The sequence below is a fragment of the Bacteroides sp. MSB163 genome (assembly GCF_036416795.1).
Lineage (GTDB): Bacteria > Bacteroidota > Bacteroidia > Bacteroidales > Bacteroidaceae > Bacteroides > Bacteroides maternus.
This window is the reverse complement of sequence record NZ_CP143867.1, coordinates 1,153,429-1,268,771: the sequence shown is the minus strand read 5'-3', so window position 1 is coordinate 1,268,771 and position 115,343 is coordinate 1,153,429. Positions and strand designations below refer to the sequence as shown.

At 44.2% G+C, this 115,343-nt stretch carries 76 protein-coding genes and 4 pseudogenes (2 of these 80 only partly in view); 36 read left to right on the top strand and 44 right to left on the bottom strand.

Annotated features, from left to right (window positions below):
* On the top strand, positions 1–149 hold the final stretch of the coding sequence (locus tag VYM24_RS04410) for a hypothetical protein (RefSeq protein WP_330941553.1). Its footprint begins 292 nt before the window's first position; only the last 149 of its 441 coding nucleotides appear in the window; its start codon lies beyond the left edge, outside the window; it ends in the stop codon at positions 147–149.
* Complete coding sequence (locus tag VYM24_RS04405; protein ID WP_330941552.1) at positions 146–313, top strand: hypothetical protein; 168 nt, start codon at positions 146–148, stop codon at positions 311–313. The genes VYM24_RS04410 and VYM24_RS04405 overlap by 4 nt, the downstream gene beginning before the upstream one ends.
* 252 nt (positions 314–565) lie before the next feature.
* Here the strand turns inward: VYM24_RS04405 and VYM24_RS04400 are convergent, their stop codons facing one another.
* The 8 genes from VYM24_RS04400 to VYM24_RS04365 form a co-directional block, all read right to left on the bottom strand.
* Complete coding sequence (locus VYM24_RS04400) at positions 566–1,240, bottom strand: GDSL-type esterase/lipase family protein (RefSeq protein WP_330941551.1); 675 nt, start codon at positions 1,238–1,240, stop codon at positions 566–568.
* Positions 1,241–1,370: 130 nt separating this feature from the next.
* Entirely contained in the window at positions 1,371–1,805 is a 435-nt protein-coding gene (locus tag VYM24_RS04395) for a hypothetical protein (protein ID WP_277112216.1), read from the bottom strand.
* A gap of 37 nt (positions 1,806–1,842) precedes the next feature.
* The gene (locus VYM24_RS04390; RefSeq protein ID WP_330941550.1) at positions 1,843–3,540 is read right to left on the bottom strand and encodes a RagB/SusD family nutrient uptake outer membrane protein; all 1,698 of its coding nucleotides are present in this window, start codon (positions 3,538–3,540) and stop codon (positions 1,843–1,845) included.
* A 25-nt stretch (positions 3,541–3,565) separates the two neighbouring features.
* Positions 3,566–6,637: a SusC/RagA family TonB-linked outer membrane protein gene (locus VYM24_RS04385; protein ID WP_330941549.1), complete on the bottom strand. Its 3,072-nt coding sequence runs from the start codon at positions 6,635–6,637 to the stop codon at positions 3,566–3,568.
* A gap of 410 nt (positions 6,638–7,047) precedes the next feature.
* Entirely contained in the window at positions 7,048–9,030 is a 1,983-nt protein-coding gene (locus VYM24_RS04380) for a DEAD/DEAH box helicase (RefSeq protein WP_291553556.1), read from the bottom strand.
* A gap of 107 nt (positions 9,031–9,137) precedes the next feature.
* Positions 9,138–10,205 (bottom strand): tyrosine-protein phosphatase, encoded by a 1,068-nt coding sequence (locus tag VYM24_RS04375; RefSeq protein WP_330941548.1) that lies wholly within the window; start codon positions 10,203–10,205, stop codon positions 9,138–9,140.
* 185 nt (positions 10,206–10,390) lie between these two features.
* Positions 10,391–11,320, bottom strand: coding sequence for a carbohydrate kinase family protein (locus VYM24_RS04370; RefSeq protein ID WP_330941547.1), 930 nt, complete (start codon positions 11,318–11,320; stop codon positions 10,391–10,393).
* On the bottom strand, positions 11,308–11,913 hold the full coding sequence (locus VYM24_RS04365; RefSeq protein ID WP_022208190.1) for a KpsF/GutQ family sugar-phosphate isomerase: 606 nt from the start codon (positions 11,911–11,913) through the stop codon (positions 11,308–11,310). Before VYM24_RS04365 ends, VYM24_RS04370 begins: the two co-directional genes overlap by 13 nt.
* 155 nt (positions 11,914–12,068) lie before the next feature.
* Here VYM24_RS04365 and VYM24_RS04360 point away from each other — a divergent pair, with 155 nt between their 5' ends.
* The gene (locus tag VYM24_RS04360; RefSeq protein ID WP_330941546.1) at positions 12,069–13,316 is read left to right on the top strand and encodes a M16 family metallopeptidase; all 1,248 of its coding nucleotides are present in this window, start codon (positions 12,069–12,071) and stop codon (positions 13,314–13,316) included.
* Between the two features lie 4 nt (positions 13,317–13,320).
* Here VYM24_RS04360 and VYM24_RS04355 read toward each other — a convergent pair whose 3' ends face one another.
* Positions 13,321–14,226 (bottom strand): alkaline phosphatase family protein, encoded by a 906-nt coding sequence (locus VYM24_RS04355; RefSeq protein WP_291553549.1) that lies wholly within the window; start codon positions 14,224–14,226, stop codon positions 13,321–13,323.
* Between the two features lie 193 nt (positions 14,227–14,419).
* On the opposite strand from VYM24_RS04355, the gene VYM24_RS04350 reads away from it, so the two are divergent.
* Positions 14,420–15,559: an AAA family ATPase gene (locus VYM24_RS04350; RefSeq protein WP_425286631.1), complete on the top strand. Its 1,140-nt coding sequence runs from the start codon at positions 14,420–14,422 to the stop codon at positions 15,557–15,559.
* Positions 15,560–15,685: 126 nt separating this feature from the next.
* Here the strand turns inward: VYM24_RS04350 and VYM24_RS04345 are convergent.
* Positions 15,686–16,243: pseudogene (locus VYM24_RS04345) on the bottom strand (DUF6266 family protein); the annotation flags it as partial.
* A gap of 553 nt (positions 16,244–16,796) precedes the next feature.
* Between VYM24_RS04345 and VYM24_RS04340 the strand changes: the two are divergent.
* The 10 genes from VYM24_RS04340 (at position 16,797) to VYM24_RS04295 (ending at position 27,145) form a co-directional block, all read left to right on the top strand.
* On the top strand, positions 16,797–18,809 hold the full coding sequence (locus VYM24_RS04340; protein ID WP_330941544.1) for a hypothetical protein: 2,013 nt from the start codon (positions 16,797–16,799) through the stop codon (positions 18,807–18,809).
* 28 nt (positions 18,810–18,837) lie between these two features.
* Positions 18,838–19,308 carry a helix-turn-helix domain-containing protein gene (locus VYM24_RS04335; RefSeq protein WP_299090424.1) on the top strand — a complete coding sequence of 157 codons (471 nt, stop codon included), beginning with the start codon at positions 18,838–18,840 and terminating at the stop codon, positions 19,306–19,308.
* Positions 19,309–19,705: 397 nt separating this feature from the next.
* On the top strand, positions 19,706–19,984 hold the full coding sequence (locus VYM24_RS04330) for an NVEALA domain-containing protein (RefSeq protein WP_299090422.1): 279 nt from the start codon (positions 19,706–19,708) through the stop codon (positions 19,982–19,984).
* A gap of 93 nt (positions 19,985–20,077) precedes the next feature.
* A complete protein-coding gene (locus VYM24_RS04325; protein WP_330941543.1) occupies positions 20,078–21,085 on the top strand; it encodes a BF3164 family lipoprotein in 1,008 nt (335 codons plus the stop codon).
* Between the two features lie 11 nt (positions 21,086–21,096).
* The gene (locus VYM24_RS04320; protein WP_299090419.1) at positions 21,097–21,672 is read left to right on the top strand and encodes a hypothetical protein; all 576 of its coding nucleotides are present in this window, start codon (positions 21,097–21,099) and stop codon (positions 21,670–21,672) included.
* Between the two features lie 321 nt (positions 21,673–21,993).
* Complete coding sequence (locus VYM24_RS04315; RefSeq protein ID WP_299090417.1) at positions 21,994–22,854, top strand: DUF1573 domain-containing protein; 861 nt, start codon at positions 21,994–21,996, stop codon at positions 22,852–22,854.
* 320 nt (positions 22,855–23,174) lie between these two features.
* Entirely contained in the window at positions 23,175–24,065 is an 891-nt protein-coding gene (locus VYM24_RS04310; protein ID WP_330941542.1) for a hypothetical protein, read from the top strand.
* A gap of 35 nt (positions 24,066–24,100) precedes the next feature.
* Positions 24,101–25,000: a signal peptidase I gene (lepB, locus tag VYM24_RS04305; RefSeq protein ID WP_291553521.1), complete on the top strand. Its 900-nt coding sequence runs from the start codon at positions 24,101–24,103 to the stop codon at positions 24,998–25,000.
* Between the two features lies 1 nt (position 25,001).
* Entirely contained in the window at positions 25,002–26,675 is a 1,674-nt protein-coding gene (locus VYM24_RS04300; protein ID WP_330941541.1) for an O-antigen ligase family protein, read from the top strand.
* Between the two features lie 32 nt (positions 26,676–26,707).
* Positions 26,708–27,145 (top strand): helix-turn-helix transcriptional regulator, encoded by a 438-nt coding sequence (locus VYM24_RS04295; protein WP_224320966.1) that lies wholly within the window; start codon positions 26,708–26,710, stop codon positions 27,143–27,145.
* On the opposite strand, the pseudogene VYM24_RS04290 reads toward VYM24_RS04295, so the two are convergent.
* From VYM24_RS04290 to VYM24_RS04275, 4 genes and pseudogenes are all read right to left on the bottom strand, one after another.
* Positions 27,146–27,248 (bottom strand): annotated as a pseudogene (locus tag VYM24_RS04290) (epoxyqueuosine reductase QueH); the annotation flags it as partial.
* Positions 27,249–27,253: 5 nt separating this feature from the next.
* Positions 27,254–28,069, bottom strand: a pseudogene (locus tag VYM24_RS04285) (KilA-N domain-containing protein).
* A 146-nt stretch (positions 28,070–28,215) separates the two neighbouring features.
* Positions 28,216–28,794 carry an epoxyqueuosine reductase QueH gene (locus VYM24_RS04280; protein WP_291553515.1) on the bottom strand — a complete coding sequence of 193 codons (579 nt, stop codon included), beginning with the start codon at positions 28,792–28,794 and terminating at the stop codon, positions 28,216–28,218.
* A gap of 12 nt (positions 28,795–28,806) precedes the next feature.
* Positions 28,807–29,991, bottom strand: a complete 1,185-nt coding sequence (locus VYM24_RS04275) for a DUF5009 domain-containing protein (protein ID WP_291553514.1) — start codon at positions 29,989–29,991, stop codon at positions 28,807–28,809.
* A gap of 64 nt (positions 29,992–30,055) precedes the next feature.
* Between VYM24_RS04275 and VYM24_RS04270 the strand changes: the two genes are divergently transcribed.
* The 4 genes from VYM24_RS04270 (at position 30,056) to VYM24_RS04255 (ending at position 36,885) form a co-directional block, all read left to right on the top strand.
* Complete coding sequence (locus VYM24_RS04270) at positions 30,056–31,648, top strand: DUF6377 domain-containing protein (protein WP_291553513.1); 1,593 nt, start codon at positions 30,056–30,058, stop codon at positions 31,646–31,648.
* 187 nt (positions 31,649–31,835) lie between these two features.
* Positions 31,836–33,311, top strand: a complete 1,476-nt coding sequence (locus VYM24_RS04265) for an endo-1,6-beta-glucanase (RefSeq protein ID WP_291538273.1) — start codon at positions 31,836–31,838, stop codon at positions 33,309–33,311.
* Positions 33,312–33,329: 18 nt separating this feature from the next.
* Positions 33,330–34,577 (top strand): glycoside hydrolase family 5 protein, encoded by a 1,248-nt coding sequence (locus tag VYM24_RS04260; RefSeq protein WP_330941540.1) that lies wholly within the window; start codon positions 33,330–33,332, stop codon positions 34,575–34,577.
* An 85-nt stretch (positions 34,578–34,662) separates the two neighbouring features.
* Entirely contained in the window at positions 34,663–36,885 is a 2,223-nt protein-coding gene (locus VYM24_RS04255) for a glycoside hydrolase family 3 C-terminal domain-containing protein (protein WP_330941539.1), read from the top strand.
* A gap of 147 nt (positions 36,886–37,032) precedes the next feature.
* On the opposite strand, the gene VYM24_RS04250 is transcribed toward VYM24_RS04255, so the two are convergent.
* Positions 37,033–37,467, bottom strand: a complete 435-nt coding sequence (locus tag VYM24_RS04250; protein ID WP_330941538.1) for a DUF6078 family protein — start codon at positions 37,465–37,467, stop codon at positions 37,033–37,035.
* An 826-nt stretch (positions 37,468–38,293) separates the two neighbouring features.
* Between VYM24_RS04250 and VYM24_RS04245 the strand changes: the two genes are divergently transcribed.
* The 7 genes from VYM24_RS04245 (at position 38,294) to VYM24_RS04215 (ending at position 49,431) form a co-directional block, all read left to right on the top strand.
* Entirely contained in the window at positions 38,294–38,863 is a 570-nt protein-coding gene (locus VYM24_RS04245; RefSeq protein ID WP_025831225.1) for a DUF3575 domain-containing protein, read from the top strand.
* A gap of 10 nt (positions 38,864–38,873) precedes the next feature.
* The gene (locus tag VYM24_RS04240) at positions 38,874–40,391 is read left to right on the top strand and encodes a DUF3868 domain-containing protein (protein WP_291554160.1); all 1,518 of its coding nucleotides are present in this window, start codon (positions 38,874–38,876) and stop codon (positions 40,389–40,391) included.
* Positions 40,392–40,427: 36 nt separating this feature from the next.
* Positions 40,428–42,131: an Mfa1 family fimbria major subunit gene (locus tag VYM24_RS04235; protein WP_330941537.1), complete on the top strand. Its 1,704-nt coding sequence runs from the start codon at positions 40,428–40,430 to the stop codon at positions 42,129–42,131.
* A 273-nt stretch (positions 42,132–42,404) separates the two neighbouring features.
* Complete coding sequence (locus VYM24_RS04230) at positions 42,405–43,403, top strand: FimB/Mfa2 family fimbrial subunit (RefSeq protein ID WP_330941536.1); 999 nt, start codon at positions 42,405–42,407, stop codon at positions 43,401–43,403.
* Positions 43,404–43,405: 2 nt separating this feature from the next.
* The gene (locus VYM24_RS04225; protein ID WP_291554153.1) at positions 43,406–44,509 is read left to right on the top strand and encodes a fimbrial protein; all 1,104 of its coding nucleotides are present in this window, start codon (positions 43,406–43,408) and stop codon (positions 44,507–44,509) included.
* A gap of 44 nt (positions 44,510–44,553) precedes the next feature.
* A complete protein-coding gene (locus VYM24_RS04220) occupies positions 44,554–46,161 on the top strand; it encodes a fimbrillin family protein (protein ID WP_291554151.1) in 1,608 nt (535 codons plus the stop codon).
* Positions 46,162–46,200: 39 nt separating this feature from the next.
* Positions 46,201–49,431, top strand: a complete 3,231-nt coding sequence (locus tag VYM24_RS04215; protein ID WP_330941535.1) for a fimbrial protein — start codon at positions 46,201–46,203, stop codon at positions 49,429–49,431.
* Positions 49,432–49,512: 81 nt separating this feature from the next.
* On the opposite strand, the gene VYM24_RS04210 is transcribed toward VYM24_RS04215, so the two are convergent.
* The gene (locus VYM24_RS04210) at positions 49,513–50,475 is read right to left on the bottom strand and encodes a hypothetical protein (RefSeq protein ID WP_117691339.1); all 963 of its coding nucleotides are present in this window, start codon (positions 50,473–50,475) and stop codon (positions 49,513–49,515) included.
* Between the two features lie 240 nt (positions 50,476–50,715).
* Positions 50,716–51,675, bottom strand: coding sequence for a hypothetical protein (locus VYM24_RS04205; RefSeq protein WP_291554144.1), 960 nt, complete (start codon positions 51,673–51,675; stop codon positions 50,716–50,718).
* 258 nt (positions 51,676–51,933) lie between these two features.
* On the opposite strand from VYM24_RS04205, the gene VYM24_RS04200 reads away from it, so the two are divergent.
* From VYM24_RS04200 to VYM24_RS04185, 4 genes are all read left to right on the top strand, one after another.
* Positions 51,934–52,386 carry a DUF4469 domain-containing protein gene (locus VYM24_RS04200; RefSeq protein WP_330941534.1) on the top strand — a complete coding sequence of 151 codons (453 nt, stop codon included), beginning with the start codon at positions 51,934–51,936 and terminating at the stop codon, positions 52,384–52,386.
* Positions 52,387–52,704: 318 nt separating this feature from the next.
* Entirely contained in the window at positions 52,705–53,178 is a 474-nt protein-coding gene (locus tag VYM24_RS04195) for a hypothetical protein (protein WP_330941533.1), read from the top strand.
* Positions 53,179–53,957: 779 nt separating this feature from the next.
* Positions 53,958–54,281 carry a nucleotidyltransferase domain-containing protein gene (locus VYM24_RS04190; RefSeq protein WP_044265545.1) on the top strand — a complete coding sequence of 108 codons (324 nt, stop codon included), beginning with the start codon at positions 53,958–53,960 and terminating at the stop codon, positions 54,279–54,281.
* Positions 54,272–54,679 carry a HEPN domain-containing protein gene (locus VYM24_RS04185; protein ID WP_044265542.1) on the top strand — a complete coding sequence of 136 codons (408 nt, stop codon included), beginning with the start codon at positions 54,272–54,274 and terminating at the stop codon, positions 54,677–54,679. The genes VYM24_RS04190 and VYM24_RS04185 overlap by 10 nt, the downstream gene beginning before the upstream one ends.
* A gap of 317 nt (positions 54,680–54,996) precedes the next feature.
* Here VYM24_RS04185 and VYM24_RS04180 read toward each other — a convergent pair whose 3' ends face one another.
* From VYM24_RS04180 to VYM24_RS04145, 8 genes are all read right to left on the bottom strand, one after another.
* Positions 54,997–56,355, bottom strand: a complete 1,359-nt coding sequence (locus VYM24_RS04180; RefSeq protein ID WP_330940231.1) for a transposase — start codon at positions 56,353–56,355, stop codon at positions 54,997–54,999.
* Between the two features lie 180 nt (positions 56,356–56,535).
* Entirely contained in the window at positions 56,536–57,708 is a 1,173-nt protein-coding gene (gene uxuA / locus VYM24_RS04175) for a mannonate dehydratase (RefSeq protein WP_291554136.1), read from the bottom strand.
* A gap of 31 nt (positions 57,709–57,739) precedes the next feature.
* A complete protein-coding gene (locus VYM24_RS04170; RefSeq protein WP_025831231.1) occupies positions 57,740–58,549 on the bottom strand; it encodes an SDR family oxidoreductase in 810 nt (269 codons plus the stop codon).
* A gap of 117 nt (positions 58,550–58,666) precedes the next feature.
* Positions 58,667–61,000 carry an alginate lyase family protein gene (locus VYM24_RS04165; protein WP_330941532.1) on the bottom strand — a complete coding sequence of 778 codons (2,334 nt, stop codon included), beginning with the start codon at positions 60,998–61,000 and terminating at the stop codon, positions 58,667–58,669.
* An 18-nt stretch (positions 61,001–61,018) separates the two neighbouring features.
* Positions 61,019–63,685: a glycoside hydrolase family 2 TIM barrel-domain containing protein gene (locus VYM24_RS04160; RefSeq protein WP_330941531.1), complete on the bottom strand. Its 2,667-nt coding sequence runs from the start codon at positions 63,683–63,685 to the stop codon at positions 61,019–61,021.
* Positions 63,686–63,822: 137 nt separating this feature from the next.
* Entirely contained in the window at positions 63,823–65,799 is a 1,977-nt protein-coding gene (locus VYM24_RS04155) for a RagB/SusD family nutrient uptake outer membrane protein (RefSeq protein WP_118422504.1), read from the bottom strand.
* Positions 65,800–65,819: 20 nt separating this feature from the next.
* Positions 65,820–69,014, bottom strand: a complete 3,195-nt coding sequence (locus VYM24_RS04150; RefSeq protein WP_118422503.1) for a SusC/RagA family TonB-linked outer membrane protein — start codon at positions 69,012–69,014, stop codon at positions 65,820–65,822.
* 42 nt (positions 69,015–69,056) lie between these two features.
* Positions 69,057–70,454 carry a DUF5125 domain-containing protein gene (locus VYM24_RS04145; RefSeq protein WP_118422502.1) on the bottom strand — a complete coding sequence of 466 codons (1,398 nt, stop codon included), beginning with the start codon at positions 70,452–70,454 and terminating at the stop codon, positions 69,057–69,059.
* A 557-nt stretch (positions 70,455–71,011) separates the two neighbouring features.
* On the opposite strand from VYM24_RS04145, the gene VYM24_RS04135 reads away from it, so the two are divergent.
* Complete coding sequence (locus VYM24_RS04135; protein WP_330941530.1) at positions 71,012–73,888, top strand: ligand-binding sensor domain-containing protein; 2,877 nt, start codon at positions 71,012–71,014, stop codon at positions 73,886–73,888.
* On the opposite strand, the gene VYM24_RS04130 is transcribed toward VYM24_RS04135, so the two are convergent.
* The 4 genes from VYM24_RS04130 to dapB are packed head-to-tail and all read right to left on the bottom strand — an operon-like array spanning position 73,880 to position 77,794.
* Complete coding sequence (locus VYM24_RS04130) at positions 73,880–74,512, bottom strand: WbqC family protein (RefSeq protein WP_330941529.1); 633 nt, start codon at positions 74,510–74,512, stop codon at positions 73,880–73,882. The genes VYM24_RS04135 and VYM24_RS04130 overlap by 9 nt on opposite strands.
* Positions 74,513–74,568: 56 nt before the next feature.
* Positions 74,569–75,504, bottom strand: a complete 936-nt coding sequence (gene lepB, locus VYM24_RS04125; RefSeq protein WP_330941528.1) for a signal peptidase I — start codon at positions 75,502–75,504, stop codon at positions 74,569–74,571.
* Between the two features lie 6 nt (positions 75,505–75,510).
* Positions 75,511–76,983: a signal peptidase I gene (gene lepB, locus VYM24_RS04120; protein ID WP_330941527.1), complete on the bottom strand. Its 1,473-nt coding sequence runs from the start codon at positions 76,981–76,983 to the stop codon at positions 75,511–75,513.
* Between the two features lie 49 nt (positions 76,984–77,032).
* Positions 77,033–77,794: a 4-hydroxy-tetrahydrodipicolinate reductase gene (gene dapB, locus VYM24_RS04115; protein WP_278703595.1), complete on the bottom strand. Its 762-nt coding sequence runs from the start codon at positions 77,792–77,794 to the stop codon at positions 77,033–77,035.
* 96 nt (positions 77,795–77,890) lie between these two features.
* Here dapB and VYM24_RS04110 point away from each other — a divergent pair, with 96 nt between their 5' ends.
* A complete protein-coding gene (locus VYM24_RS04110) occupies positions 77,891–79,165 on the top strand; it encodes a DUF2851 family protein (protein WP_330941526.1) in 1,275 nt (424 codons plus the stop codon).
* A gap of 73 nt (positions 79,166–79,238) precedes the next feature.
* Here the strand turns inward: VYM24_RS04110 and VYM24_RS04105 are convergent, their stop codons facing one another.
* Positions 79,239–79,877, bottom strand: coding sequence for an HU family DNA-binding protein (locus VYM24_RS04105; RefSeq protein WP_007661444.1), 639 nt, complete (start codon positions 79,875–79,877; stop codon positions 79,239–79,241).
* 342 nt (positions 79,878–80,219) lie between these two features.
* Between VYM24_RS04105 and VYM24_RS04100 the strand changes: the two genes are divergently transcribed.
* A complete protein-coding gene (locus tag VYM24_RS04100) occupies positions 80,220–81,533 on the top strand; it encodes a VapE domain-containing protein (protein WP_330941524.1) in 1,314 nt (437 codons plus the stop codon).
* 207 nt (positions 81,534–81,740) lie between these two features.
* On the opposite strand, the gene VYM24_RS04095 is transcribed toward VYM24_RS04100, so the two are convergent.
* The 5 genes and pseudogenes from VYM24_RS04095 to VYM24_RS04075 form a co-directional block, all read right to left on the bottom strand.
* A complete protein-coding gene (locus VYM24_RS04095; protein ID WP_138292793.1) occupies positions 81,741–82,322 on the bottom strand; it encodes a DUF6705 family protein in 582 nt (193 codons plus the stop codon).
* A 217-nt stretch (positions 82,323–82,539) separates the two neighbouring features.
* Entirely contained in the window at positions 82,540–83,121 is a 582-nt protein-coding gene (locus VYM24_RS04090; protein ID WP_278703587.1) for a DUF6705 family protein, read from the bottom strand.
* A gap of 7 nt (positions 83,122–83,128) precedes the next feature.
* Positions 83,129–85,045: a hypothetical protein gene (locus VYM24_RS04085; RefSeq protein ID WP_330941523.1), complete on the bottom strand. Its 1,917-nt coding sequence runs from the start codon at positions 85,043–85,045 to the stop codon at positions 83,129–83,131.
* A gap of 778 nt (positions 85,046–85,823) precedes the next feature.
* Positions 85,824–86,282: pseudogene (locus tag VYM24_RS25380) on the bottom strand (O-antigen ligase family protein); the annotation flags it as partial.
* 354 nt (positions 86,283–86,636) lie between these two features.
* The gene (locus tag VYM24_RS04075) at positions 86,637–88,562 is read right to left on the bottom strand and encodes a hypothetical protein (protein WP_330941521.1); all 1,926 of its coding nucleotides are present in this window, start codon (positions 88,560–88,562) and stop codon (positions 86,637–86,639) included.
* Positions 88,563–88,795: 233 nt separating this feature from the next.
* On the opposite strand from VYM24_RS04075, the gene VYM24_RS04070 reads away from it, so the two are divergent.
* The 4 genes from VYM24_RS04070 (at position 88,796) to VYM24_RS04055 (ending at position 94,611) form a co-directional block, all read left to right on the top strand.
* A complete protein-coding gene (locus VYM24_RS04070; RefSeq protein ID WP_022208309.1) occupies positions 88,796–89,311 on the top strand; it encodes a hypothetical protein in 516 nt (171 codons plus the stop codon).
* Positions 89,312–89,414: 103 nt separating this feature from the next.
* The gene (locus VYM24_RS04065) at positions 89,415–90,107 is read left to right on the top strand and encodes a DUF6250 domain-containing protein (RefSeq protein WP_330941520.1); all 693 of its coding nucleotides are present in this window, start codon (positions 89,415–89,417) and stop codon (positions 90,105–90,107) included.
* A gap of 21 nt (positions 90,108–90,128) precedes the next feature.
* Positions 90,129–93,215: a chondroitinase family polysaccharide lyase gene (locus VYM24_RS04060; RefSeq protein ID WP_425286630.1), complete on the top strand. Its 3,087-nt coding sequence runs from the start codon at positions 90,129–90,131 to the stop codon at positions 93,213–93,215.
* A gap of 28 nt (positions 93,216–93,243) precedes the next feature.
* Complete coding sequence (locus VYM24_RS04055; RefSeq protein WP_330941519.1) at positions 93,244–94,611, top strand: sulfatase family protein; 1,368 nt, start codon at positions 93,244–93,246, stop codon at positions 94,609–94,611.
* A gap of 9 nt (positions 94,612–94,620) precedes the next feature.
* On the opposite strand, the gene VYM24_RS04050 is transcribed toward VYM24_RS04055, so the two are convergent.
* The 9 genes from VYM24_RS04050 to VYM24_RS04010 all read right to left on the bottom strand — a co-directional run.
* The gene (locus VYM24_RS04050; RefSeq protein WP_330941518.1) at positions 94,621–95,562 is read right to left on the bottom strand and encodes a tRNA-dihydrouridine synthase family protein; all 942 of its coding nucleotides are present in this window, start codon (positions 95,560–95,562) and stop codon (positions 94,621–94,623) included.
* Between the two features lie 34 nt (positions 95,563–95,596).
* Positions 95,597–96,724 (bottom strand): glycoside hydrolase family protein, encoded by a 1,128-nt coding sequence (locus VYM24_RS04045; RefSeq protein ID WP_330941517.1) that lies wholly within the window; start codon positions 96,722–96,724, stop codon positions 95,597–95,599.
* A 299-nt stretch (positions 96,725–97,023) separates the two neighbouring features.
* On the bottom strand, positions 97,024–98,538 hold the full coding sequence (locus tag VYM24_RS04040; RefSeq protein WP_330941516.1) for a RagB/SusD family nutrient uptake outer membrane protein: 1,515 nt from the start codon (positions 98,536–98,538) through the stop codon (positions 97,024–97,026).
* A 25-nt stretch (positions 98,539–98,563) separates the two neighbouring features.
* On the bottom strand, positions 98,564–101,647 hold the full coding sequence (locus tag VYM24_RS04035) for a SusC/RagA family TonB-linked outer membrane protein (protein WP_330941515.1): 3,084 nt from the start codon (positions 101,645–101,647) through the stop codon (positions 98,564–98,566).
* A gap of 169 nt (positions 101,648–101,816) precedes the next feature.
* Entirely contained in the window at positions 101,817–104,720 is a 2,904-nt protein-coding gene (locus tag VYM24_RS04030) for a chondroitinase family polysaccharide lyase (protein ID WP_330941514.1), read from the bottom strand.
* 131 nt (positions 104,721–104,851) lie between these two features.
* The gene (locus VYM24_RS04025) at positions 104,852–106,465 is read right to left on the bottom strand and encodes a RagB/SusD family nutrient uptake outer membrane protein (RefSeq protein WP_330941513.1); all 1,614 of its coding nucleotides are present in this window, start codon (positions 106,463–106,465) and stop codon (positions 104,852–104,854) included.
* Positions 106,466–106,484: 19 nt separating this feature from the next.
* The gene (locus tag VYM24_RS04020) at positions 106,485–109,625 is read right to left on the bottom strand and encodes a SusC/RagA family TonB-linked outer membrane protein (protein ID WP_330941512.1); all 3,141 of its coding nucleotides are present in this window, start codon (positions 109,623–109,625) and stop codon (positions 106,485–106,487) included.
* Positions 109,626–109,793: 168 nt separating this feature from the next.
* Positions 109,794–111,353 carry a sulfatase family protein gene (locus tag VYM24_RS04015; RefSeq protein ID WP_330941511.1) on the bottom strand — a complete coding sequence of 520 codons (1,560 nt, stop codon included), beginning with the start codon at positions 111,351–111,353 and terminating at the stop codon, positions 109,794–109,796.
* Positions 111,354–111,599: 246 nt separating this feature from the next.
* A protein-coding gene (locus tag VYM24_RS04010; RefSeq protein WP_330941510.1) for a hybrid sensor histidine kinase/response regulator transcription factor crosses the window boundary here: on the bottom strand, positions 111,600–115,343 show its 3' portion. It continues 330 nt past the right edge of the window; 3,744 of the gene's 4,074 nt are visible here — the last part of the coding sequence; its start codon lies beyond the right edge, outside the window; the stop codon is at positions 111,600–111,602.

Genomic DNA, 115,343 nt, shown 5'->3' with positions numbered 1-115,343 from the left:
TACGCGATAAGGAGGATATACAAACAACTTCCAAGGAAAATATTCCCTGGCAGTATGATCGTGACTATCTTACAAGAAAATGGGAAGAACAGAGCAAAAACAGTACAATTCTGTCAGTCCTTATGCATATTGCGGGAATAACCCCGTGAACCGCATAGATCCGGACGGGGCGGACTGGTACGAAGATAAACAGGGGAATCTGTATTGGCAGGAAGGGCGTGAATACTTAGATGGTTATACTCATATAGGTTCTCAGGTTTCTATCCAGTTGGGGAAGATTCTTATTTCAGCGCCTACCAGAATGCGGGAATAATGGCAAATCAGGTTATAAGTGCTTTTGACTTGATAGCCATGATTCCCAAGCTATAGAACCAGTTGCTTGGCAGCAACAGTCCATTATTCGTCAACAATGCCAAGACAAAATATGTTAGTTAGAGATTATGTGAAAACATTAGGTTATGATGAACAATATAAGAAACTGTTTAAAATTTATCCAAAAAATGAGCCATACAAAGAGTTATTCTTCTTTTAACCAAGTCTATAGTTGTCGTAATCATTGCAGTTTCTATTCTGTACACCGAGTTACATTTCTTGTCAATGCCTTGCATATTTCTCTGGCAATGATACGTGCTCCTTTCTCATTCGGATGAATGTTATCGAAAAAGGCGTCAGGAATATCCTGGGTGGGTGTATGTAAATCTATGGTTTCTGCATCATTTTGTTTTGCCACTTTGTCTATCATCGGAATAAGTTCGTTTACAAGTATCTCTTCGCGCTCACGGAACCGTTCGGAATAGATTGCCACCGGGTAACAAAGGTAAACTTTCACTTCCGGATTTCTCTTTTTGAAAGCATGTATCAGTATGTTCATGTCATTCATGTAATCATTTTTATATTTCCAATAAGGGGGATTGGTGTCGTTGGTGCCCAGTTTCACGATTAATATGTCCGGGCGGTAGTCCAAAGCTTTTTCAAATGCCTTTTCTTTCATATACGATTGCCCTTTCTGTACCATCGTCCTACCACTCACGCCGAAATTACGTACTTCATATTCTTTCCCTAACATTCGTGCCAGTACCATCGGGTAACTGTCGTGGTTGCGGTCGTGAAGCCCTACACCTGCGGTTATGCTGTTGCCTACGCATGCTACCTTCTGTGGAGAAGCCGTTTGTGCCATCAGCGGAAGAGATATCACCGGAAATAGCAAGAATAAAAGAAAATGCATAAATTCGGATTTCATCCGGTTCGATAAATTTATCATAAGTAGAGAATAAGTGGGTTATCTATAAAGTATATAAATTTGCGGACGGCACAGGTTGGGGCTATACTGTTGCATAATGAAGCCTGTGTCATCCGCATTTTTCCGGTTTCTACTCTGTTTCTACTGTCACCTTATATTTCAGTACATTCTTTCCGCTCTGCGAGGTAACCGTAAACTCACGTGGAGAGCTAAGATCCATCAGTGTCCCCATAACGGGAGAGATCTTGGCGTAGGAAGATTGCGATGACAGGGTAGCCGTGAGTATCAGGCATGACAGATCGGTTCCGGACTTCACTGTCAGTATGATTTCAGGCATTGCATTTGCCTCCTTGAAACGTTCGATACCATCGTTACCTACTTGGGTAGCTGGAATGTTTTTGGATTTCAGTACACTTTTCATATCTTTATCATACACGTTCATGTTAGAGATGAAAGCTTGGTCAGAAGCCTCACCGATTTCGTGTGTCACATCATCATAATCGTAACATGCGCCTGCTAGTAATGAAAGCAAAACCAGCAGTATATGGAAACTATATTTTTTCATTTTCTTCTTTCATTAAAATTCAATATATAATTTTACTTTACCATTCAGGATTCTGAATTAAAGCCGGATTCTTAGTCAGCTCGCTGTAAGGGATCGGCATCCAATACATATAATCTTCGAAGACGCAACTGAAGTTTTCTCCACCCAGAAACTTGTCTATGTCCATTTCAGGGTCATACTTCCAAATGTAGTTACCTTCTTCATCTGTCAGCGGTTTGCCGTCCGCATCTCGTTTGGCAGTGATTCTCATTCCATGCATGCGCTTGCCATGCATCACCTCTTTTGCTATTTTCCAGCGACGGATATCGAAATAACGATGTTGTTCGAAACACAATTCTACGCGACGTTCGTTGTAGATAAGTTTGCGGACTTCCTCTTTATCTGTTGCATCGTCCAGGATATCTTTGACATCTGTAGTGATGCCTGCCCGATGGCGCACCGCATCCAATGCTTCAAATACATCATCGTTGGGACCTTCGTATTCATTCAGTGCTTCTGCATAGTTCAGCAGTACTTCCGCATAGCGGATTTCAATAAAACTTTGGTCACAACCCGTTTGGCGGTCGTATAAGGTGTTTTTTTCGTTAATACCCTTACGGATATAATACCCGGTATGTGAGCAGAATGATGTGCCGCACGCATCCACAAAGCCTAGATCTGCACCCTCTACCGAGCAGTTCTGCAGACGTCCGCAGTAGTCACTCAGATGATAGACAATGTCTGCATAGAAGCGTTTGTCACGTCCGGCATACGGGTTCTGGTCATCGTATCCCGAACCTTCCTGATGAGGCAACAGACCGTTTGTCATTGGGAAAGCATCTACCATCTCCTGTGTCGGATTAGTCTTGGTACCCACATTGTGAGCAATGGAGAGAGGCTTGTGCATTCCGTCCCAGCCATGTTCCTTGAATCCCAGCAGATATTGTTTCTCGAAGATGGTTTCACGGTTGTCACGGGTCAGCCAAATATTGAGATCTTCAGACAATTCGTAGTCGCCGGCTTTTGCCAGTTTGATGACTTCGTAGGCTGCATCTGCTGCATCTTTCCAACGCTGGATCTTGTTTTCGGAGTTGAACAGCGGACTTGCCCAATAGAGCAGTACCCGGGAGCGTAATGCCCAGGCGGCACCCAACGTGGCGCGTCCGGCTTCTGTTGCATTTCTGCGGGGTAAATTGGTAATGGCTGTCTGGAGGTCTTTCAAGATAAACTCAAAGGTCTCATCTATTGTGGCGCGAGGAACAAACAAATTGTCCTCCAGTCCTTGGGGTTTATCTATGAGAGGTACTCCTCCATAGCGTTTCACCATGTCGAAATAGAGCAATGCACGGAGAAACTTAGCCTCCCCCAAATAGGCTTTCCGGGTGTCTTCGTTGAATGTGGCTTTCGTCTCCAGTCCGTAGATGTATTCATTGGCTTTCCGTACCTGAGTATACACCCAAAAGCCCATCCAGTTGCCCAAAGATGTAGAGGAAGTCCATGCTCCTCGCAGTACATCATCGGCTCCGGTTTTGGCATGTCCGTTGCGCCCCTCATCGGTAATATTGTTCAGGAAAGGGTTATTGCTGGCTTCATAACCAGGACGGTCGGCATACAATTCGTTCAGGAATTGCTTGGCAAGCGCTGCGTCTTCCCAAACAAATGTTTCACTCATACTTGACAAATCCTTGACGTCAAGCATGTCTGCGCAGGAGGTGCAGAGGAAACCTGCAAACAGCGATAAAAATATATATTTCATTCTATTCATAATTGCAAAGGATTAATTAAAATGTTATAGATGCACCGATATTGAAAGTTCTCTGTTGAGGATAGTAAGATCCGCTTCCTTCTGTCATTTCAGGGTCAAAGTGTTTGAGTTTCGACCAAGTCAGCAGATTGGTTCCGGAGACATAGACTCTCAACTTCTGAATTCCAGATTTGGCTATTCCCGGAACCGTATATCCTACTTCGAGTGATTTCAGACGTAAGTATCCCGCTTCTTTCAGCCAGAAAGAAGAGTCTCTGTTGTTGTTCGAGTTTGCTCCGAGCCATGCTCTTGGGTATTCTGCATTTCTGTTTTCCGGAGTCCAGTAATCGGTCATGAAGGCATAGTTGTTGGAGTATCCTCCGTTAGTGAAGAAGTTACGTGCTTCATCTTTCAGCATCACATTGACTTTGGCGGCTCCTTGCAACAATGCGGAAATGTCGAATCCGTTCCAGTCTGCATTCAAGAACAGACCATAGGTAAGTTTCGGTGTCTCATGGTTGTATGACAGGATAGTCTTGTCATAGTCGTTTACTACACCATCGCCATTCAGGTCGGCATAGCGGATATCACCTACCGTCACAGTCTTGTCGTTGTATTGCAAGGGTGCGTTGGCCACTTCCTCTTCCGTTTGGAAAATTCCCATAGCAACCAGTCCCGTGCGGTAGTCCAGCGGATAGCCGATGTATCGTTCGTAAGGGGCGGCATTGGCGGCTTCGTCCAATACTACTGCTTTGTTGTTGGCGAAAGCCACATTACCCCGTACTCCGTAATTTACTTTACCCACACGGTTGTGATGGCTCAGAATCAGTTCGAAGCCTTGGTTGTCGACACGTGCATAATTTTCGTGCGGAAGGCTTCTGCCAAAGGTTCCGGGGATGGAGCGTACACGGCTTCTGAGGATATCCACCGTTTTCTTCCGGAAATAGTCGAATTCCACTCCGAGCTTGCCGTTCCACAGGACAGCGTCCAGACCGAGGTTCATTACTTTGGCCTTTTCCCAGGTGATGTCATAGTTTGGATAAGTTCCGTATAGGATAGACTGTTGATGTTTTCCGTCGAAGATGGCACCATACGCATTGGCTTTCGTGGTGTAGGTGTACTTGTCGAGATATTGGAAAGCAGTCACCCGGTCATTTCCCACCAGTCCGTAAGAACCGCGCAGTTTCAGTTGGTCTACGAAGACAAGGTTCATGTTTTTCCAGAACTCTTCTTCGGACAGTCGCCATCCCAGTGAGAAAGCAGGGAAAAATCCGAAACGCTTTCCTTTCGGGAAGTTGGCCGAACCATCATAACGAGCTGAAACTTCTACTAAATAGCGTTCGGCATAGTTGTAGTTGATACGACCCACGTAGCCCAAACGTGCATCTTCGCCGCCGGTTCCGGTAGTAGACATTTCTTCCGTTCCACCGGCAAACAACTGGTCGATTGCATTGGAGCTGTATTTTGTGCGATAGCCTTCGAGGTTGTCCTTATTGCTGACAAAACCTTCGGTCAACAGTAGCACGTTTATATCGTGCTTTCCGAATTTCTGTGCATAGTTCAGGCTGAGGTTGTAGGTAATCTCCTGCGACTGTCCGAAGTACTCTTTCAAGGAAGTTTCCAGCCCGTCGGCACCGTTTACCTTTGTTCCTGTAACCTCATTGTTGTCATTGAAGTCATACGTGGTATAGGGAACGCTGAAAGTTTTCTGAAAATCGTAGTATTTTCTGTACGAAGCAAGTCCGGAGACAGAAAGGCCTTTTAGTACAAAAGGCAATTCATGCTTGAAAGAGACCGTGCTATAAAAGTTGTTATAGTCGTGATTGTTATACCCTTTTGTTTTCAACATTTCCCCCGGATGCTCTCCGGTTGTGTTGATAGGCAGTCCGGTGGTTTGGTTATAGGCGGTCAGAAACGGGCGCTGCTGGATGATGTTGTCGAATATCTTGCCTTCCGAGTAGTCTCTTGCCTTTGCTTTGCTTAGGTAAGCATCTACGTTAACGCTGATTGTCAGGTATTTCGTTATGGTGGCATCTACGTTGGAACGGAAATTATAACGGGTATATCCGCTACCGTGGAACATGCCTTCCTGATCGGTATATCCCAAAGAGAAGAAATACTTTACGGCATCTGTTCCGCCATTTACGGTCAAATTGTGTGCCTGCTGGAAAGAGAAATCCTGCATACAGAGTTTCCACCAGTCTGTACCTACCGATCCATCTGCATACGATGCTAACTGCTCGTTGGTGAAATAGCGTGGGTCGGTATCTTTTATGCCCATGTTCTGTAAGCCGTTGTTGTAGGTGGAAGCATATTCGTAGGCATTCATTAATCTCGGAAAGCGTGTAGGCTGCGTCATTCCGATGCGGCCATTGTAGGAGAAACGGGGCTTGCCCGACATACCGCGTTTGGTGGTCACCAGAATGACTCCATTGGCTGCGCGGGCACCATAGATGGCTCCGGCTGAGGCGTCTTTCAGAATGGTGATGTTTTCCACCTCGTTGGCGTCAAGGTCTTTGAAGTCTCTGACAATACCATCTACTACTGTTAGCACTGAATTGTTTCCCCATGTACTTTTACCGCGGATCGATATAGAGGCCGAGGAACCTGGCTTACCGGTATTGTTGGTTGCGATTAGTCCCGGTAGCATACCAGCCAAAGAGTTTGCAATGCTGGTGTTAGGCATAGAAGCGAGTTGCTTGCTGTCCATTGTTGCTACGGCTCCGGTCAGATTGGCACGTTTTTGTGTACCATATCCTACTACGACCACTTCTTCCAGTTGTTCCAAGTCTTCCTGCATGACTACCTTCATCATGCTATTTGTTACTGCCGGAATTTCCTGTTCCTTATATCCTATAAAAGAAAAACGGAGTATGGCACCCTGTTTTACGTTCAACCGGAAGCTACCGTCCAGTCCTGTCACCACTCCATTGGTGGTTCCTTTTTCTACCACTGATACTCCTGTCATTGGTTCACCTGTGACATCCGTCACATTTCCTGTTACGTGATTTCCCGCTTGGGCCCATACACTCAATGTGCTTGCCAGAAACATGGCTGACATTATCAGTTGCCTTAAAAGCGGTACTGACATTCTTGTTGTGTCTTTCATGTAAAACATAATTTTAATTTAGAAATAATATTTGTCGAGGCAAATATATCCGTATTATGTTTCAGATATTATAAAAATTGTTTCAGGCATTGTAAAAATCCTCTCATAGTGGTCTCGTAGTGTTTTTTGAGACGGAGCAAAAGGAAAAAAGAGACTGGAGTGATAATGAAGAAAAGAGGAATAGGGAGTAGATGAGATTGTTATCTGAGTTTTTTGTCTTCCTGGAAGTCTGAATAAGTTACATGATGATGCTGGGAGGGAATACTGTTGGATCCGCCCGTTCCTGTTTGTAGATATCTGTAATGTAGCCCTACAAAAGGGATGATCCGGAATTCAAAAATAGATAAGAACATTGGATTGGATGTTCAGGGATTTCACCGGCCTGTGAAGGTCGGTGAAATCTTGTGTTATCATTTCTTTTTAGGTGCCCGTCTTGCCCAGCCTTCTTCGCTGAAATCGGGTTCTTTATCACGGAACTCCTTATTGTCGCCTTGAAAGAACTGTCTCCAATCGTCTTTCTTACCGCGGGCGCTGGTATAGCCACGTTCTTCGCGGCTTGGTTTGCTTTTCTTTTTATCAGCCGGAGCACTTTCAGATTTACTTCTACTTTTTCTGGGGGCATCGCTACGTTTTCCAGATGCATCACTGCGCTTTTCGTCTTTGAAGCTGCGCTTCTTGCCGTCAAACTCTTTCTTGCCGTAGCTGCTGCCACCTTCGCTCTTACGTCTGCCTTTGGGAGCTTCTTTGCCTTCTTCACCGGCAATTTCTACAGACACTTTGCGACCGTTCCAGTTCGCACGGTTCAGGGCTTTCACTACGTTACCTGCCTCTTTCTCGTCTACTTCGAAGAATGAGAAGTTCTTCATCAGGTCAATACGTCCCAGCTCTATGCGTCCGCGGGTATTACCGTTCAGCAGCCCTATCAGTTCATTTGGGAAGAAATTATCCATCTTACCCAGATTGATGAACAGGCGGGTGAATCCCGGATCAGCTTTGCGGCTGCCGCTTCTGCGATCACCGGTGCGTTCGCTGCCGCCTCTGCTGTTGCGTTCGCCACGGCTGTCGGTAGGCATTTCTATTTCTTCGCGGTTGCGGTAATATTCTGAGAAGCGGTTGAATTCATGAGAAACCATGCGCTTGATCAGGTCTTCTTTGCTCAACCAGTCCAACTTACGGTATATTTCAGGCATGAAGTCGGCCATATCTTCCTCGTTCACCTTCACCTTTTCCAGATCATCGATCACTTTCAGAAGCTGTTTCTCGCAGATTTGCTTACCGGTAGGCATTTCACCGGCAATAAACTTCTTGCTGATGATCCGTTCTATTTCACGCATTTTGCCTTTTTCGCGCAGGTTGATGATGGCGATGGAAGTACCCGTCTTTCCGGCACGTCCCGTACGTCCGCTGCGGTGGGTGTAACTTTCGGTATCATCCGGCAAACCATAATTGATGACATGTGTCAGGTCGTCCACATCCAGTCCGCGGGCGGCAACGTCCGTGGCAACCAGGATTTGCAGGTTGCGGATACGGAATTTCTGCATAACGGCATCACGTTGTGCTTGGCTTAATTCTCCGTGCAGTGAATCAGCGTTATAACCGTCCTGCATCAGTTTGTCGGCAATCTCCTGCGTCTCTTTTCGTGTACGGCAGAAAATGATGCCGTATATTTGCGGATAGTAGTCTACGATGCGTTTCAGGGCAGCGTATTTATCTTTGGCATGAACGGTGAAAACCACATGCTTCACATTGCTTGTGCTTTCATTTTTCCGTCCGATGGTGATTTCTTTGGCGTCACGCAGATACTTCTTTGAAATACGTGCGATCTCCGGGCTCATAGTGGCGGAGAATAACAGGGTGTTACGCTCTTGCGGTACATCGGCAAGAATGGCGTTGATGCTGTCCGTGAATCCCATATTCAGCATTTCGTCAGCCTCGTCCATTACTACGTTCTGGATGGTGGTGAGGGATACAGTTTTGCGTTCCATCAAGTCGAGCAAGCGTCCCGGGGTGGCGACAATGATATGTACACCCTGTTTCAGGGCGCGTATCTGGCTGTCTATGGATGAACCGCCATATACAGGCAATACCCGCAATCCGGTGATGTATTTGGAATAATCATTCAGATCACCTGCAATCTGCAAGCAAAGTTCGCGTGTAGGGCAAAGTATAAGGGATTGTGGAATCCGGTTCTTTACATTAATTTTCTGGATAAGTGGTAAGCCGAATGCGGCGGTTTTCCCCGTTCCTGTTTGTGCAAGTGCTACAACATCATTATTTTCTCCTAAAAGGTAAGGAATCACTTCCTCTTGTACCGGCATGGGACACTCATATCCCATTTCTTCAATGGCGCGGCGTATCTCCGGCGACAGACCGAGCTCTTCAAAATTCTTCATTAAATCTTTGTATATCTTTATATTCGGGCACAAAGATAGAACAAATTTAGTGATTAGTGATTAGTTATCAACGATAAAATTGAATAACAGGGCTATTTTTTTTATTACTAATCGTTTTTTATCAGAAGAATGCTTTGCAGCTTCTTTATTTCTTCTTTGGTGAGTCCGATAGCTCTTTGCAGATACGTGTCTACATCACCGTACCGACGCTCTATTCCCTCCTTGGCGGCGTTCAGGAAATCTTCCCTTGCCGAATAGATGGTCGTAATGGCCTCTTGCGAGCGTGCTGGCAGGTTGTAGGCATAACTGGAAGCGCTGGGAATGTTGAAGTAATCGTTACTTAGGCGGTAATCTTCCATAATGATGTCGCTGTTCACGCCAAGGGAGGCGAGGATCAGTGCTGAAGCAATGCCGGTGCGTCCTTTGCCGGAGGAGCAATGGATAACGACAGGATAATTGGCGCTGTTCAGCAGGATGTCAAATATCTGGCGATATTCTTTATGATAGTTCATTACCAATTCACGGTTCATCCGTTCCACCATCCGGTAGACGGTGTCGCTTTTTATCTTCTGCTCCTGAATGCCTTTCAGGATATCTTCCATATCTCCTGTTTTTATAGGGACATGTATTACATTAAATCCTTGTTGCGGTGGAGTGTGACCTTTTAACTCCGATTCTGAGCGCAGATCGATGATGGTCTTGATGCCTATATTCTTCAGTTCCCTGCGTGAGTAGCATTCCAGACTGTCTATCTGTGCAGAACGATAGAGCATGCCCCAACGCACCCTCTTTTTGGTAGGGTATGACGGATACCCACCCATATCACGGAAGTTTTGTATGCCGGGGATATTGACATTGCGGGTGGCAATCTTTACGCGATATTTATCATTAAATACCAGGGTGTAGTAATAACGCCTGGTAGGGTCTGTGGTGACAATCGTCATTCGCTGATCGGAAATGTTTGCTATGGCTACCGGAGAATCCTCGGGAATATTGTTCGGGTCAGTCGAAGCATATACCTTTACGTTCCCTTTGATGAGAGGCGCTATTTCCCATTTGACAATACTGTTCCCGACGTTATTTTCTTCGCAAACAATGGAAATATGAGGAGCTGTGCCGCTACAAGCCGGTAGCAGCAATACACATGTTAGCAAGTTCAACAGATTTCTATACATAGTTTTTTTGTCTGAGCATATATATGCAAAGATAATGCAAACCGAGAGCAGAATAAAATGAACTTGTTCATTTTTTATGCCGAGGTGCAGCTTATCTTCGCTTTGTTGCAAAGATATGTATTCTGATGACTTTTGTTATTCCAGGGCACAGAGTTTCACAGAGTTTTTTCTCCTTTAACGGGGATTTAGTTAACGGGAGGCAACTGCTTGGCAAATTCCGGTGATATAGAGTTGTTGAAACTCCGGCATACATCTGCCGCAAACTCGATGCCGCAACAGATAATCTTGTCCCAGGTGTCCTCGTTTATCTGTCCTAAATCGCAGTAACGCACGTCGTACTTCAATAAACCATAAATAATACCGGCATTAAAGTTATCGCCTGCGCCAATAGTGCTGACTGCTTCCAATGGGGGAATAGAATACTCTTTGGTGATGCTATTGGTGCGTAGTGAGATTTCTTTGGCTCCGGCAGTACAAAGGAAGTTAGGGCAATAAAAACGAATTTTGTCTTTATATACCTTGTCCACTTCTCTTTGATTGTACATATAGAAAAAGTCTTCTATAGATCCGCGCACAATGTTGGCATATTCCAGATTTTCGATGATGGTGGACGTCAACTTGATAGCCTCGCTTTTGTGTGACGACCGGAAGTTGGGGTCGTAGTACACGATTGCTTTCTTCTCACGTGCCTGCTCCAATAAATCCAGAACTTTTTCGCGCAGCACTGGATTCAGGGCAAAATAGGAGCCGAAAACCACGATGTCATCTTCTTCCAGTTTTGGGAAAACCACATCCAGCCGTTGCTTGGGATAATCTTTGTAGAAGATGTATTCCGCATCACCATTCTCGTTAAGATAGGCCAGTGATACTGGGGATTTTCCATCGGGAAATACGTTGACATAGTCAGTAGACATGCCGCTATCCCGCATGGATTGCAGGATTGTATTACCTACCCGGTCGTTTCCTGTCTCACTGATAAAGCTGACGGGAACGCCTGCCCGTGCCAATGACACGACGCCATTGAATACTGAACCGCCCGGTACGGCAGCTGTCGGCTGACCGTTGCGGAAAATGATGTCAAGAATCGTTTCTCCTATACCAATTACTTTTCGCATAATTTTCTTGATTTTTCACCCAAATAGCCACCGTGATGGCGTTTGGAGTAGTCTCCAATAGTAAATCCTGTCTGTTTCATGACTTGTACCACAAGGATGTCGCCGATAACGGTCATCACAGTGGTCGAAGTGGTGGGAGTCATACCTAAAGCACAGACTTCCTTTGGTTTTCCTGTGCTGAGGCATACATCGGACTCGTGTGCCAACGGACTATCCGGATTTCCGGTAATAACAATAAACTTGAGGTCTGGGTTCAGATTATGAGCCAATTGTGTAAGTTCAACGATTTCACGCGTCTTACCGGAATTGGAAATCAGCAACAGCAGGTCGTTCTCCTGCAAGATGCCCAAGTCTCCGTGTTGTGCTTCGCTGGGGTGCAGAAATACGGAAGGAATTCCTGTGGAACAGAATGTCGTAGCAATATTCATGGCAATCTGTCCGGCTTTTCCCATACCTGAGGTCACCAGTTTTCCTTTCCGCCGGTGAATCTGTTCCACGATAAGTTCTACCGCACGCTCGTAAGCGTCTGTCACGGGGATGTTCAGTACGGCTTGTGCCTCTTTCTGCAAAAGCTCTTGAATGGATTCAATCATTATACTATTTTTGTTAGTAGTTAGGTTATAGCCTACAAATATCTGCAATTTTCCATAAATGGCAATAAGTTTTATTGTATTTTTGCTTTGCGAAGATAAGGGGACCTCGTCAAATTGCGCTATCTTTGCGCCCTCAATTAGTTTCAAACGTCAGAATGAAGAAGTTAGCACTATTACCCTTGCTGGGACACCATCAATATACTCTTGCCAATGGTTTGCGCATTATTCACCAACCGTCATTTTCCGATGTGGCTTACTGTGGTTTTGCAGTTGATGCCGGAACCCGTGATGAACTGGAGAATGAACAGGGCATGGCGCATTTTGTGGAACATCTTATTTTTAAGGGTACTCAGAAGCGGAAAGCCTGGCATATACTCAACCGTATGGAGAATGTGGGCGGTGACCTGAATGCTTATACCAACAAGGAGGAAACAGTGATCTACTCTGCTTTTCTTACCGAACATTTCGGCCGTGCGTTCGAGTTACTGGCGGATATTGTCTTTCACTCTACTTTTCCGCAACGTGAGATTGAGAAGGAAACGGAAGTGATTATTGATGAGATCCAATCTTATGAAGACACCCCTTCCGAACTTATTTTCGATGATTTTGAGGATTTAATCTTCCGAGGACATCCGTTGGGACGCAATATCCTGGGGAATCCTGAGCTGCTGAAAACCTTTCACAGCGAAGATGCCGCTGCGTTTACTTCCCGTTTCTATCATCCGGGGAATATGGTGTTCTTTGTGTGGGGAAACCTGTATTTCAAGCAAATCATCCGTTGGGCAGAGAAGCTGCTTGCTGATGTTCCGGCGGTGACGGTGGATAACCGTCGTACTCCGCCGCCTCTTTATACGCCCGAAAAACTGGTGGTGCATAAGGATACGCATCAGGCTCATGTGATGATAGGCAGCCGTGGCTATAATGCGTACGATGACAAGCGCACCGCGCTCTATCTATTGAATAATATTCTTGGCGGGCCCGGCATGAACAGTCGCTTGAATGTTTCCTTGCGTGAACGTCGTGGCCTTGTCTATAATGTAGAGTCTAACCTGACTTCTTATACGGATACTGGGGTTTTCTGCACTTATTTTGGTTGCGATCCCGATGATGTGGATACTTGTATGCGTTTGGTGATGAAAGAACTTAAAAATCTGCGTGATACAAAGATGACTTCGCTACAACTCGCAGCTGCGAAGAAGCAACTCATCGGACAAATAGGTGTGGCTTCAGATAATAATGAGAACAATGCTCTCGGCATGGCGAAGACTTTCCTGCACTATAATAAGTATGAAAGCTCCGAAGCAGTTTATCAACGTATTGAACAAATTACTCCGGAGATTTTGCTGGAAGTGGCGAATGAGATGTTTGCAGAAGATTATCTGTCGACGTTAATTTATCGCTGATTTTTTATTTGAATACTTGCTTCATGGGCCTGCCTATCCAAACTTGCGGTTGTTCCAGTCCGAAGATATAGGCAATGGTGGAAGCAACATCATATTGCATCATGCTTTCTTGAAATTCACCGCTTGTCTTCACATTTTTACCGGAAATGATGAAAGGTGTCTGCATTTCATTCATGGTTTTGCCGCCATGTCCTTTCTCAATGCCTCCGTGGTCGGAAGTGACAATGAAAATGGTTTCTTTCAAGATACCGGCATCTTTTACGGCTTGAATGATGCGGGTAACGTAAGCATCCAGTTCTTTTAGTTTGGCATAATATTCGGGAGTATCATGTCCGGCCTGGTGTCCTACATGATCGGGATTATCAAAACAGACGGCAAGCAGGGTTGGTCTTTTCTCTTTGATATATGTTTCTGCCATTGTGCACAGAGCTTCGGGATATTTGTTATAATCGGGCGCCTGCTTGTAGTGACTTAATGCGAGGGTGTCTACCAGATATTTAATACCATCCCATTCGTATAGGCAACCGATTTCTGCTTTGGGTTGTGCATCACGCAATAGCTGAAAAATAGTAGGGAAAATACCATGCTGATTGAGTATCCGTGAAGGAAGCTCAGGCGTTTTGGAACCCCATTGCGTATATCCGTGCAATTCGGGTCCGGCACCCATGAACATGGAAGCCCAGTTGATGGCGCTGGAAGAGGGGAGGGCCGAACGTTTTTCAAGCGTATAGGCTCCGTCTGCCATCAATTGTTTAATAGTAGGTATATCAGCTTTGGGAACGCTGTAGGCACCCCAACCATCCAAACCGATTAATACGACATGTTTTGCTTTTCCCTTGGCATTGCAAGGAGTGGTAATCAATAGCGCTGTCATAATGGAGAGCGCCAATGTAATGGTAAATTTCTTCATGTTTTTCCGTTTTTTACGTTAACTGATGGCAAAGTTACGGAATTTATTACGGTGCACCTGCCGGTTTTATACGGGAAAGGTGGCTCTATTGTCCATGTAGTAACTTTCCGCATTTCCAAAAGTTTCGTAGCAAGTTAGAATGATTATTACGAATATAATTATTATATTTGCAATAATCTAAAGCAGAATAATCATGAAGAGTATACAAGTGAATCCCTTTATCATAGGTGCCTATGCCGGCAGTCATTACTTTTGCGACCGTGAGCGGGAAACCGATGAACTGGTCCAAGATTTGACGAATGGACGTAATGTAGTATTGATTGCCCAAAGACGTATGGGAAAGACCGGATTGATACTACATACTTTCCATCAGGAGAAAATCAGTAAACATTATAATGTTTTCTTTATAGATATCTTTGCGACGGCCTCTATCCGTGAATTTGTATATGCTTTCGTCAATGCCATTATTGACCAGTTGAAGCCGCGTGGCAGGAAGTTTCTGGATCGTTTTTTGCAAACCATAACTTCTTTGCGCCCTGCTGTGAAAATAGATGCTCTGACCGGTGAACCTACGCTGGAAATAGGTTTGGGTAGTGTGACTTCTGTCGATACTACTTTAGATGAAATCTTTGCGTATCTGAATACTGCCGATAAACCCTGTATTGTTGCGTTTGACGAGTTTCAGCAAATAAACCATTATGCGGAAAAGAATATGGAGGCCCTGCTGCGTACACAGATACAACATTGCCCGAACGCACGTTTCATCTTTGCCGGTAGCGAGCCCAGCTTGCTGTTGGATATGTTTAACAGTGCCAACCGTCCTTTCTATCAGAGCACCTTTACTTTGCATCTTGAGAGTATACCTTTGGATAAATATATAGAATTTGCCCAAATGCATTTTCGTGAGTATGGAAAAGTTTTAGATGCCGGTTTGGTGGAAGTGATATATCTGAGTTTTGAAGGCATCACTCTTTACCTGCAAATGCTGATGAATGAGGTGTTCCTGCTGACGGAAAAGGGAGGGACGGCTACATCGGCTTATTTCGAAATGGCTCTGGCTTCCCTTATCAGAAAACAAAATTTCATCTATCAGTCCATCTTTGCGGATTTAACGGAGCGCCAGCGTGAGATACTCCGTGCGATAGCTGCCGAAAATGTTGCTGCCAATGTGACTTCCGGTGAGTTTGTGCGAAGATATCATCTGAAATCACCCAGTTCCGTACAGTCTGCCCTGAAAGGGCTTTCCGGTAAGGGTATGGTAGGTAAGACCCTTGACGGGTACGTTATTAATGATCGGCTGTTTAGGTTTTGGATAAAGCGGAATCCGATCTGATGAAGTACATAAGGCGGAAGCCTCCTGGTCCGGTGCAGGTAGGGCTGTTTTGTCTACTGTTACCGTCAGGCGAATGCTATTGGCCACGCAACTCCCGTCGGCGCTGCGAAAACTGAGGTAGGCTATCAATTCATCGTCCTGCCAGTCGGAAGGAAGTTGAAATTCTGCATGTCGTGTGGAACGTAGGGTGGCTTCCGTATCGTAAACAGCTGTTTCTTTGTCTTTGTTATATACTAATAACATGGCTATGTCCGTATCTTCTGCATTTCCCATGCCACTGTTGTCCTGCCAGTTAAAGTGCATCTTATTTCCGTCTTGTGTGGCTGCACCTTCGAATACCGGTATCAGGGTTCCTATAGAAACCAGTGCCCGGTCAAAGTCTATTTTGATTTCTTTTCCACTGCCAGTCACGGCTCTTTTCAGAGTGTAGGACATAGCGGAGTTGAATGCGGATTTATCCTGTGTAAATTCCTTGTAGCCAATACGTATGAAAGGTTTTATAGTCTTCAGGAAGCTGAATGCCGTAGCGAATTTACCGCGTTGTTCCTGTTGCTTCGGTGTGCGCGGATTGCTGACTTTGGCGGCGCGTGCACGTATATAGTAGTTTGATTTCCAGCGGAACCCTACTATCGGTCCCACTTTACCGGAGAAGCCTCCGAGAATGCCCTGGTTGATAATTCCCATGATATTGTGTTTTTAATTACTTGTTTCTGTTACTGTGCAAATCTATGGAAAATAGATCTCTTCAACCCGCTTCCTGTGATTTTTGCGTTCATTTGCGTCATTTTGCGTAGATAACGCTTTGATCTTCTTCATTGTATTATGACCTGTCCTCGTTATATCCGGGATACACTTGCTCCGTATCAAGGCCGTATTTTCTTCGGTCAGAGGTACCTGTGAGTGGAGAAGGTACGGAGCAGGTGCATCCCGGATATAACGAGGATAGGTTTTGTATTGCAATGAAACACTCTTGTTATAAGATAATTCCGGTTAATTGATTTTCAACTGTGAATTCGTAAAATATTGATGCTGTATTTAAAATCTATTGCTTGTAATATGAATTTATTTAATGTATAATCTGAATGTTTAATTATATATTTATGATTTATTGGATATATAATAATATTATTTATTATATTTGTGGTTGTTATAGTTTGTGTTTATGAAATAAAACACTATGCCTTTCGTGAAAGGTCTCAATAAAACTCTTTAATAAAACATAGATATTAAAAAAGTAATGAACAACTTGAGGTTTACCTTATATCTGGTATTGATTTTTCTCGTCGCATGTCGGCAAGAAAGTTCGTTAGAACGCGCATTAGCCGCTTCCGGAGAGAACCGGAAAGAGTTAGAATTGGTTTTGGATTACTTCAGGGGAGATAGTTTGAAGTATAAGGCGGCTTGTTTTCTTATAGAGAATATGCCGGGAGCTTTTGCCGTGGACGAAGAAATTGTGGCAGCTTGCCAGCCTTTCTACCAAATGTATGATTCATTGTCGCATACCTACGATTATGATTCTCTGTCTATATACGACCAGTATCCCAAGGGTAAAGACTGGGGAAGGCAGATAGACAGCCTGTGGAATGCATATTCCAGCTATAATAATGAAAAGCTGAAAAAGGATATGTGTATTGATATTAAGACCATTAAAGCTTCCCGGTTAATAACGGAAATTGAGCAGGCATTTCGGGTATGGAAAGAGAATGTCTACACCCGGAACTATTCTTTTGAAACTTTTTGTGATTACATTCTGCCTTATCGCCAGGAAAACGGTCTGTTGGTGGATAGTGCACGCCAGGTATTTTACAGTAGGCATCACGGACAGTTTTTTGCCAATCCCGGAAAAAATATGATAGAAGAAGCGGATTCCCTGTTACGATTGTATAGTTACATAGGGCATTCGGGATTTCATGCCACCGGTATTCCTATATGGGATGTTGCTACCTTAGAGAAGTTACGTCATGGACTTTGCACGCACAAATGTTGGCATAACACATTGTTGTTTTCTTCTTTAGGTATAGCGGCTGCCACTGATATCGTTCCGGCATGGGCCAATAGGGGAAGTTCCCATTCGTGGAGTGTATTGATTGAAGAGGGAGATATTCATCCTTTTAATCCCTTTTGGGAACAGGACTTGTGGCAGTATAAGCGCCTTTACAACAATATGGATTATCATAAATACTGGGGACGCTTCCGTCTGCCTAAGGTTTTCAGGAAGACATACCGATATTATATGGAAGGGCCGCTGGCAGATGGAGTGCCCGCTAAGGATATACCGGAAGCCTTCAGAAGTTTAAGGAAGAAAGATGTTTCGCATGAGTATTTTGATACGGTGAATGTGAGGATAAAGCTGCGTAAGGTGCCTTCCGGCACGAAGTATGCGTATCTGTGCGTGTGGAATTATAATAACTGGAAGCCTGTTCATTGGGGAAAGATAACCGAGGATGTGGCGTTGTTTTCGGGAATGGGGAAAGATATTGTTTATTTGCCCATGTACTGTGTGGACGGGGAGATGGTAGTGGCGGCTGATCCCGTATTGGTACAGAAAGATGGGAAGGTACGAATACTTCATCCGGAGGATACACGGGAAGAAATGGTGACTACACAGTATACAGGTGTACTGGCTTATCCATTGAACAGGTATAATAACGGGATCATAACCGGAACAGTGCTTAAGGGAGGGAAGGTGTATGGTAGATGGGGAGATACGTTGTGTGTATTCCCGGAGCGGATAGAGCTGAACAGTCAACGACTGCAAGTGCAATCCAAAGATTCGGTACGTTATGTACGGATGATGTTGCCTACCAAAGGAATGGCGCTAGGCGATTTGAAATTCTATAAAAACAATGCTTCGGGGGAAGTGCCGCTGAAGAATGTCCGTTGGTTGACTGAACTTCCTTTATCTCATAAAGAGGAATCGGCAGATTGTGTTTTGGATGCTTATTCTTCAACAGGATATAGGATGGACTTGGATGAAAAGTATGCAGACTTGGATTTAGGAGAATGTTGTCAGCTGGCGGAGGTGAGCTTTTGCCCGTATTTGGATGTGGAGTACCGGAAGGATGAGACCTACGAACTTTGCTTGTGGCAGGATAGTTGGCAAGTTGTTACGAGCACTGAAGGAGGGAAGCCTTTGCGTTTTACAGATATTCCCCGAAATGCGTTGTGGCTGATCCGTCCTGTTTCGCAAAGTGGGCGGAAACATGTGCGTCCTTTTTTGTATGAAGCAGGGGAGGTTTATTGGTATTGATTAACGGGTTAGATGATATATGAAAAACATGGACTTAGGAATGTTAAAGCGGTTCTTTTTAAATATCTTTTATGTTAAGAAGAATGCAATCGCAGGTGGAGGCATTTGTCCTGCCATATTGGAGACGGGAAAGAAGGTTGTTGCCGGAAGGGGAACTCCCTTCGATATTTATCCATTAGGGAATGGACTTCATTTTGATTCTGTCAGCAGACGGCTGTTTCGTAAAGAGAGGGCGGAATTTATCACCCGGCAAGCTTCCACATTGCTACTTGCCTTTTTGAAGGCGGAAAATTGCGACTTATCCATATCGGAGATTTGCGATGTGTTGTGGCCGGATGGTGGTGGTACTTCCGAACGGGTATATACTGCCGTCAGAAGGCTGCGTGCCTTTTTGGTGGAGATGTGCGCAGGTGCAGTCATTCTAAATGGAGATTACCATTACTGGCTGAAAATCCCGGTTTCATCGGAGGAAAACGAGGAAATACGAAATCTGACATAATCTGACAACAGTTAAAAATGTCTTGATGTCAGATATTTAGTCGTAATATATTTGATATTCTTTTTGGGGTATTCTACCTTTGAAGCACGTGGGAGCTAGAAAAAGGTAGCAACCAATTATAGCCGAGTGGCTTATACTGACAAAAAGAAATAAGATATGATGCAATAAAAACGGAACAGATGGAGTGCGTTTGATTGAAGTATGGCGTACCATCTGTTCCATAACCCATTAATTAAGAAAGGAGGGCTATGCAAAGGTAGTGATTTAAATCGAAAACGGGAAAAAGGCTTCAGCTGTGACGATAGCGCAGCATGAATCTTGTTTTTTTAAGACGGGTAATGTCTTAGCTTTAATTGCATACTTAGTATGCATAATATTAACAATTTAATGAAAAATAATGAAGAAATTTATGAAAGTGGCTTTTGTTGCAATCTTTGCAGCAATTGCAGGATATGGTGTTTATACTTCGCAAAAAGTTGATGTTATGTCTGAATTAGCATTGGCTAATGTGGAAGCGTTGGCAAGTGGTGAAATTGGCAATGGTGAAAATCAATGTTATCAAGTATATACACCTGCAGATTGGTTTCATAGTGATCAAATATTTGTAGATTGTTATACTTGTACTCAGAAAAAAGGGCGCAACTTTGATATCAGTCGTTCTTGCTTTAGGAACTAATTTTTATAATGTATAGTCAGAGATGGTTAAAATAAGAATGATTTAAATAATAAATTCGGAGTTTTAACCATCTCTATTAAAATAGATGAAGGTATGATGTCGAAAAATATTATTTTGTTTTTTGCCTTGGTTTTACTTTGTGGATGTTCCCATAAAAGAGCGGAAATTAATAGGTATAGTGGTTTTGAACAAACTATATCTGTAAAAAGTACAAAAATAGAGGTCCCTCCTGTTTTGCTTTATCCTCGGAATCTTTTTCTTCTGAAAGATAGATTGATTGTATTGAATGAAAAAACAGATACTTTATTTCAAGTGTTTAGTATGCCTGAACTTGAGTATCAAGGGCAATTTGGAATAAAAGGGGAAGGACCTGATGATTTCCATTTACCTTCGATACAGGCTGTTAGCTGTACGGAATCCGGTTTTACATTAAGTGATCTAAATAAGTTGAAAACTGTAAATTGGGAAAATACTGAACCTCATATAATTTCTACGGACATGCCTTATGAATTTCAATATTTCAATGGCTTGATAGAACTGAAAGATTCTTTATATTGCTGCAATACAGAGTATGGTTCGGAGCATGAATTGAGATTTCTTTATCCTGATGGGAACTATGAAGAATTAGGTGTGTATCCTGAAGAGGTAAAACCGAGGTTTAAGGATGCGCTGGCGCGTAATCAGGCTTATAATAGTTTGTTGGCAGCTAAGCCTGATGGAACTTGTGTAGCTGTTTTCTACCAGCATTTACGCAGATATCGTATTTATAATGCTAATGGTGAACTGAAAACGGACAATGTTTTAGATATTCTTCCATGTCAAGAACTGCCTGATGTAAGAGATGAGAATAGGTATATTCATCCGATAGCCCTTTATGCTACTGATCGCTATATCTACACTTTAAATTTGGATATGACAGTAAATGAGATAAGTAATAAGGTAGGCAATCCCAGTATCCAACTTTTCGACTGGGAAGGTCGCCCATTGAAGCGATATCAATTAGACCGTTATATAAGTTCTTTCATTGTGGACGAACAGAATGGGATTTTCTATGGTGTGTTCGTGGAAGATGAGAATTCGATTTATAAATTTGAACTGTAGCGAATTAGATAATGATGGGCGTGCAAAGGATAAAAGAACTGGTCCTTCTTTTGATTGGGCTTATGTATGGTATCCATGTTAATGGGCAACAGGTTTCTTATGTGAAAATGAAGGGTGATACTTATAGTATTGATATGATGGCAGACTGGAAACTTTGTACAAGTGAACAGATTAGTAAAGAGCCGATGAGACGGAAAATAGCAGGGTATGAAACGGTATGTATGACTAGGATTTGTCCGGATTACAACCTTGGGGTCTCAGTTTCTGTTTTAGAATTCAAGGGTTGTAAGGATTATAAGAAAATACAAAAAAGGGATAGCTTGAGTTTTGTGGATAGCCAATATTATAGTACAGTAACTTGGGGTAAGCCTGGCTCTATGAAAGTGAAGCAATCTGTAGAACTGGTGTGCATGCCTGTTAGGCATTTGGAAACAGGCAAGAATATATATATGAGAATGAAAAAGTGGTATGTTCAAGGAAAGGAAAATGTTTATCTTATAGATTTTGTGTCATCTTCAACTTTGGGATGGAATAAATGGTTGCCGGAAATGGAAAAGATGATTCTTTCTTTGAAAGAAATTGATTGAAGTGAAAAACGAATATGCCATGATTGGATAGGTCTTGTGGCATATGGACAAGATAATCTTGAAAATGCAGATATAAGTTCTTTGGCTATAAACTATCTCAAGCAGAAAGTCGGATAACTTCATTTATAGCCTTTTTCAGGTAAGACGCAGGGGAGATAGTCAGATTGAATATATCTGTTATGAGGTGCATATTGGGAATTGGAAAAGAAAACTTGTAAAACGTTATATTCTTGATAGACTGGTTTGTAACTGTGCTATTGTGTTTTGTTGATAAATGTTTAATTGTGAATAAGCAAATACTTAGGAAGGTAGAAATGTGATATGAAGTCTTTATTATGTATATGGATTGCTTTATGCTTTATTGGTTGTGGAAACTCTGAAAAAAAGAAGGTTCTAGAATTAGTAAAAGAATGGAATGGGAAAGAAATCCTTTTTCCAATGGAGAGTTTTACCACTGTCTTAGGGAAAGATACTTTTATGATGGAAGAAAATCCAGAATATAAAGTTGTTGTTTATACGGATTCTGTGGGATGCACTAGTTGTAAATTGCAATTACATCGTTGGATGGAGTTGATGCATGAGGTTGACTCATTGGCAAAGGGGCGTGTTTCTTTTTTATTTTATTTTTATTCAGAACGTAAGAATGAGTTAAATGATATTTTTAATCGCTTTAATTTTGTTTATCCTGTATATTGGGATGAAAAAGATGAGTTTTATCGTTTGAATGGTTTTCCCTCTGATATAACCTTTCAAACTTTCCTGTTAGATAAAAGCAATAAGATAATAGCTATTGGGAATCCTGTTCATAATCCTAAAATAAAAGATTTATATATGAATATAATTCAAGGGAAGGCAGCTTCCGAGAGTAAGAGAATAAGAACAAAGGTCAATATAAAAAGCACTGATTTGTCTTTGGGTGCTTTTGATTGGCAGCAAGAACAAACGGTAGAGTTCATTCTTGAGAATACAGGTGAGCGGCTTTTAGTGATAAATGATGTGCTAACTTCCTGTGACTGCACTACGGTCGGTTATTCAAAGGAACCAATTCGTCCTAAGGATTCTGTCGCTTTATCGGTGACATATAAGCCAGAGCAGCCGGGGCGTTTTGATAAAATCATAAAAGTGTATTGTAATGCAGAATCTTCTCCTGTCTTATTGAGGATAACCGGGGAAGCAAAATGATAGAAGGCTAAACAGGGCAACCCTCTTTGAAAGAGATATAACCTATCTTTCGTCTTCTGAGTAATATGAATACTATTGTAAGTACCTTTTGTCTTTAAGAGTGCTTTTTTACTCGTTTATTTGTGAAAAGAATTGAATGTATATCATGCCTCATGATGCTGTTGATTGCCTGTATTGGTTGTTGCGAGAAATGATATGTGAAATGTGCATAGTGTGTTGAGAATTAAAATAATATAAATATTTATTGTATGAAGCGTGTTTGTTTTTTATTGTTCTGTATCACATTAATGGCATGTACAGAACAAAAGTTACAACAAGAAATGGAACCATTTCCTGAGGAAAAGTTACTTTATGCAGAGAGAATAAGAGTAGACGAGATTATAAATCCAGAGCAGATAGTACTGAAAAAGCAAAGTATATTGGTTACGGACAGTAGAAATTATGATGCCATGCTGTACCAATACTCTCTGCCTGAATTTAAGTGTATTTATGAAGGTGGTGCAAAAGGGCAGGCAGAAGAAGAGTTTCAAGTTTATCCCAGAATTTGGAGAACATTGACTGATAAAGTTTATATAGGAGGATACACAGAATTCTCTCTTAAGAGTTTTAGGATGGATGGCACATGCCATCTTTCCTTTGAAAAAAAGCACGAGTTGCCCATCTCCAGTGATGTTCCTAATGATAGGCATATAGTGAGAGACTCTCTCTATATATATAATGAGACAGACAAACTCGCCATAAAGAAAATCAATTTGAATACGCTGCATGAAATGGGACAGATTTTGTTTGAGCCAGATGATCATCCTGAAAAATACTATTATAAGAATAGTGGAATTATGATTGCAAACGACTCTCTGATTATTTATGCATATAAGTATAAAAAGCAGATTGATTTTTATAGTGTGGATAGCATGAAACTCTGTAAAAGCCTTGTGGGGGATGATATAACTCCACGCATAGTAATTGGTGATTTTGAAAATAGTGTGGTTTATTATAATGAACTGGTTGCGGGTAAGCGCTATTTCTATGCAAGAGGTGAAGGAAAGAAAAAAGAATGTATTATAGAAGTATTTGATTACTCCGGTCATTCCATAGCCAAATATACGTTGGATATTATGCCGAATCCCTTTGATGTGGACGAAGAGAATAGAATTATCTATGGTTATAACAGTGAATTTTTTGAAGACGGCTTCTTAAAGTTTACTTTTTAGTTGGTTTGATAAAATAAGGCTATATTGTTATTTGAATGAAGCTATTTCGTAAAAAAAGAAAACTCTCTTGGTTTGTCGACAAGTTGTTAAACTTGTTTTTGATAGGCTGTGGATTAGTGGCTCTATGGGTATTACTTCAAGTAACCTGTATTGCCACTTTCAAGATTCCTTCAGATTCTATGGAGCCTGCTTTACTGCCTGGAGATAACATCCTTGTGAATAAGTGGGTGATGGGTGCCCGTATCTTCAATATCTGGGATGCCGCAGAAGGAAAAGAAGTGAAGATATCCCGCCTTCCTGCGTTGGGTAAGATAAAAAGGAACGACGTGTTGGTCTTTAATTTTCCTTATCCTGCCCAATGGGACAGTATCGGACTGAATCTGATGACCTATTATGTGAAGCGTTGTGTGGCACTGCCGGGCGATACGTTTGAGATAGAGAGGGCGCATTATAAAGTACGGGGCTATGATATACCGTTGGGAAACGTAGACTCGCAAGATGGACTGCTGCGTATGGTGGAGAAGAGAATGGTGCAGGATTGGGGAATAGTCATGAGTGGCTATCCTTATAATGAGTCGGTGAATTGGGACATTATGAACTTCGGTCCTCTGTATCTTCCCGCCAAAGGGGATGAGGTTGATATGAATCCTAAACATGCCGCTCTCTATAAGAACGCGATAGAGTGGGAACAGAAGAAGAAACTGTTCGTGCGTAGAGATACGGTTTTGCTAAATGACAGTGTGATTGATACTTATCGCTTTAAAGAGAATTACTACTTTGTTGCGGGGGATAAGGTGATGAACTCTCAGGATTCCCGTTATTGGGGATTGTTGCCGGAGCCTTTTATTGTGGGGAAAGCTGTCAGGATATGGAAGTCGGTGGACAGAGGCGCGGATAAAATAAGATGGAATAGGGTGTTCAAGAAAATAGAATAAAATGATGAAAGTGCGGATACATAAAATAAGAGATGCAGTTGTGGTTATATTACAGTTTCTTGCAGTCTGTGCTCTGCTGAGCCTGGTATGTGTGACAACACCTGAACTTCCTGCCGCGGAAACCATCGGGCAATGGGTGTGGTTTGGAAAGGTTGTACTGTTCTCGACCGGTTGTATTGCCATTACCTGCCTGTTGCAGATTTGGGGTAGAACTTCCTGGAAGCAAATATTCTCTTTTCCGCATTTTTCTGCTTATGTATCATGGAGTCTGATACTTTTTGGGGGAGTTGAGGCTATTTGGGGATTACGCCAATTGTATGGCTTTTCTGCTTCCGGTCATTTTCGTTATGCACTCACCGGCTCTTTCTTCAATCCCGGTCCGTATGCCGGATATCTGGCGATGGTGCTGCCGCTCTGTCTGCATCATTTTGTACGATTCAGAGATTGGAAATGGCTGATTACCTCCTTAAAGATAGAGAGAGCTGCAGCAGGAGTTGTAGGGGTACTCATCCTTTGTGTATTGCCGGCCACTATGAGCCGTTCGGCATGGGTGGCTGCCTTGATAGGATGCGGCTGGGTGATGTATATGCATCGGGATAGTCGTAAATGGAAATTATTGTGGCGGAGGTATAAGAAGAGATATGTCTCGTGGGGGATAGGGATATTTCTTGTTTTGATAGTGGGAGGTGCCGGAGCTTTCTTCCTGAAGCCGGATTCCGCTCTGGGACGTTTATTTTTGTGGAAAATTACCTGTCAGGCTATAGCCAACCATCTTTGGGGCTGTGATAAAGGATTTGCTTTTGCATACGGTGAGGCACAGGAGGCCTATTTTGCCAAAGGAGATTATGCCGAATGGGAAGAGCGGGTAGCCGGAAGTCCGGAATATGCGTTTAATGAGTATCTGGAACTGACTCTGACGCAGGGGCCTGCCATCTGTATAATGTTGATAGTGATTACTTTTGCCTGTTTATGGGCAGGGACACAGTTTAGGCGCTACGGTGTATGCGGTGCAATTGTCACTTTGCTTGTTTTCTCTTTTTCTTCTTATCCTATGCATCTCCCGGCCTTCATTGTAGCCTATGTGTGCTTATTGCTGGCTTGTGGGATAGGAGATATAATAGCTAAACCGGTTATTTTATCTGCTTGTCTTATTATATGGACAGGCGGTTTTCATGACAAGTGGCAACGGGAAAAGGATGCTTGTCGGGACTGGGTGAATGCCCGTATACTTTATCATGCGGGAGCCTATACAGCGGCAAATACGGCTTATGATAAGCTCTATCCGCAACTGAGGGAGAAAGGGACATTCTTGTTTGAATATGGGCATAGCCTTCATAAGGCAGGGTTTTATAATGAGTCTAATAAATATCTGGATAAGGCCCTGGTATATTGTGCTGATCCGATGATACTGAATGTCATTGGCAAGAATTATCAGGCACTGCGTTGCTACAATTGGGCTGAGGAACTTCTTCTGGCTTCGGTCCATCGTTTGCCCGGGCGGATTTATCCTTACTATTTGCTGGCGAAGCTATATGCCGAACCGGAATTTCTGAATAGGGAGAAGTTTGAGGAGATGAAGCGAATAGTGCTGATGAAAGCGCCTAAAATTCATTCTATGGCTATTGAGGAGATGCGCAGGGAAGTGGAGGAAATAGCAAAGGAGCTGGAAAAATAATTAGGAGAATATTATAAAAATAGGAGATGTATATGGACACTTACAGTGATAATTGGAATGCTTGCTTACTGTTCAGAAATAAGCAACTGACAAAACAGCTGAAAAACTATCAGGAAGCATCAGTATTGGCAGATTGCTCATCTTCTTTATTATTGGCCATGAGCCAGTTGTTACGGCTTCATCAGCATTCTTCTTATGGTATTATCAGAGATGAAACTGAATGGCAGAACCTCTTCACTATTATTGATTGGTTTTACGGAGGTTGTTTGTCGGAAGAACTGGCAGAGTATACATTGAGCTCTCAGGAACTGAAATTGTGTTATTTGGTTCGCGCTCGGCTATGTAATAAGACTGTAGCGACTCTTTTTAATATTACTCCTCAATCAGTATTGAAAACTAAACAGCGAATAAAGAATAAGCTCTCCTTATCCGCTGTAAATAGTCTGGATAAGTATATACAACAAATGTGATTAGGCCCTGCGCCTACTGAACTCACAACCATAATATTGCTGGTTGTAGAAGTCATGTTCTTTGAGAAGTTGATTTTTGTCGATCCTGTAGTTCGCCTTTTCGACTACTTATCGCAGCAGTTTCTTGTTTACGTCTTCCAGCACCTGCATCTGATGAATGGCTATCTGGTTGAGCCGGACGAGGCGTTCGTGCTGCGGGAGCCCTTCGCCTATGAATACGGCATTGAGGTTCTCCATGTTCGAGAGGCAGATCAGTTCGTTCACCGTGGCATAGTCGCGCACGTTGCCTTTCAGGTCGGGGTGCGAGTCGCGCCATTCGAGGGCGGTCATGCCGAACATGGCTACGTTCAGCACGTCAGCTTCGCTGGCATAGATGCGCAAGGCTTGCTGTGGGGTAACTTCTGCTGGGATCAGGTTCTGACGGATGGCGTCGGTGTGAATGCGGTAGTTGATTTTGGACAACTCACGCTTTGCACTCCATCCTATCTGGGCTTGTTCCTGCTCTTTGAGGCGCTGGAACTCCTTGACAAGGTATAATTCAAATTCCACCGACACCCAACTGGCAAACTTGAATGCAATATCACGTTGTGCATAAGTACCTCCACCTGCCCCATTTTTAGAGACGATGCCAATGGCACTGGTTATTTCAATCCAACGAGTGGGGCTCATGGTAAAGGCGTTGCTGCCTGCTTCTGCTAAAAGGGGGTCGAATTAGACCCCTTTAAAGTCCGGATTATTCAGCTTCTCCCACAAACCGAGATATTCCAATGTGTTTTTTAACCGCATCCAGTTCTTAACGACATCTTTCGGCTCTATCGGGTTTTTCTGACGGGCTATATCTGTAATGCAAATGTAATCTATTCCGTTTTGCAGTAAGGTTCTTATCGTAATGTCCTTCACTTGAAGTACTGCTTTCTTAGCCATCTTGTTTCTTCTGTTTAAAACACCTGTAAAGGTATGCTTTTCCTTTTAATTTTTTCTATAATCCAACACAATCTTTCAAAGAATGCCAGAAGTAGATTCGATTGACGGCTCCTCTGATAGATACTTGACCACTGTTTATATAATTATCAAGTTGTTTCAAGCCTCCGCATACTGAACTCACAACCGCAATACTGCTGATTATAGAATTCATGTTCTTTAAGAAGTTGGTTCCTCCGGTCCTGTAATCCTCCTTTTCGCCAGTTCTGTTCCCAGAAGGTGGTACCGGGATAGAGGGAGGAGGCACGGTGTCCCGCCTCATTTATCTGGTCGAGGCTTTTCCAGCGGGAAGAGGCGAGGGTGGTGGTGAACAGGGTGAAGCCATGTTCTGAAGCATACCGGGCGGTCTCCGTCAGTCGGTGGGTGAAACATTTCAGGCAACGGCTGCCACGTTCGGGTTCGTTTTCCATACCCTGCATGGACGAACGCCACAACTGGTAATCATAGTCACCATCAATGAAGTCGAGTCCAAGACCCTGGACGTAGCGGATGGCTTCGGCTTTCCGGATTTCGTACTCTTCCTGAGGGTAAATATTGGGATTATAATAAAATACGGTAGGACGGATGTCGTTGGCAAGCAGACATTCGATAATGGCGGAAGAACAAGGTGCGCAACAGGAATGAAGCAGCACCTTGTTTTCGTTGTTGGGAGTTTGTAACTTTAACATAAATCTTATAAGTTATACTTTCAGTTTTATTTTAGCCTTCACCAGCAACCCGGTCAGTTGGACAATGATGAGGGAGAATATGAGCGAACGCAGTAAACCTGGTGTACCGGCATTCAGCACTTCGGGATAGTACAACCCTAATAACTGCTGTACGGAATACCATAGATAAGGAATGATATAGCATGTCAGTGTTGCAGTTCCGGCGGGTTTGATGATATCGAACCACGGCGTTTTGCCTTTCACATCCGTCAGCCAATAGAACAATCCGAACAGCGGGAAGAATGCGGCAAGGCAATAGAACAACCAGCTCGGAGTGGCCTGTATCTTCGAGATAATCCAGTAAGGATGCGAGCAAAGTGCGGCAATGAGCATGACAGCACCCAATACACAAAGCATAGTGATGAACTTACGCGGATGTTCGCGGTCGGCATATTTCTGCATCAACAGCGAAGTGAGCACGCCCGACATGCCGAATGCATGCAGTGTCCAGTCACTGGGGATGAAAGGCAGCAGGATGACACGCAATCCGTACTCCTGCGGTATCAGGCTGGAATGGCTGATTACGGCAAGCAGCACAACCACCAGCCATGCAATTACATTTTTACGTAAACTCTCGCGGGTAAACAGATAAATACCGGCACAAACCACGTATGTCCAACCGATAAGTCCCAGTATGCCCCACCAACCTTGATGGAAAGGTTTTCCGCTTAAATCTTTATACAGTACAAGGAACGCCAGCAGTGCGACTCCGACAACTTTCATTGCGATGAAAAGGTACTTTTTGGAACCTTCGGCCTTGGGATAAACCGCCCAGACCAGGAAGAAACCGACAACCATCAGTATTGTGAACCATTGATGGGAGAGGCCTCCTTCGATGCCGCCCGAATTGAGCGAAAACAGTCCCATTGCAATCAGTGCCACCGTACGCCAGAAGACGTGCGCAATGACCTGCAAAGTAGTGTCACCTTTCCGGTAACGGTTTTGTATGGCAAAAGAAACGGACATACCCATACAGAACAAGAATGCGGGGAAAATAGTGTCGGAAAAACCCAGCATATCTTCGTTCATTTCGGCATGTTTAAGCCAGTGGGGGATGTTTTTCAGACCGGGAATATCATTCACAAAGAGCATTAGGAACATAGTAAGCGCGCGGAATACATCGACCGCCGCCACTCGTTGAGGTGTTAAGTTTTTCATTATAGAATACATTTGGGGGTTAATGCTGCAAATATAGGAAACAAATTTTTTATATTTGTCCCCTATGAAGATAAAACTGCTGATATTTCTAGGCCTGGCTTTAGTTGGCATTCACGGAATGTCGGCTCCGGCCGATGTTCCTGCAATGGGTGGATGGACTGATGCTTTGGACGTAGCCATCGGTAAGCACAAAGAATATGTGGCAGTACGGGAATCCCGTATTGAGGCGTTGAGGCAGCAATTGGTACAGACCGGTTCGGAAACCCCGAAGTTCTTCCGGCTGAATGCGGAGATGTATCAAGAATACAAAGCATACATCTGCGACTCCGCCCTTTACTATCTGAGCCGTAACCTGCGCTGGGCACAACAGCACGGTGAGCAGGATGCAGCAGATGAAACCCGTATCCGGAGGGCGCATCTGATGTCAGCGGCAGGTATGTATAAAGAAGCTTCCGAAGATCTGGAAAAGATAAATCCCTCTGAGCTTTCTCCCCGTTTGTTACCCGATTATTATGAATGTTACCGCCATTTGTACAATGAATTGGGGGCGTATACGCAGGATACCTTCCGGCGCAGTCGTTATTACGGCTTGTCCGCCGCATATGGAGACTCTCTGATGCAGGTGCTTTCTCCTGCCTCCGCCCTCTATCTGGAACGTAAAGAGATGAAAGCCGCCGGCTCCGGTCAATTGGAGGAGGCTTTGAAGATAAATGATAGCCGTTTGGCGGGCATACGTCCCGATACCCCGGAATATGCGTTGGTCACTTACCACCGTTCCCTGCTTTACCGTAGGTTGGGAGACAGACAGCAGGAAAAGTATTATCTGGCTTTGTCTGCTTTGACAGATGTCCGGCTGGCAATTACCGATCATGCTTCCTTGTGGACCTTGGCGCAACTGCTTTATGAAGAAGGAGACATTGAATGTGCTTACCGCTACATTCGCTTCTCGTGGGATGAAACCAACCACTACAATGCCCGTAGCCGCAGCTTGCAGACGGCAGGTATTCTGTCGCTCATAGATCTTACCTATCAGGCCATGCAGGAGAAGCAGAACGACCGTCTGCGCTTTTATCTTTGGATGATCAGTATCCTGTCCCTGTTGCTGGTTATGGCTATCATCTGGATATATCGGCAGATGAAGCATCTTTCCATAGCCCGCGGTCATCTGGAACAGGCCAATGAACAGTTGCAGATGTCCAATCATATAAAGGAGGAATACATCGGTCGTTTCCTGAAACTATGTTCTACCTATATCGACCGTCTGGATGCTTACCGTCGCATGGTCAACAAAAAGCTTTCCGGCGGACAAACGGAAGAACTGCTGAAAATGGTGCGTTCAAGAGATGTGCTTGACACTGATCTGAAGGAACTGTACGAGAACTTCGATACTGCCTTCCTCCATCTTTTCCCTGACTTTGTAGAAAAGTTCAATCAGTTGTTGCAGCCTGAAGAACGGATTATACTCCGCAAGGGCGAACTGCTGAATACAGAATTGCGTATTTTTGCCTTGATCCGTCTGGGTATTGACGATAGTTCGCAGATTGCCGAGTTCCTTCGTTATTCCGTCAATACAATCTATAATTACCGCGCTAAAGTGAAAAATAAAGCGTGCGTCTCGCGGGATGACTTTGAAATGTGCGTTATGAAGATACGCTAAACATACGTCATTTCTTTCCTGCTCATCCACTTTTTTACTTTCTCATCCCAAACTTATTGTCTTGTTATTTAGTCTGTTATCGTTCTGCGTGCTTTCATCATATCCACATCTTGATAAACCGGAGGTGCATACTGTCTCTATCTTGCCTACCTTTGTGGAAGATTAATTAACCCTTGAAAAACATACCATGAACTTGAAACTACCTCTTTTATTAGGATGCTGTTTATTCGCTGCCATTACGGCTTGTGCCGAGACTTCCGCTTCATTGGACGAAAATGCGGCAGGAAAGAAGAAAGCAGATGTGTACATCACGACTGCCGACCGTCAGCAAAGCTTTAATCACACTGCTCAGAAGCTCTCTAAAACTCCGGCGTTTGAATCCGTAATCACCCTGAATCCGAAGGTGAAATTTCAGGAGATGGACGGTTTCGGTGCTGCCGTGACCGGTTCTACCTGCTACAATCTGATGCAAATGACACCTGCCGACCGTGCGAAGTTTCTTACCGAAACTTTTTCGGATAAAGACGGACTGGGCTTCAGCTATATCCGTATTTCCATAGGCTGCTCCGATTTCTCACTGAGCGAATATACCTGCTGCGATACGAAAGGCATTGAAAACTTTGCCTTGCAGACCGAAGAAAAAGAATACGTAATACCTATCTTAAAAGATATTCTGGCGATTAATCCCACCATTAAGATACTGGGCTCTCCGTGGACATGCCCTAAATGGATGAAGGTGAATAACCTGGAGGAAAAGAAGCCCTTCGACTCCTGGACAAGCGGACAACTGAATCCGGATTACTATCGGGATTATGCCACTTACTTCGTGAAATGGATTGAGGCATTTCGTAAAGAAGGTATTGATATTTATTCCGTCACTCCACAGAATGAACCGTTGAACAGGGGTAATTCCGCATCTTTGTTCATGGGTTGGAAAGAAGAACTGGCCTTTGTGCGCGACGCTCTTGGCCCTGCTTTCAAGGCTGCCGGACTGGATACGAAGATTTATGCTTTCGATCATAATTACAACTACGATAACATGGCCGATCAGCAACAATACCCCGTTAAGATATATGATGATGAAGTAGCTGCCGCTTTCCTCACCGGAGCCGCTTATCACAATTATGGTGGCAGGCGCGAAGAACTGAACAATATCCAACAGAAACGTCCTGACAAGGAACTGATCTTCACCGAAACTTCTATCGGTATGTGGAATGACGGGCGCAATCTTGAAAAACGACTGATGGAAGATATGCGTGAAGTAGCCCTCGGAACGGTAAACAACTGGTGTAAAGGCGTTATTGTCTGGAATCTGATGCTGGATAATGAGCGTGGTCCCTGGCGTGAAGGAGGATGTAAGACCTGCTACGGTGCGGTCGATATCAGTCGTGAAGACTACAGGACGATGACTTATAATTCTCATTATTACATCATCGGCCACCTGTCGTCTGTGGTGAAACCGGGTGCAGTCCGTATCGAAAGCAAAGGCGTGGCAGAGAAAGGCTTGATGTACTCTGCGTTCGAAAATCCCGATGGAACCGTGGCTTTTGTGCTGTTGAATGAAGGAACCTCTGAAGCCAGACTGACAGTAACGGACGGAAAGAATTGCGTGGATTGTGTAGTGCCTGCCAAGGCTGTGGCATCTTATCGCTGGAAGAAATAATCTTATATTTATAATACCATGTTCAAATCAATTTTAGTGGGTACATCCCTCCTTGCCGCCTCCCTGATGTTAGGCAGTTGCGGTGAAAAGGCAGAAAAAACACAGGAATCTGCCGCGTTTGTAACAATTCAAGGGCAAGATCTGATAAAGCCCGATGGTACAAAACTCTTTATCATGGGTACCAATCTGGGTAACTGGCTGAACCCGGAAGGATATATGTTCAAGTTCAGCAAGACCAACTCGCCCCGTTTCATCAATGAAATGTTCAGCCAGCTGGTGGGACCCGACTTTACCGCTGAGTTCTGGAAAGCATTTAAAGACAATTACATTACCCGTGAGGACGTACAGTTCATCAAAAACACAGGTGCGAACACTATCCGCCTCCCCTTCCATTATAAACTCTTCACCGATGAGGATTTTATGGGACTGACCACCGCTCAGGATGGCTTTGCCCGTGTGGACAGTGTAGTGGAATGGTGCCGTGAAGCGGACCTCTATCTGATTCTCGATATGCACGATGCTCCGGGCGGACAGACAGGTGATAATATCGACGATAGTTACGGATATCCCTGGCTGTTTGAAAGTGAAACGAGTCAGCAGTTGTATTGCGACATTTGGCGCAAGATTGCAGATCGTTATAAAAATGAACCGGTGATTCTGGGTTATGAGCTTTTCAATGAGCCCATTGCTCCGTACTTTCCTAATATGGAAGAACTGAACGGCAAGCTGGAGGATATCTATAAGAAGGGTGTAGCAGCTATCCGTGAGGTGGATACCAACCATATTATTCTGTTGGGTGGTGCACAATGGAACGGTAACTTCAAGCCGTTTACGGATTCTAAGTTCGATGATAAGATAATGTACACCTGCCATCGCTACGGAGGCGATCCTACAAAAGAAGCTATCCAGAGTATTATTGATTTCCGTGACAAAGTGAATCTGCCGATGTATATGGGCGAAATAGGCCATAACACGGATGAATGGCAGGCCGCTTTCTGCCAGACGATGCGTGAAAATAATATCGGTTATACTTTCTGGCCGTATAAGAAGATGGATGGTTCCAGCTTCGTCGGTATCACTCCTCCGGAGAATTGGGCGAATATCGTTTATTTCTCTGAAGCTCTGCGTACTTCCTACAAGGAAATCCGCGATGCACGTCCCGATCAGGTAATGGCACGCAAGGCAATGATGGATTTCATCGAGGCTTGCAAGCTGAAAAACTGTGTGGTACAGGAAGGATATATACAATCGTTAGGTATGAAATAATGGAGATACCCCGTAAACCACACCGCTAAATTATCATTTATATTACGGATTAATTTTGATTGAGTACTTATTAATAAATATCAATATGAAGAAAGTATTGTTCGGTTTGGCGTTTGCTGTTGCTCTCCCGCTTTTTGCACAGCAGAAACCAGCATATCTGGATGCGACCAAGCCTATTGAAGAAAGGGTAGAAGATGCGTTGAAAAGGCTGACTATCGAAGAAAAGGTGGCTATGCTGCATGCGCAAAGTAAATTCAGCAGTCCGGGCGTGCCCCGTTTGGGTATTCCTGAATTCTGGATGACGGACGGACCTCACGGTATCCGCCCTGAGGTTCTTTGGGATGAATGGGATCAGGCAGGATGGACCAACGACTCCTGTGTGGCTTTTCCGGCTTTGACCTGCCTGGCAGCTACCTGGAATCCCGATATGTCCATGCTTTATGGAAAAAGCATCGGTGAGGAAGCGCGTTATCGCAACAAGACCGTCCTTTTAGGCCCCGGAGTCAACATCTACCGTACACCGCTGAACGGACGTAACTTTGAGTACATGGGCGAAGATCCATATCTGGCTTCCCGTATGGTAGTTCCCTATGTGCAAGGCGTGCAGCAGAATGGCGTAGCTGCCTGTGTGAAACACTATGCGCTGAACAATCAGGAAATCAACCGCCACACCACCAACGTCATCGTAGACGACCGTGCCCTTTATGAAATCTACCTGCCTGCTTTCAAGGCAGCCGTTCAGGAAGGCAAAACGTGGTCTATTATGGGTGCTTACAATCTGTATAAAGGCCAGCATGCCTGCCACAACCAATATCTGCTGAACGATATTCTGAAAGGTGAATGGGGCTTTGATGGCGTAGTCGTTTCCGACTGGGGCGGCACGCACGATACCGACCAGGCTATCACGAACGGCCTCGATATGGAGTTCGGCAGCTGGACGGATGGCCTTTCCAACGGGCATAGCAATGCTTACGATAATTATTATCTGGCCATGCCTTATCTCGAACGTATTAAGTCCGGTAAGGTAGGTACGGAAGAACTGGACGACAAGGTGCGCCGTATCCTGCGTCTGGCATTCCGCACCACGATGGATGCGAACCGTCCTTTAGGTTCCATACTTTCTCCCGAACATTATGAGGCGGCACGCCGCATTGGTGAAGAGGGCATTGTGTTGTTGCAAAACAACGGTGGCGTATTGCCTATCGACCTGAACAAAGCGAAAAAGATTGCCGTTATCGGTGAGAATGCCGTGAAGATGATGACCGTAGGCGGTGGCAGTTCCTCTTTGAAAGTGCAACGTGAACTTTCACCGTTGGATGGCATCCGGAACCGTGTGGGCGATAAGGCAGAAGTGGTTTACGCCCGCGGTTACGTGGGTGATGCGACAGGTGAGTATAATGGTGTGGTAACAGGGCAGAACCTGAAGGACGACCGTACGCCCGAGGAATTGATAGCCGAAGCCGTAAAAGTTGCGGCGGATGCTGATTATGTTATCTTTATTGGCGGACTGAATAAGAGCAACAATCAGGATTGTGAAGACTCCGACCGTAAAGCCCTTGGCCTGCCTTATGCACAGGATGATGTCATCTCCGCTTTGGCAAAAGCCAATAAGAATCTGATTGTTGTGAATGTTTCCGGCAATGCCGTGGCGATGCCCTGGATTGCGGAAGTTCCTTCGGTATTGCAAGCCTGGTTCCTGGGCTCTGAAGCCGGAAATTCGATTGCCGCCGTATTGATGGGGGATGCTAATCCTTCCGGTAAGCTGCCTTTCACTTTTCCCGCCCGTCTGGAAGATGTGCCGGCCCACAGCCTTGGCGAGTACTTTGGCGACCGTAGCAAGGAAGTGGTGGATATGAAATATAACGAAGGTATCTTCGTAGGTTATCGTTGGGCTGATAAACAAAAGAAGGTGAAGCCCTTATTCCCCTTCGGACACGGACTTTCTTATACGACATTTGCGTATGGCAAACCTGTCGCTGACAAGAAAGTGATGTCTGCTGCTGATCAGATTTCCTTTACCGTAACCGTAAAGAATACGGGTGACCGCGAGGGTCAAGAAGTTGTGCAGTTGTATATCAGCGATAAGAAGTCCAGTCTGCCCCGTCCCGTTAAGGAGCTGAAAGGCTTCAAGAAAGTGAAACTGGCTCCGGGCGAAGAGAAAGAAGTTACCTTCACCATCGACAAAGAAGCCTTGAGTTTCTTCGACGACGCCCAACATGCCTGGATAGCCGAACCGGGTAAGTTTGAAGCCATTATTGCAGCTTCGGCAGCGGATATTAAAGGCATTGTTCCTTTTGAATTAAAGTAGGAAAAGTGCCCCTTATTTGTTCCATTTTGTTTCACTCAATTGGAACAAGATTTTCTTGCCTGAGAAACAAGATTTCCATCGAATAGAAACGACCGTTCCAGTCCTATGGAACGGTCGTTTCTATTCGATGGAACAATATACGTCCTTTTACCACTCGTACTGTTCTACGTATTCGTCATATACAGGCTCTTCGTTTATTCCCCATTTGAGGAATATCTGGCGGATACGTTCTTGTTCTCCGGGTTTGATGAGCCGTTCCTTACGCCTACAGCGATAATAAGTGGCGCGTTGCAGTTCTGCTATCATTTCGCGTTTGATGCTGACAGCTTGGCTGTGTGGTATCTTGTCCAACAGATGAGTGATACCGAGTGCGAACCGTTTCTTCTCGTCCGGCATGAAGTATGGGCAAGCATCTTTGCAAGAGGCTATGAAGTTCGGATTTACGGTACTGATGGCGGGATATTTGGCCGGGACATAGGCTGTTACCATATATCTCAGGCATTTGGAAGCTTTTTTGCATTGCTTGTTGAGGCAATGGAGGAAAGTAAGCGGCACCTCGTTGTAGTTAAAGTCGGGACTCATGATTGCATTTTGTAGGTTTATAAAATAACGGTAAAGGTACTATTTATTGGGGTAATAATCATTCAATATCGGAGAAATAATAGTTTTAATTTCTGATTCCCATTTCTTATCAGGCCATCTGCTCAATAATCTGAACAGGTTCCTTTCTATACGGTTATGAATTAATTCACCACAGAGGAACACAGAGTCTCACTGAGTTTAATCAATTTGAAATCAAAAGAATAGAACTCCGTGATACTCTGTGTTCCTCTGTGGTGAAAACTCATTTCTTTTCCGTTTTGAATCAAAAGCCATCTGTTCAGATTATTGAGCGGATACTCTCATCTCTTATAATTGAAGTAAGAATAGAAAGCCTTTAATGTAGTAATTATAACAAAATTGTTTCATTTGAAATCTTGCCTTTATTCCTTCTAAAAGGCTCAAGAGATACTTGTAGGGCATATCTTAACTGCGAACTTGTATATTTGTATATTGCTAACTTGTATATATTGATAATCTTTTCCCTTTTCATATATTAAATAATTTGGATTTATTTCTCTCGTAAGTTTCGGATATTGAAACAATTGGATATTAAATATTCATATAATGCAAATAAATACCTCAATCGCTCTCTTTTTCTTATTTCAGTAACTTCCCTGCCGGGCAATCGCTTAATTAGTTGTCTCCTTGTTTTTTTAGTGCCTATAACAGAAATAGATACAATTTACCATCTCCCTTATTACTCCGATATTTGCATACTGAGATTTTAGGCTGTTTTCGGTACGTTTCAGAGGTGAGAATGCGAATCCGGTTTATAAAATGATTTTATAATAAAAATGAGAATTGAATGAAGAAGATATTAGTATGCATACTATTCATATTGGGTTTGTTGCCGACTGAAAGTAAAGCTCAGAAGATTGCTGTGAAAAGCAATCTTCTTTATGATGCTACCACTACTATGAATCTCGGTCTGGAAGTAGCTTTGGCACGCAAGTGGACATTGGATATTCCGGTCAATTATAACCCTTGGAAGTTTGATGATACCCGTTTGAAGCACTGGGGCATACAGCCGGAACTTCGGTACTGGTTCTGCGAAAGCTTCAATCGTACGTTCATCGGGCTGCACGCCCATTATGCAGACTTCAATGTGGGCGGATGGCCCGACTGGCCGTTCGTCAGTGAAAACATGCAGAATATGCGCTATCAGGGGCGCCTGTATGGCGGTGGTATTTCGATAGGCCACTCATGGATATTGAGGAAACGCTGGAGTATAGAGGCTTCCCTCGGTTTGGGATATGCACGCATTGTGTATGAAAAGTATCCCTGTGCAACGTGTGGCACTAAACTGAAAGATACCGGCAAGAACTACCTGGGCCCTACTAAAGCGAGTGTGTCACTTATTTACGTAATTAAATAGAATGAGAAGGATGAAAAGAAATAGGCAATTCATCATATGGGTGCTGACTGCCTTATGCCTGAATCTCGACGGAGTCATGGCTCAGGAACGCTCTTATGAAGGAACTATCACTATAGAACCTGTACGACTGGAGCAACTGGGGGAAACTATCCATATAGATTTTGACATAGTGATGGATAATGTGAAGGTGAAATCATCTCATGGGGTGGACTTTATTCCGCAATTGGTTTCTCCCACCGTTACCTACGATCTTCCGCGGGTTTCCATCAAGGGGAAAAACGAGTATCTGGTTTATGAACGCAGGCTGGCGGTGATGAGCGCTAAGGCGAAGAAGAACTACAAGGCGCCTTATCTGATAGAGAAAAATCAGAAGAAGAAGAGTGGTGTTATCCGCTACCGATATACGTTGCCTTACGAGGCTTGGATGGCGAATGCCCGTCTGAACGTGCAGCGTGATGAGTGCGGTTGTGGCGAAAGCACACTGATGAATGTGGAGTACGCTTTTGATAAGGTTACGCTCGAACGTATGTTGGTGCCGTATGTGGTGACTCCCTATCTCTCGTACGTAGAGCCTACGGTAGAGGAGATAAAGAGCCGTGATGTACAGGCGGAATGTTTTCTGGACTTCGAGGTGAATAAGGTGAATATCCGTCCCGAATATATGAACAATCCTCAGGAACTGGCTAAGATACGTGCGATGATTGACGATCTGAAGTCTGATGCCAATGTGAAGGTGAAGCGTCTGGATATCATCGGTTATGCTTCTCCCGAAGGAACGTTGGAAGCGAACAGACGTCTGTCCGAAGGTCGTGCCATGGCATTGCGCAATTATCTGGCTGCCCGCTACGACTTCCCGCGCGACCAGTATTACATCATCTTCGGCGGTGAAAATTGGGACGGGCTGGTAAAGGCGCTCGATACGTTTGAGATGGATTATAAGGACGAAGTGCTGGACATCATTACGAATATTCCTATTGAAAAGGGCAGGGAAACGAAGTTGATGCAGCTTCATGCGGGGGTGCCTTACCGGTTTATGCTGAAACATATATTTCCGAGTCTGCGTGTAGCCATCTGTAAGGTGAGTTATGATGTGAGGAATTTCAATCTGGAGGAAGCGAAGGAGGTGATAAAGAAACGTCCGCAGAATCTGAGCTTGAATGAGATGTTCATGGTGGCCAATACCTATCCGAAGGGTTCGCAGGAGTTTATCGATATTTTTGAGTCTGCCGTCCGCATCTATCCGGAAAGTGAGATTGCCAATATGAATGCGGCTGCCGCAGCCCTTTCACGCAATGACCTGGTTTCTGCGGAATGCTATCTGGAAAGAGTGAAGTCGGACGCTTGTCTGCCCGAATATAACAATGCAATGGGAGTTTTACTATTAATGAAAGGAGAGTATGAATCATCGGAAAAGTATTTGAAGGCTGCCGAACAGTCGGGACTGGAGGCGGCAAAGGGAAATCTGGAAGAATTAGCTAGGAAAAAGGCTAATGCGGCCGAGATAAAGAGAAGAAATAAAAGTGAGTAAATTATATATGTATTAATTCTAATAAATGTTTGTTTTATGCTAAAGATTAAATCTTTTTTAGTGTCATTGCTGGCTGTTGCGGCATTGGCGAGTTGTTCAAAGGAGAATGACGAAAACCCTGAGGTTGACGGAGGGAAAAACTATGATGTGGCTTATGTGTCGATCAGTATGACTAATCCAAAAACGACAGGGACACGTGCTTCTTCGGAACAGCCGTCTTCGTCGGCGGAAAGTAAGATTAATGAACTCTATGTGATTACGTTCAATTCGGGTAAGGTGGTGACTAAGGATGCAGATGCAACCGGGTATGCCACGGTATTGGGTTCAGGTACTTTCGGGACAAATAGTGGGGTTACCACTCCGAATACTCCGATTAAGGTGGGTACGGATACTAAATACCTGCTTGTTGTAGCTAACCCGGGGACCGTATTAAAGAATCGTTTGGATAATATCTCAACGGGTGCCACGTATGCTGACATCAATGCTATGATTACAGTTCCTACAAAGCTTAACCAGCCCAGTAACGCTTATCTTGTAGAAGAGGTGGTACATACTAATGGCTGTGCAATGATTAATGCCGGTTTCTTCGATGATTCCGATGGAGACCCTGCCAATCATGCATGGAAAGATGAATGCCTGCTCGATGTATCGGACAAAATTGTTTTGGCCAAAGATCATAAAACGGAAACTCAAGCTTTGAATGCTGCGAAAAGTAATCCGGCTACTCTTGAAATAGAACGTCTTGCGGCCAAGCTTGAGGTTATGATTGGTAGTCCATTAGAGGTTGGACCTTTTGATGATGATACAAATGCCAGCCTTGGACAGTTTGATTTTGGCAACTGGACTATCGACTACTACAACTCTCTGATGTTTCCTTTTGCAAAAAAGACTACTACAGCGTCGTCTCATACTGCCGGATTTTACAAAAGTAACTTCTATACAGTCGACCCGAACTTTACGACTGCCGGTGGAAGTGAGTATCTTACGGGCCTTGTTAAGAATGTACTCGATGCTACCACCCGCGAGCCCAAAGTAGAATGGGTTAGTAACAGTACAGTTGCGGGTGAGAACTGCAAATACTGTATCGAGAATACGATGGATGAAGGATTTCAGAAATTCGGTGCAGCTACGCGTCTGGTGCTAAAAGGCAAGTATGCACCTTGGCCGGCTGGTGATTTTACTTTAGGAGAAGACTGGTATCGTCTTCCTAATGGAACTAACTCTGTAAATTTCAAGAGTTTCGCCGATTTGCTGGCTGCTTATACACCTGCTAAAGCTAAAGCGGAAGCTGACAGAACTGCTCAGGAAAAGCTCTTGGTTACAGCATGTGAGTTGTTCTATACCCAGATACAACCTGCGCTTACCATCAATGATCCGGGTGATTTTGCTTCTCTTACGCAGGCCATTCTTGATGCTAACAATATTCCGAATGGCGGGGAACTGACCAAGGAAGAAGGTTGCATCTATTGGTATCCGAAGAGTCTTAACTATTACTACTATGAGATACGTCATGACAATGCGGCTAACGACCACATGGAGTATGGAAAATATGGTGTGGTGCGTAATAACTATTACACGCTTAAGCTAACGAAGGTGAATGGTAACGGTACACCGTGGTATCCCGGTGGTGGTCCCGAAGATCCGGATGAAGAAGAAGATATCGATAAGTTGGGTGCTTACCTCCACTTTGAGATTAAAGTTGCTCCGTGGGTATACTGGACTACCGATTTCGAAATCTAAATATACTCTTTATTTTAAAGAAAACAGGGCAGTGCGCACTGCCTGCCCTGTACTTTTCTAAATAGATATTCCGTGCGGAACAGAACGCGAGGAAAAGTAAAAGCAAGCCGGTGACAGGCTTCCCAAAAACAGCACTGAATCATTCCGGCGCACCTGAGATGCATGAAATGCGAAGCGCGCCCCCTAAAGAGGAAATAACCGGAGATCACTAAACCAGACTCTCTGACAATATAAACGGCAATCCGATAACGTTGCCCCATAAAAGAAAAAGATATGTTCGGAAAAACTAAATCGCTGTTCCTTATCGTTGCCTCGATGCTATGCATAGCTTCGTGCGACAGTATACGCGAAGACCTGCCCCGGTGCGAACTTTGGTTGGAGTTTGCATTCGACTACAATATGGAATATGCGGACGCGTTCAATCCGCAGGTCAAATCGGTAGATGTACTGGTGTTCGACAGCGATGATAAATTGCTTTTCTCCAAGAGAGCCGAGGCTACCGCACTGGTTGGCGGAAACCGGATGTCGCTTACTGATGAACTCGATTTCGGAAACTATAAGGTACTGACCGTTGGCAGCCTATCTGACAGATTCCGGTTTTCGGACAATGCAGGCAATGAACTGATGCCGGGAACAACCACCCTTCAACAGGTCATTGTATCCTTGAAGAGGGAGACGCCCGTTGTCGACTTCGAGTTCCAGCACCTTTACTTTGGAGAAGTAGTGGAAGTGGATCACCTTCCGTCCAATACCAGCCATAAGGTTTATCCGGTGAAGTTGATACGCGACACCAATCGCTTTAATATCGTGTTGATGAAACATGAGGAGAATGAAGTGGATGGAGCGCAATATACATTTGAAATTCAGGCACCGGAAAATGCGGTTTATTCCTGGGAAAACGAACCCGTAGGACAAGGACCGGTGACTTATATGCCTTACTATACAGGTCCGGGTGAAATATCCGACGTGATTGTGTCCGCACGCCTGAACACCATGCGTTTGCTCAACAGGAGCGGATGGGAGTATAAGTTCATTATAAGGAATGCAGATACCGGCGCCGAAGTGTGGAGCTACAACCTGATGACACTGTTGAGCATTGCCCGGCCGACTTCCCGTTACGATGGAACGGAACTTCCCTTTCAAGAATATCTTGACAGGCAGAGTGAATGGAATCTGATATTTACTGTTGTTGAAAACCCCGAAGGAGGATTCCTTCAGATCGGTCTTGTTGTAGGAACTTGGATTTATTGGTTCCACGAGGTTGAAGTTTAAGAATGAGAAAGAAACTATTACATATCATTTGTCTGGCATCCATGATCCTTTTGTTCTCATGCAGTGGAGATGTGACTGATGAGTTGCCTGCTCTTACCCGGGCGCAACTTAGCATCAACCTGCTGAACAATGGAGATGTGGATCAACAGGAGGAGATAAACTCCATACGGTTTATCGTATTCGGCAGTACGCCCGGTGGCGTGAGGCTGGATGTGAATGAACACATCCTGTTGAGTACTCCGGAGACAGCTACCGATATAGATGCGCAGCTTCTCAAAGTGACTTCCAGCAATGATATCCTGGTCGTAGTTATTGCCAACGAACCACAGAGTCTTACAAGTAAACTTGACGGTATAGCCAGTCATTGGACGTTGCAAGATATGCTCTATGACATCTCTGACATACTCAACAGTGACGGACAGATAATTACTACGACCGGAATGCCCATGATAGGAGTGGTTCGGGGTATATCCATAGCACCTGATGAAACGCAAAAAGTAGAGATGGTTATCGAACGTGCCGTAGCCCGTGTAGACGTCTTTCTCGAAGCGATAGACGGCGGGGCGGTGACCGGATATACAGCCGGGAGCACCAGTGTTACTTTGCACAATCTTTCCCACGATAGTTATTTCGTAATGGGAAACGTAGGCAACGGCACGCGTGATAACGCAGACTCTTCAAAGAACTACGGGAAAGTGAAGGAAAACGTGCCGGAAATTGATTTATTAACGGACACCTGGACAGCGGCAACATCGGACACTTGGGCATATTCATCGGCTACCGGAGCTAAGAACCGGAGACTACTCTGTTCGTTCTATACTGCCGAACGCATATTCAAGTCGGATTATTCCGACCGGCTGGCTGTCAGTATGGCTAATGTCCCGAAAGGTCCTTCGGATGTCACCGGGATCACTGAAAAAGTGATTGAAACCATAACGAAGGTGGATGATAAAGGTAGCCCGACGGCACAGCCTTTTACGGAGATCCGGCGGAACAACGTGTACCAGATAACGGCGCGTGTGGGAAAAATCGGTATTCAGATACTTACGGTAACCGTAGAAGATTGGGGTGACAGGCAAGACATTGATCTGGATATGGATCTGTGATACCTTTCACCGGTTGTTTTTGTTAATTTCGGAAAAGGAGTAAGATGATAAAGATTATAAATAATATCAGGATGATTACAGCAACGGCTATCCTTTCGGTCGTCCTCTTTTCGTGTATCGGAGAAGAGATGACGTGCGATAAGAAATTGATTGTTGTGCAACGTATCGGAGAAGGTGGCAATATCGACACTCGTGGTACGGCTATCTCCTCGAATACTGACCTGAAAGGAGAAACATTCGGCCTTTTCGGTTCACTGACACCCAATGCTTCCGTTCCCCAACAATACTTCAATGCAAGTGCCAGAGTAAATACCGACCTTACGGCCACAATCTCGCCGTTGCAATATTGGCCGGGATTGCAGAATGCAAGTATGAAGTTCTTTTCCTGGTATCCATACGGTGATGCGAATGCGCCTGCTGCGGATTTCACCGATCCCGGTGAAATGGTATTGAATTATACAGCGAATGCATCCGCTGCTAATCATGTCGATGTGCTGGCGGCTGTGTCGGGTCCTGCATGGGTTGAGGGGGTGAATATACATTTCTACCATACACTGACCAAAGTAACTTTTACATTCAAAAAGGTAGCTCCGGTACCTGATGAAGTAACCATTGAGAAAATAGAGTTTCAGGATGTGGGACAAAGTGGCAAGCTTGCTGTGGCTGAAGTCCCGACCACCACCACGAAGAATGCCAAACCAAAGTTTGTCTGGAGCGATGTCACAACCGGAAATGTCGCTTCCGTTCCCGTCGGCAATAAGACGGTGACCGAGGATGCCACCTTGATTGGTGATACATTCCTTATGTTGCCGACCGACGATTTCTCTGCAACGGCTAAAATCGTTGTCACCACTAACTTTGGTGATCGGGAATTTCTGCTCAGTGATATTGTTGCCGGGAATCCGCATTCCTGGGAATCGGGGGAGTATATCAACTATAACCTTACGATATCAAACGAGACCTATCAACTGTCAGCCACTCCCCTTGAGTGGGACGAGAGTCCGGTAAATGTGATTTTCGACAAACAGTACTATCTTAAGTTGTCGCAGACCAAGGTGCAGACAGCCCGTAATGCTGCTACTGTTGATATAGAGGTGAAAACAAATTATGATGCAAATCCGGATACAGGCTATCCCGCGGGTGCACTGCTGGATAAGAATGGTATGGAATTGTGGGTAACGGTCAACATGACTCAGACGTCCTTTTCGGATGGAGTGTATACTTATAATGTTAGTGTTGTGATGCCTGAGTTTGATTCGGGAGTAGGAACCGAGCGGTGGACAAGGTGCTACATTAAAGCAGGTAATCTGCATCATCAGGTGGCTCTTCAGCAATGGGGCGGAGACGGAATATGGATGAATTATGATGTACAACTGGATAGCAGTGATACAGGAACCGGAATCATGCAACGCCGCAAGATCGTTTTTACTTCAGGTAGCCCTGGCTGGTGGGAGTGGGAAATAACCGGTGTGAATGATCCGGATGATATCTTGCTTAACCGTGAGACCATGATAGAAGCGCACGGTTCGAGCGGTGGTACGGTTTTTTTCTACTTCAAGGCTAACGCAATATCCGATAAGACGGCCACGCTGACATTAAACAATACGAATGGTGATAATCCCCCTATGACAGTAACATTGACTGTACCCTAATGGAGGATATAGAAATAGATTAAGAAAGGAAATAAAAATATGCAATATAGGACTTCAATATTCAGAACGATTTTGCTTTTATTGGCTTTGTTGGCATTGATGGGGTTTACTGGATGTGTACAAGAAGACTTTGAACCAATGCCTCCCCAAACAGGGAATGGGGTACAATTCACCTTGACGGTTCCTGATGTGGATATTCCGTCGGTGACTTCGCGCACAATGGCCGGAGCGGGGGCAGCCAAGAAAGAAGACGAAATAAAGACTGTAGATGTCCTTGTGTTTGATACGTCAAAAACACCTGCGGTATTTTTGGAATGGGTTCGTGGCACGGGAGTTAAACAGGATTTGGCAAATAATAACTCTACTGTGAATTTCTCTGCCGTACTTTATCCTACTACTGAATCGACATGCATCGTGGTTGTGGCAAATAGGGAACTTGACGGTATTGCGTCGGAATTCAAGAAGGGGGAAACCACTAAAGTTGAGGCGATGGAAGCACTGCTCCATACCCACACCGGCAAATGGACGGCAGACGGTTCGACGACTGATGGTTACACACGGATTCCTATGTACGGTGAAAAGGAAATAGCGAAAATAGCTCCTTCGATGAACCCGATAACCGGCATCAATATGAAACGCATGCTGGCGCGTATTGATATTCGTAATTCTGCATCTAACTTCACAGTAGAGGAAGTTTATCTGGCCAATTACAATACCATAGGATATATTGCTCCGGCATGGGATGCAGCCGGAAAGGTTATCGACCCGGCTCCGGATGCTACGAACCTTCCGGCTGACGGTGGCAAGAAGATAGGGGAGGGGGAGGCAATCCTTTATTCCGTGGATGGAAACACACCCTACAACGGGGAGATTTATACATTCGAAGCACCTGCTGCAGTGGATGCCGACGGTGTGGAGCAAGACGGAGCTTCGAGCCGCAAGGATGCTGTTTGCTTGATTGTGAAGGGAAAGATTGGTAATGGTAAATCCACTTTTTACCGCGTGGATTTCACAAAAACCGGAAAGATAGGAGAGGAAGTTGAATATCTGTCTTTGAAGCGAAACTATAAATACATCATCACCGTAACGGAAGCTTCGGGCATTGGTTATGAAAGTTTCAGGGAGGCATTGGCATCTTATACAGTCATGTCCAATCTTAAGTTCCGGTTGATACATTATGACCGGGATATGGTCAAGGATGTGGTTTACAATGGGCAGTATATGCTTGGTGTGGGTGAATCGGAGGTCAGTGTGACGCAACATCAGAATAATGGTTACGCTATCAATGTTTTTACTGACAATCCCGGCGGCTGGAAGGCTACTGTTACGGAAGGTAATGATTGGCTTGGTTTCACAGGTGGAATGGCCGAGGCCTCAGGGGCTGCGAATGCAGACACGCAACTTCTATTGAGGATTCCTTATTTTAATAACGGAATTACCGGAATGACCCGTACGGCAACGGTTACGCTGACAGCGGGTCGGTTAACTTACGATATTAAAGTGACGCAGGGAGTGATAGACCCGGGAATCATTAAATTTGTAGATGCATATGGGAATGTGTTGGAAAATGGCCTTTTCTTCCCTATTAGAAATCCTGATGGAGATGAATTGCCTATCGAGCCACAGACGGTGTATGTGATGTTTTCTGTGGATAAAATCAATGTCCAGCTTTTTGGTTCTGAGGATCTGTCCACGATTCAGTATCCTGCCGATGGTCTTATTCCACAATTGTACAGAGACAGCAGGAAGTCCTTCACTGAAAAGGTGCAAGCGTTTACAGTGCATCCCAATCCGAGGCTTGCGGGCGATGGCACCAGTGCAAGTACCTCTGGCTGGTGGTGGCGTTGGGATATATTCAATTTCTATCTCTATGATAAGGATGGCAGTTATACTGGTTCTATTACTTTGCCAATCAATCAGGGCGAACTGCAGTTCTCATTCCGGTATTATCCCACTGTTGACAATAGTCGCACCTATAAAGTTCATTTAGGGGCGGAGCAATATTTGCAGTTGTTTGTCAATAATAACTGGACAATTGAGAACGTTGAGGAATTGAACATTGTTGGTGATGACGGAACCGGATTGCTCAGACCTGACGCAGATAGCGATATAGTTGTGGGCAGAACGAATGCGGAGTCGAAGATGTATCAGAGCTCTGTAGTAGATAATGATGATGATGGTAAGGCTAACGATGTGGTAAACCGTGGATATGACTTCAGACTGAAGCTCCATCCCGGAAAATGGAAGGAAGGAAAAAGCGGAACGATAAGAATAACATTTAAGAATGTGATGCATACTGTAGCGAATGAATATTTCCCATTTTATCGCACGATTGACCTTCAGATGGTATCTGAAACAAAATCTTATACAACTGCCGGAAACCCTCTTTTTTACCTTTACCCTATCAGGCATGACAATCGGCTCCTGGTTACGAGTGGTCAAAACAAGGGACGTGTGGCGAGTATTTCTGATGCGGAAACTATATGTAATAATATAGGTGATGGCTGGCGTCTGCCTACTGCAAGTGAATTGTTGCTGTCATTTGCCTATGCAGATGCGTTGGGTGGTAATGCGTTGGGAAGCAGTGATGCATATGGGCAGAATATATATGGATGGTATCAGAATTGGACAGGTAATTATTGGTCGTCCTCGTATTATTCCGAAGGGAGTACAGGTGCATATTTTGAACTCGACTTTGGAGCAGGATACCCGAAATCAGGGTCTGCCACTAATTTTTTTCGTTGTGTGAGAGATAATAAAAATAGCGGGAAAAAGTATCCCTATCTCTCAGTAGCTTCTTCAGGAGTTACTATCGTCTCCCGCGATGCGGATGGAGGAGTAGATCCTACGTTACTGTTTGCTTCGGGTGATACTCCTGATACAAGTAATGAAATGAATAAGATTGCTCCGAAACTTCTGGTGGGAAACACCAGTCTCAGCGGTAAGAGTTGGTCAGAAGCAAAGGAAGCGTGTGAGAGTATAGGGACCGGATGGCGTCTGCCTACCCAGCGCGAAATGTATATGATCGTTAGTCTGGGGGGAACTGAACTTAGTCTCGATAATCAAGGATTTGGTGCTTCGGCAGACTGGGGAACTAATTTTCAAAAAATTGCCACCATGCATTGGGCATTGACCGCACGGGATAATACTTATTGGTTAGTAGGATATAATTGGGAGTCAGCCCGTAGTCGTAATGAATTTAGTGCATGGTCAGGTGCAGGAACAGCGACCTGGCCCAGCTATCGCTGTGTGCGGTCTGTTGTAGATTAAAACCTGAATGAGTTGTATCAGATACTTTTCAAAAGCATCTTGATACAACTCATTTTTATACTACTTCGGTGTTCCTTTTTTCTATAACGTCTCAATAATACTTCTTTGTTTCTCGATAAACGCAATCCTCTGTGCCTCTCCACTACCTGAAATCAGAGTAGAATGTCTTCTCAACGACTGTATCCAGTTCTTCTGTATCTCACAGATTTGCGGGCTTTGCGAATCCATGGAATTGATGGAATATACCCTAAAAAGGCTGATTTGGTAATCCTTATTGGCAACATAGGTATAAGTCGCTTCAAAATCAATGTTCGACAGGTAAATGTACAATTCATGTCCATTGCTATACTCTCCTTTCACTGATAAATGTTCCAGGTCGATGAGTAACTGTTGCAGTTCGTTCTTCAGATACATGACGTCTGGCGTAGATATCAGATTCAATCCGGCAAAATACTTAATCTCTTTTACAAAAGAACTGAATACGTTGCTGTCCCATATAAAGTAGGTTTTTCCGGCTCTCTTTAATCCTTCGCTCAATTTCTTGTGAGAAGCGACTATTTTGTCGGGCACATGCATGTCGCTCAGAGAATTGGGAGTCTTCACTTTCCCATTCTGGTAAATCCACCGGCACAGGCGGAACTTGGACAGATACTCATAGGCCGAGTAAAAGGTAAAAGGAATTGTATTGGTTGCAGAATACACTTCAGTGGCACTGTCTCCTTTCATGGAATTGAAGATTCGCAGGTAACGCTCTACTATTTCATGATAACTTTCATATAAATTGGGTGAATGCAGAAGATTCACATCGAAAGTGACCCGGTTGGATAGATGGTTTCCGATAATCTGGTCGATGGAAATACCCAGATTATGGGAAATTACGGCTATTTCATCAAAGGTGAATGCGACTTCCCCCCGCAATCTGCGGTAGACGGCCTCTTTCCCCATATATAATGTATCTGTCAGATAATTGGCTAAGTTCTGCCCTGGGGGAATTCTTTCTTTCATTTCGTTAATCAACTCTTTTACAATGTAATTTTTGGTCATAGCCTTTTCTTTTTTGTTAATAATCAAATGTCATAGGACGAATTTGTGACATATACAAATATAGAGCTTGTTAACGGAACTTTTGTGATTGAAATCATGTGGTGAAAACGGTAGTCTTTTCTGATTGAAAAGAATGCGAAGGTAAATAGTTGAAAGATGAAAAAAAACAGATAGTAGCTCTATCTGTTTTCGAAATATGGCACTTGTTGTTTGAACAATTTCAGATTTCGGAATAAGGCGTTACAATGTGCCGATGATTTCCCGTTGTTGCTTAAAGAATTGGATGCGCTGCATTTCGCCGCTTTCCGATATTAGCGTGGAGAACTTCTTCAATGACTGAATCCACTCCTTCAGGCTGCGGAACATCTCGCTGTCCTGTGTGGTGATGGAGTTGATGGAATATATCCGGATCATACTGAGCTGTATGATGCTTGTATCCAGATAGCTGTAGGTAGCCTCAAAGTTGATGTTTGAGATATAGATCCTGATGTTGTTGCCCGCCTTGCTTTTCCCGCAGGTAGCCAACTCTTCCATATCATCTACTACTTGGAGTAGTTCTGCTTTAAGCAGACCTTTATCTTCGTCGGAGATGAGATGGACATCGCAGAAGTACTGGATGTCATTAATCAGATGGCTGAAAATCATATTATCCCAGATGTAATCTACGGAATGGATGTGGTTTATTGCGCTGGCATACTCTTTTTGCTTGTCCACTATCTTTTGTGGGATTTCCATTTCTTCAAAGTGTTTGCACTTTATGTTTTCATTCTGGTACATCCATTTGAATAGCCTGAATTTGGAGAGCATATTATAGTTCAATGAAAGAGTCAGCGGAATGATATTGGATGAAGTTCCAACTTCCGAGTATTCGTCTTCTTTCACTTTCCGGAATAGCTCTACCTGCTTTTCCAGGATGGAATAGTAAGTTTCGTAAGGCTGGCTGCTATCTACTATGTTCATGTCGAAAACGGCATTGTCGCGGAAGCTCACACCTATCATTTTGTCCAGCGATATACCCAGTTTACGGGATATAACGGCTGCTTCGGCCAGGGTGAAAGGTACTTCACCCCGAAGCCGGCGGTAAATAGCTTCTTTGCCTATATAAAGAATGTCCATTAAAGTATTGGCAAGATTTTCTTTGGATGGGAGTTTCTCTTTGACGGCATTAACTAATCCTGTATTTAACTCGTTTGTTATCATAATCTTCTGTCTGAGTTAGAGGTTTGTCTATTGTCTATTTAACACTTTTGGGGGCTTCCTTGTTTCGAAATTCGTAACATTTCTTTCGAAGGGGGATGTCTTTTCCGAAAAATGAGTCTGGCAAACCTTGCGTAGCCATATATAGAAAGTCGGATTGGCTGATATTTCTTATTACTGGCACGGAAGTGTATGCGTTGTGATGTAATTTTGTGAAGCAGTTTGATAGACTGTTATTACTAACTAATTGATGGATATTATATGATGAAAGATAAGAAAAAAATAGTGGCTGAGTTACACCATAAGACGCAGGAAAAGAACGAAATCCCAACGCTTTTTGGGAAGAAGATTCCTGTTATCAATAGTGTGTACGACCCGCTGACGGGCATGCGCGACGGTACCATTACCTCGAACGCTCCTGTTGTCATCACAGGTGAGAACCTGTGCTTATCTTCACTCGGAACCATATACCTGGGTCTCTCTCCCGTCTCCGATAAGGGCACATTGATACATGTAAAAAGAGTGTTTAAGTATACCGATACAGAGGTGTTGGTAATCCTGCCTGATTTGGAGCCGGGAGATTACTCCCCGGTTATGATGATTCACATGGGAGGGAAGATAGACTTCACCTATACCTTGCCGGTGTCATGGAGAGTGCTCGACGAAAGATATACGGCCCTCTTTGTAAGGAGGAGTTGCAGCGACTTAATTTGATGTTTTTTTAAGCCGGAAGTAAAAAACATAGAGGTATTTTGTTATTGAATATGAAAAAAACGTATCTTTGCAGGTGAACAAGTGACATATAGTATTGTGTATACGTATATGTCCTCTTCCGATTACAACGAAATGTGGAAATTTGTTTAAGAAGTCGGATGAGCGTAGCCTGTATCAATCTTGGTACGGGCTTACTCTTCCTTTTCTTAGGGTACCCACATACCTGTTGTAGGGGAAGACGTAATGCCCCGTACCTCTTGTAATAACCAGTTATAGCCGTATAGGGTTGATTTGAAACTTATTAATCAAACACTCTATATGGCTAATTGGCTTTCTGTAAGTTTGGCCGCTGAGAAATACGGCATATCCGAAGAGCAGATCCGCGAATGGATAAGGCTCGGTTATCTGAGATGTTCATCTCTGGATAAAGACCCTTACGAGGACCCCGATCCGATGGTGGATGCGGAGGACCTTGAGAAATCTCTTGAGTTTAATTCAACGAAGTCTTACCCGGAAGATGACGCGACTATCGAGCGGGTTCCGAAAGAGCATTTAAACTGGCTTTATAAGGAGAATGCACGCTTGACAAAAGCTTATGATGATTTGCTGGAGGAGAACTACCGGCGTGCTCAACGGGAGGCAAGACTACAGGAGGGGTTTGAGAAGATGTCGGACCTCACCCATAGAATTCTTTCATTAAACGAAAAGGTACTGAATAATGATAGGAAAATGAAAGGAGGGAAAACAACTGCCTGGTCTTTCCTGTGCCGACTATTCCGAAAAGAATCATAATAGGTAATTTCTCATCTAACCAATATATACCCTGTTTTTTTCAATCCTTTTTTATCTCGTGAATGCGGAGTTCCTTCAGAGGCTTCGCATTCTTTTTAATTTATGTGATAACTTAGGAGGGTGTGCTAAAAGTCAGACATCATACTTTATTCCGGACAAAAAGTAATCAGAGTGGGCCTTTTGCTGATAAGTGCTTCTGGCAAAATGTTCGAAATAGAATCTGCCTGGATAATGTATGGAATATAAATACATGGTTTCTGCATAAACAGATAGCGTATGTGGATGGTTATGCAAGAAACTATGCTTCTTTCGCAAGGGAACTATAGATGTAACGTAAACGATCTATAGATGCAATGCAAACGATCTATAGATGCAATGCAAACGATCTATAGATGTGACGCAAACGATCTATATTTGTAACACAGACGATCTATATTTCGGACACAGACGGTTTATATATGGGCGACAGATGATGTGTTTTTAGTACACAGACCATCTGTTTTTCTTTTTTTAGAGTTGTCCTTATTTATGTATTCTTCTTTCAATCAGCAAGATGCTGGTTTTCGTTCGTTTCTTTTCGTCCTTCCCTGCACCGGGACGGAAATATCGCGTTCTCGTTATGCATAAAAAGCAAAGTGTCATAACGTCACTATTGAATAGTTAGAATTATATCCCGCTTTTAGGTATAAACAGGAAAGTTAGAGAAATAAGCCTAAGTTGAATTGGAATTACATGATATATTTTTATCTTTGTAATTGGATATTAGTAAAGAAGATACGATGTATTCTAAAACAAAAATATTGCAGCAAATCAAGGATACCTTGCAGAATGTGCTTCCCACAGGAGGGAGGGTGCTTTTGTTCGGCTCTCAGGCACGCGGAGATGCCCGTGAAGATTCTGATTGGGACATTCTTATTTTGATTGATAAGGAGCGGATTAATAATGATGACTTTGATAATGTTGCTTACCCTTTGATGGAATTGGGCTGGAAGATAGGGGCTATGATAAATCCTTTGCTTTACACTTATAGTGATTGGCAAAAGAGGAATTTTACTCCTTTTTATAAGAATGTGGAACAAGAAAGTATTGAGATATGTCGTTGACAATTGATGAGAAAAAAGCTATAATTTCGTATCGGATACAGAAATCTGAGACTGCGATGATTGAAGCGAGGGATAATGCGTTGTTGAATCATTGGAGTTTGGTAGCGAACCGCCTGTATTATGCAGTATTTCACATGGCTTCAGCTCTAATGGTGGATAAGGGGTTTGCTTCAAAAACTCATAGTGGATTGATTTGTATGTTGGGACAGGAATTTGTAACGAGAGGTTTGCTGAGCAGGGAAGATGCTCGTTTAGCTTCCCGATTGCTTAATATGCGTCAGGCAGGTGATTATGATGATATGTTTGATTGGGCAGAAATAGATGTTGCCCCATTGTTTCCACAGACAGAAATATTGCTTGAAAAAATGAAAGAACTGATTTCTATTAAGCAGGATTGATATGCTTTGAGTCGGTAAATTCACCGATAAAATGGTTCATAATTAGTTACGGGCTACAGGCACGAATGATAAGTGCTTTGTAGCCCGTAATTAGGGATATTCAGTAAATGTCCCTCTTTCTTATAAATTAAGAGAACAGTTTTACTTTACGTGAGCTTTTCTCTTAATTTTTTTGTGTAAAGTCTCAAGTCTTCTATCTTTTTAATAGAATATTATTTACATATTCTTATTTTTTCTTCCCAACGGTACATTATGTATATGTCTTTTTAGGGGAAGTTAAAACCCTCTCCTCTTTTCTTCTTCTTCTTTTAGTCTGATTATGCAGCCGTTCTTTTTTTCTTTTCGACCTTTTCTATCATAGATACCGCATTGGCCGTATGTATTCCAAAGAAAATCCAAAGTATTTCCGTTTTCCTGTTTCTGGCTTTTATTCTGGCCAGTGAGTAATGTTGTTTCTGTGTTCCAAAACTTCCTTCCAGACGGGTAGCCCTCTCACGGCTGAGTTCCGACCGTAAGATTTTCCGAAGTGGCTCATCTTTGGCAGCTCTTCCCTTACGCTTAAAGGAAGTACTTATATGATATTTAGTACAAAATTTCCGGTTGGCATTATTAGCATAGATTGAATCCGCTGCAAGCGCCTTAACCCTGACCTTGGTCAGTTGTTGTTGCAAATGAATACAGTCTTTCAAACGTACTCCTTCGTTAAAAGCCTTAAAGGAGATATGCTCTATGAAGGAGATTCCATCTATCTGTATATTGTTGACCTTGGCTCCGAACTCAACGGATTTGGTTTCCTTGCCTCTGATAATGGGGCGAAGGTAATGCCGGTCGATACTCACGATACGGTTGGACACTTTTTTGCCTGCAAATAAATTCTTCCCTTGCTCAAGGACCGTCTGTATGACCGAGAAACGTCTTTGGTAATCAGAGGATAGTGTAAGCCTGTGCCTGTAGGATGAATGAAGATGCTCCAGCTGGTCCAGTAACTTTTCCAATAACTGAAGTAGCCTGCGTTTAATCATACGGGTCTGTGATTTCCTGCGTTTACGCAGTTTACTGTAAGCAAGGTAGGCACGGCTTACATCAAGATACTTGTTACGGGGACGTTGTATGTGCAATGTACGGCAATGTTTGCACAGATGGCGATGAAGCCATACAATACCTTCCCATAAGAGTTTGACATCAGTAGGAAAGCGCAAATGACTTTCATAACAGGTGGCATCGGTCATACAGACATGAAGGTTCTCAAGATAAGGTTTCCAATGCTCAGCCAGAATAAGCTGGAGGGACTCAATATCAAGGCGGTCCGCTAGTTCCTGACGAATCGCACTGACGATTTTAGGATTGGTCAGTGGATGAAGAGGATCAATCTGAACACCACAAAATAACTGGTAATGAATATTACCGTTTAAATGCTCAATCAGTTGTGCATCGGAAAAGTTGGTATAGGACTTCAGGACCATCAAGGCTATTTTACCTTCGGGAGAAAAATAACTTTTACGACCCAAAGCAGAGGACTTCAAATGCATTTGTCGGGCCAGTTCCGAGAAAGGAAACAGGGCATGGAGGCGACCTAATTCGCTCGTTGCAAAACTTTGACGATATTTTTTTAGCATATCGAACTCGGTAAAACCTAAACAAGGTTCGATTTCGGATATTTTTTGTATCTTTACCATGTGTTTTTAGTTTAGATTACCCCCGTTTTGGCCGTCAAACCGTTTTTTGGGGGGAATGCTTAAAGATACAAAAAAGGCAACTAACTCGCAATGAATTAGTTGCCTTAAATTTTATTATTTTACGAATATCCCTAATTAATTGTATGGATGCATCAGATGGACTGATGCTGCCTACAGAGATTACTTAAAGATAGACTTTGCGATGCCCATTTCCAGTCCGCGCAATTCTGCCAGTCCGCGCAGGCGGCCGATGCAGGAATATCCCGGATTGGTTTTCTTCTTCAGGTCGTCCACCATCTGATGCCCGTGGTCGGGACGCATGGGGATGGATACTCCGCGACGTTGTTGCAGTTCAAGGAAAGCCTTCATGACGTGATACATATCTACGTCGCCTTCCAGGTGGTTAGCTTCGTAGAAGTTGCCTTCTGCGTCGCGCTGCGTGCTGCGCAGGTGAACGAAGTTGATGCGGTCGGCAAATTGCTGCATGATGGCGGCACAGTCGTTGGCGCTGCTTACGCCGAGTGAACCGGTGCAGAGGCAAAGGCCGTTGCTCTTGTTGGGAACAGCGTCAATCAAAGCCTGGAAATCGGCGGCACTGCTCATGATGCGCGGCAGGCCGAGGATGGAGCAGGGAGGATCGTCCGGGTGGATAACCAACTCTACGCCGGCTTCGTCGGCAACCGGAGCGATTTCCTGCAGGAAGTAAATCAGGTTGGCACGCAGTTTCTCCGGAGTGATGTCCTTGTAGCGGTCCAGTTCCTGCTGGAATTGTTCCAGTGTGAAACTCTCTTCCGAACCGGGCAGTCCGGCAATCATGTTGCGGATCAGCAGTTGTTTGTCGGCTTCCGTCATTTGCTCGAAGCGGGCTTTTGCCTTGGCTTTCTCTTCGTCGGTGTAGTCGTTTTCGGCACCGGGACGGCGTAGCAGGAAGAGGTCGAAGGCAACGAAAGCGGCACGCTCGAAGCGCAGGGCGCGGCTTCCGTCGGGCAGTTCGTAGGCAAGGTCGGTACGCGTCCAGTCCAATACAGGCATGAAGTTGTACGTCACGATGTTTACGCCGCACTTGCCGAGGTTGCGCAGGCTTTCTTTATAGTTATCGATGTATTTCTGGAAATTTCCCGTCTGGGTTTTGATATGTTCGTGTACAGGCACGCTTTCCACTACCGACCAGCGCAGGCCGACAGCTTCAATCATTTCCTTGCGTTTCATGATTTCTTCCACTGTCCACACTTCACCGTTGGGGATGTGGTGCAGGGCGTTCACGATGCCGGTTGCTCCGGCTTGTTTGATGTCCCACAGGCTGACCGGGTCGTTAGGACCGTACCAGCGCCAGGTTTGTTCGCATAATACCATGTTAATTATGAATTATAAATTATGAATCGGGTTAGATGGAAAAAGCGTCAAAACCGCCGTCTACTACCGACAGGGCACCTGTCACGAAGCTGGAAGCATCGCTGATGAGGTAGTGGATGGTTCCGAACAGCTCTTCCGGTTCGGCGAAACGTCCGCACGGAGTGTGGGCGATGATGGTCTTTGCGCGGTCGGTATATGAACCGTCCGGATTGGTCAGCAGCGCACGGTTCTGGTTCGTCAGCAGGAAGCCCGGGACGATGGCGTTTACGCGAAGTTCGGGACTGAATTTGGTGGCCAGTTCCGTAGCCATATAGCGGGTGTAGTTGGCAATGGCAGCTTTGGCAGAGCCGTAACCTACCACGCGAGTCAGCGGACGCAGGGCGGATTCGGAGCAGAAGTTTACGATAACGCCTTTCTTATTCTTAGCCATTACGTCCACGAATGCCATTGTGGGCAGCACCGTGCCGAAGAGGTTCAAGTCCACTACCTTTCTGAAAGCGTCCACTTCCAGGTCGAGGATGGTCTTATCCGGGGCGATGGTGGCACCGGCCATGTTTCCGCCGGCAGCGTTCAGCAACACGTCGATGGTTCCGAAGCGTTCCAGTATGGCTTTCTTGTTTTCTTCCAGCACTTCTTTGTTCAGCACGTCCGTCATCAGGAACAGGGCTTCCGTCTTCTGGCTGAGTTCGGCTTCCAGTTCTTTGCCGATTTCCTCCACACGGTCCAGGATAACGATTTTGGCACCTTGTTCGGCGAGGTAATTGGCGATACTCTTTCCTAAGATACCGCAACCGCCGGTCACGATAATCACTTTGTCTTTAATGTCGAATAAGTTTTTCATGTCTTTTTCTTTTATAAAATGATTCTAAATCTCTATGCTACAAAAATAGTGGAAAAGTAGTTTGCTCACCATACAAAACGTCTCAAAAAGATGAACTACTGTCTCAAAAAGTACTAATTACTGCTCAAGAGCAGCTTTTCTTGCCAATGCTTCCAGATAATAATAGTCGGCATAATTGATTGGGACATCAATTTCGTCCCCTCCCGGATGGTGTCCGGTGGAGTGGAGCAGAAGGAAGCCGTAGGTTGTTTCAGGTTCGGCACGGTAATGCTGGTTGAGGCTGTCCACTATCTTGTCGGCGATGTCCTGATAACGTTTGCCGTCTTCTGCTGAAACGTAATCACGGAGTTCATACAAGGCTGATGCCATGATGGCGCCGGCAGAAGCGTCACGGGGAACGTTGGGGATACCGGGGGCTTTCATATCCCAATAAGGGATGAAGTCTTCGGGCAGGTTGGGCAGGCCGAAAAAGAAGTCGGCGATGTGGCGTGCCTGTTGCAGGTAGGTGGGGTTCTTGGTGAAGCGGTAACACATGGTGTATCCGTAAAGCCCCCATGCTTGTCCGCGGCTCCAGAAAGAGTCGTCGGCATAGCCTTGCGCGGTTTGCCGGGCACGGACTTCGCCGGTTTCGGGGTCATAGTCCACTACATGGAAAGAAGAGTAATCTGGGCGGAAATGGTTCTTCATTGTTGTATTGGCGTGGTTGACGGCAATCTTCCAGTAGATGGAGTCGCCAGTCTCCTGAGTGGCCCAGAACAGCATCTCCAGGTTCATCAGATTGTCGATGATGACGGGGAACTTCCATTTGTCGCGGTTGTGGTCCCATGAACGGATGCTCTTTACCTTCTTGTTGTAGCGGGTTATCAGTGTCCGGGCGCTTTGCAGCACTACATCTTTGTAGGAGCGTTCGCCGGTCAGCTGATAGGCTTTGCCGAAGCTGTTGTTCATCATGAAACCGAGGTCGTGGGTACCTTTGTGCCATTTGGCTTCTTCTATCATCCAAGTGTTGCTGATGGCTTGCTGGCGCCAGAAGTCATCGTGCGTGTAGGCATACATCTGCCACAATGAACCGGGGAAGAAGCCTGAACACCAATCGTGAGGGTGTATCATCCGTAGCGAACCGTCTTTGTTGAGGCTGCGGGGCGTGACGCGGTGCTTGCACGGGTTGTCCCCTTCTTTTCTGGCTTTATCGGCGCACTTCAGGGCAAACTGGAGTTGTCCGCAGGCGAAAGCGTAGGCGTTGTCCACATCGTCGGCTTCTACCCATAGCAGGTTGAAGCGGTCTTTCCAGTTGATGATGCGGTGGGCTTTATAGAGTTCCAGATAGTCTTTCCGTGCAGGGTTGAACAAACTGGTGCGGTATAAATCTTTGCAGAACTCCTGTTGTTTATAGTCCCATTCGCTGATTTGACGGTAAGGCCAGTCTTTCACTTCTTTTCCCACATAGGGAACCAGGAAGTCCATAGCTTTGTAGAAGTTGCGCCCGTCTGCCGAGGTGGCGTTGTCAATGGAGATTCCGATCTTCTGTGCCATCATGAAGATGTCGATGAAGTGAGACAGGTTGAATTGCGAGTAACCGAAGGCAAGGGTGCGGCGCAGTTCGTGCGGTTGCTTTCCGTCCGGTTCTATCTGGGTGAAGATGCGCTTCAGGGGAATGGCATTGATGACTTCCTGCGCTACTTTCGTATTTCCTGCGTACAAGGCGAAGGCAATGACCTGTGCGTCGTGCGCCGTACTGTGGTTATTGGCCTGGCGTGCCTCTTCCTGTCCCTGCGGACTGTTCAGTATCCAAGTCAGCAACTTGCCGAACCATGCTTTCAGTTGTTTGGAATCTTTCGGGGTAAAGGCTTTTGAGCCCTCCAGCAGTTGCACCGCATCCAGCATCTCGACGAAGGAATAGGTATCGATGACCCCATAGCAACGCCCTTTATTATTGTTGTGCCCCGGTATCATTTGGGCATATTCCAGATTGGGATTCATGCGCGTATCTTTATTAAAGAACCATACGCGTATTAGTTCCGTAGCTTTCCGGGCATACTTCTCGTCACCGCTGAAGTACCAGGCAAGGGCAAGGGTGGTGACGCGTTGGGCGGTTTCTCCGAGGCGGTTACGGTCCAGCTTGTTCAGTTCCGGGTTCGATTCACCGTCACGGCTGATGTAGGGCAGTCCGTCCGGTTTGGTCGGGTCGGGCCAGAAATAGCGTGCCTGACTCATGTAGTCATGTTTGTCTCCGCTACCGGGTGTCTTCTCTTTCATCATGACGGACAAGGGCTGTGCGTCAAGCGTTCTTTCGGCATCCGTTATCAGTTCCTGATAAGCCGCCGAAAAGTACGGTTGATGTAATGATTGTTTTACTTTCTCCAGATGTGCTTTGCTCCAGATGGACTGTGCATGTATGCCGCTTGCCGCAAGCATCAGACTGGTGATAATTAAGCAGATTTTAGCTCTCATGGCGTTTTTGTTTTGAAGTTAATAAAGTTTTCTGAGTTTTATACCGTTCAGAAAGCTTTTTCCATTCCGAACAGGGAAGCGTATTTCAATTTTATTCCGAAAGTTTGTAATATTGTATCTTTTCCGCAAAGCATGGAAGTAACCGCTCTCCCGGCAAGGAGAAAAGTCTTCTTCTACGGTTTCATCATTAACGATTATGCTGAAACAGTTCTCGCGGCTTTCTACATCGGAATTCCGTCCCAACTGATAGGCGGTGGCTGCATTCTCCCGGAATATATCTGTAAAAATAAATTCCATCTCGTAAACTCCGTTGGGAACATCGAAACAATAGCCTTCAATGTCGTTGCGAAGGGTTTGGAACAACGGCCCGTCATTGGTATTCTCAACCTGTGTCTGACTGTTTTTGCTTTCTCCGCCAATATATCCCCAACTGTTTTCAGTGTAGGGCTGATCGGGTAACCATGTGAGCCGGCTTTCATCGGAAGTATAGAAGCAATTGCTGCCTACATTCACGGCAAGTTCCAGATTCCGTAAGTTTGTTTCATTCAACTTTGCAGGGACAGGGGTGAAGCTGAGGTGGATGCCGTCTTCAATGGTATGGAGATTACGGACAGCTTCTTTGCTTTCAGCTTTGGCGGAAATGAAGTGTTCTTTCCGGCTGAACGGTACTTCAAATATAACGGTGTAATTCTTAGTCTTTTGCTTGCCCAAAGACTTGCCGTCAATGAAAAGTTCCACTTCCGGAAGGTTGGTGTATACTTTGACCGGCAGCAGAACCGGAGTCTCTCCATGTTGCACACCGCTGCGGTGAGTCCAGTCGCGGCTGGCAATATGTAACACGGGAATGTCTTGTCGCCAGGCTGCCTTGTAGTAATAGTACACGTCTTTTGGGGTACGATCCGAATATACCAGTCCTTTGTTGTTGATGCGCGGCATAGATTCATCACGCAGGGCGGAAGAGAAATCGATAAAGTTCCAGTGCGTTCCACCACAGACGTAGGGCGTTTCTTCCAGTACGGGCAGGTAATGCTCCAGGTACTTCTGCTGATACTCGATGCTGAAATCGAAGGCGTTCGGTTGCAGCGAATGTATGCGCTTGTCAGAACCTGCGCCGTATTCGCTGACAATCATGGGGTGCGAAGGAAACTTTTTGTGTTGTTCTGCCAGGAAGCGTTCGAAGCCTGTAAGGTTGCCTCCATACCAGCCTTGATACAGGTTCCAGCCGACAATATCGGTAATACTGCCCAATCCTACCTCGTTGTAACTGTTGCTGCCATGAAAGGCCATAGTGCTGACACGAGTGGAGTCTTCTTCTTTCAAAACTTTCTCCAGACGATTGGCGAGTGCCAGTGTCCGTTCCAGCACGGGCTTCAGTTCTTCTTCTTTTTTATAGCGGCGCTGGGTGACGAGCAATATTTCATTCATGTATCCCCAGGTGATGATGGAGGGGTGGTTATAGTGTTGGCGTATCATTTCTCGCAGATTGCTTTCGCAGTTTTCTGCGTAACCCGGAGTGTCGGGCACAATGTCGATGATGGGTATTTCTTCCCAGGCCAGCATACCGAGTTTGTCGCACATTTCCAACAGGGCATCATCTTGCGGATAATGGGAAATGCGGATAAAGTTGGCGCCCATTTCTTTCATCAGCATCATGTCGCGGCGGTGCATCTCGTCCGTCAGTGCGACTCCGATGGGCTTTTGGTCCTGGTGGCGGCAAATGCCGCGTAATTTATAAGGCTTTCCGTTGAGGGAGAAGCCTGTCTTGCCATCGAAGCCAAACCAGCGGAAACCTGTATGATGATTACTGCGGTCGAGGATGGCTTTTGTTTTTTTATCGCGCAGAATGCTTTCTACCCTGTAGAGATGAGGTGTCTCGGGTGCCCATAATTGGGGGGACAGGATAGGGGTGGTTTCGGTATGAAAAGAGTATAATTCTCCACCTTTTATCTGGATAGACTGTTTCTGGGTTTGGGCAATACTTCCGTCGGGATTGTATACGATATGCTCCAGTTCAAGAGATGCTTTCTGTACTGCATCGTTCTTGATCTCTCCGCGAATAAGTATCGTGCCTTTTTCTTCGGACACTTGCGGGGTACTGATAAATATCCCGTCCGAGCTGTGGTTGGTCAGATGGAAATGCTGTTTGGAGACTGCTGTGAGCCATACATCCCGGTAGATGCCGCCAAAGAATGTAAAGTCGGCGGAGATAGGGGGGATATCCTGCCGGGCGTTGTCTACACGGATAGCGAGAGAGTTGGGAGAGTTGAACGAACAGAGCGAAGTGATATCGAATGTGCAGGCGGTATATCCGCCGTTATGTTCGCCTACTTCTTTACCGTTGATGTAGATGGTAGCGGCCTTGCTGGCTGCATCCAGTTTCAGGAATACCTGTTTGCCTTGCCAATGTTGCGGCAACATCAGTGTACGGCGATACCAGCCTGTTCCCTGGTAATACTTTTTTTCGGTATATGCATCCGTATTCCATGTGTGCGGGAGATGTATGCTGTTCCACGCACTGTCGTCGTAAGTTGTAAAGGCTGCGGCCTCGCACTCACCTTTATGGAATTTCCAACCGTCGTTGATTGTCTTACTTTCGTGCTGTGCGCAAACTGTCTGGGACAGGAACAGAATCATGGGTATCAGTATCCGGAGTTTCCGGGCTGGAAATGTTTTCTCTTTACTCATGGTATATTTATTGTTGATTTGTTAGCTGAGAAAGAAAGGAGGCAGTAACCAGGCCGGTTATGCCAGTTGCTGCCTCCAAACCTTCATTCAATCTTTCTACTTATATCCTTTGAAAACGAATCAAAAAAGCTGTCTTTTTACCATCCGTAGTTTTGCGGAATACGCCCTTCGGACAATTCTATCACATTCTGATGGATAGGATAGAGATAAAGTTTGTCTGTCCATTGGCGGTTTTCCAGCTTCGTACGCGTATAGTAGGAGGTAGGTTCGCCCGGAGCTTTATCTTTCGAGCCCTTCATATTCATTCCGTAGAAGCGTGTCTGGTCGCAACCTATTCTGCCCTCGTCACCGCAGACCATCCAGCGGCGGATATCGAAGTAGCGTTGTCCTTCACAATAGAGTTCTACGTAGCGTTCGTGCTGGATGGCATCGAACTGTTTGTCATAATTGCCTATTATACCGGTCTTTATGCCGTTATCGTTCATGGTTTGGTAGCCTGGGATACCTGCGCGTTCGCGTACTATGTCGATATACTTGATGATGTCCGCATTGCCCGGATCTATTTCATTGAGTGCTTCGGCATAGAACAGGTAGAACTCGGCCAAACGGTAGATGATGGAAACACGTTTCCAACTCTGTGTATCACCGCTGGCATGGTTCACAGTACGGTTCTTGAATTTGCCCAACATGTATCCGCCTTTCACATTGTCACCGTTGGAGAGGTCGTTTCCGCCACCTGCCGAGAAGTCTACGACGTAGTTAGGATTGCTGTTCATCCATTTCTTGAACCAGCTTCTTCCTTGGTATACCACGCTTGCGTAGAAACGAGGTTCACGGTTGGCATACATGTTGGAGATGTTCTGATCTGTCTTTTTGTCCTTATAGTCAGGGTCATAGCAACGGTTTTCTACAGCGCTGAATCCGGTTTCATCGTAACCGCTGTTCGGATCGTCGATGTCGAGTCCATTGGCCATGAAGAACATATCTACAGCGTCTTGAGACGGGCCGATAGTGCCATAGCATGAGTTTACATCACGCGGGTTGGTACGTTTTTCCATCTTGTACTGATCGGAGTAACTGTTGTTGGTACTGCACCACAGGATTTCTTCATTATACACCTGGAAGAGGTTGTATACCGAACGGTCGGGTTGCTCCACTCCGTTTGCCATCACGCGGTAGAGGGCGTGGTGTTGTGCTTCGGCATAATCTATCAAGTCCTTAACACGGTCTCTGGCAGTCACCCATTTCTGCGGGTCCTTGCTCTGCGGGAAGATGTACTCGCCTTTGGAGTTTTGCAGTTTCTGCAATCCCTGGTAGTATTCGGAACCGTCGCCACCGTTGAACAGTTTGGAGGCTGCATACATCCACAACTTGGCACGCAGTGCTTTGGCCACTACGATGGTGGGGCGTACCACTTCATTGGTGTTGAAATTATATGCACCGTCTGCGTATGACGTGATGACTGATTCGGGCAGTTTGGACTGTGCGGGGTCGCAGAGAGGGGCCAATATGCCATCGATGTAGTTCACCATTTCGTCCACCGTGGCACGGTCATAGTCCGTCACGTGCGGTTCGGCAGCGTCATCTATTTCCGTCACGATACAGGCAGGGCCGTAAAGCTCGAACATAGAGAAGTAATAATAGGCAATCATGAACCGACATTCATCCTTCATGCGGGCTATTTCCTCGGCTGTCAGCTTGTTGGTACTGCTGGGGTCACCTACACCTCCGTCATGGGCGCGTTCAATGAAAATCATGGCTTGGCGTATGTCTTTGTAGAAAGTGGCCCAACGGTGATAACTTCCGCTGGCTGCCGTAAAGCCTGCCATCATGACGTCGCGTGAACTGGCTTTTTCCGATGCGATTTCACCGCAGAGGTTTGACCATGGGTTTTTGAAAGCGTTGACTTCTGAACCGGTTTCTGAATATTCCATCAGATTGCGGTAGATGACTCCGTACCAGTTTCGGGTATAGGTTGCATTGTCCCAAACTTGATCGACTCCCAGGCTGGCGTTGAATTCGCCTGATATGTCGAGATAGTCTGAACAAGATGCTGTGCTGAATGCAAGGACGGCAGAACCGACGGTTGCGTATAGTAAATTTTTCAGTTTCATATCGTTTATTAATTAGATGTTTAGAATGTAACTTCTGCTCCAAAGGTCCAAGTGCTGGAGATAGGATATTTGGCACCTGAGTTTGCATCACCCAGTTCCGGATCCCAATATTTCACGTCGTCCCAGGTTTTCAGGTTGGTGCCTTGTACGTAGAGACGAAGGTTGGTGAGACGCAGTGACTTCAGTTGCTTCTTGTTGAACTGGTAACCGAATTCTACGTTCTTTAGGCGGAGGAAACTTGCGTCACGATACCACCAGGTGCTCGGTTGCAGGTTGTGTGCAAAGGTATTGTTGCGCAGGCGTGGGTAAAGCACGTTGTCGTTGTAGGGGTCGGATGCCTTCCAGCGGCTCATAGCCTCCATACGTGCCGAAGAAGCGTCCTTGCCTTGATTGAACGGCATGAAGTTGGATGCCTTGCTCATCAGGTTGATGGAACAACCCGTTACACCTTGGAAGAAGATACCGGCGAAGAATCCTTTCCATTCAGCGTTCAGCGAAAGACCATATACGCTGCGCGGGGTCTTGTCCAGATGACCGTTACGGTAGGTCTTGTCGTCGTCATTGATAACACCGTCATTGTTCAAGTCGCGGTATTTGATGTCACCGGGTGCTACGGCAGCTCCCGGATCGGCTACACCGGATTTCAGTTGGTAACTTTCGGCACCGCTCACAGGATCTATAGTGATATTGAAATCATCGGGTGTATAGAGTCCGTCGGCGATGTAGAGGAAAGGAGTCCACAATGACATACCCGTGAGATCCTGGTAGCTGTATTTATGTCTGATTTCATCCGTTTCCACAATCTTGTTCTTCGCATACGTGTAGTTGGCACGGAAGGTCAGATTCAGATTGCCTACATGTTGCTTGAAAGTCAAACTTCCGTCAACACCCTTGTTGCTTACGATACCATAGTTCTGGGTAGGGTTGGATTGCAGACCGCTCATTGAGGGAACCGTGTTACGGGTAATCAGGATGTCCTTACGACGGTTGGAGAAGTAGTCCATAGAGAGGTCTAACTGTCCGTTCAACAGACCGAGGTCGAAACCGAAGTTGGTTTTGTCCTCAATCTCCCAACGCAGGTTGGCGTAGTAGGCGCGGTTTTCGCTCAATCCGCCGAACCAGTTCTGTGCATTACCGTTTGATATGCCTGATATACCCAGGTTGAGGCCGCCGGCATCGGTGTTCATTGCTTCCTGGTAGGGGAAACGGGTATTGCCCAACTGGTCGTTACCGGTACGTCCATAGGATGCACGCAGTTTCAAGGTACTGATTACTTTCTGTACAGGTTCAAAGAACTTTTCGTGGCTTACATACCAGGCTCCACCCACAGCGGGGAAGATACCCCAACGGTGACCCGGGGCGAAGTTCTCACTACCTGTCATACCGAAGCTACCTTCGATGGTGTAACGGTTGTCATAAGTATAAGAACCACGACCTACGATGCTCTGTTTACGATAAGGAAGCAGGTTGAGGCCACCAGCGTTCTGGTTCTGGGTTTCCTTTTGGTTGTATAGCAGTAAGCCTGTAACATCGTGTTTGTCGTTAAAGTTACGCTTGTAGTTGAGGGATGCCTCAATGTAGATCTTTTTGTTACCGCCGGATGAACCACTTGAGGGGTTACTCAATGCAGAACCTGCTTCCAATGACTTGAATATCAGGTTGCCATCGGCATCGCGTCCGGTAGCTGTAAAGGTAGCGGGGGACATTGTACGGTTGACATACTGGTTGGAGTTGGCATCGAAGCTGACGCTACCTCTTATAGAGAGTCCCTTCGTGATGAAGTCCAGGTCTTGTTCCAACAATACCTTGCTTTGGAATGTGGCATCCCAACTCTTACTGTATCCACTGAAGTAGAGGAAGTTGTAAGGATTCTGACGGAGGCCTGAATTGTCATAGTTGGGGTGCTGTGCGGCTGAACCGTCCGAGTAGATCTGCGGATAGAGGTGCACAGGTTGCAATGTCATACCACCGAAGATGTCACCGGCCGTTTTGGAGGGAGCCGTACGGTTGATGTACTGTCCGGACATATCCACAGACATACGGGTGGTTTTACTCAGTTCGAAGTCGATATTGGAACGCAGGTTGTAGCGGTCGAAGCTGATGTTTGAATCGTAGTCGGCGTTCTTCTTCTCCTTGTACACACCGTCTTGCGTATAGTAGGCACCCGATACGAAGAAGCGTACGCGGTCGCCACCACCACGGAAGTTGATGGTATAGCGTTGGCTGCTGGTGTGGTCGCGCAACATGCTCATCCAGTCTGCATCCGGATAGAGGTCGGGGTCTACGCCGTTGCGGTATTTTTCCAGGTCAGCGTCGCTCACCGGTGCTGTGTAGTTGGCGCGCGGGTTGCCGTTGCTGTTCCAGTCTGCTTCGTTGTATAAGCTCAAATAGTCGTAAGAACTCATGAGGTTGGGCAAGCGGAGCGGTGTGGAGTAGCCGTATTCGGCCGACATGCTGACAACAGTCTTCTGTGATTTACCACGTTTGGAAGTAATCAATACTACACCGTTAGCACCTTCGGCACCATATACGGCTGTTGCGGCGGCATCCTTCAGAATAGAGAATGTCTCGATTTCATCTACGTCAATGTCATTCATTTTACGGGGCACACCGTCTACCAGTACCAGCGGGTCTGTTCCACCGGCATACGAGCTGATACCGCGGATAAAGAACTGAGCATCGTCCCAACCCGGTTCACCCGAACGCTGTACGGCAATCAGACCGGATAGCTTACCAGCGATGTTGTTGGTAAGGTTGGCGCTCTTTACGCTCAATTGAGCCGGTCCTACGGTTGACATGGAGCTTACTACACTCTCTTTCTTTTGCTTACCGTAACCCACAACCACTACTTCTTCCGTAGCGATGGCATCCATCTCCATTCGGAGGTTAAAAGTGGTTTCATCGGCTTTCACTCTGTGATCTACACTAACGAATCCGATATAGCTGAATTCCAGTACTTCGCCGGGAGCTGCTTCGATGGAGTATCGCCCCTCGACGTCACTGATGACACCGCGGTTGGTGGTACCTTGCACCCTGACGGTGGCACCAATAATGGGGTCACCATTGGAATCGGTCAACAAACCGCTGATGCGTTGTTTTTGTTGCTGTACGGCTTCAATACCGTTGGCTTCGTCAGCAGCGCTGGCACGTAGAGTGGCAGGTTGTGCTACCAAACCAAGGGCAAACATAGCTGCTATATAATATCTTTTTTTCATATATCTATACTTAATTGTTTATCTATACTTTAAGAAAGTTGGTCATTCGCCCATTTCGTATAAGGGGAGTTCGTCTAAGGCTTTTATCCAGAGTCCGTTCGGATTGGTGCTGGTTTCTACAGTCATCACCATGTATTTGCCGGATGGCCAAGTATCGTTGGCGTTGAAGTTACCGTCACTGGCGTATTTGATATAGTTGCCACCTTCTTTTGCACTATATGCTCCGGGGCCTTTCCATTCCAATCCCCATCCTTTCTGTCCGAAGAACTTGAAGTTGACGCCATTTACGTTTTGTCCTACAAGCATTATCAGTTCATACTTGGTGTCGGTGAGCGGAACCAGGTTGAATGCTTTGCCCGTGTTCCAGTTAATGTTGTTCTGAGCGTATGATGGGAATCCTATCTTATCGTTACCAATCACCCACATGGCAGTGGCATTCTGTGTGCTTGATGAAGAAGCGTTTTCCAACTGTTCCATCATGATTGCTTTCATACCTTTATCCAGCGTGAGTTTGTACTTACCATCTCTTCCGCGGAAGTGGAGCAGAGTTTCGTCTCCATTTACGAGGTCAAACCAGGTAGGGTTCTTCCAGAGTTCGGCATACTCTTCTTTGATGCCACTGATTTTGATGATGTCGTCCTTCTTGAATTCGGTTTCAACGTAGAATACGTTGCCCGATCCGTCGAATTCCATAAACTTGTTCTGCGTGTCGAAGCGTATACCGAATTTCGGGAATGGGGCACCTTCAAAAGTCAGGGTGTTGAATGTGATTTCATACTTGCCGTCTTCATCATAGCCTGTGGTTTCGAAGCCGATACCTTTGGGGGCATTGAGGGCTATCTTGCCATTGTCCATACCGAAGAACAAGTCATTGCCTTGCAGGTAGGGGTTGTTTGTTCCGTCAGAATAGGCCGGTGCTATGATAGATGCTTCCATGTCGGCCGGGAAAGCTTCACGTGCTTTGTATTCATACTCTTTGCCGGGAACAGGAGTCATGGTGTATTCTTTGCCATTGGCAGCCACCAACTTTAATGTTTGGTACTTGGGTCGTTCGATGGCAACGGTCATTTCTTTGCTGTCGTTGCTGAAACGCTCGTTTTGGATGCGCAAGATAACCTTTGCATCTCCGTCGGGTGTGTTTCTCTGGTAGGGGGCCAGTACTTTTCCGCTGTACTTTCCATCAGCTTTCAGGCTGTAGAAGGCTTCGGATACCATTTCTTCTCCATAGTAGAGTTGAACCTTGGCCTGGTTGATTTTCACGCCTCCGCTTTTCACCTCGAAGTCGAAGGTGATACTATCACCCATGTAAGCTTTTTCACTGCCTACAAAGGATACGATAGTCGAGCTGCCGTGATCATCGAACTGGTCAATCTCATCTTTGCACGATGTCATGCCGATAAGGCTGAGTGCCATCATGCCGAGCAAAAATCGATTTCTCATAATCTATAAATTTAAAATTAAAAAAAAGTGATGTATTATATTTAAGTCTCTGTTATTTCCATTTGAAAGAGTTTACCGAGCGTGGCTGCAAGTTGCAGTTTGCCGAGTGCTTCTTGCCTGCGGTGTCGGGGGCGGTGAGCACGATACTCTTGGCCGAACTGCTTTTGTTGATGATGACAAAGGCATAGCTTCCATAAGATTATAGGTGCGGGTGTCGGTGGTGGTAAGCATGTAGGCTTGCAGACCGACAGGCTGAATAGGAACACATAAATGAATAAATAAGATGCTTTTCTCATGTTAGTATGACTTATAGGTTTTACAAAATGGTTTTATCCGCTGCAAATATATGCGTGTGATGAGGGCGTTTCCTAAAAATACGCTACTTCAAAACTTTCTCATTCATTGGTTTTAACTACATCATGACTTTCTCTCGGGTTAATTATTTTGTTGATAATTAAATGTTTATTATAATAATATCGCTACATCTGAAAATAATTCTTTTATTTGTAGGTAAAATACTCTATCTTTGTTTTCATAAGAATAAAATGTTAACCGCTATGAAACGAAAATACCTTCTCTTTTATATTCTTCTTCTTTTTATATCTATTCCTGTAAGTGCCGGATGGCAACGTCCGGTGACGAACTATACCCGGCATACTTATAAAGCTGGTAATCAGAATTGGAGTATTCAGCAGCATGATAATGGTTGGATATATGTAGCTAACAACAAAGGCTTGTTGGAATTTGACGGTGTGGAGTGGAATACATATCCCATTCATAATGCCAAAACACGTGCAGTGAAAGTGGGACATGACGGGCGAATTTATATCGGTGGATTGGAGCAATTTGGCTATTTTACTCCAAATCGTCTTGGTGGGTTGGAGTATATTTGCCTTTCTGATAGTTTATCTCCCAATGTGAATGTCGGAGTCATCTGGAATATTTTATTAGACGGAGACCGGGTGTATTTTCAATCGGACCGTCGTTTCTTTTATTGGGAAGAGGGGAGTGTGAAAAAAATAGATTATTCTTCAGAGATTTATACTTCGTTCATCTTGCGTAATAAACTGTATATCACTTCTACTGAAGGATTGTTGATGTTGAATGGAACAGAATTTATATCTGTTCTTGGATCTTTGGAGATAGGAGCGACTGTCAAAGTCGGTGGATTGTTACCTCATCAGGACAGTTTGTTAATGGTAACCCGGGATAACGGATTGTTTATTTACGATGGCACTGTTTTTAAGAAATATAATACCGTAGCAGAGGATTTTTGCCGTAAAAATAGAGTTTTCTGTGCTGCATTGCAAGATTCGTTGTTGGCGTTGGGTACTATTCAGGGTGGAGTTTGTCTTTTAAATCTGAAGACGAATGAAATGGAAATCATATCTACGGAAAATGGTTTGCAGAACAAAACTGTGTTGAGTATGCTGTTTGATAAGACGGGCAACCTATGGCTGGGGCTGGATAATGGGATTGACTGCATTCACCTGAAAGCAAGGCTTGCTTCACTCTATGGAGGTAAACCTGTGATCGGTTCGGGATATGCGTCTTGCAGTTATCAGGGTAAATATTATTTCGCAACGAATCAGGGGTTGTATCGCTCTACTCTTCCGGGGCAGTTAAACCAGAGAGATCCCATAGATTTCGTACCAGGTACAGGAGGTCAGATGTGGTCACTTCACCAATATGACGATAAGTTGTTCTGCTGTTCGGATAATGGTATCTTTATTATGGATGGAGATCATATGGAACATCTCAACAATCCCAAAGGAGTATGGGGAATTGTATCGGTGGATGACCGTAAGGATGTGTTGATTGCAGGCACTTACAGTGGACTGTATTTGCTCATGAAGAGAGGGACGAGTTGGAGGGTAGAAAGCTATATAGAGGGGTTTACCCGTTCGTGCAAAGATATGTTGATGGAAGATTCGACTCATATATTGTGGGTTGGAAATAAAGAAAATGGGGTTTGTCGTTTGACTTTGGCAGATGATTTACGAAAGGTGGAAAAGATGAAAGACTATAATAACATCATCTTTCCACGTGGATATGATGCTTGTTTGTTGCGGGTGAAAGATGAAGTTACTATAGCTTCACATTATGGTCTGTGGCAGTATAATCAGAGTCGTGATACGCTGGAAGCGTGTATTTGGCTGGAACAGTTATTAGAAGGAAAGGCTGCGTATACCTATATGAAGATAGACTCATTGCAAAATATCTGGTATGTAACAGATGGCGTATTGAAAGTATTGCATTATGATGCTGATAAGCAGGAGTATCGCCGGATAACTAATGAGCAGTTCTTGAAAGGGGCATTGATAGAAAACTTTGAAGATGTAAGTCTTTATAAGGCCAACAAGGTAGTGGCAGGAACAGAGGAAGGCTTTTCACTGATCACACTGGACAGCCTGCCGGTGCAACAAATGCCGTTGACATTGCAAATCAGGAAAGTCTACTTGACGGGATTGCGTGATTCGCTTATTTATGGCCGCAGTTATTTGTATGATACAGCGCCGATGGTGATTCCTTATTCTCAAAATTCAATGCGAATAGAATATAGTGTAAACAACTTCAATAAGGCGCACACAGTGCTATATTCTTATCAGTTAAGTGTAGGTGGTGAGAAAGGAACCTGGAGTGAATACAGTGAGAATAATATGAAAGAGTTTACAGGACTGCATGAAGGAAAGTATGTATTCAGTGTGAAATTGCTTACTGACGGCAGTCAGGAACCGGTGGAAACCTCGTTTGCTTTTGAAATATTGCCGCCGTGGTATCGCACATGGTGGAGTTATCTGGTTTATTCGGTAGTGGTAGTGTTGCTGTTTTATTATGTGTATTATCGTATCTCAGTAGGGCGTAAGCGCTTGTTAATGCAAAAAGAACTGGAACTCTATCGACAGGAACAAAAATTCCAAAAAGAAAGTGATCTGAAGGATCAGAAGATAGATTCGTTGCAGGAAGAAAACTTACAGTCGGAATTGCGTCATAAATCGGAGGAACTGATTCGTACTACTTTGAACATCGTACGTAAGAATGAAATCTTATTGGATATAAAAAAGGAAGTACTGGGCATTTCCCATTCCATCAGCGAAGAGAATCTGGTTTCTCTTCGTCGAAAAACACTTCGTCTGTTGGGACAGATTGATACGAACATCGAGCATGATGACGATTTACAGGCATTCCAAAGCACCTTTGATTCGGTACATCATGATTTCTTCAAAAAATTGGAAGAAGCATATCCGGAACTGAACAACAAGGAAAAGTTACTTTGTGCTTATATCAAGATGAATTTGCTTTCTAAAGAGATTGCTCCGTTGTTGAATATTTCTTTGCGCGGGGTAGAAATAAGCCGTTATCGCTTGCGTAAGAAGCTGGGACTGGAAGAAGGAGCGAATCTTGCGGAATTTTTGCAGAAATTCTCAAAATGACTTCTGCAATACAAGTAAGCTCTCAGGTCCCATGTTGAAAAGAAGATCGATGATACTCAGATTCGGCAGGAAGCCGAGACGTTCCTGAAAAACCTGATAATAAGGCTGGACTATGAAGTCCGGATCTTCCTCTTTGTAATCCTTTTTGGGATGGATACGCTCGCGGAAATCATCCTCATCGGGTGTAAAACTGCTTTGGAATGAAGTAGTACGTTCCATGTCCGGCTGTATGTCTATCAGTGAGCAGACCAGATGACACAGTTCCTCGTTGAAATCGACTAAAAACTCATATTTCTTCTCGTAGAAAGGTTGGAAATCATCCCTGTAATATTCAAAAAAAGGAGTATGGTTATAAGCCGATGATAAAGCATTCCAGTGTAGATGACGCCAATTGCCGTGATCGGAAATGCGGATATCTTTTAAGGGACATTTTGGAGTACCGGGTTTGACGGTAGGGATGGAGAGAGCCAACTCGCCATCGGGCGCTGCAATGGTGCAACGGTTGCGGTAGGTTTGCTTCACGTAGTGATCGTGCTGTTCGATAAAGACTTTATCGTATGCCACCAACTTGGCGTAATATTCTACAGGTGCCAGATAGGCGGAAGAGAGATATATAGTTTTCATGAGGTTCGCAATTTATGCCTGATACTTAATATTTAATACTTTGTAATTAACCCTATTTATCTTACCGTTTTCCACATCCTTTTCCAACGATAACCGTTGAACAATCCGGTTCCTGTCTTTTTGGAAAACCAGATGAGCGAAGCTTTGCCGATGATGTGATCTTTGGGTACAAAGCCAAATAAGCGGGAATCGGAGAGATTGATGGAATTATTAGCACCTACCCAGTAGTAATCCTTGGTGAAATAGCAATGCTGTACAGGCTTTCCGTCAATGTACAAAGTATCGTTCTTTATTTCAGCTTGTTTATTCTCATGCAGCACAAGCGTGTTGCGTAGTAAAGTACGGTTCCACGGATATACACGCACCGGTTTACCTTTGCCGGGAACAATCAACGGGCGCAGGGCTTCTATGGAGTCTCCTTCATTCAGTAACTTTATCCAGCAATTGCCATTCATCGCTTGTTCCAGCAGATAATATTCATAACGGCTGAAGCTACGTACATTTCTTACGCTATCTTGTCCCATCAGGTGGTTGTTACATATGGACAATAGTATAAGTAATGAATCCAGCTGTTTTTCTTTTTCTCGTGGATAAGTATATAAAAACTTCTGGTCGGGAGCGTTTTTTTCTGATGGAATTACGGAGAACAGGGAGTCTATCAATAAGGTATCTCCCGGTACGCCGATACATCGACTGATGAATGTTTCGCGCCGGGAAATGACAGGCTCTGACAGATTAGCCGGATTATTGAAGACAATGATATCCTCTTTTTGTACAGGGTTGTCCCCCCAACGGTGATAATTCCACAATGCCATAAGGGGAAGGCGCAGACCGTAACTCCATTTATTTACGAGAATACGCTCTCCCTGAAACAAAGAATTCTCCATACCCGAAGAAGGAATAAGATAGGAAGTCATAACGCAACCCCGAAGTAACACCACAACGAGTATTATTCCGATGATTGCTCCCGTTATTTTCCAAGCCTTATTCATTTGATATCATTTTACCCACTTGAATATCCGGTTCCAACGGATTTTTCCATCAAACCAGCCACGATCCTTATCGAGGGATAACCAGACAACAATTGGCTTACCTACAACATGGTCCTCCGGCACGAAACCCCACGAACGGGCATCGGCTGAGTTGTGGCGGTTATCGCCCATCATCCAGTAGTAATCCATTTTGAAGGTATATTCGTCCGTCTTCTTGCCATTAATATAGATGCCGTCCTCTTTTACTTCCAGTGTATTACCTTCATAAGCTCTGATAGGGCGTTCGTAGATGGGCAGATTGTCCTCAGTCAGCTTGATGGTGGCACCCTTTTTCGGTATCCAGATCGGGCCGTAGTTGTTGCGGTCCCATTTGGTGTAAAGATTCAACGGGTACATTTGACCGGAGAATATTTCCGGCTCCATAACGATGCTACTGACGAGTTTCTTATTGGCAGACAGGGTTTCATACATTTTCTTAGTCAGTGGTAAGTCATAGGCCGGAGCCAGGCGGCCTTGTGCATCACGGTGAGTCAAGCCCATTTCCATTAATAAACCTTCGTTGCTGATTAATGTTTGGTCGTCCTTGCTGATACCCAGTTCGCGGAACATATCTTCAGTGATGTATGGTCCTGTGGTCTGTACGAAGTAGTTGAGCTGCATTTCTTCAGGGTTTTCGAGAGGTTTTCCATCGATATATACCTGTGCGTCTTTGATTTTCAGTGTGTCTCCGGGTAAGCCAACGCAGCGCTTTACATAATTTTCCCGACGGTCTACGGGGCGGACAACGATATCACCGTACATCTTGGGATTGGAACGTATCAGATTTCTTCCGGCATTATAATACAGATCGTAGACAGTGCGTTGCTGCTTGCGCGTCAAGCTGTCCATATTTACAGGATTCGGATAGAGACGTTGTCCTTCGTTGTAGGCAAGGGTGTAGAAATCCGTTTGCTGGAAGTTGGTGGCTACGGTGTCTCCGGCAGGGAAATTGAAAACTACGATATCATTCCGTTTCACTTTACCGAGACCCGGAACACGTTTATAGTCCCACTGGGGCCACTCGATGTATGATTTTGTATTCACTAACGGCAAAGTGTGTTGCGCTAATGGCATAGACAGTGGTGTGTTTGGCACACGCGGACCATAACTCAACTTGCTGACATAAAGATAATCGCCTACCAGCAAAGACTTCTCCAGAGAAGAAGAAGGTATCTGATAGTTCTGAAATACATAGATGTTGACGAAATAAACGGCTACCAGTGCAAACACGATAGCATCTACCCAACTCATAACACTGCGTACAGCCGGATTCTCTGATTTCTTCCAGAAGCCCCAGGGAATTTTCTTGCTGATGTAGATGTCGAAGATGAAAGGTACGACAATCAGTCCCAACCAGCTTTTTACCCATATCAGGAAAGCGAGGTAAAGCACGGTGACGATTGCGAATTTAACCCATTGGGCGCGAGTTGCTTTTCTCATTATTATATTATTTTTGTTGTTCACCACAGATTATACAGATTCACACAATTTATTTCAGGAACGGGAACAAGTCGCTCATTCCCAGATATCCTTGCTTGTCGGCGGTATATTCGGCAGCAAGAACGGCACCCAGTGCAAAACCTTTTCGATTCTTGGCATCGTGTGTCAGGATGATGCTGTCTGCTTCCGACTCGTAACGGATCACATGAATGCCCGGTACTTCACCTTCGCGGATGGAACTGACAGGAATTTCATCTGCTGCACATTCGGCAGAGCCGGAAACATTTCCATCCGGTGCCTGCATGGTTCCTTTCACCCAGCGTTCTTTACGGTCGAGATTTTCCAGTATTTCTTCGGCAAGCGTGATGGCTGTACCGCTTGGTGCGTCCAGTTTATGAATATGGTGTGTCTCACTCATCGTCACGTCGTAGGTAGGAAATCGGTTCATAATCTTTGCCAGATATTTATTCACGGCAGAGAAGATGCTGACGCCCAGACTGAAATTAGACGCCCAGAACAGCGTTTTACCTCCTTGGGTACAAAGTTTTTTGATTTCCTCACCATGTTCGTCCATCCAACCCGTACTACCGGAAACCAACTTCACTCCGGCTTCGAAGGTTTTTATATAATTGGAGTAGGCTGCCATCGGATTTGTGAATTCTATGGCAACATCAGCACTCTTGAAAGCGTCCGATTTAAAATCCTCCTGGTTATCTACATCGATGATGCTGACAATCTCGTGTCCGCGACTGAGGGCAATCTTTTCGATTTCCTTACCCATTTTACCGTAACCGATTAATGCTATTTTCATTTTTTCTTCTGATTAAATTCACTTTATCAACGTTCTATAGGTCGCAAAGATAATCTTTTTCTTACATTTGTTGCGTACATTAACTTCTTGTTAACAATGGAACTACTATTGCATTATGTGTGGAAGCATAAAATCTTTCCGTTAAAGATGCTCCAGACCACTACCGGCGAACCGGTTGAAGTGATAGATGCCGGACTACCGAACACGAATGCAGGCCCCGACTTCTTCAATGCCAAACTAAAAATCGGCGGTACCCTTTGGGTGGGAAACATCGAAGTGCATACATTGGCATCCGATTGGATGAGGCATGGTCACGATAAAGATGCGGCCTATGACAATGTCATTCTGCACGTAGCGGAAACTGTGGATTGTGAGGTGTTTCGCGCAAATGGAGTACCGGTGCCACAACTGCAACTACCCTGTCCTGACCCCGTCCGTCAGCGTTATGATGAACTGAGCCATGCGGAAATCTATCCTCCTTGTTATTCTATACTGTCTTCTCTTCCGAAACTAACAGTCCATTCCTGGCTTTCTGCTTTGCAGGTGGAACGTTTCGAGCAGAAAGCCCGTGTGATTGCCGCCCGGTTGGAGCGATGTAATAATCATTGGGAAGATGTGTTCTTTATCACTTTAGCTCGTAACTTTGGTTTCGGTCTGAACGGAGATGCCTTTGAAACGTGGGCCGGCCGTCTGCCTTTCCGGGCGATAGACAAGCACCGGGATAATCTCTTCCAGGTAGAAGCCTTCTTTTTCGGACAGGCCGGATTGCTGGATGAGGAACTGCCGGATGCGGACGGATATTACCGGAAGTTGCAGAAAGAGTTCCGCTATTTGCGGCATAAGTTTGAGTTGCCGGTTCCGATGACCGCCACTCAATGGCGTTTTCTCCGTTTGCGTCCCGGCAATTTTCCCCATGTCCGTCTGGCGCAGTTGGCAAATCTATATTATAAAGAACGGTCTTTATTCTCACGTATTATGGAAGCGGATACGTTGGAGGCTGTCCGGAAACTCTTGACTGTCACTACCTCTCCGTATTGGGAAGAGCATTTCAATTTCCGGAAGGTCTCGTCCTCCCGTGAAAAGCAAGTGGGGAAAAATGCTCAGAACCTGATTATTATCAATACTGTTATTCCTTTCCTGTACGCCTATGGCCTGCATAAAGCCGATGAGCTGCTTTGCGAACGGGCTACGGGATTTCTTGAAAGTCTGAAAGCGGAAGATAATCATATCATCCGCCACTGGAGTGGGGCAGGGCTGCCTGTATCTACTGCCGCTGATTCGCAGGCTTTGTTGCAACTTCAGAAAGAGTATTGCGATAAGAAAGACTGCTTGCGCTGCCGCTTTGGGTTTGAGTATCTGAAGCAGAAATAAGAGGGTTCTGTTCTTTCAGTTCCTGCCGGAGCTCCTTGTTCATCGGTGCTCCGGCTGAAACTATTTTTTCTTTTCACCGCTTCACCTCCGCATCCCGCGACATGCCGTAATATCCCGGCATGGGGCGGTAGATGGGTTGCGTACGTCGCCCCACGTTTATCAGTTTGCCTTCCTCCTGTAGCCGTTTCAAGTGTCCGTTGGCGGTGGTACGTGCCATAGCGCACAGATTCTGGAAATCGTAGCGGATCAGTACGTCATGTTCGGTGAAGTATTCTTTCAGGCGCATGTCTATCTCCACTTCCGAGAGGCGTTGGGAGTGGCGGGTATATTTGCTCCGGGTGGCCGTGATGCCTGTCAGCGCACTTTTCAGATTGACGTCGGGACGGAAGCTGATGCTTTTCAGCCGTACCTTCAGATGCTTGTTCGGTGTGCTGCGGGTTACCTTCTGCGTAGCTTCCAGTGTCGGGGAGAAATACCCCAGACCTTCAATGTGTACCTCACGGCCTTCGCGCAACTCCTCACCGCAAATCTGCGTCAGGCAATCTATCGCGTTCATCACATCGCCCGTCGTGAGCGAACTGCGGGCATGCACGCGGGCATACAGTTGTTTCATTGTCACTTTTCCGTTAAGCAACGGGCGGGGATGCAATCCCCTTTCTTCCGGATCACCCTCAGCATTGGGGTTCTCGTACCAATCATATACTATTGACATAAATCTTATCTCTTTATGCGGTTAATATCCTTACTTTATTGTGCCAAAGGTGTTCGCTTGTAAATGAACCACTCCAGTCGGAAGACCGGACAACTTCAGTCGTTCGGTCGGATAACTCCGGTCATTCGATCGAATGACTTCGGTCGGTCATCTATAAAGAAGCATGCAAAGATACAAAAATAAGCGGGTTGCACGTATAAAAGCCCTATCTTTTTCTGTAAGCGTCTTTGTGACAAAAATAGTAGGGAAAAGCTTGCAAAACCCCTATTCCGCATAGTAACTTCGTAGCATCGAGCTCGACAAACCGATACTATTAACCATTAAAAGAAAACAAAAAACATCATGAAGAAGAATCGAATGTTATTGCAACAGCACCGACTTTTGCGCGAGGTAAGCCAACTGCTGACTGTTGCCGAAAAGCTGAAAACGGCAAAACCGGAAACAAAACTTAAAACATCGAAGCATGCCGCTAATGCGACTTCGCTCCTGACCCGCAATGTAAAGGAATTCCTGACATCCCGTTACGACTTCCGCTACAACCTGCTGACGGATGAGACCGAATTCCGCCCCGCCGGACAGCGCCTGACGCCCTTCACCCCCATAGGCAAGCGTGAACTGAACGCTTTATGCATTGAAGCGCATGACGAAGGCATCCCTTGCTGGGACAAGGACCTGAGCCGCTACGTCTACTCTTCCTATATTCCCTCTTATCATCCCTTTCACCTTTATATGGACGAACTGCCCGCCTGGGACGGGCGTGACCGGCTGACCGCACTTGCCCAACGCGTTTCCTGCCGTCCGTTGTGGGTACAAGGCTTCCACACATGGATGCTTGGGCTTGCTTCGCAATGGATGGATCAGTCCGGGCTGCATGCCAACAGTGTGGCGCCCATTCTTGTCAGCCGGGAGCAGGGGCACCGGAAGAGTACCTTTTGCCGTTCACTGATGCCCGACGTGCTGATGCGTTACTACACCGACAACCTGAAACTCACCTCGCAGGGACAAGCCGAACGGCTCCTTGCGGAAATGGGACTGCTGAACATGGATGAATTTGACAAATATGCCGAAAACAAGATGCCGTTGCTGAAGAACCTGATGCAGATGTCCACCCTCAACATCCGCAAGGCCTATCAGCAGAATTTCCGGCAACTGCCCCGCGTGGCCTCATTTATCGGCACAAGCAACCGTTTCGACCTGCTCACCGACCCGACGGGCAGCCGCCGTTTCCTATGCGTGGAAGTGAAGCGCGATATCGACTGCACCCACATAGAGCATGACCAGATTTTTGCCCAACTGAAAGCTGAACTGTCTGCTGAACGACGTAACTGGTTCACCAAGAAAGAAGAGGGAGAATTGCAAAGACATAACGAAAAGTTCTACCGCACCAGCCTTGTCGAAGAGGTGCTCGCTTCCCGGTTCCGCACCCCGCTTGCCCATGAAAAGAGCCTTGACTTGACTGCTGCCGACATTTTCAGCGAATTGCAAACGGCCAACCCTGCCGCCATGCGAGGCAGTAACCCTATGCGCTTCGGGCAAGTATTGCTTCGGGCGGGACTGAAAAGGAGACATACCGAATACGGCAATGTGTATGAGGTGGTGAGAAGACTGGAAGTTTCAGCCGGAAAGCCGATGAATAGGGGGAACCAGGGGGGCTGAAAGAACTGCAGGAAGAGAAAGAGGTTGTGGAAAGGTAATGCATAAATAGGTATTCATGCTTGATGAAGTTGTTTTTCTATTTTCAAGAGGAACATAGCTGACTATGTAACAACTGAAAATAGAAAAACAACTCAAAAAGTAGCCGACAATAAACTTAGAGAAATCTTAAATAAATTCTAAGAAGTCCTCCTCCTCCTTAAAGTAAGGTCATTCTTCTTTTGTTAATATTGCATACTCTGGTACAGAAAATCCAATAGGTAATACCTTTGTAATATCAGTATCTTCTCTGCCTTCTACTTCCCACCAAATACCTTCTTTCTCATCCAAATGCCAAAGGAGCTTTTGCGGAGACAGAAATTTGATATATCCACCGGCAATCCCTTTACCGTTAAAGTGCTTCTTTCGCTGGTCATAAAACCGTATGCTCATATAAGGAGGAACGGTATTGCTTTCATGATAATCAGTGTTTGAGGCCCATATATATATATTATTGGGATGCATAGGTGAAGTTTCTTGGTTCCAGCATGTAGGTAAAGGTTTCATGTAATCTTCAATGACTTTTCCTTTTACAGAAAGGTAGTACCCACCATAAAGTACATTAAATACAGTAGAAGGGGATATTATTTGACCTTTTTGAAAAACAATCTTGAAAATCGTATCATTCGACTGGTATACCCAAGTTCCTACATAAGCGTCCATATTGCCGGTACCCCTCTTTTTCTTTGGTTTTTGAGCGAAAATTCCGACGCTTATTAAAATGAGACACAAGGTTAAATTGATTTTATGCATAAGTTTGCTATTTAGAGTTATACGGTATTAAAATCCTGTTTGGATTTTGCTTGGTTTCATTTTGCAGACTCTTTTGAAGTTGTTTTTCTGTTTTCAATAGTAACAAAGCTGACAATGAACAACTGAAAATAGAAAAACAACTCAAAAAGTAGCCGACAATAAACTTAGAGAAATCTTAAACAAATTCTAAGAAGTCCTCCTCCTTCTTAAAGTAAGGTCATTCTTCTTTTGTTAATATTGCATGCTCCGGTACGGAAAAGCCAATAGGTAATACCTTTGTAATATCAGTATCTTCTCTGCCTTCTACTTCCCACCAAATACCTTCTTTCTCATCCAAATGCCAAAGGAGTTTTTTCGGAGATAGTAATTTTATGTATCCACCAGAGATTCCTTTACCATTGAAATGTTTCTTACGCTTATCATAAAAAGACATCCCTAAGGTAGGGACAGTTGATTTATCATAAGAATCACTATTAGGTGCCCAAATATACATATTATCCGGACGAGTAGTTGAAATTTCTAAATTCCAACATGTAGGCAAAGGCCCCATGTAGTTTTCAAGTACTTCTCCTTTTACGGAAAGGTAGTATCCACCATAAAGACCATGGGTTTCACCATATGGTGATATTTTTTTCCCTTTTTGAAAAACGATCTTGAATATCGTATCATTCGATTGGTAAACCCAGGTTCCAATATAGGCATTTATATTATTTCCGGCACCGTTTATCTTTTTGGAGTTTTGAGCCAGAATACAGATAGTTATTAAAATAAGACATAAAGTTAAATTGATTCTTTTCATGTTATTTTTAATTACAATTTTTATTAGAATATTGATCATTCTCATTGACTATTTTAGTTACCCAATCTTTGTTCTTATCAGTGGGGGACATTGGACGAAACATAACAGATAATCCTGCATTAGTGCTATTGAAAAATCTAATTAATTTCCCTATGCTTTCTTCCGGGATACCAGATTTTACATTTGTTATATTATCTTCCCAAGCACTATTAATGACATCATCAGACTCCTTATTTTCATTATAAACTTTATCAGCAAATATAGCAAACAAATCTTCCGAAGTAATTATTATGCTTAAACATCCAATGTCAGAAATCACCCCAAAGCTGTAGTTATCTACGTCAATGTTTCCTTTTTGATAATAAAAGGCCATTTTTTTTAAGTCACTTAGTGATGTTATACAGCTTTGACCGGTGATGGCAGGGTGGCAATGATAATGTTCTGTTATAAGTTTACCTGCAACTTGTCTGCTATAGTCATAGCTAAGGGATGATTCAGTTCTATTGCTCGGACTAATATATTCGCCTGTACTAGTCTTTAGCCAACCATCTTCAAAGTATTCCGTCTGGTTTTTGTCGAAGAATAGATCCACCTTATTTCTAAAATCCGCATCTCCTGACAGCAATTGCGATTTACTACAAGGATCATTTGTATGAACTTCGTTGCAATGCCTTTTACCACAAACAGCGCAAGGATCTCCATCACATATCTGGCAAGAGACACTTGCCCTTGTGGCCACATCGTCTACAATCAATCCTCCGCATATCGGACATTTGGGACCGTTACAGTCATCCGGATTGTCCGGCTCTGTATTTTCATCATCGCAAGTGCAAGGATCATTGCCGCAATTGGGACAACAAGTACAGGGATAATTACGGCAATCCGGACAACAGATGCAAGGATCGTGTCCACAATCGGGGCATTGGGAATAGCAAGTGCAAGGGTCGCTTCCACATACGAAACACACATTGCAAGTACACGGATCATTCCCGCAATAATAGCAACAGTTGCAGTCGTCAACGTTTTGTCCACATCTGGTACAATACTCAATCAAGACTTCGCATCCGCCACCGTCGTATGTATGATACAAACCACAAAAGGCACAATAGTAGACATCATTTTCCCAGTCGATAGAATAACTGGAAGCTGATAAGGAACGGTCTACCAGACTGATGGAAAGGAAGTCGTTGTCTTTCGAATAGTCGGATTGTTGCTGGCATCCGGCCCGGAAGATTTTGTGCGTTCTTTTGCCATTGGTATAATAATAGGCCGATTGGATGCGTCCGCTCGGATAAGACTTGTACCATACTCCGGTGAAAGCATGGTCATCGGGAATATGACGCATTGTTTTCATTTTTTTCCCGTGCTTTTTCATATAGTCTTTTTCTCCTATCAGGGTAACCATATAGCAATCTGTCTTTTTCTTCCCGAGCCTCTGTTCAAACACAAGCATGGACTCCGGTCTGACACGTTCAAAGATAGTTTTTTTTCCTTTTCGTTTCATTGTTTTATGGGCATATAATTTCCCGCCACTGATATTCAGAGGTATTTCTATATAGACGGATGCTGAATCTGACCATTCTCTGGCTTCATCCCATAGAGGAACAATGTTACTCTCTTGAATATCCGGCAGACCGCGTGTGTGATGTTTATGCTGACACGCATCAGTGTGTACGTGAGTACTGTCTTTCGTGGTATCTATGCTATCATTCATTCCATGACCACCGTTTGCCTTGTTTTGTGTTTGTGGCAAAGTCAATAGGGGGATGTGCGAATAATACTTTTTTACTGCGTTGAGGCTTATGGCGTCATCCGTTGTTTTCTGATTCCGCTCTTGCCGTCGCGGGTAGGGTAAATCATCAAAGCACGAATTCCATATCACTGCGAATAGGGCTAAGATGAATATTAGTTTTTTCTTTTTCATAACTAATGTGTTTTTGTTGATTAATAATACATTCTTTTTTCCGGTTAAAATTCTTTTATTGTCTCTCACCTCCTTCCTTTGTTTTGCTCAAATACTCTTTTGCCAAATGTTTCACTTGAAGAGCGGTAGAGCCTTCTTGTTTGAATTTACTATGAATGATCGTGTGGGCGCTATTCAGTGCCTTATGGGTTTGGCCGGTTTCGACGTAGTGGCGAAACAGATAGTATTGCGGCAAGACGTGTCCCGGAGCCATATCGCAGGCGGTGGACAGAAACCGTTCCGCTTCCTCGTATTTCTGAAGCCGGTGACAGCAATTGCCTAAGTCGTACAAGATCCTTGAGGAAGGAAATAGCACGGATGCCCGCCGTAACATGACTTCTGCTTTGGGATAGCTTTTATTTTTGTAGAACTGCATAGCGCACGAAGCAATGTATATATGGTTATTCTTATAGCAAGGATAATATCCGAATAGTTTGTCCTCCAGTCCGGCACCGGGCAAGCACCCGTATTCATGAATCATACTTTTTAATTCCCGTTCTTCGGACTTGAATCGCCATGCTCTGTAACTAAGGAGGCATGACGCCGACAGGCAGATGGTTATCAAGATATATCGGGGATAATAGCAGATGTTTTTTCCCGGATATGATGCCGCCATGACGGTTACCAGCAATATGATGGGCGTGATTTCCAACGGATATGAAAAAAAGGCAAAGATGCAATAGAAAGATAATACGGGGTGGAAAAACGACATGCTTCTGAACAACAAAAATAGCAGAATAAGTCCGATGATTCCATATTCGACTATGATGCGCAGGTATTCGTTGAAAGCATGGCTGTTATCGGACGCTTTGAGCTTGTAGGGAGAGTCCGGATGGTTTGCAAAATACTCGGCTTGTGTGTACATGTACCGGGATGCAAAGGTTTTTACGCCCGAACCTGTTAATGGGGAAGTATGAAGAAGCTGTCCGCTGTTTTTCCATATAAACAATCGCGCGTCGGCAGATTCTTTCTTCAGGAAATAGAGGGCCGCCAAGCAAGAAAGGCACAATACCGCTACGGGAAATAGGTGCCGGTATCGGATTTTGCGGTGCCTTGCCAATAGGTGTATAAGGGATATGAGCAGAGCTATCCATGCGGCTCGGGAATAGGAGAGGATGATAATTCCCGATATTGAGGCTGCTGCGGGTATCAATAGGGTAAAGATTGTTTTTCTGTTCTCCTTATAGCATAATGACATAAATTCTACGATTAATATCAGGCAGGCACCGATATAACCTGCCAAAGGTGCCGGGTTCTTGAAACTGCCTGTAACCGGGAAGTTGTTGTGGTTGGATTCTGCCCAACCACAAAATTGCCCCCATGCGATGAGGGACTGAATAAATCCGGTAATTGCGATTATACCCAGTAACTTGTATTGACAGGACCGTGTCAAGCAACGCACTGCTGCGTAGCAGAGTGCAACGCAACCCCATATCAGCCAATCATTTTTGTCCATAAGATTATCGGACGTTCCAACGGTGTGGCAAATAAGGTAAAGCGCAAATGCGCAAGCGTATAAGTCGGTATATGTAAAGGCTTGTTTTATCATTTTTTATCTGAAGATGACTCTGTTTCTTTCAAATGTGAAAATTCTCTCTTCGCGTCCTTTCGTATGGTTTCTGATCCAATACAGCCCGTTGACGGGTACCGAATCGAAATCAATGTATGAATATTCGGCCACTTTCATGCCCAGGCTGTTGAAGCCTTTGTCGTCACCTACCAGTAGCTCGTAAGTCTCACCGGGTACTATATTGTTATCATCCGTCAAAGGCAAGTAATGAATGCGGCTGATGCTGGCCGGAGCGCCCAAATCAATAGCCACCCAATCCTGTATTTCGGCGGAAGTTAATTTGTCCCGGTCGGATAGGGCTGCCTTTTTCTGTTCAAATCCCTTTTCCTTGGGTGATGCGAAAAAGTTCCCTTTTAATGGAACGGTGTCATTGCCGGAGAAAAATTCCAGTTCAGCGATTGAGGTCTTTCTTGGAATCAAAATTCTCCAATACCGGTATTTATGCGGATGAGAGATGAAATGATCCGCATAGTTGGAATATGCGTTTTCTGACAAGGTGGATACTTCGACTGAGGGGATGAAAGAGGGGAGATGTGAAGCTTCTATTTTTGCCCCTACCATTTTGTCGCTATTGCGGTTGACCCAATTAACCAGCGGATATTTACGTTTGAGGCGCAGTGTCTGCGTCTGCTTTTTATCGGGGCGTAAATAGTGGGGCTTTCCTGTACTGGTTATTAGAAACGGATAGGATGCGGGAACTATTTCATCATTGATCCAATATCCTGCAATGCAGGCAATGCCGGTTCCTACATTTTCAAATGTTACTGTATTCTCGCTGATCTCCCCGAAATGTATCGGGACCCATTTCTCATTATTAAATGCGCATAGGTAGGCGAATTTCCGTTTTTCCGTACTTTCATGGGTCAAATGGATATGGATGTTGAAAGTACGCTGATATTCATGGGATACATCTTTCACAAATGGGTTCTCAAAAAATGGGGGGATTGGTTCGTCTTTCACGATTTCCGATATCCAACGTCTGTTGCGGGCGTATGACCGACGAAAAACCTTAATCGTACCGTTATGTGGATTTAAGGAGCGTTCGGGACCGGAATTATATCCTTGAAAAGGATAAGAATGTCCTGTATAGTGCAATACACTATTCCAATAGTGCCGGTTTCCGCGAACGCCATATTGTGGAGTATAATCTATGTGGACAGGTACTCCTAAATCACGCATCACATATTGGACGCCATAGACATATTGAACACAATTCCAGTCTTTTGCATTTTGTGATATTAAAGGATGCCGAAATCCGTGAAATATTTGATTGGCGTAAACGGTTGATTTATAAAGTATATCATTTACAGCCTGGCATGCCTGGTAAGGAGAATATGCAAATTCATCTATATGTGAGAGCCAGTCTATGGTAGGGGAGAATTCCGGTGACAATGAATCTCTCCAATGGGATAAAGGTTCGATATCAACTCTATATGGAAGTAATGTCTCGCAAAACTCGTCAAACGTCAAATGCTTTCCCCAGGGACCTTCCCAATGGAGAAAAGCCTTGTCTATATTATCTATTAAATAATCAGCCTTGATAATCTTTATATCTTCCACCTTTTGGGGATGGGCTAATTTTAGCAAGCTTGCCTGATAAGGGTAAACATCAAACATGGCTCTTATATGTGCAGGAGCTTTAAGATATGCGTCATATTGCAAAAGATGTTGTTTGTAATTGCTTAATTCATCTGACAGAATGGAATAATGTCCCGGCATGTTTTCTATTAAAAACTTTGCTGCTTTTAATTTCAAACTATCGGATTGGTTTACGGAGTAGTGTAGCAAGACCTTTTCCAGTTCAATATGGTTGTCTCCACTTTGCGATATTGCTTGCTCTAACTGACTTTCTTGTTGGATACATGATGTCAGAATACTAAAAAGCATAAATGATATTATTGTTTTCATAAGTATTGGATATATCGTGTTATTGGCAATAAAGGAACGGATATAATATGTATCTTCTTTGTAATATTATCTCATATGTTTGAAGATATGGGAACGGATGGATTATTCTTATTTTCTGCGGATAAGATAAACTACACCTTAACAATATTAAATAAGTTTGTTTGTTTTGTATCGCTTTCGGATTTTGCATTATCTTTGCGCCTGATTAATAAACCCTTTGACATTGTAACTAGATGAAAGCAATTCACTTTGTATTTTGTCTTTTCGCGGTACTTATGCTGACGACTACGAATGGTCATGCTGCCGCAACTAATGAGGACTTCCAGACATTCCTCAAGAAATTTACTTCCAGTGCTTCTTTCCAGTATTCCCGTATCAAGTTTCCGTTGAAAACTCCCATAGCCTTGTTAGAGGAAGATGGTGAGACGGAGAAGACTTTTCCGTTTACACGTGATAAGTGGGCGTTGCTGGGTGAAGATGCGTTTAAAGAAGAACGCATCACAGACGAAGAGGGCGGAGTTTATGTCTCCCGGTTTACCGTGAACAACCCCAAGCATAAAGAGTTTGAGGCCGGCTATGATGAGTCGGAAGCTTCCCTTCGCGTAGTGTTCGAACTGATTGACGGGAAGTGGTACGTTACCGATTGCTATACTGACTGGTATAATTTCGATCTTCCTATCAGTGAACTGCCGGAAACCATCACTACAATAGAAGAGGAGAATAAAGCGTTTGAGGAGATGCATCCTTAAATAACTAAAATATACCTTTTCTGTACGATTTATGTGCCATTTTCTCTAAAAAGTACCGTTTCTTTGCAATGTGGAAATATTGTAAACGAAACTAATACCGGAAATGACACATTCATCTTTCATACAAATTCTGTGGAAATGTCTTTTTCTTTTCCTGCCCTGTACCGTATTGGCACAGGATCGGCTCTCATTGGGCCATTGGATAGCTGAAGACCAGTCGGGAATAATGGACTTCACCATTCGTGAAGATACTCTTGAATTGATTGTCCCCGAAGGACTTACTTTATGGTATAAAGATCGCCTGAGCGGTGATTACGAGATCAGTTACCATATCTGTATGGTAATGAATGGCGGCAAACACGACCGCCTGAGTGATATGAACTGCTTCTGGGCTGCAAACGACCCGAAACATCCCGGCAAACTCTTGGCCCGTTCCACTTGGCGAAACGGTGTCTTCCGCAACTATAATACATTGAACCTTTTTTATGTAGGCTATGGTGGTAATGATAATACCACTACCCGTTTTCGTCGTTACTACGGTCAGTTTTATGATGTAGACGAGGCCCGTATCAAACCTCTGATCAAAGAATATACCGACCCGGCTCATCTGTTGAAACCTAATCAATGGTATTATATTCAGATCCGCGTTCAGGACAATTGCACAACTTTTCTTGTAGATGGTGAGAAACTTTTCCGTCTGCCTCTCGAAGCCGGTGCAGGCGATGGACATTTTGGCTTACGCCTTCTTCAAAATCATGTCCGCTTCACGAATTTCCGTATCGAACACTTGAATTAACTCTATTAATATTCTCATACCATGATGACGAAACTTAATCTGATGAAACCTATTCTTGCCGCTGTATGCACTGCACTGTTTTCTTTTAGCCTGTCGGCACAGGTTGTAAAGAATGACCGGTTGCTCTCTTTTGAACAACCTGAACTTCCTGCCGGGCTGAGCGCTACGAAGGCCACGCTTGGCATTAGCGACCAACATTATAAAGACGGTACGCACAGTTTACGTTGGAGATTTGACCCCGGTTCTGTACTAACCCTTCAGCGTGATCTGAAGTTTGAAGAGAAAGACCCTACCGGAAAAGATCTGTACCTTTCCGCCTTTATTGTTTGGGTGTACAATGCAAAAGCCCAGGACACCACTATTGAATTTGAATTCTTGAAAGACGGAAAGAAATGTACTTCTTTTCCTTTCGGCATTAACTTCACGGGTTGGCGTGCCGCGTGGGTCTGCTATGAGCGTGACATGCAAGGTACTCCTGAACCCGGTATGAATGAACTGCGTATCGTTGCGCCGAATGTGAAAGGAGAGTTGTTCATTGACCATCTGATAACTGCCAGTAAAGTCGATGCCCGTCAGCAAACAGCTGATGTGCAGGTACCCTTCGTTAATAAAGGAACCACCAATCATTGGCTGGTGATTTATGAACACTCCCTGTGGAAACCGGAAATAGCCCTTACTCCGGTTAGCGAGAAAGACAGACAAGATATGCAGTTGATGGAGAAACGTTTCCGCGATATGCTTTATACTCCTTCTAAGCTGACAGAAAAAGAGATGAAAAGTATCCGTAAGAAATATGATTTCTATGGGATTACTTATAAGAACGGTGTTGTAAGCGGACTGCCCATATTTATGGTACGCCAGGCTGAAGCTTACGAACGTATGTATCCCAACTGGGACAAAGGCATGTTCACCAAGTTAGGGATGGAGATGAGTGAATATTTCAATCTGATGCGCCGGATAGCCTATGCCTATAACGATGCTTCGGATGCTGTGACAAAGGATGAACTGAAACAGAAGTTCCTGGCCATGTATGACCACATCACTGATCAGGGAGTAGCCTATGGCAGTTGTTGGGGGAATATCCATCATTACGGATACAGTATGCGCGGTTTGTATGTGGCCTATTTCCTGATGAAAGATGTATTGAGAGAAGCCGGAAAGCTGAACGAAGCGGAACGCACCTTGCGTTGGTATGCCATCACCAATGAAGTATATCCTAAACCCACGGTCAATGGCATTGATATAGATACTTTCAATACGCAGACGCAGGGGCGCATGGCGAGTATCCTGATTATGGAAGATACTCCTGAGAAACTTCAATATCTCCGTTCTTTCTCTCGTTGGATAGATTATGGTTGCCGCCCGGCACTCGGATTGGCCGGTTCTTTCAAAAAAGACGGTGCTTGTTTCCATCATCGCAATAATTACCCGGCTTATGCAGTCGGCGGTTTGGATGGCGCCACAAATATGATTTATCTGTTGAGCGGAACAGGATTCAAAGTATCTGAAATAGCGCACGAAACAGTAAAGAATGTATTGCTCACCATGCGTTTCTATTGTAATACCAGGCAATGGGCTCTTTCCATGTCAGGGCGTCATCCCAATGGAAAGGGACAATTGATCCCCGTACAATATGCTACTTTGGCATTGGCCGGTACTCCTGATGGAAAGCAGGAGTACGATCCTGAATTGGCTGCTGCTTATCTGCGTCTGGTTTCTTATACGGAAACTCCTGATAAGAATGCTCCTGATTATCTGCCGAAAGCATCTACTGCCTATGAACAAAAGCTAAAACAGCTATTTGAAGCACAGGGATTCCGCCCCGAACCCGATCCGCAAGGCAATCTGGCGTTAGGGTATGGCTGCGTTTCAGTACAGCGCCGGGATAACTGGGCAGCTGTGGTACGCGGACATTCCCGCTACCTTTGGGCGGCGGAGCACTATCTGGATGCTAATTTCTTCGGTCGCTATCTGGCCCACGGCAGCATGCAGATATTAACCGGAAAGCCCGATGAAATGGTTACTTTTACAACCAGTGGCTGGCAGGAAGCAGGATTCGATTGGAACCGTTTCCCCGGTACGACAACTATTCATTTGCCATTCGATCAGCTTCGTGCTAAAGTGATGAATGTAGATACTTTCTCCGGTATGGAAGAAATGCTATATTCCGATGAGGCTTTTGCAGGTGGTTTGTCTCAAGCGAAATTGAATGGCAACTTCGGTATGAAGCTTCACGGGCATGACAAGTATAACGGTTCACATCGTGCCCGCAAGTCTTATCACTTCTTCAATGGAACAATTGTATGTCTGGGTACGGATATTGAAAATACAAATGAAGAGTTCCCGACAGAGACTACCGTTTTCCAACTGGCAGCCACTACTCCCGAAATGTATGATTACTGGGCGGCTTATAAAAGTGACGGACAGACTTATATCGATCCTAACGGAGTAGGTTATTATCTGTCGAAAAACTCGATGAAAGCGGCAAAATATGAAAAGAATTTCCCACAAGTTACCGTAGGTGAACGTAATCCGAAACCTACTTCCGGTGATTGGGTTTCATTGGTATTAGAGCATGGAAAAGCTCCGAAAGGTGCTTCCTATGAATATGCTGTCCTGCCCCGTACGGATGCAGCTTCCTTGAAAGCTTTCGCAAAGAAACCGTCTTACAAGGTACTGCAACAGGATCGCAACGCCCATATCGTTCGTTCACTGACTGATAAGCTGACCTCATACGTACTTTTTGAAACACCACAGGCATTGCCTGAGGAGGGCTTGTTACAGAAAGCTGATACTTCCTGCCTCGTCATGATATGTGAAGACAGAGATAAACTTTTATTGACCGTTTCTCAACCGGACCTGGCCCTGTATCGCGGTCCGAGCGATGAGGCTTTTGACAAGGATGGCAAACGCATAGAACGCAGCATCTATTCACGTCCCTGGATTGACAATGATAGTGGTGAAATACCTGTAACCGTTACTTTAAAGGGTGAATGGAAAGTTGCAGAAACTCCCTATTGCAAAGTGATTTCCAAAGATAAGCAGCAAACTGTTCTGCGTTTTACATGCAGAGATGCCGCCAGTTTTGATGTGGAGCTGAAGAAATAATGAGGTTAATCTTTAAAATAGAACTGTGATGAAAGTAAAGAATATAATGTTGTGTGCAACGGCTGTCGTTCCTTCTTTGGCTTGGGCGAAAGAGTTGCCTAATATCATCTACATTGTTACCGATCAGCAGACAGCCTCTGCGATGAGTTGCATGGGAAACGATGACTTGCATACTCCGAATATGGATAAACTGGCACAGGCAGGTGTCCTGTTCCGTAATGCCTATTGCTCTACGCCCCTGAGTGGACCTGCCAGGGCGGCAATGTTTACAGGCTATACTTCGCACGAAGTAGGACTTGCCCGAAACGGTACGCCGATACCGGATTCATTGCGTACCCGGACTTTGGGAACACTGATGCAGAATGCCGGTTATGATTGTATCTATGCCGGTAAATGGCATGTACATACTGCCTCCATGCCGGATAAAGAGTTTGGTTTTACTACTATCCATCCTCATAGTGATAAAGGGCTGGCGGAAGCCTGTGTCGGCTTTCTGGAACAAAAACATACCAAACCCTTCTTCCTGGTGGCAGGATTCGATAACCCGCATAATATTTGTGAGTACGCACGTAGCCAGAATTTGCCTTGGGGAAATATAGAAGACCTGCCGCAGAATAAGTGGCCGGGACTACCTCTTAATTTCGCTAAGAATCCCTATGACGCTGATGTTATCAGTTATGAGCAGAGTTTGAATTATTCGGCTTATCCTACCCGTAACTATACTCCGGATGATTGGCGCCGTTACCGGAGCCTTTATTACCGTCTGGTTGAAAAGGTGGATGCAGAAATCGGTAAGATTCTGAATGCTATGGACCAACAGGATTTATGGAAGAATACAGTCGTGATATTTACCAGTGATCATGGCGACGGAGTGGGAGCACACCATTGGAACCAGAAATCGGCTTTATATGAAGAGGTGGTAAATATCCCTCTGATTGTAACCTTACCGGGAAAAAAGAATGCCGGCAAGGAGATGCCGCAACTCGTGAATAATGGCGTGGATTTCTTTGCAGCAGTTTGCGACTGGGCAGGTATCCGGCTTCCTGAAGGGCTGCATGGTGTCTCTTTCAGATCGTTGGTAGAGAAAGCTGATCCGTCATTGAAGCATCAGGACTACATTGTAACCGAAACCACTTTCGATAAAGGTGGGAATACACGTGGCTGGGCTTTGCGTACCTCTCGCTATAAATATGTGTTGTATGACAAAGGCCGTTACCGTGAGCAACTTTTTGATATGGAAAAAGACCGTGGTGAAATGCGGAACCTCGCCATTGAGGAGAAGTACAAAAAGATCCTCCTACAACACCGTGAGTATCTGCACAATTGGATGAAACTGCATCATGTAGCGCAGATACGTAAAGATGTACATACGATTCCGGAAGTAAATCCGGAATAAGATCAATGATTATCCCAACAAGCTGCGGACTGCCGCCTGGTAAGTTTCCAGCTTGTTGGACTTATGAATCGCTTTTTTTGCCTTCCGGTCTCCGTCCGGCATCAGATATTCCCAGAAGTTTTTCATTTTCGTCAGCAGTTGTTTGTCTCCCCCTTCCAGAAGATTGCCATACTGGGCAAATATGTCAGCATGGAACAATCTGAGTCTCTCCTGCATATCCTTTTCGGAAAGCGGATGTCCCTGTTGATACTCCAAAGCTAAGGCGGGATTGGCAAGCAGTCCACGACCTATCATGATACCTGCCAGCTGTGGAAAGCGTTCGCTGATAGTCTGTATATCTTCTACTGTAAGTAAATCACCGTTATAAATAAGCGGATGACGGCATTCGTTGTAGAAGGCTTCAAAACCTTTAAAATCCACTTCCCCCTTATATTGCTGTTTTCCCAATCGGGGATGCATAATGATATGTGTCAGTGGCAGCTCATTCAGAAAGGGTAGCAAAACCAGACTTTCTTCCGGGTTCTCCCAACCCAACCTCATCTTGACAGAGAACTGAAGGTCGGGGTGATTCTTTATGGCAGCAGTGAGCAACTCCCGTACCTCTTCGGGATAAGGAAGCATTCCCGAACCATTGTGACGTTTAGTCAAAAGAGGGAAAGGACATCCCAGATTTATGTCTACATTCTTATATCCTTTTTCGATGAATAGGGCAATTATCTGCTCCATTTTGTCCACATCGGGAGCAATGAGTTGCGGAATAAGCTGCACGCCACGGTTGTTTTCCAGAGTAATCTCACGGATATCTTTTTTTCGGATTTCTCCGTGCTCCACACGTACGAAAGGGGTATAATAACTTTCTACACCGCCGAATATGCGGGCATGCGCTTGTCGGTAAATAGCCTCGGTGTAACCTTGCAGCGGGGCAAAATGAATGGGGAGGGTACTCTGCATATCAATCAGTTATTCAATATTTCTGCAAAGGTAATTATTTTAGCGGAATAACCATGTTCCAGGAACGTGTCCCGTTTTCAAATTCACCCGGCCCATCCATCGTTGCAAAGAATATGAATGTCGGCTTGCCATCCTCAAAAAGAATGAATGGACGTTCCAATTGTCCTTGTCTGGTTATTGTGCCGTTTTCCCACTCTACTGTTTTTGAGTATGCTTTCGGGTCTTTATCAACGGTCCAGTTAATGCCATCTTTGGAATGTGCTATAACACCACCTCCTTTTTCACCTGTAAATTTAGCTACATGATCCTTAAAGATGGCATGGTAGCCCTTGTCGTCTTTCCAAAGAAAAGGATCTTCCGCTTCTCCTTGTCCGTCTACCTGGAAAATGGGTTGCTCATTGTTTAATATCCGGTAAGGCCCTTCAATAGTCGGAGCATAGGCGATTCCTAAAGCCATATTTGAATATTTCCCGTCTTTCAGATGCTTACGCCCTTTGAAAATCATCATGATAGAGCCATCTTCCTGTACGACTGGCGAGGGATTGGAGGTCAGGAAACTAAAGAAAGTATTGGGTTTTGTTTTCAGAATAGGCTCATCCATCCGCTTCCATGGTCCGTATGGTGAATCGGCAACAGCCAGTCCGATGCGCTTGTTGGAGCGTGCTACCGTGCACCAAGGACTGTTGAGTGTTAACTGGTCGTATGTTGGATCTACGAAGGGGTGAGTGGAACCCATATAAATCAGATAATATTTATGATTGTATTTCAGTATTCGCGGATTGTGTGTAGAACGCCCGTCCCAATATTGTGCACCACGAGCCGGTAGTGCTACTTCACTAAACCGGTAAGGTCCTTGCGGTACATCCGATACGGCATGTACAATCTCTGAAGCCACCATCCAGCCGGGATGAAAGGGAAGCGATTTTGGAAAGCGGGATACGAACATATGGTACTTGCCATCGTCCCCTTTTACCACGGAACTTCCCCAACTCCAATAACCTTCACTCTCAAAGGCAGGTGTTTCTATTGCTTTGCCTAAGCGATGGAATAATAGGTTTTGTGATTTCTGCTTTAACTCTATCAGGTTATCAATCTTCTGTGCACGAAGTAGGTTGATTGAAGAGAAAAGTACCAGTGCAAATAAGAAATAATTCTTTTTCATGGTTGTATGCTTGTTTAATATTATAATTTAAGTTCTATTATCTGTGGATCTTATGAGTGTAACAAAGATAATCTTTATTTTATTTCTTGAAACTCTTTTCATGAACTCTTGTACAATAACATACGGTTTATTGTATGATTTAGATTGCTTCTTCTTTCTCTTTTTTAATCCATGTGTAAGAAACAGAAGGGAGAAGAACCTCACGATCCCTCTCCCTTCATACACATATCAAATTGATTAAGGTCTATTTGATTTATTTGATAATAAGGTTAGAAGTATGTGTAATTGTCTCCTGTTGATTAATATCCTGCATTGTTAGTCCAGCCAGTAAGCTTGATCTGAGTAGAAGGAATTGGAAAATAGTAATGGCTATTAGCTTTCATAAGCGATGAAGGATAATATTTAGATTTGAATTCACTCACCTTTTCACGACGTACCAAGTCGAACCAACGTTTGTATTCGGCTAAAAACTCGTAGCCACGTTCTGCAAATACGGCTTTGTCAAATTCCTCGCTATTAGTCGTTGTGGTCAATGTAGATACACCTGCGCGGGTTTGAATATCTTGTAGGCATTTTAAGGCTGTGGCGTTAACACTGCCTGTAGCTAAATTAGATGCTTCGGCATATCTTAATAATACGTCTGCATATCGGTAAATGGGAGTAATACCGTTAGATTGCGCACTGTTACCTGCTACTCCTTGATTGTAATCTTGGTATTTGGCAATACAAGGATATCCGTCTTGGCTGTCCTGCCATTTTACGGTTTTTCCGGCAGCTGTGGGCCATTCAGTCATGTAATTGAATTCTTTCCGTGCACCTTCCGGATAGGTTGCCATATAGTCAGGATTGGCATAATAGTCTGCCCAACCGGCTTTGACATAGTCTCGTGGGTAGAAAGATTTGCCATATTGGCTTGCAACTTTGTTAGCAACAGAATTGTGTATAGCGAATAAATGTTCATTAGCTTCTTCCTTTTTGGCTTCTTTCCATAAGTCACCATATACTGGTGTCAGGGAGAGTCCGGAATGTTCTATAATATCCAAAGAAACTTCTGCAGCTTTCGCATAATATTCTTTACCTAACTTTAAAGGCCAACCTGCCATAGTCATGTAAACATCGGAAAGGAGTGCTTTTGCTGCCCATTGTGAAGGTGTGGAACTAAATCCGCTACGACTCACTGTTGGTAATGATGCACATGCTTCAATCAGATCGGGAACGATAATTTTATTATAAATATCAGCTACAGCGGTACGTGGTTGATATTCGATGGCTTCGGAACTATTTGTGACATACGGAATGTCTCCGTACATACGTACTAAATAGAAATAACTCAAAGCGCGCATGAAACGAGCTTCTGCCACAACAGCTTTGTATCGTTTCGCTATTTTTTCGGAGGCTTCCTTTTCCTCAGCAGTTGCACCACTAATTTCGGGGATAGGAGTACCGGCAATCAGTGTATTGGCACCGGTGATAACATTCCAGAAATTAGCCCATGAAGTATCCCAGTCTGCAGTGTTGGAACTTATACTTGGATTTAACTGGATAATGTAATCTAAGACATTATTAGGTTTAGGGGAGCTTACCATCTGGTCTGCTGCACAATCAATACGCATCATGCGGCAACAGAAGCCATAATTACCATTCCATAAATTCTTATAGAGACCTGTTGCTGCAAGCTCTACTTTACTAATGTCTTGCTCTATACCATTATATTCTTCCTCTGTGATGAATGATTTGGGATATTGATCTAAATCAACGCATGCAGTAGTTAATGCTATGCAGCATCCTAATGTTATATATGCTAATTTTTTCATATGTTTTTTATATTATCGGTTAATATTAGAACGAGAAATTTACACCTAACAGAAAATTACGGCTATTAGGGTAGCAGCCCCAATCAACGCCGGATACTAATGGACTACCGAGAGTTGCTTCCGGGTCAAGACCGCTATAGCTTGTTATCATGAAAGGATTCTGTACAGAGAAGTAAAGTCTCAAATCATTGAGGAATACTTTATCACATGCTTTTTTAGGTAGGTTATATCCTAAAGTTATACTCTTGACTTTTATAAAATCGCCTTTTTCTACAAATCGACTATTAAATCCGGTAGTAGTCTGGTTGAGTTTGACAAATCCTGGAATATTGGTGTTTTCATTTTCTTTGGTCCAACGATTTAAAAGTGCACGTTTAGGAGTAATAACATCCGTATTGATACCTGATACTGCATTCCCGTAACCTGATTGATCTGTTACATTATAAATATCGAAGCCGTGGAAACCGATAATGAACAATGAGAGATCGAAGTCTTTATAACGGAGAGTATTATTCCACCCCCAGTTAAAACTGGGCTGTCCATTACCTATGATACTTTGATCATCATCATTGTAAGTACCGTCATTATTTGCGTCTAAGAGTTTTTCCTGGCCTGGCACTACTTTATAGATAGAAGCATAAGTACCTTTTGTTTCCACTCCATTCTTGACTACAGTGACCTCTTGATTTACTTCGTCACTTTTCCAGACTCCTAAGTTGGTATATCCCCAAAAAGTTCCCAGCTTTTCTCCTTCAATCATTTTGAATACTTTGTTCTCATATTGACCTGCTTGGATTTGAGTACGATCTAATGTAGGGATATTTTTGAAAGTCCCTTTGTTGTGAGATAGAGTCACGTCTGTATGCCAGTTCCAATCTTTACCACTTACTGGATCTGCACCAATTGTGATCTCAAAACCTCTGTTCTGAATTTCACAGGCATTTTTTAAAAGTTTATCCCAACCACTGTGGACAGGCTGTTGTACTTCTAATAAAACATCTTTAGATAATTTGTTGTACCAGTCGGCAGTTAATGTTAAGCGCCCATTGAAAAAACCTAAGTCTATACCTGCATTAATTTGATCATTACGTTCCCATTTTAAGTATTCAGCTGCCGGACGTCCGACTGTGTAAGAAGTTGAACCATCTGCGTTTTGGGTAGGCACCATTTGAGAGAAAATGCGGTAGGGCTCTATTGCTTGGTTGCCTACAGAACCATATCCGACGCGTAATTTTAACTGGCTAATAGCTTTTACATCTTGCATAAATGCTTCCTGCTTGATATTCCATGCTAATGCTGCAGAAGGGAAATAATCCCATTTATCCTTTAGGCGTGAGGAACCGTCAGCGCGGATGGAAGCTGTTACCATATACTTATCCATTAAAACATAGTTTACACGGAACATTCCGGAAAGTAGTGTATTGATGATACGCTCTGAACTTGCATTTTGGCTGTAAGAGTCTGCTAAGCTGTTAGCGCCGAGACGTTCAAAATACATGTTATTGGCTACTCCTTTTAAAGTGAAATTGTTGCTATAGGACTGTTCCAAAACAGCAGTTGCATTGATGCGATGATTTTTATTAAATTCTTTAGTATAATTCAAGGTATTGGTATTTAACCAGCTCCAATTAAAAGCACTGTTGGCTGTAGCCTGCGTTCTGGTATTTTTAAAGTAATAATAACTCTTGGCATTGTCAGAGCTTGTTGCTAATGAATTAGTAAATGTTACTCCTAACTGAGTACGGAAAGTTAATCCATCGATAATATTGAAATCCATATAACCTTGGAGGTTGTTTACTAGCCTGCGAGTATCTCCGTCAATTTCATTAATATATCCCATTGGATTATAGGCAGGATTTCCGCCAATAGCGTAAATGTTATTATATTCTCCTTTTTCATTTGTGGGAGAAGTAGTATTGGGGAAATTAATGGCAGAAACGAGTAAACCCTCATATTGAGTCATACGTGGTCCTGAGGATACATTTAGATTACCATAAATATTCATACCGACTTTCCACCATTTTTTTAGTTTGGTATCAACTTTTAAGCGCCAGTTGAATGCATCATTTTTAGAATTTTTGATAGCTCCTTCTACACTTTCATAACGGAGAGATGCCAAGAAGTTTGTTTTTTCACCACCGCCCGCTATTGAGACTTCGTAGTTTTGAGCTACTCCTGGAGAGTTGAAAATATGATCTATATAATTATATCCTGCTTTGCCACTTGAGAAAGCCGCTATTTGGTCGGGAGTATAATAAATATGAGCTTCTTTTCCTTGGCTTTCGTTATATTCTTTTCCGTATGCGTTGGCCAATTGAGCAAATTCTGCCGGAGAAAGGAGGTCAGGCTTGCTGATTACAGTTTTCAGATTTACAAATGCATTGACAGATACGGTTAAACGATCCTTGTTTGGAGTTTTTGTTGTCACTAAGATTACGCCATTGGCACCGCGAGAACCGTAGACAGCTGTAGCTGAAGCATCCTTTAAGACTTCAATGGATTGGATGTCAGCAGGGTTAAGAGCCTTTAAAGAGCCACCGATAAATCCGTCAACCACTACCAGAGGTTCACTGTCAGCAGTAATAGAGTTGATACCGCGGATACGAATTGTCTGATCGCTGGAAGGATCGCCTGCGCTGATAACTGATACACCTGCCATACGTCCCTGCAGGGCATCTGAAACATTACCGGAAGGTGTACTTTTCAATACGTCTCCTGCTTTTACAGAAGCAACCGCACCAGTTAAATCACTTTTACGTTGTACGCCATAACCTACAACTACTACTTCTTGAAGTAGTTGGGTATCTTCTGCTAATTTTACATTGATAGAGGATCTTCCGTTTACAGCGATTTTCTGTGCTTGATAGCCAATGTAGGAGAATGTGAGAGTCCCGTTAGAAGGGACATTAGTGAGACTGAATTTTCCGTCAAGGTCTGTAATACATCCGTTAGAGGTTCCATCTACAACTACTGAGGCACCAATTACGGGGCCAAAGTTGTCTGTCACTGTACCTGTTACTGTGATTTCCTGTGCATTTGCCTGCGTGGCAAATAGTACACAAAGTAACATAATACCAAATGCTTTTAGGAAGCAAGATTTTTTTTCCATAAATATTAAATTTATTAATTAGTAATAAGGTTTTTCTTCCGTGATGAAAGAGTCGAATCACATCGCAAAAATATGCGATTAAAACAGAGAAGACTTTCGTTTATAGTTCGTAAATGGTACGAATCTGTACATACTTATGTGCTAATCATTATTCTATGTTTTTTTAACCCTATTGTGGGAGATTAATTAGTGTTATTTCTACAGGTTGTCCATGTTGGCAGTAAACAGTGAGATTTGTACTGTTGGTTTTATAAGATATTTCCGTTTGTTTACTATCCTTTGCTGGTTTCCATAAGCCTTTTAACTCCAGTTGTTTCTTTATGATACGGCTGGGCTCTTTGGTTGTATAAGTCTTTTCGCTAATGTTCAGATTTGGGTCACAAACACTTAGAATGATCTTATCATTATCATTACGGTACATTACCATTGTTTCAGCAGGTATACTATGGAATAGTTTATCAGTCTGTGATTCGAATGATTCAAATAGTACATAAGCGGTAATGCCAGTTTTGTAATCATGAACAATGTGTGCATCATTATCGCGTTGTAATACTTCATAGCTTTGCAATACTTGCTTTTTTAATTCTTCATCAGTAGGTTGTATCCATATCATGTATTCGTAAGTTGCATTGTTTGGAGCTTTGCCGTGATCAATCCATGAGGATGCGAAAGTGCCATGGGTGACAGCACGTGTTTTCTCATGAAGTGATTTTTGTTCCGCTATCTGAACTTTTATTTCTCCATCCTTGACGAAATAATAATTATTATAACTGTCTTTGATGCAGGTGGGCTGCTCTGCTTTGCAATTAATTGTTTGATAGAATCCTACTTCTTTGTGTTCATCTCCATTGATATGAATGCTGCTTATGCCTTTGTGGAAGAGGCTCTGAAATAAAGTTGTTTCTGTAGAATAGTTGTTATTACTATTTTTAATCCCACTACCTAAACATATCATCCGGTTCTCAAAACAGAAGACTGATTTGCGGGCTACGAAGTCCGGAGTAAAGTTTTTCAATTCACGTTCCATCAGTTTTGTAGCAAATATGCCGTTTTTACCTTCGAGAGAACTACTGCCTGAAAAATTTTCTTTAGAATGAGCCATGGTGGTTCCTGGTAGTGGACTGTCGAGCAACTCGAATGGTAAATGGATGGTGGTAGTTCCTGGCAGGCGATTCCAATCCCAACCGTTCTCATCATAACCGCTGGCAAGGCGTGAAGGGTATCCCATAATTTGGATGGAACCATAGCTTTGGTAACGTCCATAACGGTTATCTTTTCGATAAATTTCTGATCCCCAGACGTCAGTGGTATAACCTTTTAAGGTCACCATCCAATCGCTTCTCCGGAAAATACCTGCCGCCCCATAGTTATATACAAAGAAACCTTGTGGAGCGGAAGCGGGAGCAATACCCTGCGCTTTGAAATAACGTGCTTCAGGGGTATCCTTTTCGCAAAGCCGTAGATAGTCTGCTGCCAGATGATGGTCGAAGGCATTGCCTTCTCCTGATAAGTCTCCTGATAGGGCAAGATAAGCAAAAGCAGCTATGTCATCCGCCTTCATCGAGCCGCCGAAAGGATGTCGTCCGCTAATACCAATTCCCCATTCATATTTATTGGAGTAGTTACGCATGGCAATAAAGGCAGATTTCAGAACTTGACGAGCCTCTTCGGTAGGTTCATAGGCGGTATTATTGGTTAAGGAAATAAATTGGCCTACCATGGCGAGTACGCCTGTGGTATAGGCTGGATAGAAACCACCATGGTGGAAAGTGGTTCCGTCTACTTTGATGCCTCCGATAGTGCCCGGAGTGTATTGAAGAGAAGAGGATACCCAACGGGAAAGGCCTTTCAGCGCGCGTACTCGTTCCCGTTTGTCAGTGAATAGTAGTGCTGAAACTGTTTTAGCCATTAAAAGAGTATGCCAACTGTCCAGTAATTCATCTCTTCCGTATTGGTAAGATTGCCGGGTTTCTTGTAAGGCAGACCAGAAAATGAGAGTGGCTAAAATATTCTCTCGGTTGGGAGCTTTCCAAATAGCGTCGCGCATTAACCAGGCTGTAGTATAAATTTTCCGTACCTGATATCCATAGTGATGATTGGTTCCCATCCCGCTACCGAAAGCGAATCCCTGGTCTATGGCGAAGTCCCAGACGGTGAAGTAATTCTGGTGGGAAGTTTCCGAATGATTGTAATAAGCATCGTAGGCAAATCCGGAGAGCATTGTTTCCAAGTCATTCCAGGACATTTCTCCTTTGGAACGGTTCAGTTCATCGGGGGGCAGGATAGGAGCGCCTGTGAATCCTGTCCCAGAGCGTTGAATATTGGCTTTCTGAAAAACATCGTATGCTTTGGATACAGCTTCTTTGGGTGCTTTCTGAATATCGAGGGCAGTGGTTAACCGCTGTTCTACAATACGGAGTTCGTTTTTTTCTGCTTGGTTGAGGGCGGAAGGTAATGGAATATCATACTTATATTGTTCCCATTGCCAAACCCGGCACCAATGCCACAGGTCGCGATACGATAGGGAGTTATTGTAAGGCATCTGTAAATCGGGGGTAGTACGGTCGTTCATCTTTTTTACAGGGAAAGTCAAACGGTCCAGAAATATACGGCCTTTTCGTTCAGGGGCTACCAGCCGATAGCTTGCTATTTCTTTATTTTGTTTATCTCCTTTCATGTGCTGGAAGCCAATCCAGCAAGCGCGCCAGCCAGCCGATGCCAATCGGAAACTGAACCAATAAGATATATCTCCTTGGGGAGAAAGAAACTCAAAACGAATAGAATCTTGCTGGGGAACTTCGTTATAAATCCATAAAGTTATTCCGTATGAATTTTCCATTCGCTCATCCAGGGTGAGAGGCTGTTCCAGAGAAACATTGAGTTTGGAACCGGAGCGGAAATCCCATTCCAGGCTTTGTTTCCCTTCTTTATAATATCGGGTGGACAGGGTGATTTTTCCCTTATCAGCTGTTTTAAACTCTTTGGGGATTTCTGTTTCAAAATCTATGAATTGAGCAAAAGATCCTTGGCTGCATAGCAGCGTAAGGATGAATAGCAAGTGTTTTCTGGTCATAAGGCATATTATTTTTTAAGTTTTATATAAAGAGGGAGAGGAACCTCACGGTCACTCTCCCCACACATATCAAATTGATTAAGGTCTATTTGAATTAATTTTAAGGTTAGAAGTTCTGTGCAACTAAATTATTATTTTTTGTCGAGCCAATACTTGTTTTGCACGAGTTTAGTATTTACGCCCAATTCCTTGGTGGGGATAGGAAGGAATTGGTGTTTATCAGATGTCCTTGCAGCATAAGTAGCTGCACCGATGAAATTGGCACCTGGAGCCCAGCGAGAATCTTTCGTTGCGGCACCTAAATCATCGTGGATTGCCTTTACATAAATTCCCCAGCGTACCAAGTCATATTTTCGTAAAGATTCAAAGCATAACTCACGGGCACGTTCGTCACGCACAGCTTGTTGAAAATCTCTATAAGATAGGCCTTTCAATGGGTCTATTCCGGCACGTTTGCGTACTTCATTGATAGCCTCATAAGCTAAAGTTGTAGGATTCTGGTTTGCTTCATTTTCAGCTTCAGCAAGCATTAGTAATACATCTGCATAACGCAATAACGGGTAATTTTCCGGTGTATAGTTTTTATGCTTTGTTGCCGCAGTTTCCCATTCACGGCGGAATTTTCCACAGGAACGTTGTACGATTTGTTTTGCTGTCCATGCAACTTTTTCTTCTTTGGCATTGATCTGATAAGTTGAGATGGAGAGATCACGTCGTTTGTCATTTTCATCAAACAAGTCCCAAAGAATTAATGTAGGGGCGTAGAAACCATAGGCATATCCATTACCTGGATTTGCTGTTCCTTTTTGAATATTTCCAATTACATTACCAATACGACCAGCAGTATAGCTACCATCATCGCGAGTTCCAATAAATTCTGCTTCCCAAATAGATTCATTGTATTCTGTATCGTAGGTATCTGACGCCATTGCTTTCCACATGGTATAAACATCAGGGTTTAAGTGGTGCTTGTTGGAAATCTTTACTTGGTTTGCCCAATAAGCTGCTTTTTCAAAATAAGCTTTTCCATCACTAGATATTTTTCCGTCAAATGGATAACAGGCGCGCCATAAGTAAACGCGGGCAAGCACACCCATTACTGTATTCTTTTTTACATATGATGGAGAAAAATCGTAATTTGTATTATCTACCATATCTACGCAGTCTTCCATTTCCTGGATAATCCAATTTAATGCTTCAACATGTGGCGTGGCTTCTTTGGATGAGTTATTCACATCCTTAAATGATTCAGGACGAAGAGGAACTTCATACCATCCTTGAACTAACAAGAAATGGTAGTATGCACGGAGGAATTTGGCTTCACCTTTGATTCTTGTTTTTATAGCATTATCCATATCGGCACCGTCTACATTTTCTATTAACATATTGGCATTATTTATCCCTTTGTATAGAGTTTCCCAAGCCCCCCAGACATATTGTTCGCTGGGACTGTGGTCGTTACCATATACATAGCTGGCCGTTTGAGCTTCAGGGCGTTGATAGTAACTTAGGTCATCTATATTGGAAATCATGCATGAGTAGTAGTTACCGTAGGTTTGTTCGTAAACCAGTGTATAATAAACTCCGGCTAAGGCCATTGTGCATTCCGATTCGTTTGTATAAAACGTTTGCGGCGCAACAAAGTCATAAGGTTTTGTATCCAGAAAGCTCTCGCAGGAACTAATGGTCATTACAGCACATAGAACCAGGCTGATATTTCTAAAGCTTTTATATATTGTTTTCATATTCTGTTTTATTATTAAATTAGAATGTTACATTTAATCCTACAGACATATTAAATGAACGTGGATAAGGAGACCAGTCGAATCCCGGAGTTAATATAGAGTTACGGGTTGACACTTCAGGGTCGTTACCGGAATATCCGGTGATTGTTGCAATGTTCTCTGCTGATACATAAAGACGTGCGTTACTAATGTGAAGTGGTCTTAATGTTTTTGGCAGGAAATTATATCCCAATGAGATATTCTTTAATTTCAGGAATGAACCATCTTCTACATATAATGAACTATATTCTGCAGCACCATTCGCTTTTGCACGAGGCATATTACTGTTCGGGTTGCTTTCACTCCAACGGTTAACGTAGCCTGCAAACATATTAGTATTCTTTTTACCTCCAGGATTTTCGAATACAAGGCGGTTAGCATTCAATATGTCATTTCCATAGCTCCATTGCAAGAAGATATTTAAATCCCAGTTTTTATAGATGAAGTTATTGCTGAAACCACCAATATGCTTAGGTTGTCCGTTACCGATTGTTGTTTTATCTTTATCGGTAATCGTACCGCTGTTGTCCAAGTCTTTATATTTGGGATCACCTGGTTGAGTGTTGGCTACGTAATAGGGAATACCTTCTTTCAATGTATAAATTTTCTTGCCATTTTCTTCAGTAACATTGAAGTCCTCATATTTATAGGTTCCTTCGTAAATGAAACCATACATTTTTCCTGCGGCTTCACCTTTTTTACTAATGTATGCAGGTGTAGTGCGATATTTATTATCCCAGCTTATATAACTGGTGATATCATCTTGACCTGAGTTCAGAGCAATAATCTTGTTTTTATTAAATGCTATATTAAAGTTTGATGTCCAAGTAAAATCTTTAGTCTTGATATTCGTTGTTTCCAATGTTAGTTCAAAACCATTATTACGCAACTTACCTACATTCAAGGTAGCTGTTGAAAAACCGGAACTAGCTGCAATATTTGCATCAAGTAATAAATCCTTTGTGGTTTTAATATAATAATCCATTGTCAGATTAATACGTCCGTTCAAGAAGCCTAAATCAATACCGAAATCTAATTGTTCTGTTGTTTCCCATTTTAATTTCTCGTTTTCCATACTGCTTAATACATATCCTTGGTTGAATTGTCCATTCCAGGGATATTTATATACATCATCACTTGTAACAAGGTGGGCCATATATTCGTAGTTACCTATACGGTTATTACCTGTTTGTCCATAACTGAAACGTAATTTACCGTTTGATAACCAATTTACGTCTGACATAAAAGCTTCACGTTGGAATGCCCAAGCTAATGAACCGGAAGGGAAATATCCCCAGCGATTGTTTTTGGCAAATTTAGAAGAGCCGTCAGCACGCATAGTAGCAGTTAAGTAATAGCGTGAGTCATAGTTGTAATTAATACGTCCGAAATATGACATTAAGGTATTTTCTCCTTTTGAGGATGTCACAGAAGGAGTAGATGAACCTTTGTTTAAACCTGCCATTCCATAAGAATCTTTGGCTATATGCTCTGCTGTGATAGAGTAGATATAGCTTGTATTTTTTTGGAATGAAAGACCTGCCAATGCGTTAAAGTTATGTTTGTTCTTATTGAGTTGGTAGGTCAGAGTGTTTTCATTTAAGTAACTTCTTGATTCTGATTTATATAAATAAGCATTGATACCTTTACTTTGGGTATTTGAAGGGTGTGAGTTACCTGTACGAGTCATTGAACTGTTGAATTCTTCATTTGTATAGTCTCTTGAGGTATATCCACCTGCAATTTTCAGTTTTAGTCCTTTGATAAATTCATAATCTGCACTAACATTGAACTGTAGGTTATTAGTCGTTTTGTGACGATACTCGTTACGTGCTGAATGTACGGGATTAAAGCGGTAATCTTCCGTCATATTTACACCTTCATCGTACATTTGGTTAAGTAAATCGGTTCCGTTGGGGGATACGGGACGAAATGCCCATACACTGTACATGTAGGCTGTAGACATGGCAGTCGTAGCGGTTGAAGCAGTAGGACCATCTTGTACATTGCTGGCATAATTACCGGTGAAATCTACTTTTAATCTTTTATTTACCTTTTGGCTTAGATTTACGCGTCCTTGGTAACGTTTCAAGCCAGATCTAATGATAATACCCTGTTGGTCAGTATAGGACAATGAAGTGGAATATTTCAGGTCTCCTTGTGAACCTGTCATAGAAACATGATGGTTATGACTTAATGCAGTACGATAGATATAGTCTTGCCAGTCATATGTCGGAGCATGTCTATAATCTTCAAGAGAACCGTAAAGATCCGTGATATAGTTACTTGCGAAGTCTTCATCATCGAGAAGTTCACGTTGCAATTGAACAAACTCATATGCATTCATCATATCAGCAGTGTTCTTTACATTACCTACTGTCAGACTACCATTATACGTGATTGTAGGTTTACCAGCACCACCTTTTTTGGTAGTAATAATTACAACACCGTTAGCACCACGAGCACCGTAGATAGCTGTTGCGGATGCATCTTTCAGAATATCAATAGATTCGATATCGTTTTGGTTAAGTGCACTCATTGTAGATGTCTCCTGAGGGAATCCGTCAACTACATAAAGAGGTGCGGTACTTCCAGTTAATGAACCTGCTCCGCGAATAACAATGTTGAAGTTATCACCTAAACCACCATCAGAGGATGAAACTTGTACACCAGCGATACGACCACCTAAACTTTCGGCAATGTTGGTAACAGGAGCTTTAACCAGGTCATTCATATTAGCTGATCCGATAGAACCAGTCAAGTCGCGTCTTCTGACGTCACCATAACCAACAGCTACGACCACAACTTCATCTAATGCTTGAGCATCTTCCTGGAGTGTGACATCAAATTTCTTTTGATTTCCGACTTTCACATCCAGAGTTTTATATCCGATAAAAGAAAATTGTAGGACATCAGAGTTTTTTACGTTACCTAGCTTAAACTCACCATTTAGATCAGTAGTAGTTCCATTAGTGGTTCCTTTCACGACAACACTGACTCCGGGAAGTTCTCCCATAGCATCAACAACTTTACCTGTAACTTGGCTACCTGTCTGTGCTTGTACTCCTAATACGCAGCAAAGAAAAGCGGCCAATAGTATTAAGGTTACTTTCTGTTTCATAAATATTAAATTAATTAGTTATTAAAAAAAAGGTTGTTCTTTCTCGTTAAACGACTCGAATTCCAACGCAAATGTATGTGATTGAATAGAAGTCTACTTTCGTTAATAGTTCGCAAAAAGTACGAATTTGTACATTCTTGATAAAGAACCCCCGTTCTGTACGATTCTTTACTTTGTACCTTGGTGTTTTCCGGCCTTCACCTGTTCCAGTAGTGCTGAAAGCTCTTTTACCATCTCCGGATGTGCTGCTGCGACGTTATCTTTCTCCGACGGATCTATGGAAATATTGTACAGTTGGGGTTTGGGATCATTCCCTAACTCCATTTTAGTCCAATGTTCGATAGCGGGCTTATCACTTGGTTCGATGTACTTCCATGTTCCTTGAATAATCGATAAAGTATTGTTCAAATTCTGTTGCACTACATAGTCGCATCCGGTATTATCTTTCCCTAAGAAAGTGGCCAATTGATCACGGCTGTCAGGAGCAACAGTTGCAGGTGTAAGCGGATGATTCAGTAACGCGGCCAAAGAAGCGTACACATCGATCATAGAGAATAGAGCTTGCTGTTTGCAAGGCTGAATACCGGCAGGCCAACGTACAATGAATGGAATACGTGTTCCGGCTTCATAAGCACTGTACTTTCCACCACGGTATTGTTTCATGGGAGTGTGACCGTTCAGCAGTTCGAGAGCCTGATCCTGATAACCGTCGTCAATGACAGGGCCGTTATCACTACAGAATACAAAGATGGTGTTATCCGCAAGGTTCAGACTGTCCAGAGTGTTCATAATCTCGCCCACAGTCCAGTCCAGTTGCAGGATTACATCACCACGGGTTCCCATACCGCTCTTTCCGGCGAAACGGGCGTGGGGGACGCGTGGAACGTGTACATCTTGCGTACCCATGTACATAAAGAAAGGTTCGTCTTTATGCTTGATAATAAAATCTTTTGCTTTACCTGTGATGACATCTGCAATGTCCTCATCCACCCAAAGAGCAGATTTACCACCGGTCATCCAACCGATACGGGGAATACCATTTACAATCGTATTGTTATGTCCCTGACTGGGTTTCAGTTTTACAAGTTCCGGATTCTCCAATCCGGTAGGCCAGTCACCCACTTTGTGGTTATAGTTGACGGTAATGGGATCGTTGGGATCTAAACCTACTACATGTCCGTTTTCAACGAATACACAAGGTACACGGTCTACTGTGGCGGGAATGATGTATTCGTAATCAAACCCTATATCCTGGGTATTAGGTTTTATCAGATGATTGAAGTCCGTACCACCTTTGGGGCCGAGTCCCAAATGCCATTTTCCTACGGCACCGGTGGCATAGCCTTCTGCCTTGAACATGTCGGCCATAGTGACACAGGCTGTGTCGATAATCAGTTCAGAGTTACCCGGAGCGATTCCCGTATTCTCCTGTCGCCACGGATACATGCCCGTCAACAGACCGAAGCGGGAAGGTGTGCTGGTAGAGGAAGTGGCATAGGCATTGGTAAACTGTACACCTTGTCCGGCAAGACGGTCGATATTAGGAGTACTTATCTTGGTAGCACCATAGCAACTCAAATCGCCGATACCCAAATCGTCGGCAATTAAGTATATCACATTAGGTTTCTGACGGGTGTTGTCAGTGGTTTCCTTTTTCGATGGATTTCCGCATCCGGCTATCAGGGCTGCGCCTGGGAGGAGGGACCATAAAGGAGAAAATTGTTTCATAGTTCTTTGACTTTAGATTGTTATTTCTGAGGTCAAAGGTAATGGCTTTCTCCGGATTATGTGTATAATGAAGTACAGGAGAAGGGCGAAAATGTACAAAGTTCAGTGACACTTCTGTTCCACCGTATTGGAGCGTTTGTTTCTCAGGTAAGAAACTCTTGTTCCTTAGGCAAGGAAGTTTTGTTTCTCAGGAGAGAATCTTTTGTTTCAATTCGGTGGAACGGAGTGGAATATTTAAGCGGTTCGTCAGCCCTCTTCGTCTTCTTCGGTTTTCTCCTCTTTGTCGGCGTCTTCCCCTTTGCGGTAGGCAAGCGGGCTGACGTGATATACATCCTTGAAGCACTTTGAGAAGTAGCGCGAAGAACTGAAACCTATTTTGTCCGAGATCTCGGTAATGTTTAGTTCCGGGTTGTTCCGCAGCATCAAGGCGCCTTTTTTCAGGCGGATGGTCAGGATGAAGTCATTCGGTGTTTGTCCGGTGATGGCTTTCAGTTTGGTGAACAGGTTGGTGCGTGCCATAGCCATTTCGCGGGCGAAGATGTTGACATTAAATTCCGTATTATCCAGATTCTTTTCGATGATGCCGATGGCGCGGTCCAGAATTTCCTTGTCTATCGGGTTGGTAGCAAGCATCTGTGCATAAGCCTGTGGTTGTTTACTGAACTTTTCTTGCAAGAGAATGCGTGAATTTACCAGGTTGTTACAACGTGAAATCAACAGATTCGTATTGAATGGTTTGGTGATGTAATCGTCCGCGCCGATACGCAGTCCTTCAATGTTTTGTTCTACGGCAGTCCGTGCGGTAAGCAGTACTACCGGTATGTGGCAAGTATTGAAATCATTTTTAATCTGTTTGCAGAGTTCGGTACCGGACATTTTGGGCATAACGACGTCGCTAACCACAATATTCGGCATTTCCTTTTGTATCAGCTCCAGGCCTTCTTCACCGTCTGCGGCTGTCAGCACCTGATAGAATGGGCGGAAGATGTTTGCCAACATCTCACGAATGGAGGCATTGTCTTCCACGATAACCATCTTGACATCGGGCATGCGCTTAATCGGGGCATTTTCTTCCAATTCAGCTTTGAGTGAAGCATCTATTTCAGAAGTTTGCGGTTGTTCTATTTGCTGTACGTCTTCGCTCTTTTTGCTGATTTCCTCAGTATTAAAATGGGCGTTGCCCAGGTGGAGGCGGACGATGAAACTGCTGCCCTTGCCCAGTTCACTTTCTACCTTGATGGTGCCGTGGTGCAGTTCGACGATGCCTTTCGTCAGGGCCAGACCGATGCCGGTGCCTACACCGGTGGTGAGACTGTCCATCTGCTCTGTCTGATAGAAACGGTCGAATATCTTATCTACTTCTTTGGCATCGATACCGCTGCCTGTATCAGTCACGCGAATTACGGCTTCATTGCCTTCGGTGGTAATGCTGAGTGTGATGGTATCTTCGGCTTGGGTATGCTTGATGGCATTGGATAGCAGGTTGTTGATTACCTTCTGCATTTGCTTTTGGTCATACCATACTTCAAGACTTTCACAGTCTTTCTCGAAATTGAAATTGATCTGTTTGCTGCTTGCATATTCCATGAAGATGAGGTAATTCTCATAAAGGAAATGCACTATGTTGTGCGGACTGACTTTTACCTTCATGTGTCCTTGTTCCTGTTTGCGGAAGTCCAGGAGTTCGGTGATCAGTTCGCGCAGCTGGATGCTGTTCTGGTAAATGCTCAGTATCTTATTATAAATGGTGGGTGTAAAGTTTTGCAATTGCATCAGAGTTTCCACCTGCGATACGATGAGCGTAAGCGGCGTGCGGAACTCGTGCGAGATGTTGGTAAAGAAACGTAGTTTTGATTGGTTCAGCGCTTCTACGTCTTGTATATGCTTCTGTTCGTACTTCAACGATTCACGCAGCTTTATTCTCGATTTGTATGTCTTTACCAGATACCACAAAAGGATGCCGGTCACTATCAGATAGATAAGATAGGCGAGCGGAGTTTTATAATAAGGTGGCAGTACATGAATCGTAAGATGCACCTGCGGACAGATGGACTCTTCTTTTCCTTTAGGTTTAATCAGTAGATTGTATGTTCCAGCATTCAGGTTCGTGTAGGTGATGACAGGTTGACCGCGCGTGCTATTCCAGTCTTCGGAGAAGCCTTCCAGTTTGTAAATGATTTCATTCTTATTGGCTGCCACGTAGTTGGAGGTGGCGAATTCGATGCTGAACATGGTTTGGTTAGCATTCAGGGTGATTTCCCGTGTATGGCATAGGGATTGCGTTAAAATGCCCGTTTCATCGCTCACTTTTACTTCGGCGCCGTTTACGATGAGGCGGGAAAGGATGATCTTGTAAGGCTTCGGGGTGAAATTAAGTTCCAGTTCATTGAATGAGAGCATACCTTGCGTACCGCCAAGGAAGATTTCTCCGTCGCGTGTCACACAAAGGGCGTTTTCATTGACAGCTGTCAGTGGGAAACCATTCTCCACGCTGTAGTTCTGAAACTTTTCCACTTTCTGATCGAAGATGGAGAACCCCTGATTGGTAATCAGTATCAGTTTACCGCTGACGGGGGATTCTTGTGTATCGTAGATGCAATCGCTGACAAGTCCGTTTTTGCCCTTGTCGAAGTTTTCGAAATCGTTGGTAGCGGGACGGTACAGATCGAGGCCGCTTCCCGAAGTGGAGAACCACAAGTTACCCTTACTGTCCTGCATAATATTGTTCACATTATTGTTGCTGAGGCTATGTGCCTGCGTCCCGTCGTGACGATAATTGGTCAGCTTGTTGGTATCGAAGCGATAGGAGAAGATACCTTCGCCTGTGGCGGCAATCCAGAGCGTGCCGTTATTATCTACCTCTACATCTGCAACCATAGCTATCTTACGCCCTTCTTTGCTGTCTTTAAAGAGCTGTTGACATTTTCCGGTCTGAGGGTTGAACAGGCATACACCGTTTTGGGTAGCGACAATCAACTGGTTCTGATAGGGGGCTATGTCACGAACGATATTGGACGGAAGAGTTTCCGGATTCCCTTCTTCCATCAGATAATGCGTGAATGCGCCTGTGCGGATATCCAGTTTGTTCAGTCCGCCAAGATGGGTTCCTATCCAGATGATTTCCTTTGCAGGGTCATAATAAAGGGCTTTCACGTTGCTGTGGGAGATGCTGTTGCGTCCCTGTCTGGCAAGATACCATTTGAACTCACGTGTCCGGCGGTTGTAGAAGTTCAGTCCGCCTCCTTCCGTGCCAATCCACAGATTTCCGTTCTTATCTTCGATGGTGCGTCCAACTACGGGGCTACTTAATCCTTCTTCTTCATGGATGGAAGCTTTGTACCGGGTATAGATTTCATATTCGGGGTTGAAGTAATTGACACCGCCGAAGTAAGTACCCAGCCATAAGGTGCCCTGATTATCTTTTACGATGCACCAGATGGACGAGTGTGTAAGTCCTTCATTCTGCATTTCGTTGGAGGTATGGTTTTGGAAAAGTCCTGTTGTTTTGTTGTACCGGTTCAGACCGTTGAAAGTCCCTATCCAGATATTGCCAAGATTATCCTCACAGCAGGCTCTCACGAAATCGGAAGATATGCTGTGCGGGTTCTTCGGGTCGTTTCGCAGGTTCTCGATGCTTCCGTCAGTTTTTACCCGGAAGAGTCCCTTCTCCCAGCTTCCGATCCACAGTTCACCTGCATTGTCTTGGTAAATACTGGTGATATTTCCTTTCTCGATGGGGTGGGTTAGCACATGTCCGTCTAGTTTCAGATTGAACACACCTTCGCTGGTGGTTCCTATCCACATGTGTCCTTTGTCTTCGAACATACAGGATATTTCGATGTTTTCTCCTGCCATCTGGTAATAAAGATCGAAGTTGTCGGTTTGCTCATTGTAGCGGTATATTTCGTTCTTTTTTCCGATGAAAAGGCCGTTTTTATAATATATGCTATTGATATTTCCTTGCAGGAGGGTGGTGAAGCGTTGAGTAGT

What these genes read in the sequence shown, in the direction of transcription:
- VYM24_RS04400 (WP_330941551.1), bottom strand. Translation starts at nt 1,240, where the DNA reads ATGAAATCCGAATTTATGCATTTTCTTTTATTCTTGCTATTTCCGGTG.
- VYM24_RS04395 (WP_277112216.1), bottom strand. Translation starts at nt 1,805, where the DNA reads ATGAAAAAATATAGTTTCCATATACTGCTGGTTTTGCTTTCATTACTA.
- VYM24_RS04390 (WP_330941550.1), bottom strand. Translation starts at nt 3,540, where the DNA reads ATGAAATATATATTTTTATCGCTGTTTGCAGGTTTCCTCTGCACCTCC.
- VYM24_RS04385 (WP_330941549.1), bottom strand. Translation starts at nt 6,637, where the DNA reads ATGAAAGACACAACAAGAATGTCAGTACCGCTTTTAAGGCAACTGATA.
- VYM24_RS04380 (WP_291553556.1), bottom strand. Translation starts at nt 9,030, where the DNA reads ATGAAGAATTTTGAAGAGCTCGGTCTGTCGCCGGAGATACGCCGCGCC.
- VYM24_RS04375 (WP_330941548.1), bottom strand. Translation starts at nt 10,205, where the DNA reads ATGTATAGAAATCTGTTGAACTTGCTAACATGTGTATTGCTGCTACCG.
- VYM24_RS04370 (WP_330941547.1), bottom strand. Translation starts at nt 11,320, where the DNA reads ATGCGAAAAGTAATTGGTATAGGAGAAACGATTCTTGACATCATTTTC.
- VYM24_RS04365 (WP_022208190.1), bottom strand. Translation starts at nt 11,913, where the DNA reads ATGATTGAATCCATTCAAGAGCTTTTGCAGAAAGAGGCACAAGCCGTA.
- VYM24_RS04360 (WP_330941546.1), top strand. Translation starts at nt 12,069, where the DNA reads ATGAAGAAGTTAGCACTATTACCCTTGCTGGGACACCATCAATATACT.
- VYM24_RS04355 (WP_291553549.1), bottom strand. Translation starts at nt 14,226, where the DNA reads ATGAAGAAATTTACCATTACATTGGCGCTCTCCATTATGACAGCGCTA.
- VYM24_RS04350 (WP_425286631.1), top strand. Translation starts at nt 14,420, where the DNA reads ATGAAGAGTATACAAGTGAATCCCTTTATCATAGGTGCCTATGCCGGC.
- VYM24_RS04340 (WP_330941544.1), top strand. Translation starts at nt 16,797, where the DNA reads ATGAACAACTTGAGGTTTACCTTATATCTGGTATTGATTTTTCTCGTC.
- VYM24_RS04335 (WP_299090424.1), top strand. Translation starts at nt 18,838, where the DNA reads ATGGACTTAGGAATGTTAAAGCGGTTCTTTTTAAATATCTTTTATGTT.
- VYM24_RS04330 (WP_299090422.1), top strand. Translation starts at nt 19,706, where the DNA reads ATGAAGAAATTTATGAAAGTGGCTTTTGTTGCAATCTTTGCAGCAATT.
- VYM24_RS04325 (WP_330941543.1), top strand. Translation starts at nt 20,078, where the DNA reads ATGATGTCGAAAAATATTATTTTGTTTTTTGCCTTGGTTTTACTTTGT.
- VYM24_RS04320 (WP_299090419.1), top strand. Translation starts at nt 21,097, where the DNA reads ATGATGGGCGTGCAAAGGATAAAAGAACTGGTCCTTCTTTTGATTGGG.
- VYM24_RS04315 (WP_299090417.1), top strand. Translation starts at nt 21,994, where the DNA reads ATGAAGTCTTTATTATGTATATGGATTGCTTTATGCTTTATTGGTTGT.
- VYM24_RS04310 (WP_330941542.1), top strand. Translation starts at nt 23,175, where the DNA reads ATGGAACCATTTCCTGAGGAAAAGTTACTTTATGCAGAGAGAATAAGA.
- lepB (WP_291553521.1), top strand. Translation starts at nt 24,101, where the DNA reads ATGAAGCTATTTCGTAAAAAAAGAAAACTCTCTTGGTTTGTCGACAAG.
- VYM24_RS04300 (WP_330941541.1), top strand. Translation starts at nt 25,002, where the DNA reads ATGATGAAAGTGCGGATACATAAAATAAGAGATGCAGTTGTGGTTATA.
- VYM24_RS04295 (WP_224320966.1), top strand. Translation starts at nt 26,708, where the DNA reads ATGGACACTTACAGTGATAATTGGAATGCTTGCTTACTGTTCAGAAAT.
- VYM24_RS04280 (WP_291553515.1), bottom strand. Translation starts at nt 28,794, where the DNA reads ATGTTAAAGTTACAAACTCCCAACAACGAAAACAAGGTGCTGCTTCAT.
- VYM24_RS04275 (WP_291553514.1), bottom strand. Translation starts at nt 29,991, where the DNA reads ATGAAAAACTTAACACCTCAACGAGTGGCGGCGGTCGATGTATTCCGC.
- VYM24_RS04270 (WP_291553513.1), top strand. Translation starts at nt 30,056, where the DNA reads ATGAAGATAAAACTGCTGATATTTCTAGGCCTGGCTTTAGTTGGCATT.
- VYM24_RS04265 (WP_291538273.1), top strand. Translation starts at nt 31,836, where the DNA reads ATGAACTTGAAACTACCTCTTTTATTAGGATGCTGTTTATTCGCTGCC.
- VYM24_RS04260 (WP_330941540.1), top strand. Translation starts at nt 33,330, where the DNA reads ATGTTCAAATCAATTTTAGTGGGTACATCCCTCCTTGCCGCCTCCCTG.
- VYM24_RS04255 (WP_330941539.1), top strand. Translation starts at nt 34,663, where the DNA reads ATGAAGAAAGTATTGTTCGGTTTGGCGTTTGCTGTTGCTCTCCCGCTT.
- VYM24_RS04250 (WP_330941538.1), bottom strand. Translation starts at nt 37,467, where the DNA reads ATGAGTCCCGACTTTAACTACAACGAGGTGCCGCTTACTTTCCTCCAT.
- VYM24_RS04245 (WP_025831225.1), top strand. Translation starts at nt 38,294, where the DNA reads ATGAAGAAGATATTAGTATGCATACTATTCATATTGGGTTTGTTGCCG.
- VYM24_RS04240 (WP_291554160.1), top strand. Translation starts at nt 38,874, where the DNA reads ATGAAAAGAAATAGGCAATTCATCATATGGGTGCTGACTGCCTTATGC.
- VYM24_RS04235 (WP_330941537.1), top strand. Translation starts at nt 40,428, where the DNA reads ATGCTAAAGATTAAATCTTTTTTAGTGTCATTGCTGGCTGTTGCGGCA.
- VYM24_RS04230 (WP_330941536.1), top strand. Translation starts at nt 42,405, where the DNA reads ATGTTCGGAAAAACTAAATCGCTGTTCCTTATCGTTGCCTCGATGCTA.
- VYM24_RS04225 (WP_291554153.1), top strand. Translation starts at nt 43,406, where the DNA reads ATGAGAAAGAAACTATTACATATCATTTGTCTGGCATCCATGATCCTT.
- VYM24_RS04220 (WP_291554151.1), top strand. Translation starts at nt 44,554, where the DNA reads ATGATAAAGATTATAAATAATATCAGGATGATTACAGCAACGGCTATC.
- VYM24_RS04215 (WP_330941535.1), top strand. Translation starts at nt 46,201, where the DNA reads ATGCAATATAGGACTTCAATATTCAGAACGATTTTGCTTTTATTGGCT.
- VYM24_RS04210 (WP_117691339.1), bottom strand. Translation starts at nt 50,475, where the DNA reads ATGACCAAAAATTACATTGTAAAAGAGTTGATTAACGAAATGAAAGAA.
- VYM24_RS04205 (WP_291554144.1), bottom strand. Translation starts at nt 51,675, where the DNA reads ATGATAACAAACGAGTTAAATACAGGATTAGTTAATGCCGTCAAAGAG.
- VYM24_RS04200 (WP_330941534.1), top strand. Translation starts at nt 51,934, where the DNA reads ATGATGAAAGATAAGAAAAAAATAGTGGCTGAGTTACACCATAAGACG.
- VYM24_RS04195 (WP_330941533.1), top strand. Translation starts at nt 52,705, where the DNA reads ATGGCTAATTGGCTTTCTGTAAGTTTGGCCGCTGAGAAATACGGCATA.
- VYM24_RS04190 (WP_044265545.1), top strand. Translation starts at nt 53,958, where the DNA reads ATGTATTCTAAAACAAAAATATTGCAGCAAATCAAGGATACCTTGCAG.
- VYM24_RS04185 (WP_044265542.1), top strand. Translation starts at nt 54,272, where the DNA reads ATGTCGTTGACAATTGATGAGAAAAAAGCTATAATTTCGTATCGGATA.
- VYM24_RS04180 (WP_330940231.1), bottom strand. Translation starts at nt 56,355, where the DNA reads ATGGTAAAGATACAAAAAATATCCGAAATCGAACCTTGTTTAGGTTTT.
- uxuA (WP_291554136.1), bottom strand. Translation starts at nt 57,708, where the DNA reads ATGGTATTATGCGAACAAACCTGGCGCTGGTACGGTCCTAACGACCCG.
- VYM24_RS04170 (WP_025831231.1), bottom strand. Translation starts at nt 58,549, where the DNA reads ATGAAAAACTTATTCGACATTAAAGACAAAGTGATTATCGTGACCGGC.
- VYM24_RS04165 (WP_330941532.1), bottom strand. Translation starts at nt 61,000, where the DNA reads ATGAGAGCTAAAATCTGCTTAATTATCACCAGTCTGATGCTTGCGGCA.
- VYM24_RS04160 (WP_330941531.1), bottom strand. Translation starts at nt 63,685, where the DNA reads ATGAGTAAAGAGAAAACATTTCCAGCCCGGAAACTCCGGATACTGATA.
- VYM24_RS04155 (WP_118422504.1), bottom strand. Translation starts at nt 65,799, where the DNA reads ATGAAACTGAAAAATTTACTATACGCAACCGTCGGTTCTGCCGTCCTT.
- VYM24_RS04150 (WP_118422503.1), bottom strand. Translation starts at nt 69,014, where the DNA reads ATGAAAAAAAGATATTATATAGCAGCTATGTTTGCCCTTGGTTTGGTA.
- VYM24_RS04145 (WP_118422502.1), bottom strand. Translation starts at nt 70,454, where the DNA reads ATGAGAAATCGATTTTTGCTCGGCATGATGGCACTCAGCCTTATCGGC.
- VYM24_RS04135 (WP_330941530.1), top strand. Translation starts at nt 71,012, where the DNA reads ATGAAACGAAAATACCTTCTCTTTTATATTCTTCTTCTTTTTATATCT.
- VYM24_RS04130 (WP_330941529.1), bottom strand. Translation starts at nt 74,512, where the DNA reads ATGAAAACTATATATCTCTCTTCCGCCTATCTGGCACCTGTAGAATAT.
- lepB (WP_330941528.1), bottom strand. Translation starts at nt 75,504, where the DNA reads ATGAATAAGGCTTGGAAAATAACGGGAGCAATCATCGGAATAATACTC.
- lepB (WP_330941527.1), bottom strand. Translation starts at nt 76,983, where the DNA reads ATGAGAAAAGCAACTCGCGCCCAATGGGTTAAATTCGCAATCGTCACC.
- dapB (WP_278703595.1), bottom strand. Translation starts at nt 77,794, where the DNA reads ATGAAAATAGCATTAATCGGTTACGGTAAAATGGGTAAGGAAATCGAA.
- VYM24_RS04110 (WP_330941526.1), top strand. Translation starts at nt 77,891, where the DNA reads ATGGAACTACTATTGCATTATGTGTGGAAGCATAAAATCTTTCCGTTA.
- VYM24_RS04105 (WP_007661444.1), bottom strand. Translation starts at nt 79,877, where the DNA reads ATGTCAATAGTATATGATTGGTACGAGAACCCCAATGCTGAGGGTGAT.
- VYM24_RS04100 (WP_330941524.1), top strand. Translation starts at nt 80,220, where the DNA reads ATGAAGAAGAATCGAATGTTATTGCAACAGCACCGACTTTTGCGCGAG.
- VYM24_RS04095 (WP_138292793.1), bottom strand. Translation starts at nt 82,322, where the DNA reads ATGCATAAAATCAATTTAACCTTGTGTCTCATTTTAATAAGCGTCGGA.
- VYM24_RS04090 (WP_278703587.1), bottom strand. Translation starts at nt 83,121, where the DNA reads ATGAAAAGAATCAATTTAACTTTATGTCTTATTTTAATAACTATCTGT.
- VYM24_RS04085 (WP_330941523.1), bottom strand. Translation starts at nt 85,045, where the DNA reads ATGAAAAAGAAAAAACTAATATTCATCTTAGCCCTATTCGCAGTGATA.
- VYM24_RS04075 (WP_330941521.1), bottom strand. Translation starts at nt 88,562, where the DNA reads ATGAAAACAATAATATCATTTATGCTTTTTAGTATTCTGACATCATGT.
- VYM24_RS04070 (WP_022208309.1), top strand. Translation starts at nt 88,796, where the DNA reads ATGAAAGCAATTCACTTTGTATTTTGTCTTTTCGCGGTACTTATGCTG.
- VYM24_RS04065 (WP_330941520.1), top strand. Translation starts at nt 89,415, where the DNA reads ATGACACATTCATCTTTCATACAAATTCTGTGGAAATGTCTTTTTCTT.
- VYM24_RS04060 (WP_425286630.1), top strand. Translation starts at nt 90,129, where the DNA reads ATGATGACGAAACTTAATCTGATGAAACCTATTCTTGCCGCTGTATGC.
- VYM24_RS04055 (WP_330941519.1), top strand. Translation starts at nt 93,244, where the DNA reads ATGAAAGTAAAGAATATAATGTTGTGTGCAACGGCTGTCGTTCCTTCT.
- VYM24_RS04050 (WP_330941518.1), bottom strand. Translation starts at nt 95,562, where the DNA reads ATGCAGAGTACCCTCCCCATTCATTTTGCCCCGCTGCAAGGTTACACC.
- VYM24_RS04045 (WP_330941517.1), bottom strand. Translation starts at nt 96,724, where the DNA reads ATGAAAAAGAATTATTTCTTATTTGCACTGGTACTTTTCTCTTCAATC.
- VYM24_RS04040 (WP_330941516.1), bottom strand. Translation starts at nt 98,538, where the DNA reads ATGAAAAAATTAGCATATATAACATTAGGATGCTGCATAGCATTAACT.
- VYM24_RS04035 (WP_330941515.1), bottom strand. Translation starts at nt 101,647, where the DNA reads ATGGAAAAAAAATCTTGCTTCCTAAAAGCATTTGGTATTATGTTACTT.
- VYM24_RS04030 (WP_330941514.1), bottom strand. Translation starts at nt 104,720, where the DNA reads ATGACCAGAAAACACTTGCTATTCATCCTTACGCTGCTATGCAGCCAA.
- VYM24_RS04025 (WP_330941513.1), bottom strand. Translation starts at nt 106,465, where the DNA reads ATGAAAACAATATATAAAAGCTTTAGAAATATCAGCCTGGTTCTATGT.
- VYM24_RS04020 (WP_330941512.1), bottom strand. Translation starts at nt 109,625, where the DNA reads ATGAAACAGAAAGTAACCTTAATACTATTGGCCGCTTTTCTTTGCTGC.
- VYM24_RS04015 (WP_330941511.1), bottom strand. Translation starts at nt 111,353, where the DNA reads ATGAAACAATTTTCTCCTTTATGGTCCCTCCTCCCAGGCGCAGCCCTG.